The following is a 113710-nucleotide window of genomic DNA, read 5'->3' as shown; positions in this document are numbered from 1 at the left end:
CGCGCGCCGGGCAGCGCGCGGCGGATCTGGTCCAGCAGGACGCTGAGCAGGGCGGCGTCGCCGCGATTGCCGCGTTCGAACGCGTTGACTACGACGACACGGGTCATCTGCGGGCCTCCAAGAGGGAACGGGCCGGGCGGCGCCGGACGGGGCATCGGCAGGACTCCGGGCCGGGTGCTTCGTTCGGCCGGCGAGGGCGCGTGGCGAGCCGGCGCGGCGAGAGAACCGGCGGACGTGTCCGGGCCGAGGAGCCGGAGCGAGATGCGGGTCATCGCTGGACCTCCCGGTAATGCTGCTCCAGCCGGTCCAGAAAAGTGCCGAGACTGTGACAACACGCGAGCCCCGCCGACCGCGCGCCCATCACCCGCCGCAAGCCCGGGTCGCCGAGGAGCCGGGAGAGCGCGTCCGCGAGGGCCCGGCGCTCACCCGGCGGGACGAGCACACCGTTGTGCCCGGGGCGAATCAGCTCGGGAATCCCGCCGACATCGGTGGCAGCCACCGCCCGTCCCACGCCGAGGGCTTCCAGCGCGACGGTCGGGAAATTCTCCGGCCACACCGACGGAATCACCACCACCGAAGCAGCGCGGTAAGCAGCCGCGAGCTCGGATCCGCCGAGCCAGCCGGCGAAGCGGACGCGGTCGGCCAAACCCCGTTCGCTCACTGCTTTCTCAAGGACGGCCCGCTGGTTGCCCTCCCCGGCGAGCGTCAGCCGGGCGTTGGGCAGGCGGCGGGCGACCGTCGCGAAGGCGTCCACGAGCACGTGCGCGCCTTTCACCGGTTCGAGGCGACCGACGAACAGCGCGTGGGCGGCGTCGGGGACCGGAGACGCGGTGGGCAGCGGCACGCCGTTCGGGACGACGTGGATCGGGACGCGGGGCAGGTCGTGGCGGACGGCGTCGGCGAGGAAGCGGCTCGGGGTGAGCACTCGGTCGACGGTGCGCAGGCGCCGCAGGTAAGCCGGTCGTTGCAGCAAGCGCAGATACGCCAGCCGGGCGGTGTCCGTTGTGGACAGTCGCGGGCGGCCTTCGGTGCGGCTGCGCAGGTTCCACGACAGCAGGTCCCGGATCCAGTCCTCGGGTCCGTGGACGGTGAGCACCCGCGGGTAGGCGGCGGACGCGCTGAGCACGGCCGGGCTGAACTCCCCGATGGTGTGCAGGTGCACCGCGTCGGGTGCGAACGAGCGCAGCGCGGCGGTCACCTGCCGGTAGGCGGGCCGGTGCCAGAAGTAGCCCGCGAACCGACGCGGCGCGCCGCCGCGGATGGCGGGCACCAGGACGTCGGCGAAGACTTCCCGGTCGCTCACGGCGGGGTCGTCGAGCAGGTGGTCGGTCGCGATGACGAGAACCTGGTGCCCGCGCCGCCGCAGCCCGTCGGAGACGAGGCGGACGCTACGCTCCGCGCCGCCGGCTTCGAAGCCGACGTTGACGATGTGCGCGATCTTCATCCGAACCTCCTTTGCCGCCCGAAGACAGGCCGCGCGGCGCCAGCGCGACGACCGCGACCAGACCGGACGCGAGATTGCCGACGCCCCACGCCGCCGCGATCCAGACCAGGTCGTGCTGAGCCCCGAGCGCGGCGAGGCCGACCGTGACGCCCGCGTAGACCAGATTGGACAGATTCATCGCCGGGAGCTGACGGGTCACCTTGAGCAGGAACCCGGACCACGTGTTGAAAGCCACCGCGAAGGCGGAAACCGCGAGGACGACGAGACAGTTCCGGGCATCGGCGGCATAGCTGGCGCCGAAGAGAGCCAGCACCGGTTTGGCGAGGGCGACCGTGACGCTGACGGCGGGCAGCACGATCGCGAGGATGAGCAGCGCCGAGCGTTTCGCCAGCTGTCTCAGGTCTTCCTGTTCGTGCGAGCCTTCCGCGAACAGCGCCTCGCCGACGGCGAACGGGACGGCGTTGACGAAGTTGGCGATCTGGAACGCGACGAAGTAGGCCGCGGACGCTTCCGGTCCGAGCGAACGCAGCACCAGCAGCGGAATCACCAGCAGCGGCAGGAGATTCAGGCAGCTGGAGGCGTAGTTGCCGAGCGAGTACGCGAGCGTGGAGCGCAGCGTCGCCGGGTGCACGCGGGGCCGCACCGGGATGCGCAGCCGCTGCCGGATCACGAGGATGCTCGCGGCGGCGGCAACCGCGGAGGCCACCGTGCTGGACAGGAAAATGCCGATCGCGCCCGCGCCGGCGAAGACGACCGGCAGGGCGATTTTGACCGCGCTCATCAGTACGCCGTTGAGGAGCATGTTGTACTTCGCCGCCCGCAACGCGACGAAAACCGAGTCGGTGAGCAGGTTTTGCGCGACGGCCATCGCCAGCAGCGCGAACAGCACGACCTCCGGGACCGACTCGCTGAGGAACGACAACCCGGGCGAGACGAACGGTGCGACGAGCGCGAATCCCGCCCCGAGCACGGTTCCGGTGACCGCCACCGAGGTGAGCGCGGAGCTGACGTGCGCCGCACGGGACGGGGTCGTGGGCAGGTACCGGACGAGGCTGGAGCTGAGCCCGAGCCCGCTGAAGTAGCTCAGCAGGGTCACCGCCGACAGCAGCGAACTCGCCCAGCCCACCGCGGCGGGCGGGTACAGCCGGGCGACGACGATCCAGAACACGAATCCGGACCCGGCGCCGAGCGCGGTCGTGGCCATGAGGAAGAACGAGTTGCGGACGAGCGGGTCGGATTTCAGCCGCGCGGCGAAGGACGGCGCGGCGAGCGCGGTCATGCGGGGACCTCGGCCGTGCCGAGTGCCGCACGGTAGCTCTCTTCGAGGCGCTGGGCGTGTTTCGGCCAGGAGAACCGGGCGGCGGCGAAACCCGCGGAGTAGCGCCCCATGGCTGCGCGGCGCGCGGGATCGGCGGCCAGGGACCGCAGGGTCGCGCGCAGGGTTTCCGGGTCGCGGGGGAGCAGGGCGACCTGAGTCCGGTCGAGGCCGTAGGAGGCGTAGCCGGGGTCGTCGGTGGTGACGACCGGGAGGCCGGAGGCCATGGCTTCTTGGACGGTCAGGGGGAATCCTTCCGCGGTCGAGGGCAGGGCGAAGACGTCGCAGGCGCGGTAGAGGCCGCTGATCTCGTCGGGGCTCAGCGCGCCGAGGTGGTGGATCGACGGATCCGCGGGGAGGTGCTTCGGCCGTTCCCCGGCGAAGACCAGGTCGTAGCCGGGGTGCCGGGCGGCGAGGAGGAGGTCGTAGCCCTTCTTCGGCGCCGGCCGTCCGACGAACAGCACCAGGACCCGGCGAGCGGGCAGTCCCCAGCGTTCCCGCAGCCGCTGGATTTCTCCGGCGGGCGCGGGCCGGTAGCGGCTGGTGTCGACGCCGTTGGGCAGCAATTCCGCACCACCGCCGCGAAATCTCCGGACGAACGCGGCGACCGCGTCGTTGACCACGAAAACCTCGTGACTAGCCCGGAACAACCGCCGCCCGATCGACCCGTACACCGCGTGCTGAACGCCCCGCACCAGCGCCGACGGATGCTCGACGACCGCGACGTGCTGGGTCAGGAAAAGCGGCTTGCCAGTCCGCGCAGCTCGCAGCCCGGCGGCCCAGGAAGACTGGTACAGCGTGTCGTGCACGTGGACGACATCCGCCCACCGCACCCATTCGCGGACCGCACGCGACAGCCGGGGCCCGAACACCGGGAAGGGCACGCCAGCCCGGTTTTCCGTCCCATTCCAGGCGGGTACGCGCACGACGTGCACACCGTCCACAGCGGACGGCGGAGCAGCAGGCAGCGCGCTGGTCAGCACAGTGACCTCGGCCCCGCGCGCGGCGAGCATCCGGGCCTGCTGCGCGGCGACGTTCTCGATTCCCCCGACGTGCGGCGGGTAGTAGTGCGAGACGAGCAGGATCCGGAGGGGAGGGGAGGGCGTCATCGGTACACACTCGTTCCGTTGCTGCTGTAGACCTTGTTCTTGGTGGCGTCGAGGAACCGCAGCGGATAGCGGTAGGTGACGAGATCGCCTTGGTAGAACACGGTGACCTCGTCTTTGCGGACGGCCGGATAGCCGAGGAGGACGAACGAGCCCGGCTGCACGAGCGTGGGGTAGATGTCGTCCCCGGGGCGGCCGTCGATCAGCGTTTGCAGGCGGCTGAGCGTGTAGCGGTCGGACTGGATCCGGTGCGCGGCCGTGTGCTGTTCGAGCCAGGCGAGGGCGGCGCGTTCCTGCGGGTGGGCGTAGTAGATGTCGTAGTACTGCCCGGCGTTGTCCAGTTGCAGTTGCGCGGGATAGCCGCCGAAGAGCCGGGGCAGCGCGCCGGTGAGGTCGAGGAACAGCAGCAGCGACACGGCGGTGGCGGCGGGCATCCGCCACTGTCTGAGCCAGGACAGCGCCCACACCGACCCCATCGCGATGAACGGGGCGAATCCGAACAACCCCTGCTGGAAGGTGCGCAGGAGTCCGTAATCCACCGAAAGCTGCGGCAACGCGATCTCCGCGGCGAGTACGCCCAAGCCGCCGGCGGCGAGGACGAACAGATCGTGCGTCGGCCGGAACACGGTCGCGGTGGCGATGAGGGTCCCGGCCAGGCCGACGAGCAGCAGCACTTGCAGCCCGTCCGCGCACAAGGTGCGGAGTAGGCCGTTGACGCGCGGAACGTCGACGCCGAGCTGATTCAGCGCGGACCCGGCCGCGGTGAGCGGCAGAGCGTCCGCCGGGGCGACCTGCGCGGCGGCCGCGTGCAGCGCCATGGGCGGTTCGCCGCCGGCCCGGGCCCGGGTGGAATCGGCGTAGTCGTGCAGCCGTTGCTGCGGGCTGACCCGCGCGGAGCTGAAAATGCTGTACGCGGTGTCGGACGACCCGCGTTGCACCTGGTCCGGGTGGAACAGGTCCCGAGCGGTGGCCGCGGCGGTGTGCTGGAGCTGCTGCCAGGTGCCGGTGACCGGACCGGTCCACAGCGCGGAGCACAGGACCGCGATGCCGATCATCGGCCAGACGACGAAGTCGGCGGACTCCTTCGGCGCGCGTTCGGCCAGACGGCGGCGCAACGGCGGCACCACCCGGACGACGCCGCTGGCGAGCTTGCCCAGCACCAGGACGCCGATCAGCACGTATGTCGTGGAGTAGTGCGAAAGCACGATTCCCGCGAACAGGACGGTGAACGCGATCCGCCGCGCGCGACGCGGTGCGGTGCGGTCGCTCAACGCCAGAACGGCGCAGCCCAGCAGGAGGAACGCGATCTCCTGGCGGCCGAGGAACGGCATGTCGGTGAAGAACGTGGGGAACGCGAGGAAGCAGATCGCGGCGAGGAGCGAAATCCTTTTGCCGGTGAGATTCCGCGTCGTGCGGTACACCGCGACCGGCGCCGCGGCGAACAGCATCGGCAGCACCGCTTTGAAGATCGCCGCGCCGGGCAACGCGGTCAGCTGGGCCAGCGAGGCGGGCAGGAGCGTGATGCTGAGGCACGCGTTGTACGCGTCGGGGTAGCCGGAGATGTCCCAGTACCCCTTGGCCGAGGTGAGCTGGAAGAGCAGGAACTCGCGCTGGATGTCGTGTCCGGTGATATACCAGCCGCGCAGCGACGTCAGCAGGAGCAAAGCCGTTGCCGCACAGAGGATTCCGAACGCGATCACCCCGTCGCCGTACCGGCCCGCCTGCACCGCCAACAGGCCGAGCAGGGCCGCGATCAGGAACAACGCGACCAGGCTCGTCGCACCGGTGAACCCGTTGTTCAGCCGGATGGCCCCGGCGACCGCGACCACCAGCGCGAGGACTCCCAGGACCGCCACCGGCGCGACGTCGCGCACCGGCATCCACCGCGGCCCCCGCACCGGTGGCGACGCGCCGGTGAGCCGCCGATCGAGGAACGCGAGCGCCCCTGCGGTCAGCGTCTGAGCCACGGCAAGCGACCCGGTCGTCAACGGGCGCGAGACGCCGAACCAGGGGAGCACGGTGTTGACGATCAGCGCGGCGGCCATGGCGGCCAGCACCGCGAAACCGAGCCCCAGCAACCACTGGGCCTCGCGGGTGGACACGATCCGGGTGGCGATCCGGCGGCACAGCCAGGCCGGGGCGCCGAGCACGAGCCACAGCCCGGCGAGGGCCACCAGCACCGCGGGCCGCCACGGCATCAGCTCCACGACAGCGGCGGCAAGCACCGATCCGAGCACGACGGTGCGCTGGCCGGGGCGCGTCACGGGAGGACCTCGGCGTAGACGTCCTCGACCTGCGCCGCCACCGCGGCCCAGGTCAACTCGCGAGCTGCTCTCGCGCTGGCCGCGGCGGTCCGCCGTCGGAAGTCCTCGTCGGTGGCGAATTCGTCGATCGCCGCGGCCAATGCGGCCGGATCCGCGGGAGCGAGGGCTCCGATGCCGTGCAGGAGTTCGGTGTTCCCGGGAACGTCGGTGGCGAGCACCGGCAGGCCGGCGGCCATGGCTTCGAGCGCGGCGAGCGACATCCCTTCGCGATCCGAGGGCAGCACGAACAGATCAGCTCGCTCATAGCGGTGCAGCAGCGAAGCACCGTGCAGCCGGCCGTGGAACCGCACGTCCGGAATCCCTTGCTGCTGCGCGGTTTCCTCAAGCCGCTCCCGCTGTTCCCCGTCCCCGACGACGTCCAGGACCACCGGTTGCCGCACCCGGGTCAGCGCGTGCAGGAGCCGGGAGAGGTTCTTTTGCGGGCTGAGCCGTCCGACGAACAGCAGGCGCAGCACCGGTTCCCGGCGCGCCCGCGGCGGGAGGAAGAACTCGCCGGACACGCCGTTCGGCACCGCGAAGATCCGCGCCGGGTCTGCCCGGTAGGCGGTGCGGACGAACTCCCGCTGCGCCTCGGTCAGCACCAGCACCCCGGCGGCGGCCCGCAGGACCCGGCTGAAGACGTGCCTTTTGTAGTGCGGCAGCAGCCATCCCAGTTTGCCCGACTGGTCGACGTCCAGATGGAAATGGAGCAGGAACGGCTGACGGCGCGCGGCCGCGGCGAGCGCGACCTGCTCGGGCAGGACCGCGTGCGCGGCATGCAGATGCCATACCGAGGTTTTCGGCGTGCGCAGCAAGGCGGGGACGAGACCGGGGGACACCGGCGTATGCGCGATGTCGAGCGCGGGAGTGCGGACGGTGGTGACGCCGTGCACCAGTTCGCGACGAGGCGAGTCACGCGCGCCGACGGTCGTGGTGAGCACGGTGACGTCGTGCTGCCGCGCTTGGTGCCGGGCCAGCTGCTGCACTACGGCTTCCATTCCGCCGAGATGCGGCGGGTAGTACGGGGTGATCTGGACGATCCGGCGGCGGGTCACGGTCTGCCTCCAGGCGCGTTGCCGGGCAGCCGGAAGCGCAGGTTCTCCATGCCTCCGGCGACATTCACCGCGATCGCGTCCACGACCTGTCCTGGCGGCACCGGCAGCCGGAAGGCCAGCGTCGTGAACTTCCCCGGCTCGAGCGTCACCCGTCGAGACACCCCCGGGAGCCGGTCCGCCGACGCGGTTTCCAGCGCTGCCACCACGGTGTAGTCCGCGTGGTACGGACCATGGCGCACCAGCGCGACCTCGGCGGTGACAGCCCCGTCCCGGAACGTGGGCGTGCCGACGAAATACAGCTCGGTGAAGGTCTCGGGCTGCTCGGTGAAGGACTGCCGCACCAGCGTCCGGGCGTCCGGCCACACCAGGAGCGTCACCACTCCGAGCACCACCGCCGCCGAAACCGCTCCGGCGAATTTCAGCCAGCCGCGGCCGTTGCCCCGGTCTTCCCCTGAAGAGCCGGCCACGCTCAGTCCGCCATCGCCAGGACGCATTGGGCTTCGTCCGTGCAGAGCACGTACGCCGGGCCGCGCACGGTGCGCGCCCGGTGGGCGGCGAGCTGCGAGAGGTTGCGCAGGCCGTCGCGCACAGCGTGCAGTTTCACGTCCCCGCCGCGGATCCGGTACTCGATCGGTGTTTCGCCGCACCGGAAACCGCGGACGTAGGCGTCGTTTTTGATCTCCTGCGAGAACGGCATCCCGCCGGACCGGATGTCCAGGTGCTGCCAGACGTGGCGGCGGAACACCCACATCCCGGACTGCGAATCCCGGAACGGCGAGCGGAAGAAGAACCGGCTGATCAGCGTCAGCACCCGGTTGCCGATCCGGTGCGACGGCTTCATCGCCTCGCGGTTCTCTGGGCCGAGCCGGTTGGTGGACAGGAAATCGAGCTGCCGGTCGGCCATCGTGCCCAGCAGCCCGGGCAGGTGGTCGAACGGGTAGGTGCAGTCCGCGTCTCCGGTGGCGATCACGTCGCCGGTCGCGGCGGCGAAACCCGCGTGATAGGCGTGCCCGTACCCGCGCACGGGCTGCACGATCACGCGTGCGCCGAGCGCGGCGGCCACCTCGCCGGTCCCGTCGGTCGAGGCGTTGTCGACCACGATCACCTCGAGTTCGCAGCCGAGGGACGCCAGGCCGGAGTACGGGATCGTGGCCAGCACCCGCGGCATGTTGACCCGCTCGTTCAGCGCGGGGATGACGATGGACAGCTTGCGCGGCCGGGGTCTTTCGGCGCAGGCGCCGCGGCTGGCGGTCCGGAGGCGGCAGCAGGGCCCGGCGGCCGGGCGGGAAGCGGTGTCGTCCGACGGCGAGGAGCTGGCGCGCTCGATGTTCGACGTCATGGAGGAACCTCGGTTCTGGTCTTGTGCTCGGCGGGGGAAGGAGCACGGGCACGGCCGGGTCCGGCGGCGGGAAACGCCGATGGCCCGGCCTCGTCAGGCCGGGCGGTCGGCGTCCGCCGGCGGGGGCCTGCCGGCGACGGGTCGGGGGGCGGGGTTGTGTTGTAGCGGCGGGCGGTGCGAACGCGTGCGAGCGCGCTTCGGCGCCCGGCCTGGTATCTGTATCGATGCCGAGCGCCTGGGCGCAACGTGTGTTTAGCGCATTTTTCGTTCGCTCGTTCGGACCCGGTGCTGAATGCGGCCGCGAGAATAATCGGTCGTCGCAGGTAATGGTGACCGGTGCGCAAAAAACCGAAAGGGATTCGCGTGCGGTTTCACTCGTTCAGCCTAGTCCGGAACAGCGGGGCGACGGAGCCGAAAAGACGGCATCGACCCGTATGGCCGCTATGTCCGCATGCTGTCCGCGCTTGCTTGGACGCGGGTATATGCCTTGCGGTGCACCGGTAATCGGACGCGACTAGTTCTCGAACGCCCCGTGCCTGCCCGCGCCCGCCGCGAAACGGGCGGCACCCGCAACGGTATCCGATTTCAGAGACTGAATCCCGTGCCGGAATTCGTTTTCCAATGCGGATTCCTCGCTCAGCGACTCGCTTTCCAGCAATGCCGCCCGGTCCTCGCGCAAGCAGGTCTGCGGAAATGCGGCGAGTTCCCGGGCGAGCGCGATCGCGGCGGGCAATGCCTGCCCGGCGGGCACGACGCGATTCGCCAATCCGATCCGGTGCGCTTCCGCCGCGTCGACCGGGCGCCCGGTGAGCACCAGGTCGAGCGCGTGGCTCCGGCCGATCAGCCGCGGCAGCCGCACGGTGCCGCCGTCGATCAGCGGGACGCCCCAGCGGCGGCAGAACACTCCGAACACCGCTGTCTCTTCGACGATCCGGAGGTCGGCCCAGATCGCCAGTTCCAGCCCGCCCGCGACGGCATGGCCGGACACCGCCGCGAGCACCGGCTTGCGCAGCCGCAAGCGCGTCGGTCCCATCGGGCCGTCGCCGTCCGGTTCGGTGCGGTTGCCGCGGCCTTCGCTCACCGCTTTGAGATCCGCGCCGGCGCAGAAAGTCCCGCCGACGCCGTACAGCACCGCGACCGCGGCGTCCGAGGCGTCGAAGTCCCGGAAGGCGTCGGCCAGCGCCTCGGCGGTGGCGCGGTCGACGGCGTTGCGGCGCTCCGGCCGGTTGATGCCGATGGCGGCGACCGGGCCGTCGTGCTCGACCAGCACAGTGCTCACGCGGGGCCTCCTGGGGACGAAGCGGCTGTCCGGGCAGCATGCCACGCCCCGTAGGCTCCGGCACCGGAATCAGCACCGGGAAGGGGAGTGCGGAATGGACGGCCTGGCCGCGTTCGGGTTCGAACTGGGGGTGCTCAAGCGGATCCGCCGCGCGGGCTGGTGGCAGGCGGGGGTCCGCGATCCGGAGTCGGTGGCCGAGCACAGCCTCCGCGCGGCGCAGTTGGCCGCGCTCCTCGCCGCCGAGGAAGGCGCGAACCCCGAGCGCGCGGCGTTTCTCGCGCTGTGGCACGACACCCAGGAGACCCGCACCGGCGACCTGCCGCATACCGCCACGCCGTACCTGACGAAGCCGGAGCCGCGGGCGATCACGGCGGACCAGACCGCGGGCTTGCCGCGTGCGTCGGCGGAAACCGTGCAGTCAGCGGTAGACGAGTACGAAACGCGCGAGTCGCCCGAAGCGCGGTGCGCCAAGGACGCCGACAAACTCGAGATGCTTTTCCAGGCTCTCGAATACCGCGCGACCGGAGTCTCCACAGTGGACGAATGGCTCGCGTCGGCGCAGGCCGGGCTCTTCACCGAAACCGCCCGGCGCGTCGCCGAAGCCGCACTGGCGACCTCGCCGCTGTCCTGGCGGCCTCGTTAGGGATCACCCACATGGGCGCACTTTTGGTTTAAGGCTGTCCTCCCTGGGAAAGATCCAAAGAACGACCATCTCGGGGAGGCACAGGATGAACCGGAAACTCACGGCAGTGCTGGCCAGTATCGCGGCGATGGCGGCGACGATCGGATTCGCGGCGACAGCGGACGCGGCGGGACCGCCGTGCGGCCCCAAGGCGAAGGCGTGCCTGAAGCTGTCCGCGAACACGGCGTGGCTGATGAACAACGGCAAAGTCACCCGCGGCGGGGTGCGCGTGACCGTCGGCAAGCCCGCGTACCCGACCCCGGTCGGCACGTTCCGCGTGCAGTACAAGGACATCGACCACTACAGCAAGCAGTTCCACGGCCCGATGCCGTACTCGGTCTTCTTCACCAACACCGGGGTCGCGTTCCACCAGGGCAGCCTGAAGGTCCAGTCGCACGGCTGCGTCCACCTGTCGCACGCCGACGCGGTGGCGTTCTTCAACACGCTGCAGCCGGGCGACGTGGTGCAGGTCGTGCGGTAATCACCCGACGGGCATCGGCCGCCGCAGCGCTTGCCGGCGCAGGCGGCCGAACCCTCGCGGGTTGTTGAGGCCGAACACCGCCACGGTCTGGCCGTCGCGGTGATAGGTGGCCAGGAAGGACTCGTCGTCCGGACCGCCGTCGGCGAAGCGCACCTCGTCCTCCGGCGAAGGATGCCCGGCGAGCTGGAGGGTCCCGGCGTACTGATCCGACCAGACGTAGCCGCTCGGCTCGTACTCCCGGACCACCTGCCCGGCCAGCAGATTGGCGACCGCGACCGAAGCCTGTTCGGCGGCGTTCGTCCAGTGCTCGTGCCGGATGCCCGCCGGTCCGTAGGCCGCGACGTCGCCCGCCGCGACCACGTTCGGCAGCGAAGTGACCAGACCGGCGTTGGTGCGCACGCCGTTGCCGGCCGCCAGCCCCGAGCCGTCGAGCCATTCGACCGCCGGAACCATGCCGATCCCGGCGACGACCACGTCGGCGGGCAGAGTTTCGCCGGTCTCCAGCCGCACCCCGGTGACCCGCCCGTCGAGGGTGGAAAGCCCGGCCACCGAAGCGCCGCAGCGCAGGGTGACGCCGTTCCGGTCGTGCAGCCGCGCGCAGATCGACCCGAGTTCCGGGCCCAGCACCCGCGCCATCGGCGTCGGCAGCGCCTCCAAGACGGTGACGTCCAAGCCCAAGCCGTTGCACGTCGACGCCACCTCGGCCCCGATGAACCCGCCGCCCACGATCACCACGCGCGCACCGGGAATCAGCTCCTCGCGCAGGGCGAGTGCGTCGTCCAAGGTGCGCAGAACATGAACTCCGGCAACGGACTCCGTGCCCGGCAAGGCACGAGCGCGTCCGCCAGTTGCCAGGATGACGCCGTCCGCTTCCAGCTCCCCGTCGGACAGAACGAGGCGGCCGGTCGACGGGACGAGCCGTTCCGCGCGGGTCCCGAGCCGGACGTCCAGCGAGGCGAGATCGTCGGCGTCGAGCAGGTCCAGCGACTCGCGCGACGCGGATCCGGCCAGGAAGGCCTTCGACAGCGGCGGCCGGTCGTAGGGGAGATGCGGCTCCTCGCCGACGAGCACCACGCGGCCGTCGAACCCCTGGGCGCGCAGCTCCTGCGCGGCGCGGGCGCCGGCGAGCGAAGCGCCGACGATCGCGACCGTTTTCACGCAGCGTCCTCGGCGGCGTCGGCGAGCACGTAGATCACGCCCTCGTCGACCTGCACCTGGTACGTGCGCACCGGCTGCTTGGCCGGCAGGCAGGACGGCATCCCGGTGCGCAGGTCGAAGAGCGCCGCGTGCAGCGGGCACTCCACGAAGCAGCCTTCGAGCCAGCCGTCGGCCAGCGACGCGTCCTGGTGGGTGCAGGTGTCCCCGATCGCATACAGCTCGCCGTCGGCGTTGAAGACGGCGATGGGCTCGGGCCCCGCGATCCGGACGGACTCGCCCGGGGGCAGCTCGTCCACAGTGCACGCGCGCAGCATTGATTCCTCCGAAGCTGGGGATTGTTGCGTATTGAGGAACACCCGACGTGATACGCAACAGAGTCTGGGCGTGCCGGAGGGGTGCCGTCAAGAGGTTCCGGGGTGGAGTTTTGCGGAGCGAAGTTCCGGATGAAAGCCCTGGTCGAGGGCGGTTCCCGCGAACGGGTGCGGTGCCGGGAAGGGTGCTTGACAGCGCCCCGGCTGAGCCTCATCTTGTTCCGGAGAGGGCAACAAGACGCGTAATACGCAACTACGATCGTGTGCGAGAGGAGCCCTGCCGGTGACCGCTATCGACCTCCCGCAGAGCCTGCTGCCGACTCTGCCCGGGCCGCACTACACCGACCCGGCGGTCTTCGCCCGGGAGCAGGAGCGGATCTTCGAAGCGGGGTGGTTCTGCGCGGTGCGCAGCGCCGACCTGCCGTCGCCCGGCTCGTTCGAAACCGTGCAGGTCGGCCGCGAAAGCGTGCTGATCGCGCGCGGCCGCGACGGGGCGTTGCGCGCGTTCCTGAACGTGTGCCGCCACCGCGGCGCGCGGTTGTGCACCGACGAGAAGGGTTCGGTGAAGCGCGCTTTCCAGTGCATGTACCACGCCTGGACCTACGGCCTCGACGGAAAGCTCGTCGCAGCCCCGAATCTGACCGGCATGCCGGACGTCGACCGTGTCGAATACGGCCTGACCGCGGTGCACCTGCGCGAATGGCTCGGCTACGCCTGGGTTTGCCTCGCCGAAGAAGCACCGTCCTTTGCCGACACTGTGCTGGCCGACGTGAGCGCGCGGCTCGGCGGTCCGGGCGAGATCGAGGCGTACGGGATCGAGAATCTGTCGCTGGGCCGGCGCATCGAGTACGACGTGCGCGCGAACTGGAAGCAGATCATCGAGAACTTCATGGAGTGCTACCACTGCGCGACGATCCATCCTGAGCTCACCGAGGTGCTCCCGGAGTTCGCCGACGGGTACGCCGCGCAGTATTTCGTCGGCCACGGCGCGGAATTCGGCTCGGACGTCACCGGGTTCACGGTGGACGGCGGCGACGGCCTGCAGCGTTTGCCGGGCGTCGGCGAGCACCAGGACCGCCGGTACTACGCGATCACGATCCGGCCGCAGGTGTTCGTGAACCTGGTGCCGGACCACGTGATCGTGCACCGGATGTTTCCGCTGGCCGCCGACCGCACGCTGGTCCGCTGCGACTGGCTGTACCTGCCGGAGGTGGTGGAATCGGGCGCGGACCTCGATCGTTCGGTGGAGCTGTTCCACCGGGTGAACCAGCAGGACTTCGAGGCGTGCGAACGGTGCCAGCAGGCGATGGGCTCGCGCGCCTACGCCCGCGGCGGCGTGCTCGTGCCGAGCGAACACCACATCGGCGAGTTCCATGCCTGGGTGCGGGCGCGGACCGGGGATTAGCACCCGCGCCCGCGCCGGTCACGGCTGGATGTCCATCTCCGGGCCGATGTACTCGCGCACGCGGACCGCTTTCCCGTCCTTCGCCTCGACGATCTGGACGAGGTGCAGCTTCACCGGGTTGCCGCCGACCTCGATTTCGACGGCCGCCTCGTTGAAGAACCCTTTTTCGGTGAAGGTGACGCCCACCGGGCGGAAGTCCGGCACGGGCCCGTCGCCCGCCCGCTCGTGCACGGCGGCGACCGCCTCGGACACCGTGACCCACTTGTCGTCGGCGCTGTGCCACACGGGACAGTCCTTGACGCAGATCTGGAGGAAGAGGTCGATGTCGGCCAGTGCCTTCACCCAGTTCTCGGCGAGTTCGGCGGTGGCCTGGTCTGGTGTGGTGCTCATCGGCTCGCGGTGCCTTCCGCTCGGGGATCGATTCCCCGATGCTGCCGGGACCCCAGCGGCCGGAGTGTCCAAGTTCCCGGACACTCCGGCCCCGTTCCGGTCAGATCAGCGCGCGGATCGCTTTCTCGAAGCCGGTCACGTGGTCGAGCGTCAGCGCCGAAGCCTTCTTCGCGTCCCCCTCGGCGATCGCCGTCAGCAGCGGCGAGTGCTCGTCCACGTGCCCGGCCATGCCTTGCAGCCGGGGGAGGAACACGCACCAGATCCGGGTCGCGAGATTGTCGTAATGAATCAACGTGTCCTCGAAGAACGGATTGTGCACGCAGGCGTAGATCGCACGGTGGAGTTCGAGGTCGGTGCGCAGGAGGTCGGCGTTTTCCCTTGGCGTTGCCGAATCCAGCTGATCGCGGAGCCGGACCAGGCGGGCCCGGTCCTCGTCCGTCGCCCGCGTGGCGGCGGACGCGGCGGCCGTCGGTTCGAGGGTGCGCCGGACCTCGGAGATGTGCGCGAGGTCGGAGATGTTGACGTCCGTGGCGAACGTGCCGCGACGCGGGTACGCGACCACGAGCCGTTCGGTTTCGAGGCGCTTCAACGCTTCCCGGATCGGCGTGCGGCCCATCTCGAGGACGCTGCCCGCCCATTCCTCGTTGATCGGGTCGCCCGGCTTGATGTCGAGCATGACGAGACGGTCGCGCAGGAACTCGTAGGCGCGTTCGGCCAGCGACGGGGCGGCGGCCGGGATGACGTGGTTGACCGGGGTGCTCACCCGCCTTACTCTACAGCGAAGATTGATATATCAGTAGTCGACCAGTTGTCCGATACGGGAGGCCAGCCGGAATGACCACGACGGACCAGCCTCGTCCCCCGGGCGCGGACCTTCCGGACCACCCGGATTTCCTGTGGCGGGACCCGGAGCCGCGGCGCGCGTACGACGTCGTCGTGGTGGGCGGCGGCGGGCACGGCCTCGCGACCGCGTACTACCTCGCCAAGGTGCACGGCATCACGAACGTCGCCGTGCTGGAGAAGGGCTGGCTCGCCGGCGGGAACATGGCCCGCAACACCACGATCATCCGTTCCAACTACCTGTGGGACGAAAGCTCCGGCATCTACGAGCACTCGCTCAAGCTGTGGGAAGGCCTCGAGGAAGACCTCGGCTACCCGATCCTGTTCAGCCAGCGCGGCGTGCTGAACCTCGCGCACAGCCTGCAAGACGTCCGCGACAGCGTGCGCCGGGTGAACGCCAACCGGCTCAACGGGATCGACGCGGAATGGGTCGGCGCGGACGGGGTCAAGGAACTCTGCCCGATCGTCAACACGTCGCCGGACGTCCGGTACCCGGTGCTCGGCGCGACCTACCAGCCGCGGGCCGGAATCGCCAAACACGACTACGTCGCTTGGGGTTTCGCCCGCGCGGCGGCAGGGATGGGCGTCGACCTCATCCAGAACTGCGCGGTCACCGGCATCGACACGCGGGACGGCAAGGTGGTCGCGGTCGAAACCAGCCGGGGCCGGATCGCCGCCGGGAAGGTCGCGCTGTGCGCGGCCGGGCACAGTTCGGTGCTGGCGAAGATGGCCGGGATCGACCTGCCGCTGGTGTCGCATCCGCTGCAGGCGCTCGTGTCGGAACTGCTCGAACCGGTGCACCCGACGGTGGTGATGTCGAACGCCGTGCACGTCTACGTTTCCCAGGCGCACAAGGGAGAACTCGTGATGGGCGCGGGCATCGACTCCTACGCCGGCTACGGCCAGCGCGGCGCGTTCCACATCATCGAGGACCAGATGGCCGCCGCGCTGGAGCTCTTCCCGGTGTTCGCGCGGGCGCACCTGCTGCGGACCTGGGCGGGCATCGTCGACGTCACCCCGGACGCGTCGCCGATCGTCGGGCTGACCCCGGTGGAGAACCTGTATCTCAACTGCGGCTGGGGGACCGGCGGGTTCAAGGCAACGCCGGGGGTCGGCGACTGCTTCGCGCACACCGTCGCGAAGGGGAAGCCGCATCCGTACGCCGAACCGTTCACCCTCGACCGGTTCACCACCGGCGCGCTCGTCGACGAGCACGGCGCCGCCGCCGTCGCGCATTAGGAGCCACTGTGCAGCTGATTCCCTGCCCCTGGTGCGGTCCCCGCGAGGAGACCGAATTCCACTACGGCGGCCAAGCCCACGTCGCGTACCCGGCGGAACCGGCGGCGCTGTCCGACGAGGAGTGGGCGAAGTACGTCTTCTTCCGCGCCAACCCGAGCGGGCCGCTCGCCGAGCGCTGGACGCACAGCGCGGGCTGCCGCCGCTGGTTCAACGCCGTCCGCGACACCCGCACCCACGAACTCGCGGCGGTCTACCGCCTCGACGAACCCCGGCCGGTGATCCCATGACCTTCCGCCTCCCCAGCGGCGGCCTCGTCGACCGCGACACCTTGCTCCAGTTCACCTTCGACGGCCGCGAGCTCACCGGCCATCCGGGCGACACGCTCGCGTCCGCGCTGCTCGCCCACGGCGTGCACCAGGTCGCGCGGAGCGTCAAGCTCGGCCGCCCGCGCGGCATCATGGCGGCCGGTGTCGAAGAGCCGAACGCGGTGGTGCAGCTGGAAAAGCCGTTCCCCGAACCGATGCAGACCGCGACCACCGTCGAGCTGTACGACGGCCTCGTCGCACGCAGCCTCTCCGGCCAGGGCCGGTTGGCGACCGAACCGGACCCCGCGAGGTACGACGCGAAGCACCTGCACTGCGACGTGCTCGTGGTCGGCGCCGGCCCGGCCGGTCTGGTCGCGGCCCGCACGGCGGCGCGAGCCGGAGCCCGGGTCGTGCTCGTGGACGACCAGCCCGAGCCCGGCGGTTCGCTGCTCGGCTCGAACGAATACGTGGACCTCAAACCCGCCGTCGAATGGGCTCGCGCGATCGCCGACGAACTCCGCGCGACGCCGGACGTGGAAGTACTCGACCGGACCACCGCGTTCGGTGCCTACGACGACGGTTTCGTCCTCGCCGTGCAGCACCGGACGTCCGGCGCGGCCCGGCAGCGCGTGTGGCGGATCCGTGCGAAGCAGACTGTCCTCGCGACCGGCGCACACGAACGTCCGATCGTCTTCCCGGACAACGACCGTCCTGGCGTCCTCCTCGCCGGTGCCGCCCGGACCTACCTCCACCGCTACGGCGTCGTCCCCGGCCGTCGCGCCGTCGTGTTCACCATGGACGATTCCGCCTACGCCACGGCGATCGACCTCGCCGACGCTGGCGTGGAAATCCCGCTGGTGGCCGATGTCCGCCCGGCAGCTCCGGAAAACTGGGCCGCCGCCTGTGCGGAACGGGGCATCGAGATCCGCACCGAGGCAGCAGTGACAGGGACGGAAGGAAGCGGGCGCGTCACCGGCGTGCGCGTTGCCGGAGACCTGATCCCGTGCGACACGCTGCTGGTCTCGGGCGGCTGGACCCCCGCGGTCCACCTGTTCAGCCAGCAGCGTGGTGCCCTGCGCTACGAACCCGCACTCGGCGCATACCTTCCAGACGGCGACCTCCCGACCGCACGCGTGGCAGGCAGCGCGAACGGCACCTTCGACTTCGCCGGCTGCGTGCGAGAAGGCCGTGCCGCCGCCGCGAAGGCCCTGGGCGAAGCACCGGCGGACATCCCGCTCCCGGTCTCCGACGCACCGCCGCGCGAACTGGCCCCCGCCGTCCAATGGCAGATCCCCGGCACGGAGTCCGATGTGGACACCCGTTTCGTGGACCTGCAGCGCGACGCCACCGTCTCCGACGTCCTCCGCGCCACCGGTGCGGGCCTCGCCTCACTGGAGCACGTCAAGCGCTACACCACCATCGGCACCGCACACGACCAGGGCAAAACCTCCGGCATGCTCGCCGCCGGGATCACCGCCGAAGCCCTCGGCGCCGACCTCGCGGACCGCCGCCCGACCACCTACCGTCCGCCGTACACGCCGGTCGCCTTCGCCGCGCTGGCCGGTCGCAACCGCGGCGAACTGCACGACCCGATCCGCGTCACCGCCCTGCATTCCTGGCACGTCGAACACGGCGCGGAGTTCGAGAACGTCGGCCAGTGGAAACGCCCGTGGTACTACCCGCAGCCGGGGGAGGACCTGCACGCCGCTGTCCGGCGCGAATGCCTCGAAGCCCGCACTGACGTGGCCATGATGGACGGTTCCACCCTCGGCAAGATCGACGTCCAGGGCCCGGACGCCGCCGAATTCCTCGACCTGCTCTACACGAACCTGATGAGCACGCTCAAGGTCGGACGCATCCGGTACGGCGTGATGTGCGGCATCGACGGCATGGTGATCGACGACGGCACCGTCATCCGCGTGGCCGAGGACCGCTTCCTCGTCACCACGACCACCGGCAACGCCGCGATGGTGCTGGACTGGATGGAGGAGTGGCTGCAAACCGAATGGCCGCACCTGCGCGTGTTCGCCACCTCGGTCACCGAGCACTGGGCGACCGTCGCGCTCGTCGGCCCGCGTTCGCGCGAGATCCTGGCCGGGCTCGCGCCGGAACTGGACGTCAGCAACGACGCCTTCGGCTTCATGGCCTGGCGCGACGCCGAAGTGGCCGGAATCGCCGCGCGGGTGTGCCGGATCAGCTTTTCCGGCGAGCTCGCGTACGAGATCAACGTGCCGTCCTGGTACGGCCTCGCGCTGTGGGAAGCGTTGGCAGCACAGGGAATCACGCCGTACGGCACCGAGACTATGCACGTGCTGCGCGCGGAGAAGGGCTACCCGATCATCGGCCAGGACACCGACGGCACGGTCACTCCCCACGACCTCGGCATGGGCTGGGCGGTGTCCAAGAAGAAGGCCGACTTCCTCGGCAAACGGTCCTTCTCCCGGGTGGAAAACCAGCGGCCGGACCGCAAACAGTTCGTCGGCCTGCTGCCGGTCGATCCGACCGTGCTGCTGCCGGAGGGCGCGCAGATCATCGAGACCGCGCACGTCCCGCGCCCGCCGGTGCGGATGCTCGGCCACGTCACCTCCAGCTACCCGAGCGCCGCGTTGAACCGCACCTTCGCGCTCGCTCTCGTCCGCTCCGGCCGGGAACGGATCGGGGAGACCCTGTACGTCCCGGTCGGCGACGAGGTGGTTCCGGTGACGGTGACCGAATCCGTGCTCTACGACAAGGAGGGGACCCGCCGTGACGGTTAAGACCCTGTCTCCGCTCGCAGACCACGCGGGTCTGCTCGCCAGCTGCGCACCGGCCGTGCTCGCCGAAGAACGCCCGTTCGTCTCGCAGCTGAACGTCCGCATCCGCGAAGGCCACGACGCCGCGGCAGCCGTCCTCGGCACCGCGCTGCCGAAGGCGTGCCAGTTCACCAGCGGCATTGGCGACGTCCTCTGGCTCGGCCCCGACGAATACTTGGTGCTCGGCGCTCCCGAAGGCACCGAAGAAGCGCTGCGGGAAGCGATCACCGTCGGCGCGGTGACCGATGTGTCCGCGCAGCGCACCACCGTGCAGCTCGCCGGACCGGCGGCCCGCGACGTCCTGGCCCACGGCTGCGCCATCGACCTCCACCCGAAGGCCGCGCCGCCGGGCACCTGCGTCCAGACGCTGTACGCCCGCACCGGAATCGTCCTGCTGGTGCGGGAAGCGGGCGAGTTCACCGTGCTCGTGCGCCAGTCGTTCGCCCCGTATTTCGCCGCCTGGCTCGCCGACGCGGCACTGGAATACCGAGAGGAGGAGTCTTGACCCAGTTCACCTTGACCCTGCACTGCCCCGAGCGCTCCGGGATCGTGCACGCCGTGACGACGTTCCTCGTGAGCAACGGCTGCGACATCGTCGAGCACCAGCAGTTCGACGACGACGTGCACGGGGAACTGTTCCTGCGCACCGAGTTTGCCTGCACCGGACCGGCCACTGTGGACGATCTCACCCGCGAGTTCGACCTCGTGGCCCGGGACTACGCCATGCGGTACCGGTTCTCCGACCGCACCCCGGACCGGCTGCTGGTGATGGTGTCCAAAGCCGGGCACTGCCTCAACGACCTCCTCTTCCGCTGGCGCGCGGGCGCGCTCGGCGCGGAAATCGCGCTCGTGGCGTCCAACCACGAGGACCTGCGCCCGATGGCAGAGGCCGCCGGACTGCCGTTCGTGCACATCCCGGTCACCCCGGCGACCAAGCCGGAAGCCGAACAGCGGCTGCTGGACCTGGTGCGGGAACACGACATCGACCTCGTCGTACTGGCTCGCTACATGCAGGTCCTCTCGGACGAGCTGTGCCAGAAACTGCAGGGCCGCGCGATCAACATCCACCACTCGTTCCTGCCCGGCTTCAAGGGCGCGAAACCGTACGCGCAGGCCTACGACCGGGGCGTCAAGTACGTCGGCGCGACCGCGCACTACGTGACCCCCGAACTCGACGAGGGCCCGATCATCGAGCAAGAGGTGCAGCGGGTCGACCACTCGCACTCGCCGCGCGCGCTCGCGACTGTCGGCCGCGACGCCGAAGCGCTCGCGCTGTCCCGTGCGGTGCGCTGGCACTGCGAGCGGCGCGTTCTCCTCAACGGCAACCGGACCGTCGTCTTCCGCTGACCTATCCCAGGGAGTTCTCATGACCCGTGTCGTGATCATCGGCGCCGGAATCGTGGGCGCGAACCTCGCCGACGAACTGACCCTGCGCGGCTGGACCGACGTCACCGTGCTCGACCAGGGACCGCTGCCGCTGACCGGCGGTTCGACGTCGCACGCGCCGGGGCTGGTGTTCCAGACCAACCCGTCGAAGGCGATGACCGAATTCGCCGGCTACACCGTCGCGAAACTGCTCGACCTCGGCTGTTTCCACCAGGTCGGCGGGATGGAGGTGGCCAGCACCGCGGCGCGGTGGGAGGACCTGAAACGCAAGCACGGCTGGGCGACGTCCTGGGGCGTCGAAGCGCGGCTGATCGACCCGGACGAGTGCGTCCGCCGCTGGCCGATGCTCGACCGGAACCGGATCTTCGGCGCGCTGTACGTCCCGACCGACGGGCTCGCCGTGGCCTCGCGCGCGGTGGACGAGCTGATCAAACGGGCTTCCTCGCGCGGCGCGCGGTTCGTCGGCTCGACCCGCGTGACCGGCATCGAGCAGGCGAACGGGCACGTCACCGGTGTCAAGACCGCCGACGACGTGGTCCCGGCCGACATCGTGGTGTCCTGCGCGGGATTCTGGGGCCGCGAGATCGGCGAGATGGCGGGCATGACCGTGCCGCTGCTGCCGCTCGCGCACCAATACGCGAAGACGGGTCAGCTCGCCGAACTGGCCGGCGCCGATCCGGTGCACCCGGCGCTGCCGATCCTGCGTCATCAGGACCAGGACCTGTACTTCCGCCAGCACGGCGACCGGCTCGGCATCGGCTCGTACGCGCACCGCCCGATGCCGGTGGACAAGTTCGCCGAACCCGGCGAGGTGACCGCGTCCGCGATGCCCTCGATGCTGCCGTTCACCGAGGACGATTTCGCGCCGTCATGGGAGGAAAGCAAGCTCCTGCTGCCCGCGCTCGGCCAGACCAAGGCTGAGGAGGGCTTCAACGGCATCTTCTCCTTCACTCCCGACGGCGGCTCGCTGGTCGGCGAATCCGCGGACGTGCGCGGATTCTGGATTGCCGAGGCCATCTGGGTCACGCATTCCGCGGGCATCGCGAAGGCCGTCGCGGAATCTATTGTGGACGGACGCTCCGAAACCGACCTGCACGAGCTGGACGTGCACCGGTTCGAGGACGTCCAGCTGGCCCCGGAGTACATCCGCGAAACCGCGCAGCAGAACTTCGTGGAGATCTACGACGTGCTGCACCCGCTGCAGCCCCGGCTTTCCCCGCGCGACCTGCGGGTCAGCCCGTTCCACGCCCGCCAGCGCGAACTGGGCGCGGTGTTCCTGGAGGCGGGCGGCTGGGAACGGCCGCACTGGTTCGAGGCCAACGCGTCGCTGCTGAAAGACCTGCCGCACGACTTCCTCCCGCCCGCGCGCGACGCCTGGGCCGGGCAGTTCCACTCGCCGATCGTGGCGGCCGAGGCCTGGCACACCCGGAACCGGGTCGCGATGTACGACATGACCCCGCTCAAGCGCGTCGAGGTCAGCGGGCCGGGTTCGCTGGAGTTCCTGCAAGGGCTCACGACGAACCAGCTGGCGAAGTCGGTCGGCTCGGTGACCTACACGCTGATGCTCGACGACGCGGGCGGCGTCCGCAGCGACATCACCGTGGCGCGCTTGGAACCGGAGCTGTTCCAGGTCGGCATCAACGGCAACATCGACGTCGCGTACCTGCGCGGCCGCGCCCCGGAAGGCGTCCGGGTCGTGGACACCACCGGCGGCACCTGCTGTGTCGGCGTGTGGGGCCCGCTCGCCCGCGACCTGGTGCAACCGCTGTCGGCGGAAGACCTTTCGCACACCGGGCTCAAGTACTTCCGCGGCCGCCGTGCGCGGATCGCCGGGGTGCCGGTGACGATCCTGCGACTGTCCTATGTGGGCGAACTCGGCTGGGAGATCTACACCTCCGCGGACAACGGCCAGCGGCTCTGGGACGCGCTGTGGCGCGCCGGGCAGTCCCTGGGCGTCATCGCGGCCGGGCGCGGCGCGTTCAACAGCCTCCGGCTGGAAAAGGGCTACCGGCTGTGGGGGACCGACATGACCACCGAGCACGACCCGTACGAGGCCGGGGTCGGGTTCGCGGTGCGCCCGGCGAAGGGCGAGTTCGCCGGGCGGGCCGCCATCGAGGGCCGCAGCGAAGAGACCTCGGCGCGGCGGCTGTGCTGCCTCACCGTGGACGACGGCCGGACCGTCGTGCTGGGCAAGGAACCAGTCTTCGTGGACGGCGCCGCGACGGGTTACGTCACGAGTGCGGCCTACGGCTACACGATCGGCCGCCCCATCGCGTACGCCTGGCTGCCGGGTGCGGTGGAGATCGGCGACCAGGTGGAAATCGAGTATTTCGGACGGCGCGTCGCCGCGACTGTGGCCGCGGAACCGCTGGTCGACCCCGGGATGGAGCGCATCCGGCGCTGAGCGGAAGGAAACCCGACATGCGGGACCAGATCGTGAGCGACTTCCTGAACACCCTCGCCCGCCCCGCGATCCCGGCTCCGGCCGGGGCGACAGTCGCGGCCCTCGCCCTCGCGCAAGCCGCGGCACTGCTGAGCCGAGCGGCCGGCGGCGACGCCGAGGCGGACCACCTGACGCGGCATGCGTTGCGGCTGGCGGAGATCGACGCCCACGCCGTCACGCACGACGTGCCCGACCGCGCCCAGCCCGCCGCGGACGTGGTCGCGGCGGCAGCGGAGGTAGTCCGGGTGGCGGAACGGCTGCTGTCCATTGTGGACCCGGCGGCGTTGCCGGACGTCTCCGCGGCGGCGGAAATGGCGCGTTCGTCCGCGACGACCGCACGAGTCGCCGTCGAGGCCCGGCACGGCGTCCCGCTCGCCGCGGAACCGGACGAGGTCGCCGAGAGAGCCGCCCGGGTCACGGAGGCGGTACGGGTCCGTGAAGGACTCCTGGAAGGAATCTGATTCCCTCAAGGGGCCCTTTGCGGCTATGGAGGTGCTGCAACGCCCTGACCTGGGGGCACCGATCGGCGAGCCGCGGTGATCCTGCTGTTCATTGTGGACCTCATGCTCCGCGAGATGACAGCGACCGGGAAACCCTTGTCCGGCATCAAAAGCGGCGAAATTCGCGGCATCCTCAGCGATCTTATGGTGACGGAGCCGGCTCGCCGTCGGCTGCGCATCGACGGTCAGCGCGCACCCTTGCGCAGTGACAGCGTGCAATTCCGGGATCAAGAGCCCAGTCGGTGCCGGACGTGCTGCCGGGCAATGTCGGTGAGCCCGGGAAACGCGCTGCGGTAGGCCCACATTCCGAAGATCAGCACCGCGTATGCGGTCACTGCGTCGGTGGGGGCGTCTCTGTACGCCGGGATCGCGTTCGCCCATTCTTCGGCCTGTCGCGGGGTGTGGCCGTCGGCGACGAGCCGCAGCACCAGCGCAGCCGGGTCAAGCCATGGCGCGCCGACGCTAGACCATGCCCAGTCGACAACCCGCGCGCGGTCGGAGACGAGGATGTTGAGCGGGTGCATGTCGCCGTGCACGAGGCTGTTCCCGTTGACGGCCTCGATCCCGCGTCGCTCCCAGTCCAGCAGTTCCGGCAGGTGGGCCTTGTCCCAGCTGTCAAGTTCGCGGTCCGATTTGGACAGTCGACGCCACGGGACGGACCATGCCCACTGGTCCGTGGACCGCTCCAGTTCGACGGGGGACGGGGTTAGCTCCCGCGTCATCGCGGCTACGGTCTCGGCGACCATCGGGAGGTCCGGCGAGCCCGGCGCGAGGCTGGGGTGATGCCCGGTGACGGCCTCGAATCCGAGCACGTGCCACCCGTCGGCGGTCACTTCCCAGAGGAGACGCGGCGCAGCAGAGTTCGGCCGGGCCCCGACCCGTGCTTCCGTCTGCTGCGCCCGCGCCCGCCGTGTGCCGGTCTGGACGCCCTTGACGAAGCAAGGGCCGTGCGCGGTCTGGAGCGTTGCCAGGAAATCGGAGTTCCGTCCGTTGCCCGGGGAAACCGTCGCGGCCACGGCGCCCGTCCGTTCTTCGATCGCTCGCCGGACGGCGGCGGGAAGGTTCGCCCATTCCTGGCTGACCATGTCTGCCTCTTCGGCCTAACTCCGCGCGGGAGACGGGGGCGGGTCGTCGGTGCACCCGTTCTTGCACTGGGAGCACTTGGCGCACTTCGCCGCGCCAGTGAACCACAGGGGATCGTCCACCACGAACCCCGCCGCCCGGATGGCGTCGGTGGTTCGGCGCATCATGTCGACGGGCCGAACGTCCCCGGTTTCGTCGCTGTCATTCGGGACGTGGTGGATGAAGCCTCCGGAAATCCGCTCGCAGAATTCTGCGTATTCGTGCGTGTGCAGAATGAACGTGTGCCATCCGATGTCGACGGTTTCGCTCGGTGCGAGGGGGCGGCTGGTCCGGGCGCACGCCGCGAGGAACGCAAGCGCCTGGTCCATGATTTGTCCCGCGTACTCCAGAGAAACGACGTTCTCTTTCGAGATGCGGGCCCGGAGCCTGCGGAACAAGCCCTCCGGGATGAGCCCCTGCCCGGTCAAGTCCTCTGCCGCAACACTCATCTGCGAATATCCTTCCGATCTCATCGAATCCGTTGCCTTCCGTGCTGACGGAAACCCGGCGGTCTTTTCGTTGCCGCGTAGGGAACCCGGCCAGTGCTGAGCGTGTCGGGGAACGTCTGCAGCGGCCGGGCGATCAGGGGAGCGCGCGCGGCAGCGGCGTGGCCGCGAGGCACCTCATGCACGGCGTCCTGGCGGACCCGTCGCACCATTCCAGGTCGCCGGTCCAGAACTCCGCGCCGCAGAACGCGACTATGCGGCCGGGATAGTTCGCCGGTTCCGGGAACACGTGCATGACGCGGAACGTCTCGCGGACCGTGCCGGGAAGCGGTCTCCCCAGCATGATTCGCGCGGTCATCGTCTGCCTCTCGTGTCCGTACCAGCCCATGCCCTCTACCTTCGGGACCAGCCGGACCGATGAACAGACGTTTGCCGTCTACCGTCGTCTACAGTCAATGGCGAGCACAGGGGGCGACGGATGGACGACCTCGCAGCACGGCTCCGGCGCGCACGCACCGATGCCGGGATGAGCCTCGCGGCCTTAGCTGCCCGTACCCACTTCAGCAAGCCACTGCTCGGGTTGCTCGAAACGGGGAAACGCACGATCAGCCCAGAACACGTAGTCGCCTACTCCCGTGCCCTGTGCGTGCCAGTGACGGCCCTGTACGGGTCCCCGGACGACCCGTTGCGCGTCGCGCACGAATGGCTGTTGTCCGAGACCCCCGCGGCCCGGCATGCGGCCGCCGGGCGACGCGTCGGCCCCAGCCTCGCCACCGAACTAGAGGAACGCGTTGTCGAACTGCGCCATCTCGACGATGTGATCGGCGGGGGCGACCTCATCCCGCTCGTGCGCCGCGAACTCGCCGACGCCGAACGCGTAGTGAACGAAGCCAGCTACGACGACGGCACCGGCCGCCGCCTGCTCACCGCAGTCGGCGAACTCGCGCAGCTCGCCGGATGGGTCGCCAGCGACGCCGGACAGTACGCCGAAGCGCAGCACGTGTACCTGTCCGGCGTGTCCGCCGCCCGCGACGCCGGTAACGGGCCGCTCGCCGGGCAACTCCTGTCCAGCCTCAGCTACCAGATGGCGAACGTCGGCGACCCGGCCGACGCGGCGCTGCTTGCCCGGTCCGCCGTCGCCGGGGCCCGCGACGCCACCCCCGTAGTCCGCGCGCTGCTGCTCGAACGGGTCGCGTGGGCATCCGCCCGGTCCTGCGACACCGACGGCACCCGCCGCACCCTCGACGCCGTAGACGACGCCTACGCCGCCCGCAGCACCGGCACGGAAGAACCGGAATGGGTGTACTGGCTCGACCCGAACGAAATCGACGTGATGGCCGGACGCTGCCTCATCGAACTCGGCGAACCGGCACGCGCCGAACCGTTGATCACCCACGCCGTGGACGCCTACGCGCCGGAGCACTCCCGGGAAGTGGCGCTCTACCGCACGTGGATCGCCGAGGCGTACGCCCGCTCCGGCGAACTCGACGCCGCCCGCTCCGCCTTGCGCGCCGCCCGCAAGGCAGGCGACGGGGTCAACTCGGCCCGGCTGGCCACCCGCGTCGAACAGGTCGCCCGGCTCGTCGGGGCGGACGCGTGACCGGCGTCCCGGTGCGAATCCGGCACAGACGACAACCGCGAACAGCCCTCGGCGCAGACAGACGTTGAGGGCTGTTTTGGCTGTTCAAACGGGTGCAGCTAGCGAACCCGCAGGTCAGTGCTACCCCCTGCCGCAAGGGGCCCCTGCACGGACGTCGGGCGGCGGATTGCGGCAGGGGGCGCGAGCGGCGGCTGGCGGGCAGTGGCAAGATCTGCGGTGTTCCCCAGGAGACCCGTCCCCGAGAACACCGCAGTGAGGATCGCCGCATGCCTGTGCCGCCCCTGCTCACTCTGAACAACTCGGTCGCCATCCCGCAGCTCGGACTCGGCATGTACCAGGTCCGGCCCGACCACGTCGCGAAAGTCGTCGCGACGGCGTTCGAAGCCGGCTACCGCAGCATCGACACCGCCGCGATGTACGGCAACGAAGCCGAGGTCGGCGCGGCGGTCCGGGAGTCCGGGCTGCCGCGCGAGGACGTCTTCGTGACCACGAAGGTCTGGAACACCGACCACGGCTACGACAACACCCTGCGCGCGTTCGACCGCAGCGCGGAGGCGCTCGGCCTCGGCCCGGTCGACCTGTACCTGATCCACTGGCCGAAACCGGAGCTGGACCGCTACGTCGAAACCTGGCGCGCCCTCGAACTGCTGCTCAGCGAGGGCCGCGTCCGGGCGATCGGCGTGTCGAACTTCGGCGTCGACCACCTGCGCCGCCTGCTCGACGAGACCGACGTCGTCCCGGTGGTCAACCAGGTCGAACTGCACCCGTGGCAGCAGCAGGCCCCGCTGCGCGCGTTCCACGCCGAGCACGGCATCGCGACCGAAGCGTGGAGCCCGCTGGCCCGCGGCCGGAACCTGAACGACCGGGTGATCACGGCGCTGGCCGCGAAGTACGGGAAGACGCCCGCCCAGCTGGTGCTGCGCTGGCATCTGCAGCTGGGAATCATCGCGATCCCGAAATCGGCGACCCCGTCGCGGATCCGGGAAAATGCCGAGGTGTTCGACTTCGAACTGGCCGAGGACGACCTGCTGGCCCTGGCCGAACTCGACTCGTGAACGGCGGTGCCGGTGAGAACCGGCACCGCCGTTCACGAGGCACGCGTTCCCACCGTCTCGACGCCGACCCCGCTGGGCCGTCAGCTCCGGCGGCCCGTGCTCCGCAGCCGCCTGGCCAGAGCACGGTCGCGGTGAAGCCGCGCGCCCCCGACTACGCCACCGCGTCCCAGCCCAACCGAGGGCGAAAGCGGTGCGAAGACGGTCAAGCCGCGGATGTCTCTGCGGCTCCGGGAGCCCGCCCCGGATACGCCGCACCGCCCCAGCCCAGCCAGGGCGGAGGCGGTGCCGGCAGATCCGGATTCAGGAAGCGCGAATGCCCGCTGCCGCGAAGTCGGCCAGCTGGGCCGGTTCCTTGAGGAACGCCCGGAAGCTCTGCGTGCCGCGTTGCTGGACCTCGTCGATCGACTTCCCGGACAGGCCGACGAACGGGTAGTCCGCGGGCGGCCCGGAGCCGATCGGCATCGCGGGGGAGCCGATGACGTCCGGCTTCGCCTTCGAGAGCTGGGTGACCCAGTACGACGATTCGGGGATCCAGCCGTCGGGCAGGCCGCCGATCGTGTCGAGCGAGGCCTTGCCGGTGAGCGCGTTCAGCACGTCGGAGGCGGGCTTGCTCTGCACGGCGACGTGCACACAGCTGCCGTGCACCTGGGTGAGGTCCTGGTTCCAGCGCGCCGCCGCGGCCTCGACCGGCTTGGTGATCTGCGGGGTCACCACGATCCGGACGTCGGTGCGGCCGCCGTTGCAGCTGGCGGCCTGCGCCTCGGCGCGGTTGTTGAGCACGCTGTCGGCCCAGTTCCAGCCGACCACGCCGAGCGTGGCCAGCACCACGAGCCCGAGCGCCACGAGAGGCCACTTCGCGATCCGCCGGCGAGGCGCCTTCTTGGCGACGATCCGGTGCGACCCGGTCGTCTCGCTGCGGCCGGCGGGCCGCTTCGGCGGATCGAGAGGGTGCGGCACCGGCTCCTCGGGCAGGCTGTGACGCCCCATCGTTGTCCTTTCGTGACATGCACAACACACTCAGTTATGCAATCGAACCGTTATCACTCTATCAGGCCAGCGACCTGCGGTGAATACCGTTACGCAGAGTTGTCAGCTCCACGAGCGGGCGACTCCGGCACGGGGTCCGGCGGCCGGGCCGGGTCGGCGAGAAGATCGCGGCAGAGGCCGATGAGGCGGGCCCGCAGCGGCGCGGCCCGCTCGGCGAATCCGGCCTGGGCGCGGGCGTAGGAGGCCCGCCCCTCGGCGGTCTCGATCGGCACCGGCCGGTAGCCGTAGTCCGCTAGATCGTACGGGCTGGCCCGCATGTCCAGTTCACGGACGTCCGCGGCGAGCGCGAAACAGTCGCCGACCAGTTCGGCGGGCACGAACGGATCGAGCTTGTAAGCCCACTTGAAAAGATCCATGTTCGCGTGCAGGCAGCCCGGCTGCTCCAGCGCGACCTGCGATTCCCGGGTCGGCTCCAGCGTGTTCCGCGGCCGCGCCGGACCGGTGAAGAACCGGAACGCGTCGTAGTGCCCGCACCGGATGTCCATCGATTCCACGACCTCGTCGGTCCCGGCCGAGCCGAGCCGCAGCGGGACCTGCGCGTGCCGCACCGAGTCCGCGGGCTCGCGGTAGACCATGGCCCATTCGTGCAGCCCGAAGCAGCTCAGCCGCGGCGCCCGCGACGCGGTGGCCGACAGCAGCTTCAGCACGAACTCGGCGGTGCGCGCCCGGCGGCCGGTGAAAGCCGCCGGGTCGAGCATCACTCCGGCCGCGGTCTCGACGTAGGCCGGACGCTCGAGGAACCGCCGCGCGGACGCGCCCGCGAGCACCACCCCCGGACCCGGCTGCCAGCGTTCGAGATGCCCCGGCCGATGCGAGTAGTAGGTGAACAAAAAATCCAGGACCGGGTGCTTTTCGCCCCGTGCCCGGCGTTCCTGGTGCGGCCCGGTCCACGCGCGCATCCGCTCGGCGTGCGCTCGCTCCCGGGACTGCCAGTCCTCCTCGGCGAGCACGACCCGCGCGCTCATGCCGCCGCCTCCTCGACGAGTGACACGCTGGTCATGCGGGAGGCGGCGCCGGGAGCGCCGGCGATCCGCTCGCAAGCCGCGCTCATGCCGCCACGTGGGTGCCGTCGCGCACGGTCCCCACGTACTCCTCGACGAGGTCTTCCAGCGCCACCACGCCGACCGCCGCGCCGGAGGCGTCGAGCGCCCGCGCGAGGTGGCTGCCTTCCTTGCGCATGGCCGAAAGCGCGACGTCCAGCCGCGCGTCGGACCGCAGTTCGGTGAGCGGCCGCGTCTTGTCGTCGGGCACCACCGTGTCGGGGTCCTGGCCGACCAGATCCAGAACGTCCTTCACGTGGATGTAGCCGGTGAGCGAACCGTCGTCCGTGCACACCGGGAACCGCGAGAACCCCGTGGTGGACACCGCTCGCTCGACGTCGCCGAGCGTCGGCCCGCAGGGAAGCGTCGTGAGTTCCGAGGTGGGCACCAGCACGTCCGCGACGGTCTTGGCCACCGACGACAGCGTCTGCGAAAGCCGCCGGTGCTCGGACTGGTCGAGCAGCCCTTCCTGGCGCGATTCGCTGAGCAACTCGGCGAGTTCGTCCGAGCTGTACGCGGTCTCCAGCTCGTCTTTCGGCTCCACCTTCATCAGGCGCAGCAAGGAGTTCGCGACGAAGTTGAGGAACGCGATGACCGGGTTCGCCACCTTGACCCACGCCACGTGCACCGGCACGAGCCACAGCGCGAGGCGCTCCGGTTCGGCGATCGCGAGGTTCTTCGGCACCATCTCGCCGATCAGCACGTGCAGCATGGTGATGAACGCCAGCGCGATCGCGAACGAGATCGGGTGCAGCAGCTGGTCGGGCAGGCCGAGCAGGTCGAAGAACCCGGACAGCCGGTGCGCGACCGCGGGTTCGCCCAAGCGGCCGAGCAGCAGCGAGCAGATGGTGATCCCGAGCTGTGCCCCGGCGAGCATCTGCGACACGTGCTTGCTCGCGTTGATGACGATCTGCGCGCGCGTCTTTCCCTGCTCCAGCAACGCTTCCAGCCGGTCGCGGCGCGAGGAGATCAGGGTGAATTCCGCGCCGACGAAGAACGCGTTGGCCAGCAGCAGGACCACGACGAGGGCGATGTTCAGCCAGTCGCTCACGCGCTCACCTCGCGTTCGGCCGGGCGCACCTGGACCTCGGCGACGCGGTGCCGGTCCATGCTGGTGACCGCGAGCCGCCAGCCGTCGACCTCGACGGCGTCGCCCTCGGCCGGGATCGCGCCGAGCCGCTCCAGGATCAGGCCGGCGATCGTCTCGTAGTCGCCCTCGGGCATCCGGAAGCCGGTGATGTCGCGGACCTCGTCCGCGCGCAGCTGCCCGGACACGAGCCAGCGGTCCGCGCCGAGCTGCTGCGCGGCCGGGGCCTCGCGGTCGTCGTGCTCGTCGCGGACGTCGCCGATGATCTCCTCGACCACGTCCTCCAGCGTGACCAGCCCGGCGGTGCCGCCGTACTCGTCCACCACGATCGCGAGCTGGTAGCGCGAATCGCGCAGCCGGTTCAGCAGATCGTCGCCGGGCAGCGATTCCGGCACCGTCGGCACCGGCCGCATCGCCGAGCGGATCCGCGTGGTCGCGCGGTCGGCGGCCGGGACGGCGAACGCCTGCTTGACGTGCACCGCGCCCTGGACGTCGTCGAGATCCTCGGTGTAGACCGGGAACCGCGAGAACCCGGTGCGCCGCGAGATGTCGATGAGGTCGTCGATCGTGTCGTCCACGGTGAGCGATTCGACCTGCACGCGCGGGGTCATCAGCTCGTCCGCGGTGCGGTCGCCGAACCGCAGCGACCGGTCCAGCAGCTCCGCCGTGGACGTGTCGAGCTTCCCGCTTTCCGCGCTGGAGCGGACGATCGAGCCCAGCTCCTGCGGCGACCGCGCGGAACGCAGCTCTTCCTGCGGTTCGATGCCGAACTTGCGGACGAGGAAGTTGGCGCTGTTGTTCATCAGCGTGATGAGCCAGCGGAACAGCGCCGAGAACCGGGCGTGGTAGCCGGAAACCGCGCGCGCGGTCGGCAGCGGCCGCGCGATCGCGATGTTCTTCGGCACCATCTCGCCGAGGATCATCGACAGGAACGTGGCCAGGACCAGCGCGACCGCCACCGCGACCCCGGACGCCGCCGAAGCGGGCAGGCCCGCGGCGTCGAGCAGCGGGCGGACCAGGTCGCCGATGAGCGGTTCGGCGAGGAAACCGGTGATCAGCGTGGTGAGCGTGATCGCGACCTGCGCGCCGGAGAGCTGGAAGCTCAGCGTGCGGTGCGCCTTCTGGACGGTGCGCGAACGCTTGTCACCGACCTGGCGGACATCCGCGTCGACGGTGCTGCGCTCGAGCGCGGTCAGCGAGAACTCGGCGGCGACGGCGAGGCCGGTGCCGATCGTGAGAAGGAGGAAGAGCAGCACGCCGAGCACTGAAAGCAGGACGTGGATCACAGCGCACCGTCCGGGACGCTGGAACGGACGGCGGGCGGGAAGCCGGGTCGGGCGGGACCCGGCCCGGTACTGTCACCGGGCGATGGCGCAGCGCGCACGGATGGAAGTCACTCCTCAGGCAAAACTGGTTTGTAGTGCGACGATGCCGACAATCGTACCGGGTCCGGACAGCCATGCCGCGACAGGACGCGAACCTGGCGCCGGATTTTCGCTCACCGCACGGCAAGGGCCGCCCGCTCAGCCAGCGATGTTCCGGCTCGGCCGGGGCGGCGTAGACAACCCCAACGCCGCATGGGGTGCGTGGGGGACGCACCGAACGCCGCATTGGGGCGGCTCTGTCCACTGTGGCGGGTTCAGCGCGGACGGCGGCCGAGCAGCGCGACGAGCCGGTCGGACGCCGCGGCGGTGCGGCCCACCGCGACCGGCGGGTCGAACAGCCCGAGCCCCTGCCAGTCGTCGACCATCGGGCGCAGCACGTCGAGCAGCCGCCCGGCGAGGCGGTCCGGGACCGGATTCGGGCGGCCGAGCGCGGTGGCGAGGTCCCAGCCGTGCACGGCGAGATCCAGCGTCATCTGCCAGCCGTACTCCTCGGCGGGCACCAGCCCGGACGAGACGTGCACGGTGCGGTGCGGCGCGCCGGGGGAGAGCCACGACTCGCGGGCGGCGCCGGACGCCTTCTCCCACGCCGAGAGCGGATCGTCGCCGAGGACGTCGCCGTCATAGCGGGCGCCGACCTCGTCGAGGGTCGCCCCGGCGAGCAGATGCGGCGCCCAGAGTTGTTCGACGGCGAGATGGTTCACCAGATCGTGGACCGACCAGCCGGTGCACGGCGTGCCGCGGGCCCAGTCGCCGGGACCGGCGGCGCGCACCGCGGCGTCGAACACGTCCAGTGCGCTGCCGTGGGCGGCGAGGAGATCCACGGGGCACAGTGAACACGAATCCGCGCGATCGCGCGGGGGACTTAACTCCGCGCGCCCGGCCGGTGCCGCCGCACGGTCTCCTCGACCAGGTCGAGCACCGGACCCAGGTCGTCGCCGGGAAGGCCCATCGCGAGGTGCGAGACGAGCCCTTCCAGCACCAGCTCCAGGAACGCGGTCAGCACGCTGACGTCGACGTCGTCGCGCAGATTGCCGGCCTTGCGCTGCCATTCGAGGCGGTCGCGGGTGGCCTCGGTCAGCTGCTGCGAGCGTTCCGCCCACCGGCCGCGGAACTCCGGGTCGGTGCGCAGCCGCCGCGACACCTCCAGCCGGGTGCCGAGCCAGTCCGCCGGGTGCTCGCTGTTCCCGGCCAGCAGATCGCGCATGACCTGGACCAGGCCCTGTTCGGCGACGACGTCGGCCATCCGCACCGCGTCGTCCTCGGCGAGGGCGAGGAAGAGCGATTCCTTGTCGCGGAAGTGGTGGAAGATGGCCCCGCGCGACAATCCGGTCGCTTCTTCGAGGCGGCGAACGGTGGCGCCCTCGTAGCCGTAGCGTGCGAAACACACGCGCGAGCCGTCGAGGATCTGCCGGCGGCGTGCGTCGAGGTGATCCTGGCTGACCCGTGGCATCCTGAAATCCTGACATCGAGGACCGGGTTCTCGCAATCCGTACGTACGTACTGTGACGTGTCGGCGGAACGGATGCGCGCCGTCACACTGGCGGGTTCTCGGCTGACACGACCGGGCCGGTTGACTACGCTGTGCACATCACGACGTGAGCACCGGAAAGGAAGCGGCCTTGGTCATCGGCGAGTCGGGCCGTGCGCGCGGCGGTTTCGCCATGGACGCGGCGGAGCTGACCGCGGTGATCCGGTTGTGGGAGGACCAGCTCGCCAAGATCGCCTCCGACGGCCGCGCGATCGACGAGATCCTCGCGGTCTTCGCCGCCCCCGGCGCGGACCCGGCGAGCGCGGAGTACGCGGCCGCCGGCGCGGACTCGCTGCGCACGCTGCGCGACCAGAACGAGGCGCTGCGCCGGTACGCCGCCGGATACCTCGACAAGCTGCGCACCGCGCGGGACCGGACGACCGAGGCGGACCAGGCAGGCGCCGACCTCGGTCGCGGCCGGTAAGCGGACGACCCCGGCCGCGCACGAAGGGAACCAGGTGGACGGCAAGCAGATCTTCGACAACTTCCGCGGCGGCGACACGTCCGGTTTGCGTGCCGCCGCTGCGAAGGTCCAGGAGCTTTCGGCGGCCTATCTGGAGCGCGCGCAGAGCGTGAAAGAGCTTCAGGAGCGGATGACGCGCTCGTGGACGGGCGACTCCGCGGACGCCGCGAAAGCGGGAGCGGGACCGGTCGAGGCCGGGTTCCGGGAGTCCGCCGATCCGCTCGACCTCACCAGCGCGTCGATGGACACCCAGGCCAGCAGCTTCGAAAGCTCGCGGCACGCGGTCGTCGACGTGCCGCTGCGCCCGGAGCGCCCGCAGCCGTGGGCCGGGCCGCTGCAGGCGGTGCTGCCCGCGTCGGCCGCGCCAGTGTCCTTTCAGGACGGCATCGACCGGTTCCACGGCGCGAACGAGAACAACGTCCGGGTGATGGAGCAGTACCACGGCGTCACCGCGAACACGAAACGCGTGCTGCCGAAGCAATACGGCCCGATCGTCCCCGACGGCGCCGCGGTCCGCCGGACCACCTCGGACAGCACGACCGCGCAGACCGCCGCGAGCCACGACCGGAACGGCCCCGCAGCCGCGGTCCTGCCCGCTCCGGCGAGCGAACCGTCCCAGCGCGGCTCGGGCTCCGCGGTCGGCGGCGCCCCCGTCGCGTCGGGCGGCCCCGGCGACGGCCTGCACCGGCGGCCCGAGTACCTGCTCGAATCCGATCCGGAGGGCGCGTTCGGGGCGGACCGTTCGGCGACCCAGCCGGTTCTCGGCGACGAGGAGGAGTAGCCGGTGGCCGATCCGGCGGGACGAGTGGATGTCCCGGTCGAAGCGCTCGCGGCGCTGGCCGAACGCGAGCAGGTGGGCCGGTTGCACGTGACGCTGCGGCCGGATCCGGCGTGGCTGTCGGAAACCGAGCGCGACGAGGCCGCCAAGCGGGTGGACGACGCGCTGGCGCTGGCCGGCCTGGTCGACTCGCGCGGCCGGGCCACTGTGGACTTCCTCGACTGGCTGCCGCTGCTCGTGCGCCCGGTAATCGAGTACTACGGCTGGGTCGCGACCGGCGACCGCACGTACGGGGTGCTCGCCGCGGCCAGCGGATTGCAGGCGGTGCTCGCGGTGTCGGACGGCGAACACGTCGGCGTCCAGGAAATCGACCGCGACCGCGTGCTGGAAACGCTCGTGGAGCAGTTGCCCGCGGTCGGCCCGGGCGGCGGTTATGTGCGCACGGTGCGCGTCGCGGACCTCACCGAAGCCGCCCGGCGCGGCGAGGACGCTTTTCCGTTGGACCCGGTGCTGTCGGACGTGCTAACCCTGGTGCAGCGTCCGGTGCACGGAAGCGGAGAGCTGTACGCGGGACGACGCGACGACGTCGGCCGGTACGTCCGGCTGGAAGAACCTCTGCACTACGCGGACACGGACTGGGGCCGGTACCTGAGCTACACCGTCGGGGCCGGGCCGGACGCGGAAATCCGGATCGGGCCCGCCGGCCCGGCTGAACTGTGCGGTGCGCTGCGGGCTCTGGAGCGCACCCTGAACTGAGGGGACGTTCGTTGCGCTATCCGGAAATCGAACCGTACGACAGCGGCCTGCTGGACGTCGGCGACGGACACCAGGTGTACTGGGAAACCTGCGGCAACCCCGACGGCAAGCCGGTAGCCGTCCTGCACGGCGGCCCGGGAACCGGCTGCAGCGAAGGCATGCGCCAATTCTTCGACCCGGCCAAGTACCGGATAGTCCTGCTGGACCAACGCGGCTGCGGCCGCAGCACGCCCCACGCAGGCGACACCGTCGAAGCACTGAAGGCGAACACCGCCAGCCACTTGATCGCCGACCTCGAACTGCTCCGGGAAACCCTGAGCATCCCCCGCTGGCAACTCTTCGGCGGCTCCTGGGGCTGCGTACTGGGCCTGGCCTACGCGGAACGGCATCCCGAACGCGTGACGGAAATAGTCATGATGGGCCTGGCCACCGACCGCCAGATCGAAATCGACCAGCTGACCGGCGGCCTGGCCGAAATGTTCCCGGAGGCCTACGCCCGCTTCCGCGACGGCGTACCGGAACCCGAACGAGACGGCAACCTCGCTGCGGCCTACTGCCGCCTGCTCGCCAACCCGGATCCAGCAGTCCACGAACCAGCCGCCCAGCGTTGGTGCGCCTGGGAATCCGCCATGCAACCCGGCGTCCCGCCCTCCCCGAAATTCGAAAACCCCCGCTTCCGCCTGGCCTTCGCCCGCCTGGTCACCCACTACTTCTCCCAAGGCTGCTTCCTGGAAGACGGCGGCATTCTCCGCGACGCGAACAAACTGGCCGGAATCCCCACAGTCCTGGTACAAGGAATCCTGGACCTGAGCAGCCTGGCAGGAACCCCGTGGCTGCTGGAACGCGCGATCCCCGGCGCAGAACTGATCCTGGTAGGCGGCGCGGGCCACACCACCGCAGTCCCCTCAATGGAAAACGCCCTGATCGCCGCCACGGACGAATTCGCCGCCCGTCCGTGAGGGCCGCCCTGAGGGAATCTGATTCCGTCAGGGCGGCCCGCACGGCCAGCCACTCGCCGAACCGCAGCCGACGCACCGGCGATCGAGGCGCGCAGCCGTCAGGGAATCATCAACGCAGGCGCTCCCAACGACCCGTGTGCCTCCGCGTTGCGAGCCTCCCGAACAGCCTCCGCCTGCCGCAACGCAGTGACCCTCGGCGGAACCCGATCCAAATGCCACTCCGCCAGCACCAACGCCACCTTGGCCTGCATCTCCGTCCGCAGCCGCAAGAACGAATCCGCCGGATCCGCCCCGACCTCCCCGAGCAGCAACCACCAGGCCCAAGCGGCGGCCCCGGCATTGGCGATGAAGTCCGGAATCACCGCGACCCCGCGAGCCGACAACGCCGCCTCGGCCTCGGGAGTCGTAGCCGCATTGGCGGCCTCGACAACCACCTTCGCCTTGACGAGATTCTCGTTGTCCACCCGCAACGCGTAAGAAATAGCCGCCGGAACGAAAATATCCGCCTCGGCAGCCACCACCGCCTCCCGCGGCAACGACTGCACCCCCTCGGGCAACCTTCCCCGGTCGACCTCCCCGAACCGATCCCGCAACTCCAGCAGCGCGGGCACGTCCAACCCCTCCGGGTCGTACAACGTCCCGGCAGCATCCGCGACGGCGACGACCTTCATCCCCGCCTCGTGCAGGTACCAAGCCGCACCGCCGCCCATCGTCCCGATCCCCTGAATGGCGACCGTCGTCTCCGGAACAGCCCAGCCCCAGGTATTGGCCGCCCCAAGACAAGCCTGCGCCACTCCATACCCGCCGATCACGTCCCCGAGCAACTGCCCGCCGGGAACCGGTGCGTTCAACCCGGCCTGAACCCGCCGAAGCGTCCGCGCCGGATCGGCCGACCGGCGGATCGCGGCGTGGTACGACTGCTCCAGCCCCAGCGTCGCGAAAACCTCGTCGATGAGATGCTGCGGCACCCCCAGGTCCTCGGCAGTCACCCAGCTGGCGTCGAGCCAGGGCCGCAGGAACTCGCAGAACCGGGTGAGCACGCCGGTGGCGCGCGGGTCCTTGGGGTCGAAGTCGATGCCGCCCTTCGCGCCGCCGACCGGGAGGTTGAACGCGGCCGTCTTGTTCGCCATGCCGCGCGCGAGGTCGGCCACCTCGTCGACGGTGCAGCCGGCGCGCATCCGCGTGCCGCCCGTGGCGACGCCGGAGACCAGGCTGTGCACGACCAGGTAGCCGTGCGCGCCCGTGACCGGGTCGGTCCACGTGAGCTTCATCAGCGGTTCGGCGATCCGCGGGTCCATCGAGCCACTCACCTCCTCGAGTCCTTGGCAGCGCCCTTCGCCGCCTGCTTCCGAGGGTGCTGCCACGGAAGGGCGCGCGTCTATTTACCGAATCTGGACGAAGTTGTTTAGGGTTCGTACATGGAGCTTTCGTTGCACCGCTTGAGGATGCTCCGCGAGCTGCACCGCAGGGGGACGGTCACCGCGGCCGCGGCGGCGTTGCATTACACCGCTTCGGCGGTATCGCAGCAACTCGCGCAGCTGGAACGCGACGTCGGCGCGAAACTGTTCGAACGGCTCGGCCGCCGGGTCCAGCTGACCGAACTCGGCATCCTGCTCACCGAGCACGCCGAGGAGATCCTGGGCTCGGTCGAGCGCGCGACGCTCGCGCTGGAGGAAGCGCAGGGCACCATGTCCGCGCGGCTCACGGCCGGGGTGTGGGCGTCGGTGGCGTCCGGCCTGCTGCCGACCGCGCTCACCGCGCTGGCCGCGGACTACCCGGGAATCCAAGTGCGGACGAAGGAACTGGCCCCGGAGGCGACCGCGGACGCGGTGCGGGACGGCACGCTGGACCTGTCGTTCGTCATCGACTACTCGGATGCCCCGATGGAGTGGAGCGACGGGCTGGAGCGCGCGGTCGTGGCCGTGGAACGGCTGCACGCGGCGGTCCCGGCGGGCGCGCTGCCGTCCGCCACGGTGCCGCTCGACGCGCTCGCCGAGCACCCGTGGATCCTGGCGAGCCCCAAGTCCCATTTCGGCCGCGCGATCCGGATTGCCTGCCACCGGCACGGTTTCCAGCCGAAAATCAATCACGAGGTCGAGGAACAGTCGACCGCGATGGCGATGGTGGGAGCGGGGCTGGGCGTGACCCTGGTGTCCGATCTGGGCCTGCGGCTGCTGCGCCCGCCGGGGATCGACGTCGTCGCGCTGGCTCCGCCGTTGCTGCGGACGGTGTCGATCGCGTATCGCCGCACGGAGATCCGGCGTCCGGCGCTGCATCTGGTGGTGGCCGCGGTGCAGGAGGCGGCGGCGGAGCTGGGGCTGGGGACTGAGCCCGCTTTGCCGTGAGCCCGGGGCGGGTCCTTGGTGTCGGGTTCGGCCGGGGGAACGGCGGCGGGCGCGGTGCCGAACCGGCCCGGCTTCCGACTTCCGGGGCGCCCCGGATGGAGCAGTGCCCGCCAGGGTGATCCGTTCGGCGAACTCCCAGGTCATCAGGGATTACGGGTTCCTTATCGTTCGCATCCGGCGCCGCGCGGCCCTGTTTTTGTCAGACCCCGCGTGTAGCGTCGCGAAGCGACGAGGTCCGGCCCCGCGGACCTCCCGATGTGGACGGCGACAGATGACAGCAGTGCACGATTTTCCGGACAGATCCGGGAGTGCGGCGAACCTGACCGCGCGGGTGCTTGCCGACCGCGCGGAAGGGGAGCGGTACGTCGCGTCAGTGTGTTTCAAGCACGGCCCGCCGAGACTGCTCGGGGTGGAACTGGAGTTCACCGTGCACCACGCCGGCGACCCGGTCCGCCCGCTCGACCCCGATGTCCTCGCCACGGCGCTCGGCCCGCACACCCCGCGGACGCTGCGCCCCGACAGTCCCGCGGTCCCGCTCCCGGCCGGCGCGCCGGTGAGCCTGGAACCCGGGTGCCAGGTGGAGATCTCCGCTCCGCCGCAGGCCTCGCTGCGTGCCCTGCACGCGGCTGTGGAGGCCGATCTCGCTCATCTCACCGGTCTTCTCGCCCGCCACGGCCTCGAACTCGGGGCCGCGGGCATCGACGAACACCGTCCGCCGCGGCGCATTCTGCGCACGCCCCGCTACGCCGCCATGGAACGCCGGTTCGCCCCGATCGGGGCGGGCGGCATCACCATGATGTGCAGTACCGCGGGCCTGCAGATCTGCGTCGACGCGGGCGAAGCGCACGAGGTCGCCGCGCGCTGGGCGGCCGCGCACGCGATGGGTCCGCCGCTGCTGGCGCTGTTCGCGAATTCCCGCGTGCACGCCGGATCCGACACCGGATTCGCGTCGGCGCGCTGGCTCGCGGTGATGGAAACCGAGCCGATCCGCACCCAGTCGCCCGAGCCCGGGGAAGACCCGGCGCGCGAATGGGCCCGGCGGATGATGGACACGCCGCTGATGGTGTTCCCGCGCGGCGAACGGCCGTGGGACGCGCCGGAAGGGCTGACCTTCGCCGAATGGATCGGCGGCCGGGGCGCGGCCACCGTGCTGCGCCGCCCGACGGCCGCGGACCTCGACTACCACCTCACCACGATGTTCACCCCGGTGCGGCCGCAGGGCTACCTCGAGCTGAGGTACCTGGACGGGCAGCCGCCGAGGGAATGGCTGCCGCCGGTAGCGCTGGTCACCGCGCTGCTGGCGAATCAGTCCACTGTGGACAAGGTGCGCGAGGTGTGCGCGCCCGCGGCGGGCCGCTGGGACGACGCCGCCCGGTGCGGGACGGCCGACGCGCAGCTGGCGGCGGTCGCCAGGGAGCTGGTGGAACTGGGCGTCGCCGAACTGCCCGCCACCGGGCTGCCCGAGGACACTGTCGCCGGGCTGGCCGCCGGGCTGCGGGCGCGGGCCGCCGGAGTGCCGCGCCAGGACCGATGAGCAGGACCGAGAACACCGCCGGGCCGGGAGCCCGGCGAACCGGACTCGAGGAGTCAGGAGCCATGAGCACCATCCCCGAACAGAACCCGTTGCTGGAGCTGAGCCCGCAAGACCTGCGGGCGCACGCGGCCGCGGCCCTCACCCGGGCGCGCGAGCGCAGCGTGGCCCTCACCGACGCGGTCGACGACGAGGACCTCGTGCGGCAGCATTCGAAACTGATGTCGCCGCTCGTGTGGGACCTCGCGCACATCGGCAGCCAGGAAGAACTGTGGCTGGTCCGCGACGTCGGCGGCCGGGAGCCGCTGCGGCCGGACATCGACGATCTCTACGACGCCTTCCAGCACGCCCGCGCGGACCGTCCGGCGCTGCCGCTGCTCGGCCCCGCCGAGGCCCGGGCTTACGTGAAGGAAGTTCGCGAAAAGGCGTTCGACGTCTTGGAAACCGCTCCGATGGAGGGACGGCGGCTCACCGAGAGCGCGTTCGCGTTCGGCATGATCACCCAGCACGAACAGCAGCACGACGAGACCATGCTGGCCACCCACCAGCTGCGCAAGGGCGAACCGGTGCTGCACGCCCCGGAGCCGCCGCGCGCGCCCGCCCGGAAGCTGCCCGCCGAGGTGCTCGTGCCCGGCGGCCGGTTCACCATGGGCACCACCGCCGAACCGTGGGCGCTGGACAACGAACGCCCGGCGCACGAGGTCGACGTGCCCGCCTTCGTCCTCGACACCACGCCGGTCACTTGCGGGGCGTACGTCGAGTTCCTGGAATCCGGCGGCTACCACGAGCAGCGGTTCTGGAGCGAGCCCGGCTGGGCGTACCGCCAGGAGCACGACATCGTCGCGCCCCGGTTCTGGCATCGCGAACCGGACGGCTGGTGGCGCACCCGTTTCGGCGTCCGCGAGCGGGTTCCGGAGAACGAGCCGGTCGTGCACGTTTCTTATTACGAGGCGGAGGCGTACACGCGCTGGGCGGGCAAGCGGCTGCCCACCGAGGCGGAATGGGAGAAGGCCGCCCGGTACGACCCGGAGAGCGGCCGGTCGCGCCGATTCCCGTGGGGCGACGAGGAGCCGACCGCCGAGCACGCCAACCTCGGGCAGCGCCACCTGCGCGCGGCCGAGGCGGGCGCGTACCCGGCCGGTGCGTCGCCGCTGGGCGTGCACCAGCTGATCGGCGACGTCTGGGAGTGGACGAGCACCGATTTCCACGGCTACCCGGGATTCTCCGCGTTCCCGTACCGGGAGTACTCGGAGGTGTTCTTCGGGCCGGAGTACAAGATCCTGCGCGGCGGGTCGTTCGGCACCGACGCGGCGGCGATCCGCGGCACGTTCCGCAACTGGGACTACCCGATCCGGCGGCAGATCTTCTCCGGCTTCCGGTGCGCGCGCGATCCGCGCCCGGGCGAGGCAGGGTAGCCGGATGTGCCGTCATCTCGCCTATCTCGGCGCGCCGGCGTCCCCGGCGGAGCTGATGTTCGCCGCGCCGCACGCGCTGCTCGTGCAGTCGTACGCGCCGCTCGACATGCGCGGCGGCGGTTCGGTGAACGCCGACGGCTTCGGACTCGGCTGGTACCCGGAACCGGGTGCGCCGCCGCAGCGCTACCGCCGTCGCGAACCGCTGTGGACCGATCAGACGCTGCCCGCGCTGGCCGCGTCGGTGCGCACCACGGCGTTCGTCGCGGCGGTGCGCAACGGCACCACCGGAATGCCGGTCACCGAGGCGGCCGCCGCGCCGTTCACCGAGGACCGCTGGCTGTTCAGCCACAACGGCGTGGTGCGCGGCTGGCCCGGTTCGATGCGCGGGCTGGCCGGGCGGCTGGACGTCACCGAGCTGTTCACGCTCGAAGCGCCGACGGATTCCGCACTGCTGTGGGCCTTGCTGCGCGCCCGGCTGCGCGCGGGGGAGGAGCCGCTCGAAGCGGTGACCGGCCTCGTGCGGGAGGTCGAGTCGGTCGCCCCGGGCTCCCGGCTGAACCTGCTGCTCACCGACGGCGAACTGCTCGTCGGCACCGCCTGGACGCACGCGTTGTCCGTGCGTCGCACCGAAACCGGCGTGGTGCTGGCGTCGGAGCCGTGCGATCCGGACCCGGCCTGGACCCCCGTGCCCGACCACCACGCCGTGCGCGCGACCGCGGCCGGCGTCGACGTCCTTCCCCTGACCCTGGAACGGAGCACCGCCCGATGACCGAAGCGGACCTGGAGAGCCATCGCCGCGACGTGACCGCCGAACTGCGCGCGGACGTGCGCGAGGGGCTCACGGCCGACCAGAAGTGGTTGCCGCCCAAATGGTTCTACGACGCCGAAGGCAGCAAGCTGTTCGAAAAGATCACCGCGCTGCCGGAGTACTACCCGACGCGCAGCGAGCGCGAGGTGCTCGCGCAGCGGGCGGCCGAGATCGCCGAACGCAGCGGCGCGCACACGCTCGTCGAGCTGGGGTCGGGGTCGAGCGAGAAGACCCGGTTGCTGCTGGACGCGCTGACCGCGCACGGCACGCTGGAGGCGTTCGTGCCGATGGACGTGTCGGAAACCGCGTTGGCGGAGGCCGCTGCGGCGATCACGGCGGACTACCCGAAGCTCGAGGTGCGCGGGGTGGTCGGCGACTTCACCCAGCACCTGCAGCTGCTGCCCGGCGCCGCGCCGCGGGTCGTCGCCTTCCTCGGCGGCACGATCGGCAACTTCCTGCCCGACGAGCGTGCCGAGTTCCTGCGCTCGGTGCGGGACGTGCTCGGCGAAGGGGAGTGGCTGCTGCTCGGCACCGACCTGGTGAAAGACCGGGAAACGCTGGAACGGGCCTACGACGACGCGGCGGGCGTCACCGCGGCGTTCAACCGCAACGTGCTGCGCGTGATCAACGCCGAACTGGGCGCGGATTTCGATCCGGACGAGTTCGACCACGTCGCGCACTGGGACGCCGACCACCGGTGGATCGAAATGCGGCTGCGCGCCCGGCGCCGGACGGAGGTGCGCATCCCCGGCGCGGACCTGATCGTGCCGTTCGCCGAGGGCGAGCACATCCGCACCGAGGTGTCCGCGAAGTTCCGGCCGGACGGCGTCGAGGCGGAACTGAACGCCGCCGGGTTCGCGCTGGAGCGATGGTGGACAGACTCACAGCAGCGGTTCGGGGTGAGTTTGGCAAGATCAGTGCGTGCGTAACCCTCTCGCGGCGCTTGCCCGCAAGCTCGGCGCCCAGCCCCGGCTGATGGGCGCCTCGCGCGCCATCATCGCGACCGACCGGCAGCTGCACCGGTGGTTCGGCGGCCGGATCAGCCTGGTCGGCCTGGCCGGGCTGCCGTCGCTGCGCCTCACCACCACCGGACGGCGCAGCGGCCTGCCGCGGAGCACGAACTTGCTGTACTACCCCCACGGCAGCGAGTTCGTGCTCACCGGCTCCAACTGGGGCCGCCCGAAGAACCCGGCGTGGACGCACAACCTGCGCGACAACCCGAAGGCGACGGTCGCGCTGCGCGGCCGCGAGATCGAGGTCAAGGCGCGGGAGCTGGAAGGCGCGGAATACGACCGGATGTGGGCGGAACTGCTCGAATTCTGGCCGGGCTACGAAATGGAACGCGACGCGGCGGGGCGGGAGCTGCCGGTCTTCGTGCTGACCCGCTGCTGAGCGGAGATCTGAATGTATGTGGTGCACGGCTGGTTCGAGCTGGAGGAATCCCCGGCCGAACCCGCGTGGGGCGAGGAGAAGCTCGACGAGCTGGTCGAGGACGTTCGGGCGCGGATCGCCGGGACCGACTTCGGAACCAGCGAAGTGATGCTGAAGGTCTTCAACGGCATCTACGTCTTGCGAGTGGACGGGGCGCCGAACCACCGCGGGACCGAAATCCCCGAGGTGATCGCATTCCTCGAGTACGTCGCCCGGCTGCTTCCCGGATCGTACGGGCTCTTGTACGAACGCGACGCGGAGGCGGAGGACGCGCCCGGGCAGAACGGGTTCCGGGTCCGAGTCATGGCGCGCGGGGAGCTGAGTCTCCGGTTGGACCCCTTCCTCTCGCCGATCCAGCCCGTCATCGAGGACCGTCCCTGAACCGGACCGCTCCTCCGCGCCCGGGAGATCCTCCTTTTGGCCGGTGCCCGGCTTGGCCGGATTATGCCAGTCTCGGTGACGCCCCGTAATCAGACGGGTGCGCAACCAGGGGAGATTCCACGTGCGCGGAGCGAAAAGAGCACGAACCGGAGCGTTGGTCGCGGCGATCGCGACCGCGCTGACCGGGCTGGCTGGCACTGCCGTAGCGGCGCCCGCCAATCCGGCGGCGCCGGCCAGACCCGCGGAGATCGCGCGCACCGCGCCGGTCAAGTGGGAGGACTGCACCAAAGAACAGCTGCGCGGGGTCCCGGAAGACCAGGTGAAGCTGTACAGCTGCGCGCTCTACCGCGTGCCGATCGACCACGACGACGCGTCGCTCGGCAGCATCGACATCGCGCTCATGAAGCGCGCCGCCAAGGTCCCCGGGCAGCGGATCGGGTCGCTGTTCCTCAACCCGGGCGGTCCGGGCGGGTCCGGGCTGCGGATGCCGATCGCGGGCGACCGTTACTTCCGCCCGCAGGTGATGGACCGCTTCGACCTCGTCGGGTTCGACCCGCGCGGCGTCGGGGCCAGCAATCCGCTGCGCTGTTTCACCACGGCCGAGGACGCCGCGGACGTGCAGAGCCAGATGGTCGCGGTTCCGTTGTCGCGCAAGGAAATCTCCGGCACGCTGGCCGCGTACCGCGACTACGGCCAGTTCTGCCGCCGCAACGCGAGCGCGCTGCTCGACCACATGTCCACCCGGGACGTCGTGCGCGACCTCGACCAGTTGCGCGCCGCCGTCGGCGACAAGCAGCTGACCTACACCGGGTTCTCCTACGGCACCCTCGTCGGCTCCACCTACGCGGCGATGTTCCCGAAGCAGACGCGGGCGATCGTGATCGACGGGAACGTCGACCCGCAGCTGCGCACCAACGACGGCGTCACCTACGACCTCGCGCGGGCGCAGGGCTTCGAGATCGCGCTCGACGGCTTCCTAAAGCGCTGCGCCCAGGCCGGCGACAAATGCGCGTTCAGCGCGGGCGACCCGCGGGCGAAGTTCGACGAGTTGCGCGAGCACGTGCGCACCGAGCCGATCACGTTGCCCGGCGGCCAGAAAGTGGACATCGGCGCGCTGACCGGCGCAGTGTCGAGCTCGCTGTATTCGCCTGCTTCGTTCGGCGAGCTGGCGGAGGGTTTGCAGGAGGCGTACTCGGTGCTGCACCCGTCGCTGCAGGCGCAGTCGGCGCGGAAGGGCGCCCTCTCCGCGGGCCGCGGCGGTCTGCTCGACCTCGCCCCGGACAGCCCGTACACCGGCGACGACTCGTACTTCGCGGTGAACTGCGCGGACAAGCCGATGCGGATCCGGCAGGAGCAGGTGCCGGGCATCGCGGCCAAGGCGGACCGGGAATCGCCGACGTTCGGCCGCTACCAGGTGTTCTCCGACATCGCCGCGTGCCCGGTGTGGCCCGCCGCGAAGACGTCCGATCCGTACCGCGGGCCGTGGCGCGCGAACACCGCGACGCCGGTGCTCGTGGTGAGCAACTTCTACGACCCGGCCACCCGGTACCGGTTCGGCCGGCGGATGGCCGAGGAGCTGGGCAACTCGCGGCTGCTGTCGGTCGACGCGTTCGGCCACTGCATCCTCGGCAAGGCACGGGGCGTGGACGACGCGACCGCCGCGTACCTGATCGACCTGAAGGTGCCCGCCGACGGCCAGGTGTTCCAGCCGGACCAGCAGCCGTTCACGCCGCCCGCGAAGGGCTGATCGGTTGATCTTCGGCCCGGAACCGGGCATAACGGCACAACCCTCTTGTCAGCGCCCGGCGGATCGGTGAAAGTGTCCGCCAGAAGTTCACCTGAGGGGAGTTGACGTGCGGCGCTGGGCGGGCGGGTTCGGCGCGGCCGCGGTCCTTGCCGGGATCGCGGCGCTCGCCGGGTGTTCCGGCTCGCCCGCCCAGCCCGGTCCGGTCGAGGTCTCGCGCTCGGCCTGCGGCGACGGCTGGACCGCGCCGCAGGCCGGGCCGCAGACCCTCCAGGTCCGCAACGACGCCGCCGTCACGATGGAGATCGAACTCGTCGACCCGGCCACCGGCACGGTTTTCGGGGAACTGGAAGGCGTCGGCCCCGGCACGACGCGCGCGTTGCCGGTGAACTTCGGCAACGGCGCGTACGCCTTGCGCTGCGCTCCGGAGGACGGTACGCCGTTCGTCGGACCGACGGTGCAGGTCACCGGCGGCGCGGACCGCCCGGGCCCGGCAGTCGTTCCGGTGACCAATGCGGACCTGCTCGGACCGCTCAAGCAGTACCACGCCTATGTCGCAGACGGCCTCGGCACGCTCACCGGCCAGGCCACGGCGCTGGCGCAAGCGGTCCGCTCGGGCAATCGCGATGCGGCGCAACAGGCTTGGCTCACCGCGCACCTCACGTACGAACGGCTCGGCGCCGCTTACGACGCCTTCGGCGACTCGGACGGAGCGATCAACGGAACCACCGCCGGGCTGCCCTCCGGCGCGGCCGATCCGGGTTTCACCGGATTCCATCGCCTCGAGAACGGCCTGTGGCACAACGAAGCGATGCCCGCGCTGGGCCCGGTCGCCGATCAGCTCGACCAAGCGGTGCAGAAGCTGCGCACGTCGTTCGCCGCGGCCCAGATCGACCAGAACGATCTCGGCCTGCGCGCGCACGAGATCATGGAGAACACCCTCCAATTCGAACTGACCGGCCGCACCGACTACGGCAGCGGCTCGAACCTCGCGACCGCCCGCGCGAACCTCGCCGGGACCCGTGCGGTGCTCGACGTGTTGCGCCCGCTGCTGACCACGAGGTTCCCCGGCTTGAAAGACCTCGACGCCTGGATCGCCCGCACCGACCACGATCTCCAAGCGGTAGCCGGGAAACCGCTCTCGGCTCTCGACCGCCAGCAGCGGCAGCGGATCAACGCCGACGTTTCGGAGCTGACCGAACGCCTGGCCCCGGTCGCGGCGATCGCGGAACCGAGGAGGGTCTCGTGACCCTGGGACGGCGCGCGTTCCTGCGCGGAGCGGCAGCCGCCGGAGCGGGCGCGGGTCTGGTCGGCCTGTCCGGAAGCGCGACGGCCGCCGGGGGAGCGGCGCCGTTCCACGGTTCCCGCCAGACAGCGGTGCTGGCCGAACCCGCGAGGCATTCGGTCGTCGCTGCGTTCGATGTCGTCGCCGAGAACCGAACCGAACTCATCGGACTGCTCAAGGAACTCACCGATCGCGCGCGGTTCCTCACCGGCGGCGGCGCGCCCGCGTCGGTCGGGATCACCGGGCCGCCCGCGGACTCCGGCGTGCTCGGTCCGGAAGTCCCGAAAGGACAGCTGTCCGTGCTGGTCGGTGCGGGTGCGTCGCTGTTCGGCGACCGGTACGGGCTCGCCGCGCGCAAACCGCCGAAGCTCAAGCAGATGCCGATGTTCCCGGACGACGCGCTCGATCCACAGTGGTGTCACGGCGATCTGAGCCTCGTGCTCAACGCCGCCGAACCGGACACCGTGCTGCACGCGTTGCGCGACATCGCCCGCGCGACCCGCGGCGGGATGCAGCTGCGGTGGAAGATCGACGGATTCAGCTCGCCGCCGCGTCCGGCGGGGACGCCGCGCAACCTGCTCGGATTCAAGGACGGCACCGCGAATCCCGGACCGGCCGAAGCGGACAGTCTCGTGTGGACGGACGACGGCGGAAGCTATCAGGTGATCCGGCTGATCCGGATGCTGGTCGAGTTCTGGGACCGCGTCTCGCTGTCGGAGCAGGAGAACATGATCGGCCGCCGCCGCGACACCGGTGCGCCGCTCGACGGCGCGGCCGAACAGGACGTGCCGCGCTACGCCGAGGACCCGATCGGCACGGTCATCCCGCTGACCAGCCACATCCGGCTCGCGAACCCGCGCACGCCGCAAACGGACGGACAGCGGATCCTGCGCCGCGCGGTCAACTACGACCGCGGCGTGGATTCCAACGGCAACCTCGACATGGGCCTCGTCTTCACCTGTTACCAGCGCGATCTCGAGCAGCAGTTCGAGGCCGTGCAGAAGCGGCTCGCCGGCGAGCCGCTCACCGACTACGTCTCGCCGTTCGGGGGCGGGTATTTCCACCTGTTCCCGGGCGTGACGGATCCGGCCGACCACTACGGCCGGGCACTGCTGGGTTGATGCTGGGCTGAGCGGAAGGAGTTCTGCAGTGAAGCGGACCAGGAAGCGGGCCACCGCGGCGGCCGCGCTGGCGGCGACCGCGGCGCTGGCTGCGGCGTGCGCGAGCAGTTCGGCGTCGACCTCGGCCCCGGCGCACGCGATCGCCGCCGAGACGTTCACGACGTCGACGCCGATCAAGCACGTCGTGGTGATCTTCGGCGAGAACATCTCCTTCGACCACTACTTCGGCACTTATCCGAACGCCACCAACGAAAACGGCACCCCGTTCCACGCCGCGCCCGGCACCCCGGCGGTCAACGGCCTCACCCCGGAGCTGCTGCAGCACAACCCGAACGCCTACAACCCGAAGCGCCTCAGCCCGGACCAGGCGCTCACCTGCGACCAGGCGCACGACTACAAAAAGGAACAGGCCGCGTTCAACGGCGGCAAGATGGACAAGTTCGTCGAGTACACCGAGAAGGACAAGTGCACCGGGCAGCCCGTGCTGTTCGGCGAGCCCGGCCTGGTGATGAACTACTTCGACGGCAACACCGTCACCGCGATGTGGAACTACGCCCAGCACTACGCGCTGAACGACAACTCCTTCAACACTGTTTTCGGCCCGTCCAGCCCCGGCGCGATCAACCTCGTCTCCGGCCAGACGCACGGCCTGCAACCGGTCGATTCGGTCACCGGCGAGCCGAAGGTCGACCCGCACACCGCGGCTTCGCCGGACGCGCACGGGGTCGGCACCATGATCACCGACCCGGACCCGGCGTTCGACGACTGCTCGGACAAGAACCACACCGCGAAGGACAACCTCGGCGCGTTCCAGGGCCGCAACGTCGGCGATCTGCTGAACGCCCGCGGCGTCACGTGGGGCTGGTTCGAGGGCGGTTTCCGGCCCACCGGCGAGGCGAACGGGTACGCCGTCTGCGGGACGAAACACCCGAACGTGGGCGGCCAGGCGTCCGTCGACTACAGCCCGCACCACGAACCGTTCCAGTATTACCAGTCGACCTCGAACCGGAAGCACCTCCCGCCGTCGTCGCTGCACGCGGTGGGGCAGCAGGATCAGGCGAACCATCAGTACGACGTTCGGGATTTCAACGATGCTCTTGCTGCGGGGACGATGCCCGCGGTGAGTTTCCTGAAGGCGCCGGAGTACCAGGACGGGCACGCTGGTTACTCGGATCCGCTGGACGAGCAGGCCTTTGTGGCCGAGGAGATCAACCGGATCCAGGCTTCGCCACAGTGGAAGAACACGGCGATCGTGCTGGCGTATGACGATTCGGACGGCTGGTACGACCATGTCGCGCCGAAGGTGCTGAATGGTTCGCATGATTCGGCTCAGGATGCTTCGGTGTGCACGTCGAAGCCGGTGAAGCTGGGCGGCTTCGCGGACCGGTGCGGGTACGGTCCGCGGCTGCCGTTGCTGGTGATTTCGCCGTACAGCAAGGTGAATCACGTCGATCACACGATGACGGACCAGACGTCGGTGCTGCGGTTCATCGAGGACAACTGGCATCTGGGGCGGATCGGCGGCGGGTCGTTCGACGTGCTGGCGGCGCCGTTGACGGGGATGTTCGATTTCTCGCACCCGAAGGCGAAACCGGTGAAGCTGGATCCTAGGAGCGGGGCGGTGGTTGGGTAGGGCGGCTCGTCGCCTGGCGGCGACATTGCGCCCGGTCTTGGGTTGCGTGGGGCACCCCGAAGGGTGGTTGTGCTGACGGTTCGGGGGTGCTTGTCAAGGCGGGAAAGATGCCTTGACCAGCACCCCCGAACCGCAGGGCGGCTTTGTATCGGGGTTGGGGGAGGGCTGGGTGCCTCGATGGTTGGGTGCATCGGCGGCGGGTTGGTGTTCGTGCGCACGGTTTGGGTGCGTGGGTGCGTGGGTGCGTGGGTGCGTGGGTGCGGTGGGGTTCGGGGCGTTCGGTTAGCGCCCCAATGTGGCATTGGGTGCGCTAGACGCACCGAACGCCACATTGGGTGCATGCGATGCACCCAATGCCGCATTGGGGCGCATCGCGGCGTGCGAGGGGCCGTGAAGGGCCCCTTGAGGGAATCCAAGTCCGGGAAGGGGCCCTTCACGGAACCGCCGGAGGGGCGGGAGGGGCAGAAACAAGCGTGGCCCGCCCGGAAGAACCGGAGCGGGCCACGACTTGCGGGTCAGACCGTCAGGACTGGGTCATCTTCCGCAGCACGTACTGCAGGATGCCGCCGTTGCGGTAGTAGTCCGCTTCGCCGGGGGTGTCGATGCGGACGACCGCGTCGAACTCCACCTTCGAGCCGTCTTCCTTCGTGGCCGTCACGTGGACCGTCCGCGGCGTCTCGCCGTCGTTCAGCTTCGTGATGCCCGCGATGTCGAACGTCTCGGTGCCGTCGAGCTTCAGCGACGACGCCGACTCGCCCTCCGGGAACTGCAGCGGGATGACGCCCATGCCGATCAGGTTCGAGCGGTGGATGCGCTCGAACGACTCGGTGATCACCGCGCGCACGCCCAGCAGGCTGGTGCCCTTGGCCGCCCAGTCGCGGGACGAACCGGAGCCGTACTCCTTGCCGCCCAGCACGACCAGCGGGGTGCCCGCGGCCGCGTAGTTCTGCGCCGCGTCGTAGATGAACGCCTGCGGCGCGCCCTCCTGGGTGAAGTCGCGGGTGTAGCCGCCCTGCACGTCGTCCAGCAGCTGGTTGCGCAGCCGGATGTTCGCGAAGGTGCCGCGGATCATGACCTCGTGGTTGCCGCGGCGCGAGCCGTAGGAGTTGAAGTCCTTGCGCTCGATGCCGTGCTCGACCAGGTACTGCGCGGCCGGCGTGCCCGGCTTGATCGCGCCGGCGGGGGAGATGTGGTCGGTGGTGACCGAGTCGCCCAGCTTCGCCAGCACCCGCGCGCCGGAGATGTCCTGCACCGGAGCCGGTTCGGCGGCCATGCCGTCGAAGTACGGGGGCTTCCGGACGTAGGTGGACTCGGCGTCCCACTCGAAGGTCTTGCCGGTCGGCGTCGGCAGCGACTTCCAGCGCTCGCCGCCGTCGAACACGTCGGCGTAGTCCTTGGTGAACATCTCCTGGGTGATCGCGGAGTCGATGGTCTCCTGGATCTCCTGCGGCGACGGCCAGATGTCCTTCAGGAACACGTCGTTGCCGTCGGTGTCCTGTCCGAGCGGCTGCGTCGCGAAGTCGAAGTCCATCGTGCCGGCCAGCGCGTAGGCGATGACCAGCGGCGGGGACGCCAGGTAGTTCATCTTGACGTCCGGGTTGATCCGGCCTTCGAAGTTCCGGTTGCCCGAGAGCACCGAGACCGCGGTGAGGTCGTTCTCCTGGATCGCGGCGGAGATCTCGTCCGACAGCGGGCCCGAGTTGCCGATGCAGGTGGTGCAGCCGTAGCCGACCAGGTGGTAGCCCAGCTTCTCCAGGTACGGCCAGAGACCGGCCTTGTTGTAATAGTCGGTGACGACCTGCGAACCCGGGGCCATCGACGTCTTGACCCACGGCTTGACCGACAGGCCCTTGTCGACCGCGTTGCGCGCGAGCAGCGCCGCGCCCAGCATGACCGACGGGTTGGAGGTGTTGGTGCACGAGGTGATCGAGGCGATCACCACGGCGCCGTGGTCGAGGATGAACTCGCCGCGGTCGGCGGTGGACACCTTGACCGGCTTGGTCGGCCGCCCGGTGGCCCCGTTCGCCGCGGACTGCACCGGCACCGAGGTCTCGTCCGCGAACGACAGCGCGGCCGGGTCGGACGCCGGGAAGGTCTCCTCGACGGTCTCGTCCACGTTGGTGTGCGGGGTGGGCTGCTCGTCCTCGGCGTAGTCGTGCACCGACTTGCGGAACGAGGACTTCGCGTCGGTCAGCTCGATGCGGTCCTGCGGGCGCTTCGGGCCGGCGATCGACGGGACGACCGTCGACAGGTCCAGCTCGAGGTACTCGGAGTACTGCGCCTCGTGCGACGGGTCGTGCCAGAGGCCCTGCTCCTTGGCGTACGCCTCGACCAGCGCGACCTGCTCGGCCGAACGGCCGGTGAGCTTGAGGTAGCGGACGGTCTCGTCGTCGATCGGGAAGATCGCCGCGGTGGAGCCGAATTCCGGGCTCATGTTGCCGATGGTGGCGCGGTTGGCCAGCGGGACCTGGGCGACGCTCTCGCCGTAGAACTCGACGAACTTGCCGACCACGCCGTGGCGGCGCAGCATCTCGGTGATCGTGAGCACGACGTCGGTCGCGGTGACGCCCGCCGGGATCTCGCCGGTCAGTTTGAAGCCGACGACGCGCGGGATCAGCATCGACACCGGCTGGCCCAGCATGGCCGCCTCGGCCTCGATGCCGCCGACGCCCCAGCCCAGCACGCCGAGGCCGTTCACCATGGTGGTGTGCGAGTCGGTGCCGACGCAGGAGTCGGGGTAGGCCTGGCCGTTGCGGGCCATGACCGTGCGGGCCAGGTGCTCGATGTTGACCTGGTGCACGATGCCGGTGCCCGGCGGGACGACCTTGAACTCGTCGAAGGCGCCCTGGCCCCAGCGCAGGAACTGGTAGCGCTCGCGGTTGCGCTCGTACTCGATCTCCACGTTGCGCTCGAAGGCGTCCGCGCGGCCGAACACGTCGATGATCACCGAGTGGTCGATGACCATCTCGGCCGGGGCGAGCGGGTTGACCTTGTCCGGGTCGCCGCCGAGAGCGGTCACGGCCTCGCGCATGGTGGCCAGGTCGACCACGCAGGGCACGCCGGTGAAGTCCTGCATGATCACCCGGGCGGGCGTGAACTGGATCTCGATCGACGGGTCCGCGTTCGGATCCCAGCCGCCGAGCGCGCGGATGTGGTCGGCGGTGATGTTCGCGCCGTCCTCGGTGCGCAGCAGGTTCTCGAGGAGGATCTTCAGGCTGTAGGGCAGCCGCGCGGCGCCTTCGACCTTGTCCAGGCGGAAGATCTCGTACGAGTTCTCTTCCACCTGCAAGGTGTCCTTGGCGCCGAAGCTGTCCTTGCTAGGTGCAGTCACGTCTAACTCCAGTGGCATGGATTCCACGCCGCGGCCGGCGTGTCCTCCCGGGTCAGTTCGGTGTCGTTCTCCGGGTCGTCGGGATCGACCCGCGCGAGTCTTGCGCACCCCCACCGTAGGACCGGAACCGGGAGGGCACACCTCGTCTTCTCGACCCAAACAGTACGCGTGTCCTGTATTTCGTTCAAGACGACACGCGGAGTGACGTGCGCCATCCGGACACGCCGTCCCGCCACGTCCCCCGAACAGGGGAAATGATCTCCGCGGTGTGTAAGTTCTTCCTGAGGCTTGTGATAGTGGTGTGACTGCAGAGGTACGCGGTGTGCCCGCGGGACGGCAGCGGGCGAGCGGAGGTGGCGGGCGTGAGGGTCCGGCGTGGACGGTCCGGGACGGCGGGCGCGCTGGTGCGCGGGGCCGGGGCCCGGCGCGGGCTGGCGATCGCGACGGTCACCCTGGCGGCGCTGCTCGGCGCGACGAGCACCGGGCTCGCGGTGCCTCCTCCGCCGCCGAACCCGAGCGACTCCTCGATCGACTCGGCCAAGGGCGACGCGAACGCGAAGGCGGGCGAGGTCGGCCGGCTCACGAACCAGCTCGCGCAGGCCGAGCAGAAGCTCAGCGCGCTGCAGGACGACGTCGAGCTGAAGCAGGAACAGGCCATGAAGGCCCTCGTCGACCTGCAGACCGCGCAGGACGAGGCCACCCAGGCGCAGAACGACGCGAAGTCCGCGCGCCAGGAGGCGGACGCGGCGGTCGGTGCCATCGAGAAGGCCCGCGCGGACGCGAAGAAGTTCGCCGCGGCGAGCTTCGAGCAAGGCAGCACGATCGGGTCGATCTCGGCATACCTGACCTCGGACAGCCCGAAGGACCTGCTCGCCCGAGCCCAGCTGCTCAACGCCATCGGCGGCTCGCGGCTCAACGCGATGGACCGGCTCCAGCAGGCGCAGACGGAGAAGGCCAACAAGGACTCGGCCGCGCGCAAGGCGCTGGAACTGGCGCAGCAGAAGCAGGACGCGGCCACCCGCGCGAAGGGCACCGCGGACGCCGCGCAGTCCGCCGCCGTGTCCGCGCAGCAGGCCCAGGCCGCGCAGAACACGCAGCTGGAAGCCAACAAGAACTCCGTCGAGCAGCAGCTGTACGCCGCGCAGGCGAAGGTCAACGGGCTGCAGGGGCAGCGCCAGCGCTACCAGGACTGGCTCGCGCAGAAGCAGCGCGAGGACGAGGAGCGCGCGCGGCAGGCGGCCCTGCGGGCAGCCGCGGCGAACAACGACGACGACGGCGGAGACGACAACGGCGGCGGAAGCCGCGGCCGTCCGTCCCCGGCGGCGGGAAGTTCGATCGAGGCCGTGATCGCGCGGGCGCTGTCCAAGGTGGGCATGCCGTACGCATGGGGCGGCGGCAACGGCAGCGGTCCGACCCGCGGCATCCGCGACGGCGGCGTGGCCGACCGGTACGGCGACTACCGCAAGATCGGCTTCGACTGCTCCGGCCTGATGATCTACGCCTTCGCCGGCGTACAGGGCCTGCCGCACTTCAGCGGCTACCAGTACACCTCCGGCCGCCGGGTCCCGCTCTCGCAGATGCGCCGCGGCGACATGCTCTTCTGGGGCGGCTCGGGCGGCATTCACCACGTCGCGCTCTACCTCGGCAACGGGCAGATGGTCGAGGCCCCGCAGTCCGGTTCGTACGTCCGCGTGACCTCGGTCCGCTACGGCGGCATCATGCCGTACGCGACGCGCCTCATCGGCTGAGCGGGCTCCACACGTAGGGCGTTGTTTCGGTGACTGCGGTGAAGCCGAGCCGTTCGAGGATCGGGCGGCTGGTGGGCAGCGCGTCGACCTGAAGGCAGGCGACGCCTCGGGCGCGAGCGGTGCCGACGCGGTGGGCCACGAGCGCGCGGTAGAGGCCGCGGCCGCGCCATTCGGGCAGAGTCGCGCCGCCCCAGAGCCCGGCGAATCCGGTGCCGGGCACGAGTTCCAGCCGGGACGCGGCGACGAACCGGCCCTCCGCTTCGGCGACGACGTGCGTGGTGGTCCCGTCGTCGGCGCGAGCCCGAGCCAGCAGATCCGCGGCGACCGCGGCTTCGTCGTGGCCGAACACCGCGGCGGTGAGCGTGGCGATGCGCAGCAGATCGTCACGGCTGTCGGCCTCGCGCACGACCACGTCAGTCGACGGCGGAGCCGAAGCGGCGACCGCGTCCAGCGGCGCGATCAGCACGGTTTCGGTTTCCTCCGGCGCGAATCCGGCGGCGAGCAAGCGTTCGGGAAGCTCCGCGGGACGGTCGTGACCGCGCGTCTTCCACTCGAATTCCTCCCCGCGGGCGGCGAAAAACGCGCGTTGGCGGGCGATCAGTTCGTCGAGCTCGGGCCCGGTCACGCCGAGGTCGGGCGGGCCGGAGACGAAACCGCGGCGGCCGCCGGTGAGGCGGGCGAGCGGGCCGTCGAGAGTCAGCTGTTGTCCGGGCTCGGCCTGCGTCAGCTCGGCTTGGCGGACTTCGCGGTCGTAGGCGGCGAGCAGCCGCGCGGCGTCGGGCACGTCGGCAACCTAACCCGCCCGGCCCCGGAGCGCGCGCGGGTTTCGTGAGTGGCGATGCCGGTTCTCCCCGGCATCGCCGCTCACGACCCCCTGGTGCGCGCGGGTTGGACGGCAGGCAGGCTGGTCCCATGACTCACCGCCCCCGGTTCGCGGGGATCGTGCTCGCCGGCGGTTCCGCGCGCCGGCTGTCCGGGGTGGACAAGCCGGAGCTGCGGGTCGGCGGGATGTCCTTGCTGGGCCGGGCGGTCGAGGCGCTGGCCGGGGCGGACCCGGTCGTGGTGTGCGGTCCGCCGCGGCCGGGATACGACGGCGTCGTCTGGACCCGCGAGGAAGTTCCTGGCGCGGGGCCGGTCGCGGCGCTGGCCGCGGGGCTGCGATCCATCCGGGACGCCGAGTTCGTCGTGCTGCTCGCCGCGGATCTCCCCGGGATCCGGTGCTCCACAGTGGACCGGCTGCGGTCCACTGTGGAGAACACCGACGGCGCCGTGCTCGTGGACGCGGCAGGGGAGCGGCAATGGCTGGTGAGCGCTTGGCGCACCGCGGCTTTGCGGCAGGCGATGCCGGAGCGTCCGGAACACGCGTCGCTGCGCCGGACGCTCGGCGGACTGCGGATCTCCGAGGTCGCCGCCGAACCCGGCGAGAGCGACGACATCGACACGCCGGAGGACCTGGAAAAGCACCGCTGACAGGGGCTTCACAGCTGTCACACCGGCGATGCGATTGGCTACCGTCGCGGGAAGTTCTCGACCCAGTAGGGTCGCGGGCGAGCACGCAGACGTGAAACCCCTGGAGGAAGAGTGACCGAGCCCGGCTTCGCCGAGGGAGCGAACGGGCAGCAGCCCGGCACCCCGGCGCGGGACGCCCAGCTGCTGGAACGCACCGTGTTCGAGGTGAAGCGCGTCATCGTCGGACAGGACCGGCTGGTGGAGCGCATGCTCGTCGGGCTGCTGGCGAAGGGGCACCTGCTGCTCGAAGGCGTGCCCGGGGTCGCGAAGACGCTCGCGGTCGAGACGTTCGCGCGCGTCGTCGGCGGTTCGTTCTCCCGCGTGCAGTTCACCCCCGACCTGGTGCCCGCCGACATCCTCGGCACGCGCATCTACCGCCAGGGCGCCGAGCGCTTCGACGTCGAACTGGGCCCGGTCGTCGCGAACTTCGTGCTCGCCGACGAGATCAACCGCGCCCCGGCGAAGGTGCAGTCGGCGATGCTGGAGGTGATGGCCGAGCGGCACGTGTCGATCGGCGGCAAGACCTTCCCGATGCCCGATCCGTTCCTCGTGCTGGCCACCCAGAACCCGATCGAGAACGAGGGCGTGTACCCGCTGCCGGAAGCCCAGCGCGACCGGTTCCTGTTCAAGATCCTGGTCGAGTACCCCTCCGCCGAGGAGGAGCGCGAGATCATCTACCGGATGGGCGTCACGCCGCCGGAGCCGCACGAGGTGCTGAGCCCGGCGGAACTGGTCCGGCTGCAGGGCGTCGCGTCGCAGGTGTTCGTGCACCACGCGCTGGTCGACTACGTCGTGCGCCTGGTGCTCACCACGCGCACCCCGAACGACCACGGGCTTTCCGACGTCGCGGGCTGGGTGTCCTACGGGGCCTCGCCGCGCGCGAGCCTCGGCATCATCGCCGCGGCGCGGGCGCTGGCGCTCGTGCGCGGCCGCGACTACGTGCTCCCGCAAGACGTCGTCGACGTCGTGCCGGACGTGCTGCGCCACCGGCTCGTGCTGTCCTACGACGCGCTGGCCGACGGCGTCCCGGTGGACCACATCGTCACCCGCGTGCTGCAGACCGTGCCGCTGCCGCAGGTTTCGGCCCGGCCGCAGGGCGGCGCCGGCCCGGTGCCGGCGGGCGCGCCCGTCAGGTAGCGGCGTGGCTGGCACCTCCTCGAAAGAACCGGGCGGACGGCCCGGCTGGGCCCCGCCGATCCTGCGCGGCGACCGGATGGAAGCGGGACTGCGCACCCTCGAACTCGAAGTGCGCCGCCGCCTCGACGGGCTGCTCCAGGGCAACCATCTCGGCCTCGTCCCGGGGCCGGGTTCCGAGCCCGGCGAGGCGCGGCCGTACCAGCCCGGCGACGACGTGCGCCGGATGGACTGGGCGGTCACCGCGCGCACGACGACGCCGCACATCCGCGAGACGGTCGCGGACCGCGAGCTGGAGACGTGGGTCGTCGCGGACATGTCGGCGAGCCTCGACTTCGGCACCGCGCTGTGCGAGAAGCGGGACCTGGTGGTCTGCGCGACCGCGGCGGTCGCGCACCTGACCGGCGGCGGCGGAAACCGGATCGGCGCGCTCGTGTCCAACGGCGAAGGCATCACCCGGCTCCCGGCTCGCGGCGGCCTTCCGCACGCCCGCGGTCTCGTCCGGCGGCTGGCGGAGACGCCTCGCGCCGCTGAAGGCGTCCGCGGCGATTTCGCCGGTGCGCTGGAGCAGTTGCGCCGTCCGCCGCGCCGGCGAGGCTTGGCGGTGGCGATTTCGGACTTCCTCGGCCCGCTGGACTGGGAGCGCCCGTTGCGCGCGCTCGGCGGCAGGCACGAGCTGATCGCGATCGAAATCGTCGACCCGCGGGACGTGGACCTGCCGGACGTCGGCACCGTCGTGCTGGCCGACCCGGAGACCGGACGGCAGCGCGAGGTGCACGCTTCGGCGTTGCTGCGCAAGGAATTCGGCGCGGCGGCGAACGCGCACCGGCAGGCGGTCGCGGCCAGTCTGCGCCGGGCCGGGGCCGCGCACCTGGTGCTGCGCACCGATTCCGACTGGATCGCGGACATGGTGCGGTTCGTGGTCGCCCGCAAACGCCGCTGGTCGGGAGGTGTCGCATGAACACGACGCACGCGGCCGCCGCCCGGACGACCAGTAAGGAGGCGACGGCATGAGCCTCGCCGGTTTCAGTTCGCCCTGGTGGTTCCTGCTGCTGATCGCGGTCGCTGCGGTGGCTGCCGCGTACGTGCTGTCGCAGCGGCAGCGGCGCCGCCGGGTGATGCGGTTCGCGAATCTGGAGCTGCTGGAGAAAGTCGCCCCCAAGGCGCAGGGCTGGATCCGGCACGTGCCCGCGGTGCTGATCGTGCTGTCGCTGCTGTTCCTGACGGTCTCGCTGGCCGGTCCGACGGCCGAGCAGAAGGTGCCGCGCAACCGGGCGACGGTCGTGCTGGTGATCGACGTGTCGCTGTCGATGGAAGCCACCGACGTCGCCCCGACGCGGCTGAAGGCGGCCCAGGACGCGGCGAAGCAGTTCGCGCAGAACATGACGCCCGGCGTCAACCTGGGCCTGATCTCGTTCGCCGGCACCGCGACCGTGCTGGTCAACCCGACCACGGACCGGGCGGGCGTGTCGAAAGCGATCGACAACCTCAAGCTCGCGCAGTCCACCGCCACCGGCGAGGGCATTTACGCGGCGATGCAGTCGATCCAGAGCTTCTCCGCGGTGGTCGGCGGCGCGGACGGCCCGCCGCCCGCGCGCATCGTGCTGATGAGCGACGGCAAGCAGACGGTGCCGGAAGACCTGTACGCCCCGCGCGGCGCGTACACCGCGGCGCAGGCGGCGAAGCAGGCGCAGATGCCGATCTCGTCGATTTCGTTCGGCACCGAGCACGGGTCGGTCGACATCGAGGGCAAGCAGCAGGACGTCCGCGTGGACGACGAATCCCTGCGCGAGATCGCCCGGCTGTCCGGGGGAGAGTTCTACAAGGCGGCTAGCGCGGACGAGCTGAAACGCGTCTACGCCGACCTGGGGGAGCAGATCGGGTACGAGCTGAAGAACGCCGACGCGAGCAAGCCGTGGGTGGTGCTGGGGACGATCATCCTCATGGCCGGGGCGGCGACCGCGTTGGTGTTCGGCCAGAGACTGCCTTAGCCGGTCCGGGTCGCTTCCGGCGGGCGGCGGGCCCGGCCGGAAGCAACTACCGTGGCTGCCTCGACCGCCGCGGGCGAAGGAGGCAGGACCGACATGCGATGGCCGTTCCGGAAGAAGCCCCCGCCGCTGTCTTCGCCGGAGCCCGATCCCGTGCCCCTTCCCCCGCAAGCGGGCACCTTTCTCTGCCTCGTCCAGGTCGGCGACGACGAAAGCGGCCGCATGGTGTCCAGCGAAGTCCTTGACCGGCTGGTCCGGGCGACGAAGGATCCGGCGCTGGAGACGCTGGACGAGCACTTCGGCGCCGAGGAGTGGTGCTTCCGGATCCGCACCACCGCGAGCCGCGAAGGGCCGGGCGCCTGTTTCGCCCTGGACGTCGCCATTCCGCCGGGCGAGACGGCGGCCGGAATGAGCGATCTGATCAGCGACGAGTTCGTCCGCCGGTGGCAGGCCGCCCTCGCGCGCTACCTGCCCTGAGACCCGTCCTTCACGGGGTCGCGAAGCCGTTCTGCCGCCAGCCTTCGTACACCGCGATCGCCGCTGTGTTCGCCAGGTTCAGCGACCGGTTGTTGGGCAGCATCGGCAGCCGCAGCCGGTCAGCGACCTCCGGCGCGTGCTGCACCTCGTCCGGCAGCCCGGCGGACTCCGGCCCGAACATCAGCACGTCGCCGGGTTCGTAGGACACGTCCGTGTAGAGCCGGGTCGCCGTGGCACTGAACGCGTAGACCTTCGAGGGCAGCAAGGCTTCCCACGCCGCGGCCAGATCGGCGTGCACGTGGACCCGCGCGAGGTCGTGGTAATCGAGCCCGGCGCGGCGGAGCTGCTTGTCCTCCAAGGTGAACCCGAGCGGTTCGACCAGGTGCAGCTCGCATCCGGTGTTCGCGGCCAGCCGGATCGCGTTGCCGGTGTTGGGCGGGATTTCGGGGCGGTAGAACAACACTCGGAACACGGGACGCCTCACACCGCCTCGGGAAGGTGCTTCGCGTAGGCCGCGCGCACGTCCGGCGGCGGTTCCGTCTTGCGGTAGTTCCCGGTGTCGACGAACACGTACCGCAGCCGGATCTCGGTCGTCACCGTTTCGCCGCGCCGGACTTCGAGCTCGAACTGCATCGACGTGGTGCCCAGGCGGGTCAGATACACCGCGACGGCCAGTTCGTCGTCGAAGCGGCACGGCGCGAAGTACCGCAGGTTCGACTCGGCGACCACGACGTCGACGCCGGTGGCGAGCAGTGCGTCGTGCGAACCGAAGAGGGCTCTTTCCACCTCGAACGCCGCCATGTCCGCGTAGGCCAGGTAATGCGCGTTGAAGACGATCCCCTGGGCGTCGCATTCGTGGTAGCGCACGCGCAGGGGCATTTCGACGATGGGGCGGCGTTCGGTCACCCGACCAATCTAGCGATCAGCCGTGGAGCGCGCGGTAGGTGTCGGCCGCCCCCCGGTGCAACGGCACCGGCTGGGTGCCGATCAGCGTCCGCACGTCCAGGAACTGCGTCCCGACCGCCTGCGCGGGCACCAGCTCGGCAGCCCGCTCCGCCAGCACCCGGACCACCGCCGCGGCGACGTCGAAGGGCAGCTTAGGCGAGCAGACCAGCAGATTCGCCACCCCGATGGTGCCCAGCGCGCCCACCCCGCGATAAGCCCCGGCGGGAACCTGCACCTGCTCGTACAGCGGCCCGTACGCCTTGCGCAGCTGGGGGAGCACCGACGCCAGCGGGACGAGCGAGAGCGGCGTCGTGCGGTTGAGGTCGGCGAGGGCGGGCGTCGGGATCCCGCCGGACCACAAGAAGGCGTCGATCCGGCGGTCGTGCAGGGCGGCGACCGCGTCGTTCAGCGGCAGGTGCTGCGCTTGGACCGGGATGCTGCTCGCGGCGAAGACCCGTTCGCCCAATTGCGCGGCGCCGGAGCGGCTCGCGCCGACCGAGATCGGGCGCCCGGCCAGGGAGCGCAGGTCGGTGAGCTGGTCCTCGGCGCGGACGACCAGCTGCAGGTAATTCTCGTAGACGCGGCCGAGTGCTTGCAGCGGAACGGGTTTCCCGAACGGCGTGCCGCCGGTGATCGCGGATTGCGCCACGTCGGCGAGCGCCAGGCCGAAGTCGGCCGTTCCGTCTTGGACGCGTTGCACGTTCTCGACGCTCGCCTCGGTGGGGAGCGCGCTGCAGTGCAGCCGCGGTTCGGCGCGCGACAGTTCGGCGGCCAGCACCTCGGCGAAGGCCAGGTAGAAACCGCCGGGTTCGCCGGACGCGATGGTGATCTTCCGGTCCGGGCCGCGGTAGGTGTCGTCGCAGGCGGCGAGCGTCAGGGCCAGGCCGCCGAGGATCGCGGCGCGGCGGGTGAGGGTCACTGCGTCACCGCCGCGGGCAGTGTGATCCGGACTTGCAGGCCGTGCGGTTCGACCGCGCGCAGCTCCAGAACCCCGCCCCGGGCACGGGTTTGCTCCCGGGCGATGGCCAGTCCGAGGCCGGTGCCGCGGGGCGCGCCGTCGCCGCCCGCGCGCCAGAATCGTTCGGTGGCGCGGGCGAGGTCTTCCGGCGGGAGGCCGGGACCGTCGTCGGTGACGATCAGCGTGACACTGTCCGAAGCGGACTCCCAAGCGGCGGTGATGGTCGCTCCCTGGCCGGCGTGGTGGACGGCGTTGTCCAGCAGGACGTCGAGAATCTGCGCCAGTTCGCTTTCCGGCGTGCGCACCAGCAGCGGCTCAGTATGCCCCGCGCACGGCACGAGCGTCGCGCCGGCTTCGTCGGCGGACAACCGCCACGCGTCGACCCGTTCCGCGACGACAGCGGCCAGGTCGGCGGGCTCGTCGTCGGCGCGCGCGGCCAGCCGGGTCGCGGTGCTTTCCGCGGTGGCGAGGGCGAGCAGGCCGTCGAGAATGCGTTCCAGCCGTTCGACTTCCGCTACCGTGGCCTCGTAAGCCGGGCGGTTCTCGACCTCGGTGCCGAGCAGGTCGAGCCGCAGCCGGAGCGCGGCCATCGGGTTCCGCAGCTGGTGCGAGGTGTCCGCGACGAGCCGCTGCTGCTGGTTCGCCGATTCGACCACCGCGTCGGACATCCGGTTCACCGACGCCGCAAGCGACCGCAATTCGCGCGGCCCGGACCGTTCCGGCACCTGCGCCCGGCGTCCGCCCGCCACCGCCAGCACGCCGGTTTCCAGCTCCACCAGCGGCCGCACCATCCACCGCGACAGCAGGACCGCGAGCAGCACGAACAGCGCCGCGACCACCATCGCCCCGGCCGCGATCGCGCTCCACGCCGCTGCGACGTCCGACGCCGCGGCGGTCACCGAGGCGCGCAGGAGGACCACGCCGGACACCCGCGTCCCGGTGCCGACCGGGCGCGCGAACAGCACCGGAGTGTCCGACCACGGCCGGATCCGCTCGACCGGCGCTTCCGGCTCGTTCCGCAGCGTCGCCTCGATGACGGTCCGCGCTTCGGGATCACTGCTGGTCAGACCGCCGGTTTCGACCAGCGGCTGCCGCTGCGCGTCGACGATCAGCACGCCTTCGCTGTATAACGACGAATACTGCCGCGCGTCGGCGTTCAGCGCGGTCGCGTCGCCGGAATCGACGGCCTGTTGCGCGAGCACCACGAAGCGGTCGACGTCGCTGCTGCGCGAGATCACCAGCTGCTGGGTCCGCTGATCGGCGGTCGCGGACAGCAGCGGCACGGCGAACGCTGCCACCACTGCGAGCGCGAGCGTGACCAGGACAGCCAGCAGGCGAGTGCGCACCGATCAGCTCCGGCCGAGCCGGTAGCCGAAGCCGCGGATCGTGGTGAGCAGGCCGGGCCGGTCGAGTTTCGCGCGCAGCTGCGTCATGTGGACGTCGAGCGAGCGGGAAACGGCGAGGTACGCGTCGCCCCACACCTCGTCCATCAGCTGCTGGCGGCTCACCGCCGTGCCGGGCCGCGCGGCGAGCACCGCCAGCACGGCGAATTCCTTCGTGGTCAGGCCGATGTCGCGGCCGCCGACCACGACCCGGCGCGCGCCCAGATCGATCTCGACGTCCTCGATCTGCACCACCGGATCTTTCGGCGCGGGGGAGGAGCTGCCCGCCCGCCGCGCCACGGCGTCCATCCGGGCCAGCAACTCGGCCATCCGCACCGGTTTCGCGAGGTAGTCGTCCGCGCCGAAGCGCAGCGCGCGGACGACCGAACGCTCGTCGTCGCGCGCGGTCAGCACGATCACCGGCACCGGAGACACCTGGCGGATCTTGCGCAGCACGTCCAGCCCGTCGAGATCCGGCAGGCCGAGGTCGAGAAGCAGCAGCTCCGCGTCCCGGTGCCGGGTGAGGGCGTCCGAGCCGCGGCCGACCGCGGTGACGGAGTGGCCGTGCGCCTGCAGCGTTTCGGCGAGTGCCCGGGCGACCCCGGTGTCGTCCTCCACGAGCAGCACGCGCACGGCCGTCCTCCCGATCAGTCCTCGCCGCGTTCGAGGGCGGACGAACGCGAAGTTTCCCGCATTGTCGCGTACACGACGAGCGACACGAGGACGCAACCCGCGACGTACCAGAAGAAGAGCGATTCGTGACCCGCCTTCTTCAGCGCCTGGGCGATCAGCTCGGCGGTCCCGCCGAAGATCGCGACGGTGAGCGCGTAGGGCAGGCCGACGCCGATCGCGCGGATCCGCGTCGGGAAGAGCTCGGCCTTCACGATCGCGTTGATCGAGGTGTAGCCGGTCACGATCACCAGCGCGCCGAGCAGCAGCAGGAACGCGAGGAACGGCTGGCTGGTGTGCGCCATCAGGGTCATGATCGGCACGGTCAGCAGGGTGCCCGCGATGCCGAAGAACATCAGCAGCTTGCGCCGGCCGATCTTGTCCGAGAGCCGTCCGGCCAGCGGCTGCAGGATCGCGAAGATCAGCAGCGCGACGAACATGATCACGGTGACTGTGCGCCGCGGGATGTGCGCGGTGTTCTCCAGGAACTTCTGCGTGTAGGTGGCGTAGGTGTAGAACGCGACCGTGCCGCCGAGCGTCAGTCCGACGACGAGCAGGATCTCCCGCGGGTACTTCACGAGCTGGCGCAGCGTGCCGCGTTCGCCCTTGCCGGTCTCGGCCCCTTCGGTGACCCGCTGGTAGCTCTCGGACTCGTCCATCGACCGCCGCAGCGCCATCACGATCACCGCCGCGAGCGCGCCGACGACGAACGCGATCCGCCAGCCCCAGTCGCCCATCTGCTTGTCGGTGAGCACGCTTTGCAGGATGAGCTGCAGCCCCAGCGCGAGCAGCTGCCCGCCGACGAGCGTCACGTACTGGAAGCTGGAGTAGAACCCGCGCTTGCCGGGCGTGGCCACCTCGGACAGGTACGTCGCCGAGGTGGAGTACTCGCCGCCGACCGAAAGCCCTTGCAGCAGCCGGGAAAACACCAGCAGGATCGGCGCCGCGATGCCGATCGTCGAGTAGCCCGGCGTCACCGCGATGAGCAGCGACCCGGCCGCCATCATCGACACCGAGAGCACGAGCGCGGAACGCCGTCCGTAGCGGTCGGCGAACCGGCCGAGCAGCCAGCCGCCGAGCGGCCGCATGAGGAATCCGACGGCGAACACCGCCGCGGTGTTGAGGAACTGCGCCGTGGCATCGCCGCCGGGGAAGAACGCCTTCGCGAAGTAGACGGTGAACGCCGAATAGGCGTACCAGTCGTACCACTCGACGAGATTTCCGATCGAGCCGCGCAGCACGTTGCCGACCACGCGCCGCTCGTCCCGCGCCGAGCCGGCGTCCTGGATCCGGGTAGTCATCCTTGACCTCCTGTGTCGCGACTCACGGTGACCAACCGGGCAGTAACCATCAAGGTCGAGGCGCGGTTCCTTACCGTCGCTTAGGACGGGAGTGCCGGGTGCGCCGCCGGTCAGCGCAGCCGATAGCCTCACCGCGGGCGCAATCGCGATGACGACGAGGAGAACGCAGTGGGACGGTCGGTCTTGGTCACCGGCGGCAACCGTGGGATCGGGCTGGCGATCGCCCGGGACCTCGCCGAGCAGGGCCACCAGGTGGCGGTGACGCACCGCGGGTCCGGCGCGCCCGAGGGGCTTTTCGGCGTGCAGGCCGACGTCACCGACGCCGAGCAGGTGGACGCGGCGTTCAAGCTCGTGGAGGAGCACCAGGGACCGGTCGAGGTCCTGGTGTCCAACGCCGGGCTCACCGACGACACCCTGCTCATGCGGATGTCGGAGGAGCAGTTCGAGCGCGTGCTGAACGCGAACCTCACCGGCGCGTTCCGCGTCGCCAAGCGGGCCTCGCGCGGCATGCTGCGCGCCCGCTGGGGCCGGTTCGTGTTCATCTCGTCCGTGGTGGGCCTTTCCGGCTCGGCCGGGCAGGCGAACTACGCCGCCTCGAAGGCGGGCCTGGTCGGCTTCGCGCGTTCGCTCGCGCGGGAGCTGGGCTCGCGCAACATCACCGCGAACGTGGTGGCCCCCGGTTTCGTGCACACCGACATGACCGACGCGCTGAGCGAGGACCGGCGCAAGGAGATCCTCGCTAACGTCCCGTCCGGCCGCTACGCCGAACCGGCCGAGATCGCCGCCGCGGTGCGGTACCTGTCCTCGGACGAGGCGGGCTACGTCAACGGCGCGGTGCTGCCCGTCGACGGCGGCCTCGGCCTCGGCCACTGACCCTTTCCCGAGAAGAACACCCACGACCTGGAGGACGTGTTGCCCGGATTGCTCGAAGGCAAGCGGCTGCTGATCACCGGCGTCATCACCGACGCCTCGCTGGCGTTCCACGCGGCCCGCATCGCCCAGCAGGAGGGCGCGAAGGTCGTGCTCACCGGCTTCGGACGGCTGTCGCTGGTGGAGCGCATCGCCAAGCGGCTGCCGGAGCCCGCCCCGGTGCTGGAACTGGACGTCACGAACTCCGAGCACCTCGACTCCCTCGCCGACCGCGTCCGCGAGCACGTCGACGGCCTCGACGGCGTGCTGCACTCGATCGGCTTCGCGCCGCAGAGCTGCCTCGGCGCGCCGTTCCTGGACGCCCCCAGCGACGACGTGAAGGTCGCGGTCGACGTCTCGGCGTTCTCGTTCAAGTCGCTCGCGGTCGCGACGCTGCCGCTGCTCGGCCGCGGCGCTTCGATCGTCGGCATGGACTTCGACGCGCGCGTCGCGTGGCCGGTCTACAACTGGATGGGCGTCGCGAAGGCCGCGCTGGAGTCGGTGAACCGCTACCTGGCCAAGGAACTCGGCCCGCGGGGCATCCGGGTCAACCTGGTCAGCGCCGGCCCGATGAAGACGATGGCCGCGAAGTCGATCCCCGGCTTCGGCGAGCTCGAAGGCGGCTGGGACGGCCGCGCGCCGCTCGGCTGGGATTCCGCGGATCCGGAGCCGACCGCCAAGACGGTGTGCGCCGTGCTGTCGGACTGGCTGCCTGCCACCACCGGGTCGATGATCATGGTCGACGGCGGGGTGCACGCGCTCGGGATCTGATCTCGTTCGTGGAACGGCCCCGCGGGAATGCTCCCGCGGGGCCGTTTTCTTCTACGCCGTCACCAGTTGCGGCGTCGTGTCGCGCTGGTGCAGGCGCAGTGCGAGGGTGAGGGCGGCCAGCGCGAGCGCCCCGAGCGCGACGCTCACCCACGCCACACTGGAGAAGCCCATTCCCGCGCTGATCGTCGTCCCGCCAAGCCACGGGCCGAGCGTGTTCCCGACGTTGAACGCGGACGTCGTGCTCGCGCCGACGAGTGTCGAGGTGCCGCCTGCCGCGGCGTATGCGCGCACGTTGAGCGCCGGGTTCGCCGCGAATCCAGCCGCGCCGAGGACGAGCACGGCGGTCACTGCTACGACTGGGTTGGTGGCGAAGGCGAGCGCGACCAGGGCGGCGAGGGCGATGCCGAGGCTGCCGTAAAGCGTCGCGAACGGGTACGTGTCAGCGAGCTTGCCGCCGGCGAAAATCCCGATCACCGCGCCGCCGCCGAACAGCGCGAGCACCACCGGCACGCCGGATTCGGGCAGTCCCGCGACGGAGACCAGCAGGGGGGCCAAGTAGCTGAACGTCGCGAAGACCATCGCTTGCAGCAAGGCGATCACGCTCAGGGCGAGCCACAACCGGCTGCGGCGGAACACCCGCAGTTCTTCGGCGATCCTCGGTGCTCCGGTTCCCTTGGCGGTGCGCGGAACTGACAGCAGAACGGCGATGGCGGCGACGACGGTCAGCGCGGCGACCGCCCAGAACGCGCTCCGCCAGCCCGCGTGCTGCCCGAGCAGTGTGCCCGCCGGGACGCCGACGACGTTCGCGACCGTGAGGCCGCCGACCAGCACTGCGAGCGCCTGCCCACGTCGGGCTTCCGGTACGAGATTGACGGTGGTCGCGGCGGCTACGGCCCAGAATCCGGCGCAGGCGACCGCGCTGATGACACGAGTGGCGAACAGGACGGCGTAGCCGTCGGAAAGTGCGCCGATGACGTGTGCCGTGCTGAAGACGACCAGGAGCCCGAGCAGCAAGGTCCGCCGGGGGAGGCGGAACGTGCCTATTGCGAGCAGCGGTGCGCCGACGACCATGCCGATGGCGAAGGCGGAGATCAGGAGGCCTGCGTCTGGGATGGTCACGCCTAGGTCAATGGCCATTCCGGGGAGGAGGCCGGTGATCATGAACTCGGAGGTGCCCAGCGCGAAGATGCTGAGCCCGAGGACGAAGACGGCTAGGGGCACGGGGGTTCTCTCTTTCTGAAACCGTCAGTACAAAATGAGGGCAAGGTGGTGCGGCGTCGCCGTTGGCGCTGCTGGGGGCTGGGGTTACGGCTCGTCGCCTGGGGGCGACCTTGCCGTGGGGTGGTTGCGTGGGGCACCCCGTTAGCTCATTGTGCTGACGGTTCGGGGGTGCTTGTCAAGGCGGGAAAGATGCCTTGACAAGCACCCCCGAACCGCAGGGCGGCTTCGTATCGGGGTGCGGGGGCGGTGTGGGTGCCTCGCTGGGTGGGTGTGGCGGTGCGGTTCGTGTCTTGGTGGGTGGGTTCTCGCCCGCGGCGGTGCGGTCGGGTGTCTGGATGGGTGGGTGCGGGTTGGGTGGCTCGATCGTTGGGCGGGGCGGTGCGGTTGGGTGTCTCGATGGGCGGGCGGCGGCGGTTTGCGGCGGGCTAGCGCCCCAAAGTGGCATTGGGTGCGTCAGGCGCACCGAACGCCGCATTGGGTGCGTGCGACGCACCGAACGCCGCATTGGGTGCGTGCGACGCACCGAACGCCGCATTGGGTGCGTGCGATGCACCGAACGCCGCATTGGGTGCGTGCGATGCGCCCAATGCGGCATTGGGGCGGCCGGGTCAGCGGCGGGCGACTGCGCTCGTTGCTAGCTCCGCTACTGACGTCAGCGCTTTCCGTTCTGCTCCGCGGCGGGACATCGTGCGGATTCCGGAGATGGTGGCGTGGATGAAGTTCGCGATGTCGGCGGCGTCGCGGTCGCGGGTGACGCTGCCGTCTGCCTGGCCGGTGCGGGCGAAGTGCGCCAACGCTCCCAGGTGCGCTTCGGTGTCCGCGTCCACCTGGGCGGCCACCTCCGGATCAGTGGTGCCGAACTCGGCGATGGTGTTCACCATCAGACAGCCGCGTCTGCCGTTTTCCAGTTCGTCGTCGATCGTCGAGGCGAGCAGCAGGCGGATGGCGCCTAGCCCGTCCGGGGCGTTGTCCAGCAGGGTTTCCCGCAACCGGATGCCGCGGTGCGAGTAGTGGCCTAGTACGCGCCGGAACAGTTCATGCTTGCTGGAAAACGTGTTGTAGATACTGCTGCGGCCGAGCCCGGTGGCGGCGCACAGTTCCTCGGTCGAGGTCGCTTCGTACCCGCGCGCCCAGAAGGCGTTCATGGCGCCTTCCAGCGCTTCGGTCTCGTCGAACTCTCGTGGCCTCGGCATGTCCGCCACGCTAACACATTTTGGATAGGTCAGTACACAACCGGGCCGCCGAGGCGTGCGGAGCGCCACAGGGGCAGGATGAGCACCGTGGGTTACGACGCGTTGCTATGGCTTTCGTTCGGCGGTCCGGAAGGGCCCGACGAGGTGATGCCGTTCCTGGAGAACGTCACCCGGGGCCGGGGCGTGCCGCGTGAGCGGCTGCTCGAGGTCGCCGAGCACTACCAGCACTTCGGCGGGGTTTCGCCGATCAACCGGCTCAACCGCGCCGCGATCGCGGCGGTCGAGAAGCAGCTCGCGGCGGAGAGCATCGAGCTGCCGGTGCACTTCGGCAACCGCAACTGGGCGCCGATGGTCGAGGACACCCTGGCCGGAATGAAGGACGCGGGCGTCCGTCGTGCCTTGGTGTTCCCGACGAGCGCGTACGGCGGCTACTCCGCGTGCCGCCAGTACGACGAGGACATCGAACGAGCCCGCACCGCCGTCGGCGACGACGCGCCGGAATTGGTGAAGCTGCGCCAGTTCTTCGACCACCCGCTGTTCGTCTCCGCAGTCGCCGACGCAGTCCGCGCCGCCCACGCGAAACTCGGCGACCGCCCCGGCGCCCGCACGGTTTTCACCGCGCACTCGATCCCGGAAAGCGCCGACCTGGCCTCCGGCCCGCCCTCCGAAGGCGGCCGCCGCTACTCGAACCAGATCGCCGAAGCCGCCCGTCTCGTGGCCGCCGAAGCCGGGATCGCCGAGTACGACGTCGTCTGGCAGTCGCGCTCGGGACCGCCGCAGATTCCGTGGCTGGAACCGGACATCGTCGACCACATCGACGCGCTGCACGCTCAGGGCGTGGATGCCGTAGTGGTCAGCCCGATCGGCTTCGTCGCGGACCACCTGGAAGTAATCTGGGACCTGGACAACGAAGCCGCCGAGCGCGCCGCCGAACACGGCATGGCCTTCGCCCGCGCCGCGACACCGGACGCCGACCCGAGGTTCGCCGAAATGGTGGTCGAGCTGGTCCGCGAACACCTGGCAGAGGCCCCCGCCCGGAAGCTGTCCCCGTTCCCGGCCGCAGGCTGCACCGTCAACGGCGCCCCCTGCGCAGTCGCCTGCTGCGAGCCACCTCGCCGCCCCACCCGCTGACCGGTCTTGGGGAACCCTGACTGACTCTGATTCCGTCGGGGTTCCCCTCATGACCCGCACCGGTTCGTGAGGGCCCCTCCCGCGCACCCCCGAACCGTCCGCACGATCAACCTTCAGGGCGCCCACGCAACCCAAAGCGGCCGACGTCGCCGCCAGGCGACGAGCCCGCGCGACAGGCGTCAAACCTGCCGATCCCCCTGCTCGGCAAACACCCGCACCGCCTCATTGACCGACGCCGTCCGAGCCCCCCGAACAGCCTCAGCCAACGGCCGCAACGCCTCAGCCCGCCGATTCACCGCCGAAGCCGACAACGCCCCGCCGGGATCGTCCGCCTGCGCCACAGCCAAAATCGCCGAAATCTCCTCTGCCCGCTGCAACACCCGCAACGCCCGCCCAGGCGTCCCGGCAGGCCACTCCACCTGAGGCCGAGCCCGCAAATGCGCCGACAACTCAGCCCGAACCCCAGGCCGATCACTCGCCACATCCAGCGCCTGCAACGCCCCGGCACTGGCCCGGATAGCGTCAGTCAACCCGTGTTCGGCATCCGGCAACGGCTGGTATTCCAGCGCGACCGGCGCGGGAAGCGAATGCACCGTCCAGCGCATCAACCCCTCGGCGATCGGCTCCGGCACCAACCCGAACGCAAGCCCGCCGAGCACCACAGCCTCGCCGCATCGCAGCGCCGCGTCAGCGAACGGCCCGCCGCCGCCAAGACCGCGCACATCGCCGGGCACCGGCAGCACCAACTGCGCACTCACTGCCCCCTGCGCCCGCAGAGCGAGCAGCAACTGCACGGGAGTAGCCGCCCGATGGAAGGCGAGCGGAAGATCGAACGCGTCCGCCGCGGCGGGATCGGCCGCGACCACATCGTGGGCCTCGGCCCAGTCCTGCAAGGCGTCGAGGACGTCGTCGGACGCCGCGGCCCCGTTCAGCCACGCGGAGGACCAGACGGCGAGGGTCGCACTGGGTCGGCACACGACTGCTCATTTTACCGGTTCCTCCCGGCTCCGCCGATCCCCGCCCGGCTGGAGCCGCTCCACATCGACGGATGCCGGAACGGTCAGTAGCGTCGAAGGGGTGAACGCTGTTCCCGACGCTCTTCCCCGTACTGCCGGCGAGCTCCGCGCCGCCGGATACGCCCCGCGCCCGATCGCGCGCGAGATCCACGACAACCTGCTCGCCGCGCTGCGCGAGGGCCGCGACGCCTGGCCCGGCATCGTCGGCTTCTCCCGCACCGTGCTGCCCCAGCTCGAACGCGCCCTGCTCGCCGGCCACGACGTCGTCCTGCTCGGCGAACGCGGCCAGGGCAAGACCCGCCTGCTGCGCACCCTGGCCGGTCTCCTCGACGAGTGGACCCCGGTCATCGAGGGCTCCGAACTGGGCGAACACCCGCTCGACCCGATCACGCCCGCCTCGATCCGCCGCGCCGCCGAACTCGGCGACGACCTTCCGGTGGCCTGGCGGCACCGCAGCGAGCGCTACACCGAAAAGCTGGCCACGCCGGACACGAGCGTGGGCGACCTGATCGGCGACGTCGACCCGGTGAAGGTGGCCGAGGGCCGCAGCCTCGGCGACCCGGAGACCATCCACTTCGGACTCGTGCCGCGCGCGCACCGCGGCATCGTCGCGATCAACGAACTGCCCGACCTCGCGGAGCGGATCCAGGTCGCGCTGCTGAACGTCATGGAGGAACGCGACATCCAGGTCCGCGGCTACACGCTGCGGCTTCCCTTGGACGTCCTCCTCGTCGCGACCGCGAATCCCGAGGACTACACCAACCGCGGCCGGATCATCACGCCGCTGAAGGACCGCTTCGGCGCGGAAATCCGCACGCACTACCCGCTGGACGTGGACTCCGAGGTCGCCGTCGTGCGCCAGGAAGCGAACCTCGTCGCGGAGGTCGGCGAGCCGCTGCTGGAGGTGCTGGCCCGGTTCGTGCGCAACCTGCGCGAATCGCCGGTGATCGACCAGCGTTCCGGCGTGTCCGCCCGGTTCGCGGTGGCGGCGGCCGAAACCGTCGCGGCAGCGGCGCTGCGCCGGGCGGCGGTGACGGGGGAGGACCCGGCAGTCGCGCGTCCGGTCGACCTCGAAGCCGTGCCCGCCGTGCTGCGCGGCAAGGTCGAGTTCGAGCCCGGCGAGGAAGGCCGCGAGGTCGAGCACCTCGTGCACCTGATGCGCCGCGCGATCGCGGAAACCGCCCGCGAACGGTTCGCCGGGCTGGACCTGCGCCCGCTGTCCGACGCGGTCGCGGACGGCCACCTGGTCGCCACCGGCGAGCGCGTCCCCGGCTCGGAAGTCCTTGCCGCACTGCCGGAACTGCCGGTGCTGCACGAGGTCGCCCAGCGAGCCGGAGTCTCCGCGGACGAGCCGGCGGGCCGGATCGCGGCGGCGGTCGAACTGGCCCTGGAGTCGCTGTTCCTCGCGCGCAGGCTGGCGAAGGACTCCGACGACGGCACGACGGTGTACGGCGAATAATGCCGCTCTTACCGGAGGGATATTCCTACGGCCCGTGGCACGACGGGCCGGATCCGCTGGCCCCGCCCGCGGACCTGCGGGACGCGCTGGACGAGATCGGCCGCGAGGTCATGGGCGGCTCGTCCCCGCGGTCGGCGCTGGAGGAATTGCTGCGCCGCGGCACCGAACGCACTGCGGGCCTCGACGAGCTGACCCGGCAGCTGTGGCAGCGGCGTTCGCAAATCCAGCGGCGGCACCGGCTGGACGGCACGCTCCAGGAAGTCCAGCAGCTGCTGCAGGAAGCACTCCAAGCCGAGCGCCGGGAACTGTTCCCGGACCCCGGCGACGAGGCCCGCTTCCGCGAAGCTCAGCTGGACGCCCTGCCGCCCGGCACCGCCGCTGCCGTGCGCGAGCTGAACGAGTACGAGTGGCGTTCGGGCGAAGCCCGGCAGAAGTACGAGCAGATCCGCGACCTCCTCGGCCGCGAGATGCTGGACGCGCGGTTCCAGGGCATGAAACAGGCCATGCAGAACGCCGGTCCGCAGGACGTCGAGCGGATCAACCAGATGCTCGGCGACCTCAACGCGCTGCTGTCCGCGCACGCCCAGGGCGCGAGCGACATCGGCGAACGCTTCAGCGAGTTCATGCGGCGGCACGGCGAGTTCTTCCCGGAGAACCCGCAGAACGTCGACGAGCTGATCGACGTACTGGCCGCCCGTTCCGCCGCCGCGCAGCGGATGCTGAACTCGATGTCCGAGGAACAACGCGCCGAATTGGCCGAGCTGGCGCAGCAAGCTTTCGGCGACCCGAGGCTCGCGCAGCAACTGTCCGCTTTGGACTCCCAGCTGCGTGCGCTGCGGCCGGGAGAGGACTGGACGTCGTCCTCGCGCTTCCGCGGCCAAGACCCGCTGGGGCTTGGCGAAGGCGCGCAGGCGATGGCGGACCTGGCGGAACTGGACGCCCTCGCCGAGCAACTGGGCCAGTCGTATCCGGGCGCACGCTTGGAAGACATCGACCTGGAGGCGCTGGAGCGTCAACTCGGCCCGGACGCGGGCGTCGACGCTCGTCGGCTGTCCGAACTGGAGCGAGAGCTGCGCCAGCAGGGTCTGTTCGAGCGCGCGGCGGACGGCACTTTGCGATTGTCTCCCAAGGCATTGCGCCGGCTGGGGGAGACCGCGCTGTCCGATGTGGTCAATTCGCTGCGCGGCAAAACCGGGGAGCGCGAGACCGAATCCGCCGGTGCGGCAGGCGAACCGACCGGTTCCAGCCGTCCGTGGCGGTTCGGTGACATGCAGCCCTGGGACGTCCCGCGCACGGTGCGCAACGCCGTGCTGCGCTCCACCGCGGCCGGTGCGGGGAGTGTTCGGCTCGATGTCGAGGACGTCGAGGTCATCGAGACCGAACACCGCTCGCGAGCCGCGGTCGCGCTGCTGGTCGACACGTCGTGGTCGATGGTCCAGGAGGGCCGCTGGCTGCCGATGAAACGCACCGCGCTGGCCCTGCACCAGCTGATCAGCACCAGATTCCGCAACGACGCCCTGCAGCTGATCACCTTCGGCCGCTACGCGATGCCCGTGGAACTGCCGGAACTGGTCGGACTGGAAGGCACCTGGGAGCAAGGCACCAACGCCCACCACGCGCTGCTGCTGGCCGGACGCCACCTGCGGCGTCATCCGGATGCCCAGCCGGTGGTCCTCATGGTCACCGACGGCGAACCCACCGCTCACCTCGAACCTGACGGCGAGGCGGAATTCTCCTACCCGCCCGAACCGGCGACCATCTACAAGACACTGTCCGAAGTGGACAGGATCGCCAAACTGGGCGCGTCCGTCACGGTCTTCCGGCTGGGCGACGACCCGCGCCTGGAAGCCTTCGTGGACACCATCGCCCGCCGCTCCGGCGGCCGGGTCGTGGCCCCGGACCTGGACGGCCTGGGCGCGGCGGTAGTAGGCGACTACCTCCGCACCCGCCGCCGCTGACCCGATCTGCAAAGGTCCGTGCAGGACTCCTTGAGGGAATCAGATTCCCTCAAGGAGTCCTGCACGGACTTCAGCGGCGGTGCACCAGGATCCGCGCACCGTCGCCGGGAACGAGCGTGATGTGCCGGGTCTTGACCCGCTCCGGGCGCGGGCTGGGCGCGCTGACCCGGTACCGCGTGAACAGCTCCCGCAGCACGATCGTCGCCTCCAGCAACGAGAATCCCGCCCCCAGACAGCGTCGCGCGCCGCCGCCGAACGGGAACCAGCTGCCCGTGGGCGGACCGCTGCCGAGGAACCGCGTCGGGTCGAACACCTCCGGCGACGGATGGTGCTCCGAGTCCGCGTGAATCATCGAAATCGACGGCAGCACCATGTACCCGGCCGGAACCGTGTAGGGCCCGACCTGGACGTCCTTCGTGAGCTTCCGCGACACCTCGGAGATGATCGGCCGCAGCCGCATCGCCTCTTTCGCCACTGCTTCGAGGTACTTCTCGTCGCCCTCGTCAGCGGCGCGGGCGGCCGCCGCGGCGGTCACCGGATCCCGGGCCAGCTCGTGCAAGGCCCAAGCCAGCGCGGTCGCCGTGGTCTCGTGACCGGCCAGCAGCAACGTGATCAGCTGGTCGCGCAACTCGAGGTCGCTGAGCTGGTCGTCGCCGGGCACGGTCAGCAGCCGGGACAGCACATCGGTCCGCTCCGCCAGATCCGGTGCCGCGCGCCGCTCCGCGATCTCCGCGTACAGCAGCTGATCGACCCGTTCCTGCCGCTCCCGATTCCGCCGCCACGGCCCGAACTTCTGCAGAGCCGGACTGTGCCACCCGAACAGATCGAGCGCGCTGATGTCGATGACCTGCTCCAGCGCCACGCGCAGCTCCGCCAGCCGAGGCCCGTCGGTCACTCCGAAGACGACCCGCAGGATCACTTCCAGCGTCAGCGCCCGCATCCGGTCGTGCACCCGGAACGCCCGGCCCTGCGGCCATCGCTCCAGCTCCGCGACGGTCAGCTCGGCGACCATGTCGCGATACCCGCGCATGGCCGCGCCGTTGAACGCGGGCATCAGCAATTTCCGCGCCCTGCGGTGCTCCTCCTCGTCGGTGAGCAGCACCGAATGCTCGCCCAGCATGGGTTTGAGCACCATGTTCCCCTCGCCGGCGTGGAACGTTTCGACCGGACCGGCGAAGATCTCGCGCACCAGGTCGAGGTCGCCGACCAGCACCACCGAACGCTCCGGGTACAGCTTCAGCCGCACGACGTCCCCGTAGCGCCGTCGCAGCAGCGGCAGCAGGGAATTGCGGAAAGCGCCGAAAAGGACGGTTTGGACGGCGAGAGGGAGACGCGGGCCGGGCGGAAGTGCGGAATGGGCGCGGACGGGCGTGCGCAGAGCCATGCTTCGTTCGTACTCGCGCTCGAACGCGGTGTCCACCACACTTGACCCTCACGCGACGTGAGGCGTGATCGTGGTTTCTCGCAAGGGCCGTTCGGCCGAAGAAACGGGGGGAGAGCAATGGGCTACCGGGTGGGCGAGGTGGCGGCGCTGGCCGGCGTCACCGTGCGCACGCTGCACCACTACGACGAGATCGGCCTGCTGTCGCCGAGCGGGCGGACGGCGTCCGGCTACCGGCGCTACGACGGCGAGGATCTCGACCGGCTGCAGCGGATCCTGCTCTACCGGGAGCTGGGCTTTCCCCTGGAGACGATCGCGTCCGTGCTCGCGGAACCGGGGACTGACGCCGACGCCCACCTGAAACGGCAGCGGGAGCTGCTGGTGGCGCAGGCGGACCGGATCGAGCGCATGGTCGCGGCCGTCGATCGATTGCTGGAGGCGAGAGCCATGGGCAACGCGTTGACGCCCGAGGAGAAGTTCGAAGTGTTCGGCGGGTTCCAGGTGCCGGAAGGCTACTCGGAGGAGGCTGTCCGGCGATGGGGGAGCTGCCCGGAGTGGCAGCAGACGCAGCTGCCGGAGACCAAGCAGGAGTGGGCGGAGGCGGAGCGGCAGCGGAAGGACTGGGTGCGCCGCCTGGTCGCGCTGGTCGACGAAGGCGTGCCCGCGGACAGTCCGGCGGCGGGTGAGCTCGCCGAGGAGCACCGCGCGATGCTGTCGGCGGTGATGGGGGAGTGCGGGTACGAGATGCAGCAGCGGATCGCGGACCTGTACGAGAAGGAGCCCGCGCAGCTGGCGTTCCTCGTCCGGGAAGACGAGCAGCGGCCCGGCATCGGGGCGTACGTGGGTGCGGCCGTCCGGGCGAACGCGGCCCGGCAGCGGGCCTGACCGCTCCGGTGGGAGGGACACCACAGCCGTCCCTCCCACCGGGTGGGATAGCGGACGGACGTCACGCTTACAGTCGGAGGTATGCAGACTTGGTCCTCCGTCGCCGTGCCCCGGCTGCCCGGCACGCCCCGCCCCCTCCGGCTCCACGACACCGCGACCGGGCAGGTCCGCCCGACGGCGCCCGGAGCCGCTGCCCGGATGTACGTCTGCGGCATCACCCCCTACGACGCCACCCACCTCGGCCACGCCGCCACCTACCTCGCGTTCGACCTGGTCAACCGGGTGTGGCGGGACAACGGGCACGAGGTGCACTACGTCCAGAACGTCACCGACATCGACGAGCCGCTGCTGGAGCGCGCGGAACGCGATTCGGACGACTGGATCGTGCTCGGCATGCGCGAAACGGCGCTGTTCCGCGAGGACATGGAGGCGCTGCGGGTGCTGCCGCCGCGCCAGTTCGTCGGAGCCGTCGAGGCGATCCCGGAGATCGTCGAGGTCATCGCGAAGCTGCTCGCGGACGGCAGCGCCTACCGCGCGGACGACGCCGAGTTCCCGGACGTCTACTTCGACCACAACGCGACCGGCCGGTTCGGCTACGAGTCGAACTACGACGCCGAGACCATGGCGAAGTTCTTCGCCGAACGCGGCGGCGACCCGGACCGTCCCGGCAAGCGGCATCCGCTGGACGCGCTGCTGTGGCGCGTCGCGCGCGAGGGCGAGCCGTCGTGGGAGTCGGAACTGGGTGCCGGACGGCCGGGCTGGCACATCGAATGCAGCGCGATCGCGGTGAACCGCCTCGGGCTCGGTTTCGACGTCCAGGGCGGCGGTTCCGACCTGATCTTCCCGCACCACGAGTACAGCGCCGCGCACGCCGAGGCCGTCGCCGCCGATCACCCGTTCGCCCGGCACTACGTGCACGCCGGGATGATCGGGCTCGACGGCGAGAAGATGTCGAAGTCCCGCGGCAACCTCGTCTTCGTGTCGCGGCTGCGCGCCGACGGCGTCGACCCGGCGGCGATCCGGCTCGCGCTGTTCGCCGGGCACTACCGCGAGGACCGGGCGTGGACCGATCAGCTGCTGGTCGACGCGCAGGAGCGGCTGGCCCGCTGGCGCGAAGCCGTCGCGCTGCCCGCCGGGCCCGACGCGGCGGACACCGTGGCGCGGCTGCGCGACCATCTCTCCGACGACCTGAACACGCCGAAGGCCCTCACTGCGATCGACGCGTGGGTCACGTCGGCACTGCGCCGCGACGGCACTGACCAGGCCGCTCCGGGTCTGATCAAGGAGGCCGTGGACGCGTTGCTGGGCATCGTTCTCTGAGCCTTTCGACGGCGGGGCAGCGGCCGGAACCCGCTCCGGACACCGCCCCGCCGACTTAACTGTATAACGACCTATACATCCTGGCGTCGGCCGTCCGCCAATGCCAGGTGGTCGCCCTCCCAGCGACGGCGCAACCACCGGTCATGCGAAGCAAGGACGACCGCGCCCGGCGCGCTGTCGAGCGCTTCGGACAGTTCCTCGGCAAGGCTGAGCGACAGGTGGTTGGTGGGCTCGTCCAGCAGCAGCACGTCCGGCGGCTCCGCGAGCAGCACCGCCAGTGCCAACCGGCGACGCTGGCCCACCGAAAGCTCGCCGACCGGCCGGTCGTGTTCCCTCGGCGGCAGCAGGCCGAGCGTGGACAGCGAAGGAGCCGCTTCGCCGGCCGCGGCGCGGTACACCTCCCGCGCGGTCCGTTTCGGCCGGGCGAACCTGACGTCCTGCTCCAGCAACCCCACTCGCACACCAGGTCCGAAGTGGACAGTCCCGGCCGACGGCGTGAGCTGACCGGCCAGCACCGAGAGCAGCGTGGATTTGCCCGCTCCGTTGCCGCCGGTCACGAGAAGCCGCGCGCTGCGGTCCACGTCCAGCTCGTCCAGCTGCACGCGGCCCGGAATCGCGATGCCGCGCACCGACACCGCCGGGCCTTCGCCGCTGGTGTCCGCGGTGAGCGTGGCCCGGAACCGCAGTGGCGCAGGCGGTTTGCGGACTTGCTCGCGCTCCAGCGTGTCAAGCTTGAGCTGGGCGTTGCGGACGCGGCGGGATATCTGCTTCTGCACGCGACCGGTCTTGAAGTCGTAGAGCATCTTCGCGTTGTCCCGCGGCGCACGGTTGTGCGCGACGCGGCGCGCGGTGCCGTGCACGGATTCCCGCAGTTGCTTGAGTTCCTCCTGTTCTTCGGCGAACCGCTGTTCCCAGCGCGCCCGTTCGGCCTTTTTCTGGCCGAGGTAATCGGTGTAGCTGCCGCCGTAGCGTGTCGCGCCGCCGACGCGGCGGTCCGCCGGAACCGGGTCGAGGTCCACGATGTCCGTGCAGACCGCGTCGAGGAACACGCGATCGTGCGAGGACAGCACGACGACGCCGGTCAGCTCCGCGAGATGGCGTTCGAGGAATTCCATGGCGCTGTCGTCGAGGTGGTTGGTCGGTTCGTCGAGCAGCAGGATGCGCGGCCGCCGCACCAGCAGCGCGGCCAGCCCGAGCCGGGACCGCTGCCCGCCGGAGAGCGTGTGCAGCCGCCGGTCGTGCCGGATGTCGCCGAGCCCGAGACCGGCGAGGACGAGATCCGCGCGCCGGTCCGCGTCCCACAGGTCGTGGGCCTGCGCCCATTCCAGGACGTGGCCGTACTCGCTGAGCACCTCCGGGTCGTCGGGCCGCTCGGCGAGCACCGCGGCGAGCTTGTCGAGCGTCGCCGCGGCGGTGCGGATCTCGGCGAGCGCCTCGTCGAGAACGTCGGAAACCCTTGCGGTGCCGTCGAAAGGCAGCTCCTGGAAGAGAAAGCCGAGATCGCCGTGCCGCACGACGTCGCCGCCGCGGGGGACTTCGAGCCCGGCGAGCAGCCGGAGCAGGGTGGACTTCCCGACCCCGTTTTCGCCGACGAGACCGATCCGCCTCCCGGGCGACGCGACGAGCGAAACGCCGTTGAGGACAGTGCGGGCACCGTAGCCGAAAACGAGGTCGGAGGCGTGCAGGACAGTAGACATGGGCGATCACCGGGCCTTTGCGGAGGAAGCTAAATCCCCGACGGGCAACGCGCGGCTTCCCGGGAGCAGGGCTCGACCGGGAGCGGCCTCGATGCGGGGAGGGCTCGGTTCAGCTGTCCATGATGGCCGGGAGCATAACGCGGAGGCCGCGGGGGAGCGCAAACGATTTTTCGGGTGCCCGGTTCCCGCTGGTCAGGATTCTCGCGGCGGCAAGGCCGGAGAAGCGGTGGCGTAGATGCCGATCGCGCAGTCGCAGGCGGTTTCTCCGGGCCGGGCCAGCCGGATGAACCCCCGCGGCTCTCCCGTCTCGGGCGGTGCGGCGGATTCGCGTGCCGCGACGGGTGTCCGGTCGCCCTGGCCTGCTCGGGTTCGGGCAACGCCAGCCGATCGGCCAGTGTGCGGCCGGGCGGGCTGTTGGCTCTGGCCGAACCGGCTAGCGTTGCCGAACGTTCCAGGCAACTGCTTCGTTCGCTGAGGGGATTCCCGGCATGGCCGAGATCGTGCTGTACCACCACATCCAGGGCTTGACCGACGGCGTGCGCGGCTTCGCCGGCGAACTGCGCCGCGACGGGCACACCGTGCACACTCCCGATCTGTTCGAGGGCCGGACGTTCGCCAGCATCGAAGACGGCTTCGCTTTCGCCGGCGAGGCTGGCCTCGATCAGGTGCGGGAACGCGGGATCGCCGAGGCGGAGGCCCTGGGGCAGGAACTCGTGTACGCCGGGTTCTCCTTCGGCGTCACCGTCGCGCAGCGTCTCGCGCAGACCCGGCCGGGAGCGCGCGGCGCGCTGTTCTTCGACTCCTGCCTGCCGGTCAAGGAGTTCGGCACGGCGTGGCCGGAGGGGGTTCCGGTGCAGATCCACGGGAAGGAGAACGACGAGTTCTTCGAGGAGGACCTGCCGTCCGCTCGCGAACTCGTCGGCTCCGCCGCGAACGCGGAGTTGTTCGTCTACCCCGGAGACCAGCACCTCTTCGCCGACTCTTCGCTCGCCGCGTACGACCCCGAGGCCGCCGGAGCGCTCCTGGAGCGCGTGCGCTCCTTCCTCGCCTCGCTGTAGCCGGGCGGCTTGACGCCGGGGTGGCGGCCTGCAACTCTGAAAGAACTGTTTCGAAAGAAACCCTTCAGAGTTGGGACGGACCGATGGCTGACCTGCCCCCGCGCAAGCGGATCGACGACGTCGAACTGCTGCGGGCCCTCGCGCACCCGTTGCGGTCGGCGCTGGTGCACCACCTGATGGCAGTCGGCCCGTCGACGGCCAGCGAGTGCGCGGACGCGGTCGGCTCGACGGCGTCGAACTGCAGCTGGCATCTGCGCAAACTGGCGGAACACGGCCTGGTCGAGCGGGCCGAGGGCGGCGACGGGCGGGAGCGGCCGTGGCAGGCGTGCCAGGTCGGGCTGGTGCTCGGGGGTCCCGGCGGCGACCCGGCGCTCGAGGCGGCGCAACTGGCGGTCACGGGCACCGAACTGGCCGAGGAGCAGGAGCTGACCCAGCGGTACCTCGACACGGTCGAACAGCTCGACGAAGACTGGCGCGAGGCCGGCGGTTTCTTCTCCTACGGGCTGAATGCGACGCCTGCGGAAGTCAGCGCGTTGACCAAGGCGATCGACGACCTGATCCGGCCGTACGTCAGCACGATCCGCGAGGACGCGCCCGCCGGCGCTCGCGCGGTCTTCCTCGGGATGCGTGCCTTCCGCCGGATCGGGCACGACGGGAAACCGGCATGAGACGGCTGCTGGCCGCACCGGGATTCGCCCGGCTCTGGGTGTCGGCGTTCTTCGGCGAGACCGCGGAGTGGATGCTGCAGGTCGCGCTGCCGGTGTACCTGTTCGTCCGCACCGGCTCCGCGGTCACGACGGCGTTGAGCATCGTGCTCGGGCTGCTGCCCGCGGTGCTGCTGAGCCCGGTCGCGGGGATCGTCGCGGACCGGTGGGACCGCAGGGTCGTGTTGGCGGCGGTCTGCGCCGGGCAGGCGGTCGTGGTGCTGCCGTTGCTGGCCGGTTCCGAGCTGCCGGTCGCGGCGGTCTACGCGGTGATGGCGGCGCAAGCAGGGCTGGCCTCGGTGTTCGAGCCGGCGCGCAGTGCGCTGGTGCCGGAACTGGTCGGGGTCGAGGACGTCACCCCGGCGAACGGGCTGATGAGCGTGAACGGCAGCGTCGCGCGGCTCGCGGGCGGCTGGGCCGGGGGAGCGCTGCTGGGCTGGGGCGGGCTCGACCGCGTGGTCATCGGCTATCTCGCCGCGCTCGCGGTCGCGGGAATGCTGCTCGCTTTCCCCTTCCGCCGCGTGGCAGTGCGCGAGACCGCGCCCGAACAGGCGGATTGGCTCGCGGGCATCCGGGATCTGGCGGGCAAGCGGCTCCGGGCGACGAGCGTGTCGGCGCTGCTGACTTCGCTCGCGCAGGGCATGTTCCTGGTGCTGTTCGTGGTGTTCGTGCTCGACATCCTGCGCGGCAGCGAGGCCGACGCCGGGCTGTTGCGCGGCGTGCAGGCGATCGGCGGGCTGGCGGCCGGGTTCGCGGTGGCGACGCTGGCGCGCCGCGTCGCGCCGGTGCTGTTGCAGGGCTGGGGCCTGGTCGCCGCGGGGCTGATGTCGGTGGCGATCTGGAATCTGCCGGGCGCGACCACGGTGCTCGGGGTGTACGTCGGGCTGTTCATGGCGGTCGGCGCGCCCGCAGTCGTGGCCGGGGCCGGGCTGCTGTCGCACGTGCAGGCGGAGACCGGCCCGGACCGGGCGGGACGGGTGCTGAGCACGGTGTACGCGCTGATGGCCGCGGGCACGGCGGCCGGTTCGCTGCTGGCAGGCGCGCTCGTCGCGGTGATCGGGCCGACAGTGCTGCTGAACGTGCAGGCAAGCCTGCACGTGAGCGCCGGGCTGGTCGTTCTGGGGTGGGGGAATGGGCGGTTCCGGCGCTCCCGGGCACGGAAAGTCGTTACGGTGGACGAGTGCCGTCTCTCTTCGCCACCAGCGACCTCCACGTGACCCACGAGGGCAACGGCCCGATCGTCGACGAAATCGTGCCCGACGATCCCGGCGACTGGCTGCTCGTCGCGGGCGACGTCGCCGAGTCCGCCAAGGTCATCCGCGAGACGCTCGCGAGACTGCGCGAGCGGTTCGCGAAGGTCGTGTGGGTCCCGGGCAACCACGAACTGTGGACCACGCCGAACGACGAATGCCAGCTGCGCGGCCAGGCGCGCTACGAATTCCTCGTGGAGCAGTGCCGCGCCATCGACGTGCGCACGCCCGAGGACGAGTTCCCGGTGTGGGACTTCGGCCCGGAGCCGCTGACCGTCGCGCCCCTGTTCGTGTTCTACGACTACAGCTGGCGCACTCCGGCGACCGAGGGCAAGACCCGCGAAGAAGCGCTCGCGCACGCCCGCGAGATCGGCGTCGTGTGCACCGACGAGTACTACCTGCACCCGGACCCGTACGAATCGCGCGCGGCCTGGTGCGAGCAGCGCCTGAAAGTCAGCCGCGACCGGCTGGACGCGATCCCGGCGGACCGTCGCACGATCCTGATGTCGCATTGGCCGCTGCACCGGCATCCGACGAACCCGTTGTACTACCCCGATTTCGCGCTCTGGTGCGGCACCACGCAGACCGAGGACTGGCACCTGCGCTACCGGGCCGAGTTGGCCGTGTACGGGCACCTGCACATCCCGCGCACGACGTCCGCGGACGGCGTGCGGTTCGAGGAGGTCTCGCTCGGTTATCCGCGCGAATGGCGGAAGCGGGCGCGCGGCGCGGTTCCGGTGCGGAAGCTGCTCACCGCCTGAGCGCGACCGGCCTGCCCGCGCAGCCCGGTCGCGCCCCGCAGCGGATCAGTCGAACGAGAGCCGGCAAGCTGTCGCCGCGACCTGCGCGGGGACGTAGTCGCGGCGAAGAATCCAGTAGCATTCCTCGAACGAGCCTGCGTCGCACGCGTCGTGCGCGAGCCAGGGTTCGATGTCGTACTCGCCCACCGCGTAGTCCATGCAGGCGCCGAAACCATTCACCTTCGCCGGCGATACCGGTGCCGCCGACGCGGTCGCCGCCGACGCGGTGATCGCGCCCGCCGCGAGCACTGCCGCCGCTAGTGCCTTGCCGAACATTCTCGTACCTCCTGGTCCGCGCGACGTCGCTCGCGCCAGGCCAGTCAACGAGACGGGCTCGGGAGGGCACCAGAGCAGCGCGGCGCGATCAGTCGACGGCACGGGCGCCGTCATCCCGCCGGGCGGCTCGGGTGACGTTTCGTAGCCCGTTGATCACGATGCGTTCCCTCGCTCGTGGCGGTCGGAGCGAGGGTGGCGCCGGCGAGAACCGGCATCGCCGCGCACGAGGGGTCAGCGGAGGCCGAACCCGCCGTCCTGCCCTGGCCGCCGCCGGCGCAGGTAGCGTTCGAACTCGGCGGCGATCTTGTCGCCCGAGACCTCTTCCATGGTGAAATCCGTCTCGGCGTCGCCGCGTTCCTCGAGGCTGCGCACGTACTCGCTGATTTCCTCGTCCTCGTCGGCCATCTCGCTGACCGTCTGCTGCCACTCCTCGGCCTGCTCCGGCAGCGCGCCCAGCGGGATCTCGACGTCGAGGACGTCCTCCAGCTTGTGCAGCAGCGCCAGCGTGGCCTTCGGCGACGGCGGGTGCGAGACGTAGTGCGGGACCGCTGCCCAGATCGACACCGCGGGGATGCCCGCCTGCACGCAGTAGTCCTGGAGGATCCCGACGATCCCGGTCGGGCCCTGGTAGTTGTTCAGCTCCAGCCGGTACTTGCTCGCGGTGTCCTTGTCGTAGGCCGTCCCGGTGACCGGGACCGGCCGGGTGTGCGCGGTGTCGGCCAGCAGGGCGCCGAGCGCGACCACCATCGCCACGTCCAGTTCCTGGACGTGCTCCACGATCTCCGCGCAGAACTTCCGCCAGCGCATGTTCGGCTCCGGGCCCTGGACCAGCACCAGGTCCCGGTCGAAGCCATCGGGACGGCACACCGACAGCCGGGTGGTCGGCCATTCGACCCGCCGGGTGATGCCGTCGACCATCTTCACCGTGGGGCGGCTGACCTGGAAGTCGTAGTAGTCGTCCGGTTCGAGCTCGGCCAGCGGCGTCGCGTCCCAGGAAAGCTGGAGGTGTTCGATCGCCTGGCTGGCCGCGTCGCCCGCGTCGTTCCAGCCTTCGAAGGCCAGGATCATGATCGGGCGCTGGGCATCGGTGCGGTCCTGCTCCGGGTCGCCGGGCCGCGGGGTGTCGTCGACAGGCTCACTCACCTGACCAGCCTACGGCCTCCGGCACCTACCCTGCGCAGCGTGTCCGCCCCCGCGTGTCACGGCACGGGTGTGGCCCCGCTCACGGCGGTCCGCGTGGGACGCTGGAGGGGAAGGCGCCCGGCCGGGGCGCCGCACCGGACAAGGAGAAACTGTGACTGCACCGTCCTCTTCGGACGGACTGGCGGCTGTCCTCTGGGACATGGACGGCACCCTCGTCGATTCCGAGAAACTGTGGGACGTCGCGCTGTACGAGGCCGCCGAGGCGCTCGGCGGCACGCTTTCGGAGGAAGTCCGGATGACGCTCGTGGGGTCCAACATGGACGCCACCGCCACCGTGCTGCTGGAGCAGACCGGCCGCCCGGTCACCCCGGAAGCGGTCGCGGAGACGGGGGAGTGGATCCGCCGCCGCACCGCCGGGCTGTTCGACGACGCGCTGCCCTGGCGGCCGGGCGCGCGCGAGGCGCTGGCCGCGGTCCGCGCGGCCGGGCTCAAGTCCGCGCTGGTCACCTCCACCGAACGGGCGCTGACCGAACTCGCGCTCGACACGATCGGGCGGGATTTCTTCGACGTCACGGTCTGCGGCGACGAGGTCGACGGCCAGAACAAACCGCTCCCGCGGCCGTACCTGAAGGCCGCCGAGCTGCTGGGCGTGGCGCCGGAGCGGTGCGTCGCGGTGGAGGACTCGCCGCCGGGAGCCGAATCGGCCGAAACCGCTGGCTGCACCGTGCTCGTCGTGCCCAACGACGTCGACGTCCCGGACGGTCCGCGCCGGGTGTTCCGCACGTCGCTGGCCGGCGTCGGCGTGCCCGAACTGGCCGCGCTGCTGCCCCGGCTGTGACCTCGGCGGCTTCCGGGTCACCCGGAGCGGCGCGGACGAGCGCGGGATGAAAGGATTCGGCCCCGTGAAGACCTTCGATGAGCTGTTCGCGGAGCTTGCCGAGCGCGCGCGTACCCGTCCCGACGGGTCCGGCACCGTCGCCGCACTGGACGCCGGAGTGCACGCACAGGGCAAGAAGGTGCTCGAAGAGGCGGGCGAGGTGTGGATCGCCGCCGAGCACGAATCCGACGACCGGCTGTCGGAGGAGATCTCGCAACTGCTGTACCGGGTGCAGGTGCTCATGCTCGGCCGGGGGATCTCGACCGAGGACGTGTACCGCTACCTGTGACGCGCTCGCGCACCGGAGACCGAGGAGAAGAGCGAATGCTGCGTGTTGCCGTGCCGAACAAGGGAGCCCTCGCCGCCGCGTCGGCGGAGATGCTTTCCGAGGCGGGCTACCGCAAGCGACATGACGGCAAGGACCTGACCGTGCTCGACCCGGTCAACGAGGTCGAGTTCTTCTTCCTCCGCCCGAAGGACATCGCCATCTACGTCGGTTCCGGCGAGCTCGACCTCGGCATCACCGGCCGCGACCTGGCGCTCGATTCGGGAGCGCCGGTCGACGAGGTCCTCGCGCTCGGGTTCGGCGCCTCGACGTTCCGCTACGCCGCGCCCGCCGGCCGGGACTGGAAACCGGCCGACCTGCACGGAAAGCGGCTCGCGACGTCGTACCCGCGGCTGGTCCGCGACGATCTCGCGCGCCACGGCGTCGAGGCCGAGGTGATCCGGCTCGACGGCGCGGTGGAGATCTCGATCCAGCTCGGGGTCGCGGACGCGATCGCGGACGTGGTCGAGTCCGGCCGGTCGCTGCGGCAGCACAATCTCGTCGCGTTCGGGGAGCCGATCTGCGCGTCCGAGGCGGTCTTGCTGCAGCGGGCGGGCAGCGAAGGATCACGGGCCAAGTCGCAGCTGGCGGCCCGGCTGCAGGGCGTGGTTTTCGCGCAGCACTACATGATGCTCGACTACGACTGCCCGCGCGAGATTCTGGAGCGGGCCATTTCGATCACGCCCGGCCTGGAGTCGCCGACGGTGGCTCCGCTGGCGGACGAGAAGTGGGTCGCGGTGCGGGCGATGGTGCCGCGCAAGGAAGTCAACCGGATCATGGACGAACTGGCCGAGACCGGCGCGAAAGCCGTGCTGGCGTCCGACATCCGGTCTTGCCGGTTGTAGGAAACTGCTTGAGCAGAGGGCGTCTTCTCCTCGGAGGGGACGCCCTCTGTCGCATGTAGACGGTGGTCAGCGCGGGCGGTTCGGGCGCTTCGGCATCAGGTCGTACAGCTTCTTGCGCGCGCCGTTGTCGTTGACGTTGCGGGCGACCGCGACCTCGGAGATGAAATCCTCGAAGACGAACTCGTCGTCGGCCGGAACCTCGGTGGGGCCGGGGTTTTGCGCCAGGTACCCGTCCAAGGTCTCGGCGATTTCCCGGAACGACACCGCCTGGATGGTTTCCGGGGCGAACGTCGTGACCGGGACGCCGTGGGCCGCCGCCTCGTTCATCACGACGCCGAGCGGGACGTGCGACAGCATGGGGACGCCGAAGGAGTACATCTCCTGAAGCGCGGCCGCGGCGTAGTGCGAGATGGGGCGGCGGTAGAGACCGGGGACGATGCCGAACCAGGAGATCGGGGCGCGGCCGGTGGTTTGCTCGACGTAGCGCACCTGTTCCGACAGCAGGCGCAGCGCGCGGATGCTCGTCTTGTCCGGCTGGACCGGCACCAGGATCCCGTGCGACGCGGCCAGCGCGTTGTTCGTCAGCACGTCCTGGGCGGGCGGGCAGTCGATGATCACGTGGTCGTAGTGCGCGAACTGGATCACCCGCGCCAGCTGCCAGCCCGGCACCCGGAACTGGTCCAGCCTGCGGATCAGGTCGAACATCCCCGGCGACGTCGGGATCACGTCGAACGCACCGCCGCGGCCGAGGTTGCTGCGCGGATGCGGGACGGCCAGCTGCTCGATCGGGCCCTTCCACAGCTTGGTCAGCGCCTTCGCCAGGCTCGGCGCGTCCGCCGGGACCTCGTCCATGCCGAGCATCTCGGTCGTCGCGTGCCCCTGCGGGTCGAGGTCGACGAGCAGCACCCGCCTGCCGCGTTCGGCGAGGGCCGCCGCCGCGCCCACGCTCAGCGAGGTTTTGCCCACCCCGCCCTTCTGGTTGACCACCGAGGTGATCTGCATGCCGGAGCGCTCCCTTGTCGGTCGTTCCGCGAAGGCTATCGGACTTGCCCGCCGCGGCGCGCTCATCCGCCCCCGGCCTGTCGCGGACGCACCAGCAAAGCCTGCGCGCCGGTGCCGACCGGACCGGAACGATCGTGCAGCGTACTGGTCGCGGAGCCGATCCCGTGCGGTCCGACCAGCGTGACCGCGTCGAGCCCGATCCATTCGCCCTCGGGGATCCGGCGCAGGTGCACGGTGAGTTCCGAGTTGATGAACCACCACTGCGCCGTCGGCAGGAAGTGCGACACCCCGTTGCCGGAGTCGGCGATGGCGAACAGCCGCTGCAGACCCGTCGGCTCCTCGCCGTCGACCAGCGGATACCGCTGCCGCGCCCACACCGCGGCCGGACCCGGCGCGGAGATCGAGCCGCGCACCGAACGCCATTCGATCGCGTGCAGGTAGCCGCCCTGCCAGTCGTCCGGGAAGGCCGCCTCGCTGCCCGCGTCGGCCGCGGGCAGCAGCGGACCGCCGTCGGTGGCGACCTCGGCGGTGTCGGACGTCGCGATCCGCCATCCCGACGCCCGCGCGACCGTCCGGCCGTTCGCGGACAGCTCGGACTGGACCAATTCGACCGTGCGGCCCGGCCGTTCGACCCACGACCGCTGCTCCAGTTCGCCCACCGGAGCCGGGCCGAGGATCTCGACGGTCACCCGGGCCAGCTGCGCCGGATGCCGCGACTCCAGCTGTTCGAGCCCGCGCACGAGCAGCGCCGACGGCGGGCCGAAATGCTGCGCGCCGGGACTCCACGGGCCGGTGGTGTGCTCAGTCGCCTCGTACCGCTCGCCGCCGAGCGGGAGGAAGAACGCGTCGCCCATCAGTCGGCCCGGTCCAAGACCGTCTCCTCGCCCGGATCCGGCTCCGGCCAGCCCGGGTACTCCGGCGGCGTGCCGCCGAACTCCGGGCAGTGCGCCTGGTGGTCGCACCACGAGCACAGCCTGCCCTTGTTCGGCCGGAAATCGCCTGTCTTGCCTGCCTTCAGGATCGCCTGCCAGATCGCTTCCAGCGTGCGCTCGAACCGGACCAGCTCGGCCTCGTCCGGCGTGTAGGCCAGCGACTGGCCGTCGGTCAGGTACATCAGCTTCAGCTGCCGCGGGACGACCCCGCGCAACCGCCACAGCACCAGCGCGTAGAACTTCATCTGGAAGAGTGCTTTGGCCTCGCCGATTTCCCGGGGCGCGGCGCCGGTTTTGTAGTCCACGACCCGGATTTCGCCGGTCGGCGCGACGTCCACCCGGTCGATGTACCCGCGCAGCAGCACGCCCGAGCCCAGCTCGATCTCGACGTGCAGCTCGCACGCCTCCGGCTCCAGCCTGCGCGGATCTTCCAGCTCGAAGTAGGAATCAAGCAGCTTTTCGGCCGAGGCCAGCCACTTGTCGGTCTCCCCGGGTTCGCCGTCCGCGAACAGCTCCGTCCACTCCGGACTGTCGCTGGACAGCTCCGTCCAGGTCGGCGCGAGCAGCTCTTTCGCCCGAGGTGCGACGCGTTCGGCGGCGGGCAGCGCGAAAAGCCGCTCCAGGACCGCGTGGACGAGCGTGCCGCGCAGCTGTGCCCGGGTGGGCACCTCCGGCAGCCGGTCGACCGCGCGGAACCGGTAGAGCAGCGGGCACTGCTTGAAGTCGCTCGCCCGGGACGGCGACAACGCGGGCCGCCTCCTGGCAGGCGCGTCGCCCCCGGGAGGGGTGGTGACCGTGGCGGTGTCGGACATGGGGCAGAGCGTAACCCCGGGGTACGACAATTGTGTTCGCCCCGCCTTCGGCGGGGCGGGCGGGATCGCCTTCAAGCCGGCGATCCCGCGTTCGGGTCGGGTTGGGAGTGGCCGGCTGGGCGTGGCTGGATTGAGGGCAGGGGGCCTCGTGCGTGGGTAGGGTCGGTGCGGTGGGGAAGCCGGGCGGGATGACGCCGCAGGGGGCGGGGTGGCTGCCGGGCGGGTTTCGGATGGAGAGCCACTCCCATCCGAGCGGGCAGCTGGTGTACGCGGCCAGCGGGGTGTTCGCCACCACCACCGAGTTCGGGACCTGGGTCGCGCCCGCTGACCGCGTCACGTGGACTCCGCCGGGGTTCGAGCATTCCCACCGGTTCTACGGGCGCACGGACACGCGGATCCTCGCCATTCCCTTCGAGGAGTGCGCGGGGTTGGCCCGGCAGCCTCGCGTGTTCGCGGTGTCGCCGTTGCTGCGGGCGGGCATTATCGCGCTGACCGGCGAAAAGGAGCGGTCGGCCGAGGCGGCTCGCCGGGTCCGGGCGGTGGTGCTCTACGAGCTCGGGGAGGTTCCGGGGGAGCCGCTGCATCTTCCGGAGCCGCGCGACGACCGGTTGCGGGTCGTCGCCGAGCTGCTGCACGAGGATCCGGGGCGGGCCGAGACCCTGGCTGAACTGGGGCGCGCCGCGGGGGCCAGCGAGCGGACGCTCAGCCGGTTGTTCCATGCCGATCTCGGCATGAGTTTTCAGCGGTGGCGCACGGTGCTGCGGATCCACCACGCGTTGTTCCAGCTCACCGAGGGCGAATCGGTGACCGGCACGGCGATCGCGTGCGGGTGGGCGAATCCGTCGGCGTTCATCGGGGCGTTCACGGCGCTGGTCGGGCAGACGCCGGGGCGGTATCAGGCGGGATTGCGCGACCGCGGCGAGTAGCGGGAGCAAGTTGGCGGGTTTTCGTTATCGGGCGCCCGGTACTCGGTGGCCGCCGGTCCGCGGCCGGGAAGAGGGTGGTGGTCATCCAGTTCACCAGCACTCTTTCCGGGGAACGAAACATGACACAGGCAGACGCGAAAACCACCGTGGCCGTCGTGGGCGGCGGAGTGGCCGGGCTCGCGCTCGGCACATTCCTCCTCCGCAGCGGGATCCCTTGCGTGGTCTTGGAAAAGAACAGCCGCGAGTACGTCGAGCAGCGGCAGAGAGCCGGATCCCTCGACAGCCGCGGCGTGCGGACGCTGCGCGCTTGGGGAGCGGGCGAGGCTGTCGAAGGGCACGGCGAGCAGCGCGCCTGGCGGATGGACACCGGCGAGGACGGCGCGGGCGCGTTCATCCCGCAGCAGGTGCTCGTCCGGAACCTCATCCGGATTTTCCTCCGCGACGGCGGCGACCTCCGGTTCGAGGCGGAGGACGTCACGCTGGAAGGGCTCGGCACCGAACAACCCCGGGTGCGCTACCGGGACGGCGAGGGCGCCAAGGCGATCGACTGCGCGTTCGTCGCCGGTGCCGACGGCTTCCACGGCGTCAGCCGGACGGCGATTCCGGACGGATTTCTCGCCTGCCACAGCCACGAGTTCGGGTATGCCTGGCTGACCGTCATGGCGGAAGTGCCCGCCGATCCGGCGGCTGTGATGGCCGTGCATTCCCGGGGCTTCGCGGCGCGGATCACCCGCGGGCCGCACGCGAGCCGGATCTACTTGCAATGTCCGTCGACGACACCATCGGCGACTGGCCGGACGCGCGGGTCTGGGACGAACTCGGCACCCGGTTCGCCGCCCCGGTGCGGCGAGGGCCGATCGTGACGAAGCAGGTGGTGCCGTTGCGCGGGGTCGTGTTCAGTCCGATGCGCTACGGCAGGCTGTGCCTTCTCGGGGACGCGGCGCACCTGATTTCGCCGATGAGCGCGGAGGGGATGAGCCTCGCGCTGCACGACGCCGACGTGCTCGCGCACGCCATCGTCCATCAGGTGGAGAAAGACGATCCGAGCGTGCTGGAGAGCTATTCCGGCACCTGTCTGGCGCATGTCTGGGAGCGGCAGGCGGCGGCGGTCTGGATGACCGACGCGATGCACGACTCCGGTGACGCGTCGTATCGCGGCGAGTTCCGGAAGCAGGTCGCGCTCGCGAATCTGGAGAACCTCGTCACGCCGCGATCCGCCTGACCTGAGCGCGGGCCCGTGAAGGGGCCTTCGCGGGAATCAGGTTCCCTCAAGGGGCCCTTCACGGACCGGCCGGGCGGGCAGGGGCGAGACCGACACCACCCGTCCGGGGACACCGGGTCACCGGCTTCCCACACGCGGCCCCCTACGCTGTCCGGCATGGCCGCGACCAGTCAGCACGGCGCCGGGCCCGCCCGGCGCGCCGGCGGGGACGGCGGCCTGCTGCTGTTCCGGGTCGGCGGGGTGCCCGTTTTGCTCGCCCCGTCGTGGTGGATCGGCTCGCTGGTCATCGTGGTGCTCTACGCGCCGCTGGTCGGGCGGTTCCTGCCGGACGTTTCGACGCCGACCGCGTGGCTGCTCGCCGCCGCGTTCGCGGTGCTGCTCGGGCTTTCCGTGCTCGCGCACGAACTCGGGCACTGCCTCGTCGCGCTGCGGCTCGGGATCCCGGTCCGCAGGCTGCGGCTTTTCCTGCTCGGCGGACTGTCCGAAGTGGCCCGTACGCCGCGACGGCCGGGCCAGGAAGGGCTCGTGGCCGCGGCGGGGCCCGCGGTTTCGCTGGTGCTGGGCGGGTTCTGCTCGCTGCTGCTGTTCGCGGTGCCGCCGGACGGCGCGGTGTGGCTGCTCGTCGCGGAGTGCGCGGTGGCCAACTTCGCGGTCGGCTTCTTCAATCTGCTGCCGGGGTTGCCGCTGGACGGCGGACGCCTCGTGCGCGCCGGGGTCTGGGCGATGACCGGGTTGCGGGCCAAGGGAACCAAGGCCGCGGTCGCGGGCGGGGCGCTGGTCGCCACCGGGCTGATCGTCTGGGCGCTGCTCGGTCTGGCGATGCAGAGCCCGGACCGGTGGCTTCGGCTCGGCGTGTGCGTCGTGACGGCGTGGTTCGTGATCCTCGGCGCTCGCTCCGAGCTGGCGGCGGAAGCCCGGCGCGGCTGGCCCGCCGGGCTGGAACTGTCCGATTTGGTGCGTCCGGTCTTGCAGCTGCCCGCGGAAAGCCCGGTATCGGACGCGTTGGCGGCATCGGCGGGACGCGGGGTCGTGCTGGTGCGGGCGGACGGTGTCGCGGCGGGATTGCTGGACGAGCAGGCCGCGCAGCAGCTGGCGAGCGTCAGCCCGCACGCGCCCGCCGAGCAAGCGGCCGAGCCGATCCGTGCGGAGACCGTGCTGCTGGCGTCGGAGCCGGGGGAGGAGATCGCCGAACGCGTGCGCGAGACGCCTGCCTGGCAATTCCTCGTGGTCGACGACGAAGGCCGTCCGGCGGGCGTGTTGCGTCGCGAAGACCTGCGGACCGCGCTGATGCAGGGCCGTCGCGCCCAGTGAGAGGCACCCGCGCACGACGGGCGCGGGACGACCTGCGAGGATTCGACGTCGGCGTTCCGGGTTTTGCAGTGGAGGAAGAAGTTGTCGGTCAGCGGACCGTTTCGTGCAGGTGACCGGGTTCAGCTGACGGACTCGAAAGGCAGGCACTACACCCTCACGCTCGCCGACGGCGGCGAGTACCACACGCATCGCGGCGCCCTCGCGCACGACGACCTCATCGGCCGTCCCGAGGGCAGCGTGGTCACTTCGGCAGGCGGCAGCACGTATCTCGCGCTGCGGCCGCTGCTGCCGGACTACGTGCTTTCGATGCCTCGCGGCGCGCAGGTGATCTACCCCAAGGACGCCGCGCAGATCGTGATGTGGGGCGACATCTTCCCGGGCGCCCGCGTGCTGGAAGCCGGCGCCGGTTCAGGCGCGCTCACCTGTTCGCTGCTGCGCGCGGTCGGTCCGGCGGGACAGGTGTTCTCCTACGAGATCCGCGACGACCACGCCGAGCACGCCGAGCGCAACGTCGTGAAGTTCTTCGGCGAGAAGCCGGACAACTGGACGCTCACCGTCGCGGACCTGGCCACGCACACCGGCGAGGTCGACCGGGTCGTGCTGGACATGCTCGCGCCGTGGGACCAGTTGCCGAACGTCGCGGCGCACTTGGTGCCCGGCGGCGTGCTGACCGTCTACGTCGCCACCGTGACCCAGCTGTCGCGCGTCACGGAATCGCTGCGGGAGCAGCAGTGCTGGACCGAGCCGGAGTCGTGGGAAACGCTGATGCGGCCTTGGCACGTCGTCGGCCTCGCGGTCCGGCCGGACCACCGGATGGTCGCGCACACCGCTTTCCTGCTCACTGCCCGTCGTCTGGCCGACGGCACAGTGTCGCCGCGCGTTTCACGACGGCCCAGCAAGGGCAAAGGCTAACCAGGGACGCACCATCGGCCGTTCTCGCGCCGCAGCGGGAACGGTGTCTCCTTGTGCCCGCCGGTGCCTTCGACCCGGACGGTCACGGTCGCGTCGTCGCCCGCGATCGCCGGTGGTCCGGCCAGCGAGGCGCGAAGCGGGCCCGCGGCGTCCCATTTGGCTTGGAGTTCCTTCAGCGCCGCGGCAGTTTGCGGTTTGCAAGCGAGAGTGCCGAATTCGGCGGAGTCGGCGCGGGTGATCGCGTCGACGAGAGTGCGCGCGAGCGTCGCGATCGCGGCCTGATCCGCCGCGGGCGCGGGAGCCGAGGACGCGCTGGTGCGCGACGGCGGCGGGGGAGCGGGCGGTTCCGAGGCGGTGCGGGCGGGCCCCGGCAGGCCGATCGAGACCAAGCCGAGGACGCCGCCCGCGACAACGACTGCGAGCAGGCCGAGTGCCGTGCCGAGCCGGCGTCTCACCTAGTGGTCCGTGCTGACCTTCCCGAGGCACCAGGCCCCGCCCTGGCGCAGGGCGGTGAGGGTGCCGTCGGCGGTCTTGGTGGACGTGGTGACGTGGTACTTCACCGTCGCCTGGTCGCCGCTCTCCTGCGGGCTGCCGGTCAGCTCGAAGTGGATGCCCGAGGGCATCTTCTCGCTTCCCGGCTTCTGGCCCTTGGTGAGGCTGGTGCACAGCATCGAGAACAGCCCCTCGGTGTCGGAACTGTTGTACGCCTCGGACGCGGCCTCGAACAGTTCTCCCGAGGTCGGCTTCGCACCGGACGCCGCCGGGTAGTCGCCGCTGCCCGAGCCGGACGACGACGAGGTCGACGGGGACGACGACGAACTCCCGCTCGGTCCGCTGGACTGCGGGCCCGCGGCCGGAGCCGAGGACGACGCGGGCGGGGCGGCGACCTTGTCGTCCTTGTTGTCCCCGGTCAGCCAGATGACGAGGCCGGTGGCGCCGCCGAGGACGACCACTGCGGCGATCGCGACGCCGACGATCAGGCCGGTCTTCTTCTTTTTCGGCGGTTCCTCGCCGAACCCGCCGAACTGCCCGCCCGGCTGCTGCCCGAACGGCCCGCCGGGCTGTCCCTGCTGCCCGAACTGGCCGGGCTGCTGTCCGAACTGCCCGAACTGCTCCGGCTGCTGCCCGTACTGCTGGGGACCGCCCTGCTGCGGGTATCCGCCCTGGTAGGGGCCGCCCTGACCGGGAGTCCCGGGTCCGGGCGCGGCGGGAAACCCGCCGGACTGCGGCGGCTGCCCGCCCTGGTTCCATCCGCCCTGCTGAGGCTGCCCGTACTGCGGCTGGCCGCCGGGCTGCTGCCCGTACGGGTTCGGCTGCTGCCCGCCCTGGTCCCAGCCGCCGGGCTGCTGCGGCGGATAAGTCATCTCGGTTCCCCCTGCCGTGCTCGCGAAAGTCCAGGCCACGAGCGGAGCGTGGCCACCCGGGGATGCTAGCCAGCCGCGCGCCTTTCCGCGCAGCCAACCCGCAACTCGGGTTTCGCGGACGGCCCGGAGGGGCATCCGCAGTGCGTTCAGTTCCGCGTTGCGGAAACCCGCGCGGAGCGGATTCCCGTCCGCGGCACCGAATCGGCCGCTTGCGCTGCGCTCGCGGCCGTGCTTCTCCGGAAGAAAAAGCGCGACGCGCCGGTCTTGTGATGCGGAAAGGCCTTTTCTTGTCGGTGATCGCCGGTACCGTGGAATGAAAAGCACTCCGAGGAGGTGCCCGATGCATCATGACCTTCCCGGAGGTCGGCGCGAGGAGGCCGACCCTTCAGCAACCGGCGGAGCAGGGCAGACACCAGAGGAACAAGCCCGGCAGATCCGTTTTCTCGAGGAAGAAGTGGCGCTGCTGCGCCGCAGGCTCACCGATTCTCCGCGACAGAACCGCGTTCTCGAACAACGCCTCGCCGAGGCGTCGGAACGGGTGAGTCAGCTCACCGAGCGGAACACGAAACTCGTCGAAACCCTGCGCGAGGCGCGGGGTCAGCTGCTCGCCCTCCGCGAGGAGGTCGACCGGCTGGCCCAGCCGCCGAGCGGGTACGGGGTGTTCGTCGAGGCGTACGAGGACAACACGGTGGACGTCTACACCGCGGGGCGCAAGATGCGCGTCTCGGTGTCGCCCGCGGTGGAGGTCTCGTCGCTGCGGCGCGGGCAGGCGTTGCGGCTCAACGAGGCGCTCACGGTCGTCGAAGGAGGCGATTTCGAGCGCACGGGCGAGGTGTGCGCGCTGCGCGAAGTGCTCGCACCGGACGTCGAGGGCGGTGCCACGCGCGCTCTCGTGGTCGGCCACGCGGACGAGGAGCGGGTCGTCCTGCTTTCCGGTCCGCTCGCCGAGCAGCCGCTCAAACCGGGCGATTCGCTCCTGGTGGACTCCAAGGCGGGCTACGCCTACGAGCGGGTGCCGAAGGCGGAGGTCGAGGACCTCGTGCTGGAGGAGGTTCCGGACGTCCGCTACGAGGACATCGGCGGCCTGACCCGGCAGATCGAGCAGATCCGCGACGCCGTGGAGCTGCCGTTCCTGCACGCGGACCTGTACGAGCAGTACCAGCTGCGCCCGCCGAAGGGCGTCCTGCTCTACGGCCCTCCGGGCTGCGGGAAGACGCTCATCGCGAAGGCGGTGGCGAACTCGCTGGCCAAGAAGGTGGCAGAGGCCCGCGGCGACAACGCGGACGGCAAGTCCTACTTCCTCAACATCAAGGGCCCGGAGCTGCTGAACAAGTTCGTCGGCGAGACCGAGCGGTCGATCCGGCTGATCTTCCAGCGGGCGCGGGAGAAGGCCTCCGAGGGCACCCCGGTCATCGTGTTCTTCGACGAGATGGACTCGATCTTCCGCACCCGCGGGTCGGGCGTGTCCTCCGACGTGGAGACCACGATCGTGCCGCAGCTGCTGTCGGAGATCGACGGCGTCGAGGGCCTGGAGAACGTCATCGTCATCGGCGCCTCCAACCGCGAGGACATGATCGACCCGGCGATCCTGCGGCCGGGGCGGCTCGACGTGAAGATCAAGATCGAACGTCCGGACGCCGAGGGCGCGAAGGACATCTTCTCGAAGTACCTCGCCGAGGGCCTGCCGATCCACGCCGACGACCTGGCGGAGTTCGGCGGGGACCAGAAGGCGACCTTCGACGCGATGATCCAGCACACCGTCGAGCGGATGTACGAGGAGAGCGACGAGAACCGGTTCCTGGAGGTCACCTACGCCAACGGGGACAAGGAAGTCCTGTACTTCCGCGACTTCAACTCGGGCGCGATGATCCAGAACATCGTGGACCGGGCGAAGAAGTCGGCGATCAAGTCGGTGCTGGAGACCAAGCAGCCCGGCCTGCGCGTGCAGCACCTGCTGGACGCGATCGTCGACGAGTTCGCGGAGAACGAGGACCTGCCCAACACCACCAACCCGGACGACTGGGCCCGGATCTCCGGCAAGAAGGGCGAGCGGATCGTCTACATCCGCACGCTCGTCACCGGCAAGAACCAGGAATCGGGGCGGGCGATCGACACCGCCACGAACACCGGTCAGTACCTGTAGGACAGCGCGAACGCCGCGGGGCCGCCGGGGATCCTCCCGGCGGCCCCGCGGTGCGTCTCAGACGCGTTCCAGGACCGGTTGCCGCGCCCGGGAAAGCCGTCCGTGCGATGCCAGGATCCCGAGCACCACGAGCAGCGCCCCGACGGGTTCGTTCCAGTGCACCGGTTCGTCGAGGACCAGCACGCCGAGCAGAACCCCGACCACCGGAGTGAGGTAGGTCACAGCGGACGCGTTGGCGGCGCCCCAGGCGGTGGCGATGGCGGTGTTCCAGGTGTAGGCCACGCCGGTGCCGAGCACGCCGAGCGCCAGCATGGACAGCACCACGGCGAGGTTCAGATGCACCGGCTGCGCGGCGATCGCCGGCGTCGCGGCCAGCAGGACGACCGTGGCGAAACCGGTTTGCCCGAACGCGACGACGACCGGGTCCGGACCGCGGGGCGACACGAATTTCCGCAGATACACGAAAGCCAGGCCGTAACACGTGGTCGCGCCGAGGCAAGCGAGCTGGGCGAGGACTTCGTGGCTGAGGTCGATGCCGCGCCAGACGCCGACCAGTGTGAGCACCCCGGCGAAGCCGATGAGCAGTCCGGCGGTCTTCGGCCGCGTGAGCCGTTCCGCGGGCAGGGCGGCCGCGGCGAACAGCATGGTCAGCAGGGGAGTGGTGGCGTTGAAGATGCTGGCGAGCCCGGACGCCACGTACTGCTCAGCCCACGAGTACAGCAGGAACGGGCCCACGCAGAACAGCAGCGAAACCACCGCGAGATGCCCCCACAACGCCGGATCGCGGGGGAGCGAACGCCTGCGCAGCACCAGGAACGCGCCGAGCGTCAACGCGCCCAGCGCGACCCGCGCGAGCGCCACCTGAGCCGGCGACAGCCCTTCCAGGCCCACCTTGATGAACAGAAAACTCGCGCCCCACACCACGGCGAGCGCGACGAACCGGGCGGCGATGCCGAACCTCACTGAACCTCCGAAACGACCAGCGGACCTCTCCGGCCAGTCAACGTGCGCGCCACGCCCGGAGTCCAGCAGGTTTCGGTCACCGCGCTCGCCCTCGGTGTATAACGCCCTATACTGCGCCGCGTGAGCACAGACAACACCCGCCCGCGACCGCCGATCACCGAAGCCGACGTCCTTGCCTGGCTCGAAACGACCGCCGCCGCCGTCCAAGCAGGGAAACTCAACGCCAACGACCTGATCGACCTGCTGGGGGAGCTGCGCCGCGCCTCCGCGGCCTGCGCCGACGCATCCGACTGGGCACTCCTCGCCGCCCGCGAGGAAGGAGCCAGCCTCCGCCAAATCGCCCCGGTCTTCGGCAAAGGCTACGTCCGAGCACCCGCCGCCCGCCTCGAAAAACTCCACCGCCAAGCCCAAAACTCCAGCCAGTGGCTCGCCATCCTCCGGCACAAACAAAGTGTATAACGACCTATACATCTGGCGATGAAAAAGTGCTTCACGTCGCCTCGCCTAAGCTTCTCTGGCAATTCCTCAACCCAGCAAAGACAAGGGGACCCCGATGGACCGCATCGCGGTGGGGCTGGCCGCGCTCGGCCGTCCGGCTTACATCAATCTGGGGCGGGACTTGCCCGAAGTGCGGGACGTGCCGTCGATGCGAGCCGCGACGCACGAGGTGCTCGACGCGGCGTACGCGGCGGGAGTGCGGTGGGTCGACGTCGCGCGGTCTTACGGCCGTTCGGAGGAGTTTCTCGGCAGCTGGTTGGCTGAACGCGGACACGGGAACGTCACGGTGTCCAGCAAATGGGGCTACCGCTACGTGGGCGAGTGGCGGCTCGACGCGGATGTCCACGAGGTCAAGGAACACACGCTGCCGCGGTTCCGCGAACAGTGGGCGCAGACGCGGGAACTGCTGGCCGGGCACGTGCACCTGTACCAGGTCCATTCGCTCACTGTGGACAGTCCACTTTTCACTGATCCGGCGCTGATCGACGCGCTGGCCGGGCTTTCCGGCGACGGCGTCGAGGTCGGCTTCTCAACATCCGGACCAGCGCAGGCGGACGTGGTGCGCCGGGCGTTCGAGCTGGAATCGGCCGGACAGCCGGTGTTCACGTCGGTCCAGTCCACTTGGAACGTTTTCGAGCCGTCGGTCGGCCCGGCGCTGGCCGAGGCGAAGGCGGCGGGGAAACGGGTGCTGGTCAAGGAAACTCTCGCGAACGGGCGTCTCGTCGCGGAAGCCCCGGAGCCGCTGCGGCGGATTGCCGAGGCGCACGGCGTCGGCCCGGACGCGATCGCGGTGGCCGCGGTGCTCGGGCAGGAGTGCGCTCCGGTGGCGGTGCTGGGCCCGTCGAGCCCGGCGCAGCTGGCCGCGAACCTCGCCGCCACGCGGGTCCGGTTGAGCGACGAGGACCGCGCTGTCCTGGGGCGACTCGCGCAGGACGCGCGCGAGTACTGGGCGCATCGATCCCACCTCGGGTGGAGCTGAGCGATTGCATTACCCTCGGGGCCCAGCATGGCCCGGGGCGGACGGGCAACACTGAGCGCGGAGGGGCAACGTGCGTCGTCGGCAAGTGCCAGCAGTCGCTGTGCTGGTCGGGCTGGGCGCGCTGGCCGGGCTCGCCGGATGCGGCAACCGGCCCAACAATCTCGAGACCTACTACGACGATCCGGCTCCGGCTCCCGGCACGAGCGCTCCGGTCGCGCCGCCGGTGTCGCGCGCGGTCGATCCCCCGGTCGTTTCCTCTTCGGCGGCACCGGATCCGCGGCGCGCGGAGGCGGCTTTGCTGTCCGATCCAGACGTTGCCGAGGAGGGCGTGGCTCCGGGTTCGGGCCGCGTTTCGGGGTGTCTGAGCGGATTGGCCGCGGGTGAGCGCAAGTCGGTGAGCTGGGTGTATCCGAGCGGTTCGGCGTTGACGCACGAGGTCACGGCGTACGCGGACCGTTCGGCTGAGGATGTCGTGGCGGGCACGCAGTGCGCGGGTGCGGTGGTGTCGTTGCCGCCGCAGCCGGGGATCGCTGTGCAGCGGGCGTGGTGCGAGGGCTCGACGTGCGCGGTGTTGGTGGCGAAGGGGAATCTGGTGTCGGCGTTGAGCGTCGCGGCCAGCACCCCGGCGCGGGCGCAGGACGCGGCGAAGCGGTTGCTGCCGAAGATCGCGGCCAAACTCAACGCTCAGCCGTAACGGCGGAACCATTCCTGGACGCCTTCGCGGCCGTCCGGGATGAACGGCGGCTCGGGCTCGGCGGCGAAGACCCAGGCGCGGAGTTCGTCGAGCGGCATCCAGTGGCCTTCGACGATTTCCTCGGCCTGGAGCCGGACCGGGCCGTCCCAGCGGACTTCGAAGGCGAAGTTGTGGCAGCGGATCGAGCCGTCGTCGTAGATTTTGGTGAACAGCGGTTCCGGTTCCACTCCGTGGACGCCGAGTTCTTCGGCGAGTTCGCGGCGCGCGCAGTCGGCGGGAGTTTCGCCCGCGGCGACGACTCCGCCCGCCCAGCAGTCCCAGGTGGCGGGGAAGACGTCCTTGTCCGCGGCGCGGAGGTGCACGTAGACCGACCGGCCGTCGCCCGATCGGACGAGAACGACGCCGGCGGCGTGCCAGAGTCCTTCCGCCCGCACGCGGGAGCGGAGGGCCTCGCCTGCCGCGTGGCCTGCGTCGTCATAGAGGGCAACGAGTTCGTCACTGCCTGGCATGGGGGCATCGTCGCACGCGTCTAACCCGTAGGGTGGTGGCATGCGTCGGATCATGGGAACCGAAGTCGAGTACGGCATCGCCGTGCCCGGGGACGCCACGGCGAACCCGGTGCTCACCTCGACTCAGGTGGTGCTGGCCTACGCCGCGGCTGCGGACATCCCGAGGGCGCGCCGGGCGCGCTGGGACTACGAGGTGGAGTCGCCGTTGCGCGACGCGCGCGGGTTCGACTTGACCGGGCCGGGCGGTCCTGGGCACGACCCGGACGTCGAGGACCTCGGCGCGGCGAATGTCATCCTCACCAACGGTGCGCGGTTGTACGTGGACCACGCGCATCCGGAGTACTCGGCGCCTGAGGTCACGAACGCGCGGGACGCGGTGATCTGGGACAAAGCGGGCGAGCGGGTGATGGAGGAGGCCGCGTTGAAGGCGGCCACCGTTCCGGGGCAGCCGCCGTTGCAGCTGTACAAGAACAACGTGGACGGCAAGGGCGCGAGCTACGGCACGCACGAGAACTACCTGATGCAGCGGTCGACGCCGTTCACCGCGGTGATCGGCGGGCTGACGCCGTTCTTCGCCTCGCGGCAGGTGATGTGCGGTTCCGGCCGGGTCGGGATCGGGCAGCAGAGCGAGGAGGCGGGTTTCCAGCTTTCGCAGCGCTCGGACTACATCGAGGTCGAGGTCGGGCTGGAGACCACGCTCAAGCGCGGGATCATCAACACGCGCGACGAGCCGCACGCGGACGCGGACAAGTACCGGCGGCTGCACGTCATCATCGGGGACGCGAACCTGTCGGAGTACTCGACGTATCTGAAGGTCGGGACGACGGCGCTGGTGCTGGACCTGATCGAGGCCGGCGTGCGGTTCGACGACCTGAAGCTGGACGAGCCGGTGCGGGCGGTGCACAAGATCAGCCACGACCCGACGCTGAAGACGAAGGTCGAGCTGGCGAACGGGAAGAAGTTCACCGGGCTGGACCTGCAGTTCGCCTATCACGAGCTGGCGGCGGCGAATCTCGAGCGCACGGGCGCGGACGAGGCGTCGAAGGAAGTGCTGCGGGTGTGGGGCGAGATCCTGGACGCGCTGGCGCGGGATCCGCAGGAGTGCGCGGACCGGCTGGACTGGCCCGCCAAGCTGCGGCTGCTGGAGGGGTACCGGGAGCGGGACCAGCTGGCCTGGGGCGCGCCGCGGCTGCGGCTGGTGGACCTGCAGTATTCGGACGTGCGGCTGGGGAAGGGCCTGTACAACCGGCTGGTGACGCGGGGTTCGATGAAGCGGCTGGTCACCGAGGAGGAGGTGCAGGCGGCGATCACGAATCCGCCGTCGGACACGCGTGCCTACTTCCGGGGCCGGGCGCTGGAGAAGTACGCGTCGTCGATCGCGGCGGCGTCGTGGGATTCGGTGATTTTCGACGTGGGCCGGGAGTCGCTGGTGCGGATCCCGACGCTGGAGCCGTTGCGGGGGACGAAGGCGCACGTCGGGAAGCTGCTGGACGCGGCGGCGACGGCGGAGGAGCTGGTGGAGGCGATCACCGGTTCGGACTAGCGCGATCCCGGCGTTTCGGGCCGCTGGAAGGCCCTTTTCGTCGGTACCGCTGGGTAGGCTAGGGAACATCGGCCAGACCGGGAGGCGAGATGGCGCAGGAGAAGATCGAGAAGCACGGCGGCGGCGATTCCGACGAGGAGTTCGACGACGCCGGCGGGGCGGGCCAGGAGCGGCGGGAGAAGCTCGGCGAGGACGTGGACACGATCCTCGACGAGATCGACGACGTGCTGGAAGAGAACGCCGAGGACTTCGTCCGCGCTTACGTGCAGAAGGGCGGCGAGTAGCCGTCCGCCCGTCGCGGCCGCCCCGGGTGCGGGGCGGTGCGGCGGGCGCGCTGGGCCGGAGGTTTCGCGCGGTGGCGCCGGGGGCAGGTTGTGCTCGGCGTAGCCGGGCACGGGATGAGATGGGAACCGAGAGCACGTATGGACAACACCTCCTCTGGGGCGGGTTTTTCCGGGCCCGGACTGCCGTCGGCCTACTTTTCGCCGGCGACGTCGTCGTTTGCGGATTTCGTGCGCGCGACCGCGCCGGAGCTGCTGCCCGCGCGGCGGGTGCCGGCGGGCGCGGCTGAGCTGGACGCGCCGCACGGCACGACGATCGTGGCGGTCGCGTTCGCCGGCGGGGTGCTGATCGCCGGCGACCGGCGGGCGACGTCGGGGAACCTGATCGCGAGCCGGGACATCGAGAAGGTGCACGTCACGGACGAGTACTCGGCGGTGGGCATCGCGGGGACCGCGGGGCTGGCCGTGGAGATGGTCCGGCTGTACGCGGTGGAGCTGGCGCATTACGAGAAGATCGAGGGCGTTTCGCTTTCGCTGGACGGCAAGACGAACAAGCTGGCCGGGATGGTGAAGGCGAATCTGGAGATGGCGATGGCGGGCCTGGCGGTCGTGCCGTTGTTCGTCGGGTACGACCTGGAGGCCGAGGACGCGAAGCACGCGGGCCGGATCGTGTCGTACGACGCGGCGGGCGGGCGCTACGAGGAGCACGCCGGGTACGCCAGCGTCGGTTCGGGTTCGCTGTTCGCGAAGTCGTCGCTGAAGAAGCTGTACGACCCGGACGCGGATGTCGACGCGGCGGTGCGGACGGCGCTGGAGGCGTTGTACGACGCGGCGGACGACGACACCGCGAGCGGCGGGCCGGATCTGGTGCGGCGGATTTTCCCGAACGTCATCACCATCACCGCGGAGGACGGCGCGGTGGTGCTTCCCGCGGAGCGGACGGGAGCGGTGGCCGAGGCGGTGGTGGCCGGGCGCGCGGAGCGCAATCACCACCGGCCGGTGTGAGGCCGCCGATGTCCGCTGAATCAATGACTGCCGAGTTTTCGGAGAACGTGGAGCCGACACCGTGACGATGCCGTTGTATGCCTCTCCCGAGCAGTTGATGCGGGAGCGTTCCGAGCTGGCGCGCAAGGGGATCGCGCGGGGCCGGAGCGTGGTGGTGCTGAAGTATTCCGGCGGGGTGCTGTTCGTCGCGGAGAACACTTCGGCGACTTTGCACAAGGTCGCGGAGATCTACGACCGGATCGGGTTCGCTGCGGTGGGCCGGTTCTCGGAGTTCGAGAATCTGCGGGTGGCGGGGATCCGGCACGCGGATCTGAAGGGTTACCAGTACGACCGGCGGGATGTGAGCGCGCGGGCGCTGGCGAACGCTTACGCGGCGACCCTGGGCAGCATTTTCACCGAGCAGTTGAAGCCGTTTGAGGTGGAGGTCTGCCTGGCGGAGGTCGGGGCGACCGCGGCCGAGGACCAGTTGTACCGGTTGACGTTCGACGGCGGGATTTTCGACGAGTCGCCGTTCGTGGTGATGGGCGGCCAGACGGACACGATCAGCGCGAAGCTGAAGGACGTCGTGGATCCGGAGCACGATCTGCGGACGGCGCTGGCGTCGGCGATCGAGGGGTTGCGGGCGACCGCGACGCCGAACGGCAATGGCGCGGCGGCCGAGACGGAGATCAAGCTCGAGGTCGCGGTGCTCGACCGGGCGCGGCCGCGGCGGGCGTTCCGGCGGTTGTCGGGGGCGGCGCTGGAGGCGTTGCTGCCGGCGAAGGAGGAGCCTGCCGAGAAGCCGGACGAGTCCGGCGAGGGCGACGGCAAGGACTCGGGTTCCGGCAAGGGCGAGGGTTCGGCCGAGAAGGAATGACGTGGCGCGCTGAGGTTTCTCGGTAGCCGTTGCGCGCGGTCCGCTGGACTACGGCAGGTCGCGGCGCGGTTTGCTTCCGCCGAAGTCCGTGAGGGGCTCCTTGAGGGAAACAGATTTCCTTCAAGGAGCCCCTCACGGACGTCCACAGTGCGGGGCCGTCCCCTCGGCCGGAGGGAATGCCGTGCACTGTCGATACCGCATCCGCTACTGAGAAGTCTCAACGCAGGAGTGCGGCGGGTTCGTGTTCGGGCCCGCGGATCTTCGTGAGGGGAACGGGCAGCGAGGCCGCGCTGTCGAGAGACTCGCACTGTGGGCCGTCGGGTAACCCCGGTGGCCCGCAGTCGTTTTCGGGATACTGGCGTGGTGACGTGTGCGCTGGTGACTCCGTGGTGGCGTCGTCGGGTCGCCGGGGACGATTCCGCCGTGGGCGGCGTGCTCCCGACTCCGATTCTCGACTGGCGCGGTCCGCTCGTGCAGTCCCTGGTGCGGGAGACCGCGTCCGCGGACCAACTGGCCGGGTTGCGGGCGGCGCATCGGTTGATCGCCGGCGCGGTGCGGCCGGTGTACGCGGTGCAGGAGCGGCAGCCGATTTCGCGGACGCTGCGGCGCGGGCGGGGTTCGTGCAGTCAGCGGCTGGCGATTCTGGAGGGAGTCGCGCGGGCGCAAGGGATTCCGACGCGGGTGCGGGGTCTGCTCGTGGACGGCCGGTTCTGGTATCCGCGGTTCCCGCGGCTGAAATACCTCGTCCCGTCGCAGGTGCTGGTGGCGTGGCCGGAGTTCGGGATCGACGACAGCTGGGTTCCGGTCGGGGAGCTGTTCGGGCAGTTGACCGACCTGGCGGCGAGTCCGGGATTCTCCAATGACAGCGGGGAAACGCTGTTCGACGCGGTGTCCCGCACAGCGATCGACTGGGACGGGGTCACCTGCGAGACCGGCGGCGCGTGCGGTCTGTCCGCGACCGTGCTGGCGGATTTAGGCCGGTTCGATTCCCGCGACGAGTTGTTCCGGCGGCACGGTCAGACGCTGTCCGGTCCGGTGACGAGGCTCGTCGACCCGGTGCTCAGCCGGTGGGCGCCGCGTCAGAGCGCCTCCAGCCGCTGACGCAGATGCGCGCGTTCCGGCTCGGTTCCCGCGCTGGCCAACGCTTCCCGGTACGCCGCTGCTGCTTCGTCGTCGCGGCCGAGGCGGTGCAGCAGGTCTCCGCGAGCCGCGGCGTACGGGTGGTATCCCTGCAACCGTGGTTCGTCGGCTAATCCGTCCAGGAGTTTCAACCCGGCTTCGGGCCCGTCGCGCATCGCGACCGCGGCCGCCCGGTTGAGCGCGACAACCGGGGTCGGCGTGAGCGTCAGCAGGATGTCGTACAGCGCAACGATCTGTGGCCAGTCGGTGCGCGCGACGTCCGGTGCTTCGGCGTGGAGCGCGGCGATCGCCGACTGCACCCCGTACGGCCCGGGCGGGCCGCCGGTCAGCGCGACCGGCACCAGCGCGCGGCCTTCGTCGATCAGCGCCGCGTCCCATGCGGTCCGGTCTTGGTCTTCGAGCAGGACGAACTCGCCGTCGGACCCGGTGCGGGCCGCGTGGCGGGCGTGGACCAGCAGCAGAAGCGCGAGCAGTCCGGTGATTTCGCGTTCGTCCGGCAGCAGGCGGTGCAGGATCCGGGCCAGCCGGATGGCTTCCTCGGCCAGGTCCGGACGCTGGATGTCCGGTCCGGAGCTGGCCGCGTAGCCCTCGGTGAACAGCGAGTACAGCACTCGCAGCACGCCGGGCAGCCGGGCGCGCAGCTCGTCGCCGGAGGGGACGCGGAACGGGATGCGGTGGTCGCGGATCCGGTTCTTGGCCCGCACGATCCGCTTCGCCATCGTCGCGGTCGGCACGAGGAACGCACGCGCCACCTCGGGCGTCGTGAGCCCGGCCAGGCAGCGCAGGGTGAGCGCGAGCCGGTCCTCTGCGGCGAGCGCGGGATGCGCGCAGGTGAAGAACAGCTGGAGCCGGTCGTCGGGCAGGTCGCCGTCGGCCCCGGGCGGCGGGGGAGGGTCGCTGCGGTCGGATTCCGCTTGCAGGACGGCGAGTTTCGCCGCGTACGCCTGGTCCCGGCGCAGCCGGTCGACGGCCTTGCGGCGCGCGGTCGTCATCAGCCACGCGCCGGGTTTCGGCGGGACGCCGTCGACCGGCCAGCGCACCAGCGCGGCCTCCACCGCTTCGGCGGCGACCTCTTCGGCCAGGTCGAGGTCGCCGAAACGGCGGACGAGCGCGCCGAGCAGGCGGCCGTGCTCCTCGCGGAACACGGCCGCCGCGGACGCTCGAGCGTCAGGCATCGAAGTCGGCGATCGGGCGCACCACGACCGAACCGTCCCGCGAACCGGGGCAGCGTGCGGCCCAGTCGAGCGCCGCGTCGAGGTCGGGGACGTCCAGCACGTAGAACCCGCCCAGCAGTTCGCGGGTCTCGGCGAACGGGCCGTCGGTCGTGATCGACCGCTCGCCGTCCGGGCCCACCTGGACCTTGGTCGCGGTCACGAGATCGGCGAGCGACTCCCCGCTGACGAACACCCCCGCGTCGCGGACTTCCTTGTCGTAGGCCATCCAGTCGGCGGGCTCGCAGCCGGCGGCGCCGCCCTGCTCAGTGGCCGCGGAAGCGTGGATCAGCAGCAGGTACTTCATGGTCGGGCTCCTTCGTCGGTCAGGGCGGCCGGAGTGCCGCACTGACCTCACCACGAACGGCGCCCGCCCGGATGGACAGGGCCCGGAAGATATTTTTCCGGACAATCCGCTCAGGAGGAGGCAGGTGCGGTGCGGAAGTTCTGATCGGCGAAGGCGAGCATGTAGGGGAGCGTCGCGCGGGCGGTGTGCCAGGTGTGGTTGAACCCGCGTTCGGCGTGCACCACGACCTCCTGGCCGCGCCGCTGCAGCGATCCGGCGATGCGGTGCGCGGTCGCGACGTCGGTCGGCGCGCCGGTGCCGACGGTCAGCATCACGGCGATCTTCTGCGGGAACGGCATCGTCGGGATGTAGCGGCGCGGGGTGTTGGCCGCGATCGCCGCCTGGTTGCCGCCGAGGACGCCGACCGAGTCGTTCAGGTCGTCGTACGGCAGCGAGATCAGCAGCGTGCCGAACTCGTCGAGGTGGTGCAGCCCGATGTTCAGCGCGCCGAAGCCGCCGCCGGACATGCCGCCGAGCGCGCGGTGGCCGCGGTCGGCGAAGGTGCGGTAGTGCTTGTCGACCGACGGGACGATGCTGCTGGCGAGGTACGTCTCCAGCTGCGGGCCGCCCGGGACGTTCAGGCATTCCCAGTCGGTGCTCGGCCGGTTGGCGGTGAGGTCGACGCTCACGATGATCATCGGCTGGATCACGTTCGCGTCCTCGAGGCTTTTCAGCGTCTGCGGCGCGGAGCCGGAGGTGAGCCAGTCGCGCGGCCCGCCGTAGGGGTAGCCGTGGATGAGGTAGACGACCGGGTAGCGCTTGGCCGCGTTCGCCGGATCGTGGTAGCCGGCCGGGAGGACGACGTAGTTCTCGCCGTTCTGCACGCCGTGCGCCGGGTCGGGCACGTTCAGCACCTCGGTGCTGCCGTTGGCTCCGGACGGGGCCGCCGGGCGGGCGGAGGTGGGGGAGCTGCCGCTTTTGCCTCCGCTGGAACTGTCGGCGGTGCTGGGGTCGGAGTCTTCGGCCGGGTCGTCGCTGGTGCTGCGCAGAAGGGTGCCCGCGACGTTCATCGCGCCGGAACCGCGCTGCAGCAGCCTGCCGAGGTCGCTGGGCGTGCGGACGTAGCCGACGTAGCTGTTCACCGCGGTGACCGCGGCGATCAGGAACAGCGCGATCGAACCGTTGATGCCCCAGCGGCGCACGCGGCGGCGGTGCGCGAGCGCGATGGTGACGGCGAGGACCGCCGCGGCGGCCCCGGCGAACGCGAGCCACAGCAAGGGGGATTCGAGCGGCCCGAGGTCCCTCGCCTGGGAGGTGACCGACGGGGGCAGGACCGGGTCGACAGCCTGCGGGAGCAGCCGGGTCATCCGCGGCCTGCCGGAGACGGGCAGCTGCGACCGCGGGAGGTAAAACGCACTGAGTAGACCCCTGCCGTGAACTCGTGCGGACAGGGCAGTCCGCACCTCGAAGATCACGCTATTGAGGGCTCGCTGTGGATTCGTTGAGAGAAGGTAAAGGAATAGTCAAGAACCGTCGTCGAGAAGGCTAGCTGACGGCAAGCGCGCAGGTCAGCGCCGGAGTACCGGGCACCGGAGGGTAAAGAACCCGGTGCCCGGTCGGGCGTTCTCCGAGGGACCTTAGGGCAAAGCGCGGTCAGGAGTCACTGTCCGGGTTCCGGTAGACGGTCAGCGCGCTCGGCCGCGACCGGAACCGGAACTCCCGCCCGAGCGGCCCGACCTCGCCGTCGGTGGCGACCCGGCGGTTCCCGTCGAGCAGCCGGACGTGCAGCTCCGGCAGGTCCCGCTGCCGGTAGACGTGGCTCGCGTGCAGGCTGTTGGTGAGGCTCGCCAGCACGAACCGGATCCGCGACCAGCGCACGTCGGCCCGCACGTACCGCACGTCGAGCAGGCCGGTGTCGAGCGCCGGGCGCCGCGACGGCGCGAACCCCTTCGGCGCGTACGTGCCGTTGCCGACGAAGATCAGCCACACCTGCGTCGGCTTCCCGTTCAGCTGCACCCGCAGCGGTTTCGCCCGCCGCATCGCCCGCACCAGCGCGATCGCCGCGGACGGCCACTTCGGGAAACGGGTCTGCAGTTTTTCCCGCAGCCGCACCATTTCCGGGTACCCGCCGAGACTGGCGGTGTTGACGAACCAGCGGTGCTCGGGCTCGCCGGCGCCGTCGATCTCGACCTCGGCCAGGTCGATGCCGACGGCGTGCCCGCCCTCGGTCGCCTCGTCCGCGTCCGGCATCGACCGGACCCCGACGTCGCGGGCGAAGTGGTTGAGCGTCCCGGCCGGGATGAGCGCGAGCGGCAGCCCGCGTTCGGCGGCGACCGACGCCACGGCCGCGACCGTGCCGTCCCCGCCCGCCACGCCGAGCGCGCGGACCGAACCGTGCGCCTCGATCTCGTCGGCGAGCTGCTCGCGCAGATCCCGCGACGGGTCCGGGTAGATCAGCGACGCCTTCGGCCACGCGTACCGGACGTCCTCGGTCGGGTCCTGGCCGTTGACGCCCGAATGCGGGTTCACCAGTGCGAGCATGTCCTCGCCGTCGCGCATCTCCGGCGCCTGCGCCGAGTGGGCGGTGCGGGCGCGGACGTCCGGGTGCAGCGGCCACCAGTGCCGGGTCAGCACCGCGATCCCGGTCCCGATCGCGAGCCCCGCGGCGACGTCGCTCGGCCAGTGCACGCCGGTGTGCACCCGCGAGTACGCGACCGCGCCGGCGAGCGGCACGATCGCCAGCCCGGCCCGCGGCGACTCCATTCCGACCGCGGCCGCGAACGCGGCGGCCGAAGCCGAATGCCCGGACGGGAACGACGACGACGTCGGCCGTTTGCGCAGCTGACGGTGCGCGGGAACTTCTTCTTCGGCCGGACGGCGGCGCGGGAACAACGGCTTCGCGACCAGGTTCGCCGCGGCGCTCGCCCCCGCGACGGCGGCGATCCCGCGCAGCGCGCCCCGCCGCGCCGGGCCCTTCCGGACCGCCAACACGGCCGCCACGCCCCACCAGAGCCGCGATTTGTCCGCACTTCGGGACAACGCGGTCACCACGTTGTCGGCCCGGGTGCGCGGCAGCGCCGCACTGCGCCGCATCAGGGCCCGGTCCCGCCGCCCTACCTGCCGGAACGCCCGGCCGACCTGCTGGAACACTCTCGTCCACCTCCGCTGGCCGCGCCGGATCGCCATCCGGTCCCGGAGACCGGTTTCCGCCGCAATGTCACCACTTGCAACGTACCGACCGCGTGTCGCCGCCCGAACGGCGCACCTTCCGCGGGGGTCCAGCGCCTACTCTGGTGGGATGCAGCGGCGGATCTTTGGCATCGAGACCGAGTTCGGGGTCACGTGCACCTTTCACGGCCAGCGCAGGCTCTCGCCCGACGAGGTCGCGCGCTACCTCTTCCGGCGGGTCGTCTCGTGGGGACGCTCGTCCAACGTGTTCCTGTCCAACGGCTCCAGGCTCTACCTCGACGTGGGCTCGCACCCTGAATACGCGACGGCCGAGTGCGACGACCTGACCCAGCTCGTCACGCACGACAAAGCAGGCGAGCGGATCCTCGAGGACCTCCTCGTGGACGCCGAGCGCAGGCTCGCCGACGAGGGCATCGGCGGCGACATCTTCCTGTTCAAGAACAACACCGACTCCGCGGGCAACTCCTACGGCTGCCACGAGAACTACCTGGTGACCCGGGCCGGGGAGTTCTCCCGGATCGCCGACGTGCTGCTGCCCTTCCTCGTCACCCGCCAGCTCATCTGCGGCGCGGGCAAGGTCCTGCAGACCCCGCGCGGCGCGGTGTACTGCCTCTCCCAGCGCGCCGAGCACATCTGGGAGGGCGTCTCCAGCGCCACCACCCGGTCGCGGCCGATCATCAACACCCGCGACGAACCGCACGCCGACGCCGAGCGCTACCGGCGCCTGCACGTCATCGTCGGCGACTCCAACATGGCCGAGCCCACCACGATGCTCAAGATCGGGTCGGCGAACCTCGTGCTCGAGATGATCGAGGCCGGGGTCCAGTTCCGCGACTTCACCCTGGACAACCCGATCCGCGCGATCCGGGAGATCAGCCACGACCTCACCGGACGCCGCCAGGTCCGCCTCGCCGGCGGGCGCGAGGCGTCCGCGCTGGACATCCAGCGGGAGTACCACGCCCGCGCCGTCCAGCACCTGAAGGAGAACGGGTCCACGCCCGCGAACGAGCGCGTGGTGGAGCTGTGGGGCCGGGCGCTCGAAGCGGTCGAGGAGCAGGACTTCAGCAAGATCGACACCGAGATCGACTGGGCGATCAAGCACCGCTTGGTCGAGCGGTACCGGGCCAAGCACGACCTGGACCTGTCCAGTCCGCGAGTGGCCCAGCTCGACCTCGCCTACCACGACATCCGCCGCGGCCGGGGCATCTTCGACCTGCTGCAGCGCAAGGGACTCGTCCGCCGCGTCACCGACGACGGCGAGATCGAGGCGGCCAAGGACACCCCGCCGCAGACCACCCGGGCGAAACTCCGCGGCGACTTCATCGCGGCGGCGCAAGCGGCCGGCCGGGACTTCACGGTCGACTGGGTGCACCTGAAGCTCAACGACCAGGCACAGCGGACCGTGCTGTGCAAGGACCCGTTCCGGTCGGTGGACGAACGAGTGGAACGGCTGATCGGATCGCTGTGACTCGGCCCCGGCTCCGCCGGGCGCCCGGATCGTCGGTCGTGGAGGGGCTCTGAGGGAATCAGATTCCCTC

Annotated in this window: 109 protein-coding genes and 1 pseudogene (1 of these 110 cut by a window edge); 61 read left to right on the top strand and 49 right to left on the bottom strand. The window is 70.6% G+C overall.

Features of this window, described 5'->3' with window-relative positions:
* From H4281_RS33110 to H4281_RS33070, 9 genes are all read right to left on the bottom strand, one after another.
* A protein-coding gene (locus tag H4281_RS33110) for a polysaccharide pyruvyl transferase family protein (RefSeq protein WP_182894787.1) crosses the window boundary here: on the bottom strand, nt 1–107 show its 5' portion. 1147 nt of this gene lie to the left of the window's left edge; only the first 107 of its 1254 coding nucleotides appear in the window; it begins with the start codon at nt 105–107; its stop codon lies off the left edge, out of view.
* 161 nt (nt 108–268) lie between these two features.
* Nucleotides 269–1444, bottom strand: a complete 1176-nt coding sequence (locus tag H4281_RS33105) for a glycosyltransferase family 4 protein (protein WP_182894786.1) — start codon at nt 1442–1444, stop codon at nt 269–271.
* Nucleotides 1389–2723: an oligosaccharide flippase family protein gene (locus tag H4281_RS33100; RefSeq protein ID WP_182894785.1), complete on the bottom strand. Its 1335-nt coding sequence runs from the start codon at nt 2721–2723 to the stop codon at nt 1389–1391. The genes H4281_RS33105 and H4281_RS33100 overlap by 56 nt, the downstream gene beginning before the upstream one ends.
* Nucleotides 2720–3868, bottom strand: coding sequence for a glycosyltransferase family 4 protein (locus H4281_RS33095; RefSeq protein ID WP_182894784.1), 1149 nt, complete (start codon nt 3866–3868; stop codon nt 2720–2722). The genes H4281_RS33100 and H4281_RS33095 overlap by 4 nt, the downstream gene beginning before the upstream one ends.
* Entirely contained in the window at nt 3865–6129 is a 2265-nt protein-coding gene (locus H4281_RS45830) for a DUF2206 domain-containing protein (protein ID WP_182894783.1), read from the bottom strand. Before H4281_RS45830 ends, H4281_RS33095 begins: the two co-directional genes overlap by 4 nt.
* Entirely contained in the window at nt 6126–7223 is a 1098-nt protein-coding gene (locus H4281_RS33085; RefSeq protein ID WP_182894782.1) for a glycosyltransferase family 4 protein, read from the bottom strand. The genes H4281_RS45830 and H4281_RS33085 overlap by 4 nt, the downstream gene beginning before the upstream one ends.
* Nucleotides 7220–7690: a hypothetical protein gene (locus tag H4281_RS33080; RefSeq protein ID WP_182894781.1), complete on the bottom strand. Its 471-nt coding sequence runs from the start codon at nt 7688–7690 to the stop codon at nt 7220–7222. Before H4281_RS33080 ends, H4281_RS33085 begins: the two co-directional genes overlap by 4 nt.
* 2 nt (nt 7691–7692) lie before the next feature.
* Nucleotides 7693–8562 carry a glycosyltransferase family 2 protein gene (locus H4281_RS33075; RefSeq protein WP_182894780.1) on the bottom strand — a complete coding sequence of 290 codons (870 nt, stop codon included), beginning with the start codon at nt 8560–8562 and terminating at the stop codon, nt 7693–7695.
* Between the two features lie 514 nt (nt 8563–9076).
* A complete protein-coding gene (locus H4281_RS33070) occupies nt 9077–9841 on the bottom strand; it encodes a crotonase/enoyl-CoA hydratase family protein (protein ID WP_182894779.1) in 765 nt (254 codons plus the stop codon).
* Nucleotides 9842–9935: 94 nt separating this feature from the next.
* Here H4281_RS33070 and H4281_RS33065 point away from each other — a divergent pair, with 94 nt between their 5' ends.
* Nucleotides 9936–10484 carry an HD domain-containing protein gene (locus H4281_RS33065; RefSeq protein WP_182894778.1) on the top strand — a complete coding sequence of 183 codons (549 nt, stop codon included), beginning with the start codon at nt 9936–9938 and terminating at the stop codon, nt 10482–10484.
* Nucleotides 10485–10569: 85 nt separating this feature from the next.
* Nucleotides 10570–11004: a L,D-transpeptidase gene (locus H4281_RS33060; RefSeq protein ID WP_182894777.1), complete on the top strand. Its 435-nt coding sequence runs from the start codon at nt 10570–10572 to the stop codon at nt 11002–11004.
* On the opposite strand, the gene H4281_RS33055 is transcribed toward H4281_RS33060, so the two are convergent.
* Together H4281_RS33055 and H4281_RS33050 are read right to left on the bottom strand one after the other, a co-directional pair.
* A complete protein-coding gene (locus tag H4281_RS33055; RefSeq protein ID WP_182894776.1) occupies nt 11005–12162 on the bottom strand; it encodes an NAD(P)/FAD-dependent oxidoreductase in 1158 nt (385 codons plus the stop codon). It abuts the gene before it with no gap.
* Entirely contained in the window at nt 12159–12476 is a 318-nt protein-coding gene (locus H4281_RS33050) for a bifunctional 3-phenylpropionate/cinnamic acid dioxygenase ferredoxin subunit (RefSeq protein WP_182894775.1), read from the bottom strand. The genes H4281_RS33055 and H4281_RS33050 overlap by 4 nt, the downstream gene beginning before the upstream one ends.
* 280 nt (nt 12477–12756) lie before the next feature.
* Between H4281_RS33050 and H4281_RS33045 the strand changes: the two genes are divergently transcribed.
* A complete protein-coding gene (locus H4281_RS33045) occupies nt 12757–13878 on the top strand; it encodes an aromatic ring-hydroxylating oxygenase subunit alpha (protein ID WP_182894774.1) in 1122 nt (373 codons plus the stop codon).
* A gap of 18 nt (nt 13879–13896) precedes the next feature.
* On the opposite strand, the gene H4281_RS33040 is transcribed toward H4281_RS33045, so the two are convergent.
* A complete protein-coding gene (locus H4281_RS33040; protein ID WP_182894773.1) occupies nt 13897–14268 on the bottom strand; it encodes a nuclear transport factor 2-like protein in 372 nt (123 codons plus the stop codon).
* A gap of 100 nt (nt 14269–14368) precedes the next feature.
* Entirely contained in the window at nt 14369–15031 is a 663-nt protein-coding gene (locus H4281_RS33035) for a GntR family transcriptional regulator (protein WP_182894772.1), read from the bottom strand.
* A 71-nt stretch (nt 15032–15102) separates the two neighbouring features.
* Here H4281_RS33035 and H4281_RS33030 point away from each other — a divergent pair, with 71 nt between their 5' ends.
* The 7 genes from H4281_RS33030 to H4281_RS33000 are packed head-to-tail and all read left to right on the top strand — an operon-like array spanning nt 15103 to nt 23734.
* Nucleotides 15103–16347, top strand: a complete 1245-nt coding sequence (locus H4281_RS33030; RefSeq protein ID WP_182894771.1) for a sarcosine oxidase subunit beta family protein — start codon at nt 15103–15105, stop codon at nt 16345–16347.
* Nucleotides 16348–16355: 8 nt separating this feature from the next.
* Complete coding sequence (locus H4281_RS33025; protein ID WP_182894770.1) at nt 16356–16634, top strand: sarcosine oxidase subunit delta; 279 nt, start codon at nt 16356–16358, stop codon at nt 16632–16634.
* Nucleotides 16631–19408, top strand: a complete 2778-nt coding sequence (locus H4281_RS33020) for an FAD-dependent oxidoreductase (RefSeq protein WP_182894769.1) — start codon at nt 16631–16633, stop codon at nt 19406–19408. Before H4281_RS33025 ends, H4281_RS33020 begins: the two co-directional genes overlap by 4 nt.
* Nucleotides 19398–19949 carry a sarcosine oxidase subunit gamma gene (locus H4281_RS33015; protein ID WP_182894768.1) on the top strand — a complete coding sequence of 184 codons (552 nt, stop codon included), beginning with the start codon at nt 19398–19400 and terminating at the stop codon, nt 19947–19949. The genes H4281_RS33020 and H4281_RS33015 overlap by 11 nt, the downstream gene beginning before the upstream one ends.
* Nucleotides 19946–20791: a formyltetrahydrofolate deformylase gene (gene purU, locus H4281_RS33010; protein ID WP_182894767.1), complete on the top strand. Its 846-nt coding sequence runs from the start codon at nt 19946–19948 to the stop codon at nt 20789–20791. Before H4281_RS33015 ends, purU begins: the two co-directional genes overlap by 4 nt.
* A 19-nt stretch (nt 20792–20810) precedes the next feature.
* The gene (locus H4281_RS33005; RefSeq protein WP_182894766.1) at nt 20811–23234 is read left to right on the top strand and encodes a GcvT family protein; all 2424 of its coding nucleotides are present in this window, start codon (nt 20811–20813) and stop codon (nt 23232–23234) included.
* 17 nt (nt 23235–23251) lie between these two features.
* Nucleotides 23252–23734: a hypothetical protein gene (locus H4281_RS33000; RefSeq protein WP_182894765.1), complete on the top strand. Its 483-nt coding sequence runs from the start codon at nt 23252–23254 to the stop codon at nt 23732–23734.
* Between the two features lie 266 nt (nt 23735–24000).
* Here H4281_RS33000 and H4281_RS32995 read toward each other — a convergent pair whose 3' ends face one another.
* The 3 genes from H4281_RS32995 to H4281_RS32985 form a co-directional block, all read right to left on the bottom strand.
* The gene (locus tag H4281_RS32995; RefSeq protein ID WP_182894764.1) at nt 24001–24858 is read right to left on the bottom strand and encodes a phosphotransferase; all 858 of its coding nucleotides are present in this window, start codon (nt 24856–24858) and stop codon (nt 24001–24003) included.
* Nucleotides 24859–24873: 15 nt separating this feature from the next.
* On the bottom strand, nt 24874–25344 hold the full coding sequence (locus H4281_RS32990; protein WP_182894763.1) for a glycine-rich domain-containing protein: 471 nt from the start codon (nt 25342–25344) through the stop codon (nt 24874–24876).
* 133 nt (nt 25345–25477) lie between these two features.
* Nucleotides 25478–25729, bottom strand: coding sequence for a hypothetical protein (locus H4281_RS32985; RefSeq protein ID WP_246412482.1), 252 nt, complete (start codon nt 25727–25729; stop codon nt 25478–25480).
* Between the two features lie 90 nt (nt 25730–25819).
* Here H4281_RS32985 and H4281_RS32980 point away from each other — a divergent pair, with 90 nt between their 5' ends.
* Nucleotides 25820–26941 carry a helix-turn-helix domain-containing protein gene (locus H4281_RS32980; protein ID WP_182894762.1) on the top strand — a complete coding sequence of 374 codons (1122 nt, stop codon included), beginning with the start codon at nt 25820–25822 and terminating at the stop codon, nt 26939–26941.
* Nucleotides 26942–27207: 266 nt separating this feature from the next.
* Nucleotides 27208–27996, top strand: a complete 789-nt coding sequence (locus tag H4281_RS32975) for an aldo/keto reductase (protein WP_182894761.1) — start codon at nt 27208–27210, stop codon at nt 27994–27996.
* A gap of 300 nt (nt 27997–28296) precedes the next feature.
* Here the strand turns inward: H4281_RS32975 and H4281_RS32970 are convergent, their stop codons facing one another.
* The 6 genes from H4281_RS32970 to H4281_RS32945 form a co-directional block, all read right to left on the bottom strand.
* Nucleotides 28297–28983: a substrate-binding domain-containing protein gene (locus H4281_RS32970; RefSeq protein ID WP_182894760.1), complete on the bottom strand. Its 687-nt coding sequence runs from the start codon at nt 28981–28983 to the stop codon at nt 28297–28299.
* A gap of 89 nt (nt 28984–29072) precedes the next feature.
* Complete coding sequence (locus H4281_RS32965) at nt 29073–30008, bottom strand: 3-methyladenine DNA glycosylase (protein WP_182894759.1); 936 nt, start codon at nt 30006–30008, stop codon at nt 29073–29075.
* An 82-nt stretch (nt 30009–30090) separates the two neighbouring features.
* Nucleotides 30091–31134, bottom strand: coding sequence for a hemolysin family protein (locus tag H4281_RS32960; RefSeq protein ID WP_037814302.1), 1044 nt, complete (start codon nt 31132–31134; stop codon nt 30091–30093).
* On the bottom strand, nt 31131–32453 hold the full coding sequence (locus tag H4281_RS32955) for a hemolysin family protein (RefSeq protein ID WP_446680394.1): 1323 nt from the start codon (nt 32451–32453) through the stop codon (nt 31131–31133). Before H4281_RS32955 ends, H4281_RS32960 begins: the two co-directional genes overlap by 4 nt.
* Before the next feature lie 356 nt (nt 32454–32809).
* The gene (locus tag H4281_RS32950; protein ID WP_182894757.1) at nt 32810–33376 is read right to left on the bottom strand and encodes a TIGR03086 family metal-binding protein; all 567 of its coding nucleotides are present in this window, start codon (nt 33374–33376) and stop codon (nt 32810–32812) included.
* A 41-nt stretch (nt 33377–33417) separates the two neighbouring features.
* Complete coding sequence (locus tag H4281_RS32945; protein ID WP_037814298.1) at nt 33418–34005, bottom strand: TetR/AcrR family transcriptional regulator; 588 nt, start codon at nt 34003–34005, stop codon at nt 33418–33420.
* Between the two features lie 145 nt (nt 34006–34150).
* Between H4281_RS32945 and H4281_RS32940 the strand changes: the two genes are divergently transcribed.
* Genes H4281_RS32940 through pip form a run of 4 tightly spaced genes read left to right on the top strand, consistent with a single transcriptional unit; the run spans nt 34151 to nt 37039 of the window.
* The gene (locus H4281_RS32940; protein ID WP_237599573.1) at nt 34151–34507 is read left to right on the top strand and encodes a hypothetical protein; all 357 of its coding nucleotides are present in this window, start codon (nt 34151–34153) and stop codon (nt 34505–34507) included.
* Between the two features lie 34 nt (nt 34508–34541).
* Nucleotides 34542–35327: a WXG100 family type VII secretion target gene (locus H4281_RS32935; protein ID WP_182894756.1), complete on the top strand. Its 786-nt coding sequence runs from the start codon at nt 34542–34544 to the stop codon at nt 35325–35327.
* 24 nt (nt 35328–35351) lie between these two features.
* On the top strand, nt 35352–36080 hold the full coding sequence (locus tag H4281_RS32930) for an ESX secretion-associated protein EspG (RefSeq protein ID WP_182894947.1): 729 nt from the start codon (nt 35352–35354) through the stop codon (nt 36078–36080).
* An 11-nt stretch (nt 36081–36091) separates the two neighbouring features.
* Nucleotides 36092–37039, top strand: coding sequence for a prolyl aminopeptidase (gene pip / locus H4281_RS32925; RefSeq protein WP_182894755.1), 948 nt, complete (start codon nt 36092–36094; stop codon nt 37037–37039).
* A 98-nt stretch (nt 37040–37137) separates the two neighbouring features.
* On the opposite strand, the gene H4281_RS32920 is transcribed toward pip, so the two are convergent.
* Entirely contained in the window at nt 37138–38337 is a 1200-nt protein-coding gene (locus H4281_RS32920) for a Glu/Leu/Phe/Val dehydrogenase dimerization domain-containing protein (protein ID WP_182894946.1), read from the bottom strand.
* Between the two features lie 120 nt (nt 38338–38457).
* On the opposite strand from H4281_RS32920, the gene H4281_RS32915 reads away from it, so the two are divergent.
* The 11 genes from H4281_RS32915 to H4281_RS32865 all read left to right on the top strand — a co-directional run bounded on the left by H4281_RS32915 (nt 38458) and on the right by H4281_RS32865 (nt 50733).
* Nucleotides 38458–39384 carry a LysR family transcriptional regulator gene (locus H4281_RS32915; protein ID WP_182894754.1) on the top strand — a complete coding sequence of 309 codons (927 nt, stop codon included), beginning with the start codon at nt 38458–38460 and terminating at the stop codon, nt 39382–39384.
* A gap of 271 nt (nt 39385–39655) precedes the next feature.
* Nucleotides 39656–40918 (top strand): glutamate-cysteine ligase family protein, encoded by a 1263-nt coding sequence (locus tag H4281_RS32910; protein ID WP_182894753.1) that lies wholly within the window; start codon nt 39656–39658, stop codon nt 40916–40918.
* Nucleotides 40919–40980: 62 nt separating this feature from the next.
* Nucleotides 40981–42330 (top strand): ergothioneine biosynthesis protein EgtB, encoded by a 1350-nt coding sequence (gene egtB, locus H4281_RS32905; RefSeq protein ID WP_182894752.1) that lies wholly within the window; start codon nt 40981–40983, stop codon nt 42328–42330.
* A gap of 4 nt (nt 42331–42334) precedes the next feature.
* Nucleotides 42335–43099 (top strand): ergothioneine biosynthesis protein EgtC, encoded by a 765-nt coding sequence (gene egtC, locus H4281_RS32900; RefSeq protein WP_182894751.1) that lies wholly within the window; start codon nt 42335–42337, stop codon nt 43097–43099.
* Nucleotides 43096–44067, top strand: coding sequence for an L-histidine N(alpha)-methyltransferase (egtD, locus tag H4281_RS32895; RefSeq protein WP_182894750.1), 972 nt, complete (start codon nt 43096–43098; stop codon nt 44065–44067). Before egtC ends, egtD begins: the two co-directional genes overlap by 4 nt.
* A gap of 46 nt (nt 44068–44113) precedes the next feature.
* Nucleotides 44114–44530, top strand: a complete 417-nt coding sequence (locus H4281_RS32890; protein ID WP_050788444.1) for a nitroreductase family deazaflavin-dependent oxidoreductase — start codon at nt 44114–44116, stop codon at nt 44528–44530.
* 12 nt (nt 44531–44542) lie between these two features.
* Complete coding sequence (locus tag H4281_RS32885; protein WP_182894748.1) at nt 44543–44950, top strand: Imm7 family immunity protein; 408 nt, start codon at nt 44543–44545, stop codon at nt 44948–44950.
* A gap of 121 nt (nt 44951–45071) precedes the next feature.
* Nucleotides 45072–46697, top strand: coding sequence for an alpha/beta hydrolase (locus tag H4281_RS32880; RefSeq protein WP_312872221.1), 1626 nt, complete (start codon nt 45072–45074; stop codon nt 46695–46697).
* A 106-nt stretch (nt 46698–46803) separates the two neighbouring features.
* Nucleotides 46804–47943, top strand: a complete 1140-nt coding sequence (locus tag H4281_RS32875; protein WP_182894746.1) for an EfeM/EfeO family lipoprotein — start codon at nt 46804–46806, stop codon at nt 47941–47943.
* Nucleotides 47940–49100 (top strand): Dyp-type peroxidase, encoded by a 1161-nt coding sequence (locus H4281_RS32870; protein WP_182894745.1) that lies wholly within the window; start codon nt 47940–47942, stop codon nt 49098–49100. The genes H4281_RS32875 and H4281_RS32870 overlap by 4 nt, the downstream gene beginning before the upstream one ends.
* Before the next feature lie 28 nt (nt 49101–49128).
* Nucleotides 49129–50733: a phospholipase C gene (locus H4281_RS32865; RefSeq protein ID WP_182894744.1), complete on the top strand. Its 1605-nt coding sequence runs from the start codon at nt 49129–49131 to the stop codon at nt 50731–50733.
* Between the two features lie 523 nt (nt 50734–51256).
* Here the strand turns inward: H4281_RS32865 and acnA are convergent.
* Nucleotides 51257–54082, bottom strand: coding sequence for an aconitate hydratase AcnA (acnA, locus tag H4281_RS32860; RefSeq protein ID WP_220508233.1), 2826 nt, complete (start codon nt 54080–54082; stop codon nt 51257–51259).
* Nucleotides 54083–54426: 344 nt separating this feature from the next.
* On the opposite strand from acnA, the gene H4281_RS32855 reads away from it, so the two are divergent.
* Complete coding sequence (locus H4281_RS32855; protein WP_312872220.1) at nt 54427–55812, top strand: NlpC/P60 family protein; 1386 nt, start codon at nt 54427–54429, stop codon at nt 55810–55812.
* Here H4281_RS32855 and H4281_RS32850 read toward each other — a convergent pair.
* On the bottom strand, nt 55802–56596 hold the full coding sequence (locus H4281_RS32850) for a GNAT family N-acetyltransferase (protein WP_182894742.1): 795 nt from the start codon (nt 56594–56596) through the stop codon (nt 55802–55804). The genes H4281_RS32855 and H4281_RS32850 overlap by 11 nt on opposite strands.
* Nucleotides 56597–56724: 128 nt before the next feature.
* On the opposite strand from H4281_RS32850, the gene mobA reads away from it, so the two are divergent.
* The 5 genes from mobA to H4281_RS32825 all read left to right on the top strand — a co-directional run bounded on the left by mobA (nt 56725) and on the right by H4281_RS32825 (nt 60920).
* The gene (gene mobA, locus H4281_RS32845) at nt 56725–57282 is read left to right on the top strand and encodes a molybdenum cofactor guanylyltransferase (protein ID WP_182894741.1); all 558 of its coding nucleotides are present in this window, start codon (nt 56725–56727) and stop codon (nt 57280–57282) included.
* A gap of 111 nt (nt 57283–57393) precedes the next feature.
* Entirely contained in the window at nt 57394–58458 is a 1065-nt protein-coding gene (locus H4281_RS32840; protein ID WP_037806526.1) for an AAA family ATPase, read from the top strand.
* A gap of 76 nt (nt 58459–58534) precedes the next feature.
* Nucleotides 58535–59416 (top strand): DUF58 domain-containing protein, encoded by an 882-nt coding sequence (locus tag H4281_RS32835; protein ID WP_237600880.1) that lies wholly within the window; start codon nt 58535–58537, stop codon nt 59414–59416.
* Nucleotides 59417–59465: 49 nt separating this feature from the next.
* Nucleotides 59466–60446 carry a VWA domain-containing protein gene (locus H4281_RS32830; RefSeq protein WP_182894739.1) on the top strand — a complete coding sequence of 327 codons (981 nt, stop codon included), beginning with the start codon at nt 59466–59468 and terminating at the stop codon, nt 60444–60446.
* A 93-nt stretch (nt 60447–60539) separates the two neighbouring features.
* Nucleotides 60540–60920: a hypothetical protein gene (locus H4281_RS32825; RefSeq protein ID WP_182894738.1), complete on the top strand. Its 381-nt coding sequence runs from the start codon at nt 60540–60542 to the stop codon at nt 60918–60920.
* A gap of 10 nt (nt 60921–60930) precedes the next feature.
* On the opposite strand, the gene H4281_RS32820 is transcribed toward H4281_RS32825, so the two are convergent.
* Genes H4281_RS32820 through H4281_RS32795 form a run of 6 tightly spaced genes read right to left on the bottom strand, consistent with a single transcriptional unit; the run spans nt 60931 to nt 66175 of the window.
* Complete coding sequence (locus tag H4281_RS32820; RefSeq protein ID WP_182894737.1) at nt 60931–61392, bottom strand: tRNA (cytidine(34)-2'-O)-methyltransferase; 462 nt, start codon at nt 61390–61392, stop codon at nt 60931–60933.
* An 8-nt stretch (nt 61393–61400) separates the two neighbouring features.
* A complete protein-coding gene (locus tag H4281_RS32815; protein WP_182894736.1) occupies nt 61401–61826 on the bottom strand; it encodes an acyl-CoA thioesterase in 426 nt (141 codons plus the stop codon).
* A gap of 16 nt (nt 61827–61842) precedes the next feature.
* Nucleotides 61843–62784 (bottom strand): TAXI family TRAP transporter solute-binding subunit, encoded by a 942-nt coding sequence (locus tag H4281_RS32810; protein ID WP_182894735.1) that lies wholly within the window; start codon nt 62782–62784, stop codon nt 61843–61845.
* Nucleotides 62781–64169, bottom strand: a complete 1389-nt coding sequence (locus tag H4281_RS32805; protein ID WP_182894734.1) for a sensor histidine kinase — start codon at nt 64167–64169, stop codon at nt 62781–62783. Before H4281_RS32805 ends, H4281_RS32810 begins: the two co-directional genes overlap by 4 nt.
* A gap of 3 nt (nt 64170–64172) precedes the next feature.
* Entirely contained in the window at nt 64173–64838 is a 666-nt protein-coding gene (locus H4281_RS32800; protein WP_182894733.1) for a response regulator transcription factor, read from the bottom strand.
* Nucleotides 64839–64852: 14 nt separating this feature from the next.
* Nucleotides 64853–66175: an MFS transporter gene (locus H4281_RS32795; protein ID WP_182894732.1), complete on the bottom strand. Its 1323-nt coding sequence runs from the start codon at nt 66173–66175 to the stop codon at nt 64853–64855.
* 168 nt (nt 66176–66343) lie between these two features.
* On the opposite strand from H4281_RS32795, the gene fabG reads away from it, so the two are divergent.
* Both fabG and fabI read left to right on the top strand, forming a co-directional pair.
* Entirely contained in the window at nt 66344–67048 is a 705-nt protein-coding gene (gene fabG / locus H4281_RS32790; RefSeq protein ID WP_182894731.1) for a beta-ketoacyl-ACP reductase, read from the top strand.
* A gap of 39 nt (nt 67049–67087) precedes the next feature.
* Entirely contained in the window at nt 67088–67855 is a 768-nt protein-coding gene (gene fabI, locus H4281_RS32785) for an enoyl-ACP reductase FabI (RefSeq protein ID WP_182894730.1), read from the top strand.
* 51 nt (nt 67856–67906) lie between these two features.
* Here the strand turns inward: fabI and H4281_RS32780 are convergent, their stop codons facing one another.
* Both H4281_RS32780 and H4281_RS32775 read right to left on the bottom strand, forming a co-directional pair.
* Nucleotides 67907–69076: a Cmx/CmrA family chloramphenicol efflux MFS transporter gene (locus tag H4281_RS32780; RefSeq protein ID WP_182894729.1), complete on the bottom strand. Its 1170-nt coding sequence runs from the start codon at nt 69074–69076 to the stop codon at nt 67907–67909.
* A 608-nt stretch (nt 69077–69684) separates the two neighbouring features.
* A complete protein-coding gene (locus tag H4281_RS32775; RefSeq protein WP_182894728.1) occupies nt 69685–70269 on the bottom strand; it encodes a TetR/AcrR family transcriptional regulator in 585 nt (194 codons plus the stop codon).
* 87 nt (nt 70270–70356) lie between these two features.
* Between H4281_RS32775 and H4281_RS32770 the strand changes: the two genes are divergently transcribed.
* Complete coding sequence (locus H4281_RS32770) at nt 70357–71400, top strand: ferrochelatase (RefSeq protein ID WP_182894944.1); 1044 nt, start codon at nt 70357–70359, stop codon at nt 71398–71400.
* A gap of 179 nt (nt 71401–71579) precedes the next feature.
* On the opposite strand, the gene H4281_RS32765 is transcribed toward H4281_RS32770, so the two are convergent.
* Entirely contained in the window at nt 71580–72377 is a 798-nt protein-coding gene (locus H4281_RS32765; protein ID WP_182894727.1) for an Rv1486c family protein, read from the bottom strand.
* Nucleotides 72378–72477: 100 nt separating this feature from the next.
* On the opposite strand from H4281_RS32765, the gene H4281_RS32760 reads away from it, so the two are divergent.
* The gene (locus H4281_RS32760; protein ID WP_182894726.1) at nt 72478–73875 is read left to right on the top strand and encodes an ATP-binding protein; all 1398 of its coding nucleotides are present in this window, start codon (nt 72478–72480) and stop codon (nt 73873–73875) included.
* Nucleotides 73875–75833: a vWA domain-containing protein gene (locus H4281_RS32755; RefSeq protein ID WP_182894725.1), complete on the top strand. Its 1959-nt coding sequence runs from the start codon at nt 73875–73877 to the stop codon at nt 75831–75833. Before H4281_RS32760 ends, H4281_RS32755 begins: the two co-directional genes overlap by 1 nt.
* 70 nt (nt 75834–75903) lie before the next feature.
* Here the strand turns inward: H4281_RS32755 and H4281_RS32750 are convergent, their stop codons facing one another.
* On the bottom strand, nt 75904–77217 hold the full coding sequence (locus H4281_RS32750; RefSeq protein WP_182894943.1) for a cytochrome P450: 1314 nt from the start codon (nt 77215–77217) through the stop codon (nt 75904–75906).
* A gap of 117 nt (nt 77218–77334) precedes the next feature.
* Between H4281_RS32750 and H4281_RS32745 the strand changes: the two genes are divergently transcribed.
* The gene (locus H4281_RS32745) at nt 77335–78099 is read left to right on the top strand and encodes a MerR family transcriptional regulator (RefSeq protein ID WP_182894724.1); all 765 of its coding nucleotides are present in this window, start codon (nt 77335–77337) and stop codon (nt 78097–78099) included.
* 81 nt (nt 78100–78180) lie between these two features.
* Nucleotides 78181–79419: a cysteine--1-D-myo-inosityl 2-amino-2-deoxy-alpha-D-glucopyranoside ligase gene (gene mshC, locus H4281_RS32740; protein WP_182894723.1), complete on the top strand. Its 1239-nt coding sequence runs from the start codon at nt 78181–78183 to the stop codon at nt 79417–79419.
* Nucleotides 79420–79490: 71 nt separating this feature from the next.
* On the opposite strand, the gene H4281_RS32735 is transcribed toward mshC, so the two are convergent.
* Nucleotides 79491–81116, bottom strand: coding sequence for an ABC-F family ATP-binding cassette domain-containing protein (locus H4281_RS32735; RefSeq protein ID WP_182894722.1), 1626 nt, complete (start codon nt 81114–81116; stop codon nt 79491–79493).
* A 488-nt stretch (nt 81117–81604) separates the two neighbouring features.
* On the opposite strand from H4281_RS32735, the gene H4281_RS32730 reads away from it, so the two are divergent.
* From H4281_RS32730 to H4281_RS32715, 4 genes are all read left to right on the top strand, one after another.
* Nucleotides 81605–82174 carry a dienelactone hydrolase family protein gene (locus H4281_RS32730; protein WP_182894721.1) on the top strand — a complete coding sequence of 190 codons (570 nt, stop codon included), beginning with the start codon at nt 81605–81607 and terminating at the stop codon, nt 82172–82174.
* Nucleotides 82175–82257: 83 nt separating this feature from the next.
* Nucleotides 82258–82842 carry a winged helix-turn-helix domain-containing protein gene (locus H4281_RS32725; RefSeq protein WP_182894720.1) on the top strand — a complete coding sequence of 195 codons (585 nt, stop codon included), beginning with the start codon at nt 82258–82260 and terminating at the stop codon, nt 82840–82842.
* The gene (locus H4281_RS32720) at nt 82839–84095 is read left to right on the top strand and encodes an MFS transporter (protein WP_182894719.1); all 1257 of its coding nucleotides are present in this window, start codon (nt 82839–82841) and stop codon (nt 84093–84095) included. The genes H4281_RS32725 and H4281_RS32720 overlap by 4 nt, the downstream gene beginning before the upstream one ends.
* On the top strand, nt 84059–84889 hold the full coding sequence (locus H4281_RS32715; protein WP_182894718.1) for a metallophosphoesterase family protein: 831 nt from the start codon (nt 84059–84061) through the stop codon (nt 84887–84889). The genes H4281_RS32720 and H4281_RS32715 overlap by 37 nt, the downstream gene beginning before the upstream one ends.
* A 45-nt stretch (nt 84890–84934) precedes the next feature.
* Here H4281_RS32715 and H4281_RS32710 read toward each other — a convergent pair whose 3' ends face one another.
* Together H4281_RS32710 and H4281_RS32705 are read right to left on the bottom strand one after the other, a co-directional pair.
* On the bottom strand, nt 84935–85204 hold the full coding sequence (locus H4281_RS32710) for a hypothetical protein (protein ID WP_182894717.1): 270 nt from the start codon (nt 85202–85204) through the stop codon (nt 84935–84937).
* Nucleotides 85205–85435: 231 nt separating this feature from the next.
* Entirely contained in the window at nt 85436–86347 is a 912-nt protein-coding gene (locus H4281_RS32705) for a PAC2 family protein (protein ID WP_182894716.1), read from the bottom strand.
* A 151-nt stretch (nt 86348–86498) separates the two neighbouring features.
* Between H4281_RS32705 and H4281_RS32700 the strand changes: the two genes are divergently transcribed.
* The 3 genes from H4281_RS32700 to hisG all read left to right on the top strand — a co-directional run bounded on the left by H4281_RS32700 (nt 86499) and on the right by hisG (nt 88394).
* Complete coding sequence (locus tag H4281_RS32700) at nt 86499–87185, top strand: HAD family hydrolase (protein WP_312872219.1); 687 nt, start codon at nt 86499–86501, stop codon at nt 87183–87185.
* Nucleotides 87186–87249: 64 nt separating this feature from the next.
* Nucleotides 87250–87513, top strand: coding sequence for a phosphoribosyl-ATP diphosphatase (locus H4281_RS32695; protein WP_027927607.1), 264 nt, complete (start codon nt 87250–87252; stop codon nt 87511–87513).
* 35 nt (nt 87514–87548) lie between these two features.
* Nucleotides 87549–88394, top strand: a complete 846-nt coding sequence (gene hisG / locus H4281_RS32690) for an ATP phosphoribosyltransferase (RefSeq protein ID WP_182894715.1) — start codon at nt 87549–87551, stop codon at nt 88392–88394.
* A gap of 66 nt (nt 88395–88460) precedes the next feature.
* Here the strand turns inward: hisG and H4281_RS32685 are convergent, their stop codons facing one another.
* The 3 genes from H4281_RS32685 to H4281_RS32675 all read right to left on the bottom strand — a co-directional run bounded on the left by H4281_RS32685 (nt 88461) and on the right by H4281_RS32675 (nt 91140).
* A complete protein-coding gene (locus tag H4281_RS32685; RefSeq protein ID WP_182894714.1) occupies nt 88461–89396 on the bottom strand; it encodes a ParA family protein in 936 nt (311 codons plus the stop codon).
* A 62-nt stretch (nt 89397–89458) separates the two neighbouring features.
* Entirely contained in the window at nt 89459–90250 is a 792-nt protein-coding gene (locus H4281_RS32680; RefSeq protein ID WP_182894713.1) for a thioesterase family protein, read from the bottom strand.
* Nucleotides 90250–91140: a RecB family exonuclease gene (locus tag H4281_RS32675; RefSeq protein WP_182894712.1), complete on the bottom strand. Its 891-nt coding sequence runs from the start codon at nt 91138–91140 to the stop codon at nt 90250–90252. The genes H4281_RS32680 and H4281_RS32675 overlap by 1 nt, the downstream gene beginning before the upstream one ends.
* Nucleotides 91141–91328: 188 nt before the next feature.
* On the opposite strand from H4281_RS32675, the gene H4281_RS32670 reads away from it, so the two are divergent.
* From H4281_RS32670 to H4281_RS32655, 4 genes and pseudogenes are all read left to right on the top strand, one after another.
* Nucleotides 91329–92066 (top strand): AraC family transcriptional regulator, encoded by a 738-nt coding sequence (locus H4281_RS32670; protein WP_182894941.1) that lies wholly within the window; start codon nt 91329–91331, stop codon nt 92064–92066.
* Nucleotides 92067–92185: 119 nt separating this feature from the next.
* Nucleotides 92186–93288: pseudogene (locus H4281_RS32665) on the top strand (4-hydroxybenzoate 3-monooxygenase).
* 156 nt (nt 93289–93444) lie between these two features.
* Nucleotides 93445–94599 (top strand): M50 family metallopeptidase, encoded by a 1155-nt coding sequence (locus H4281_RS32660; protein ID WP_182894711.1) that lies wholly within the window; start codon nt 93445–93447, stop codon nt 94597–94599.
* 81 nt (nt 94600–94680) lie between these two features.
* Entirely contained in the window at nt 94681–95511 is an 831-nt protein-coding gene (locus H4281_RS32655; RefSeq protein WP_037806487.1) for a tRNA (adenine-N1)-methyltransferase, read from the top strand.
* On the opposite strand, the gene H4281_RS32650 is transcribed toward H4281_RS32655, so the two are convergent.
* Together H4281_RS32650 and H4281_RS32645 are read right to left on the bottom strand one after the other, a co-directional pair.
* A complete protein-coding gene (locus H4281_RS32650; protein WP_182894710.1) occupies nt 95508–95966 on the bottom strand; it encodes a hypothetical protein in 459 nt (152 codons plus the stop codon). The two genes, H4281_RS32655 and H4281_RS32650, sit on opposite strands and share 4 nt — an antisense overlap.
* Entirely contained in the window at nt 95967–96875 is a 909-nt protein-coding gene (locus H4281_RS32645; protein ID WP_182894709.1) for a hypothetical protein, read from the bottom strand.
* Nucleotides 96876–97215: 340 nt separating this feature from the next.
* On the opposite strand from H4281_RS32645, the gene arc reads away from it, so the two are divergent.
* Nucleotides 97216–99018: a proteasome ATPase gene (gene arc / locus H4281_RS32640; protein ID WP_043830447.1), complete on the top strand. Its 1803-nt coding sequence runs from the start codon at nt 97216–97218 to the stop codon at nt 99016–99018.
* A gap of 57 nt (nt 99019–99075) precedes the next feature.
* Here arc and H4281_RS32635 read toward each other — a convergent pair whose 3' ends face one another.
* Nucleotides 99076–99981, bottom strand: a complete 906-nt coding sequence (locus tag H4281_RS32635; protein WP_182894708.1) for a DMT family transporter — start codon at nt 99979–99981, stop codon at nt 99076–99078.
* Nucleotides 99982–100101: 120 nt separating this feature from the next.
* Between H4281_RS32635 and H4281_RS32630 the strand changes: the two genes are divergently transcribed.
* From H4281_RS32630 to H4281_RS32620, 3 genes are all read left to right on the top strand, one after another.
* The gene (locus H4281_RS32630; protein ID WP_182894707.1) at nt 100102–100440 is read left to right on the top strand and encodes a hypothetical protein; all 339 of its coding nucleotides are present in this window, start codon (nt 100102–100104) and stop codon (nt 100438–100440) included.
* 94 nt (nt 100441–100534) lie between these two features.
* Nucleotides 100535–101458, top strand: a complete 924-nt coding sequence (locus tag H4281_RS32625; RefSeq protein WP_182894706.1) for an aldo/keto reductase — start codon at nt 100535–100537, stop codon at nt 101456–101458.
* Between the two features lie 70 nt (nt 101459–101528).
* Nucleotides 101529–102152, top strand: a complete 624-nt coding sequence (locus H4281_RS32620; RefSeq protein WP_182894705.1) for a hypothetical protein — start codon at nt 101529–101531, stop codon at nt 102150–102152.
* Here H4281_RS32620 and H4281_RS32615 read toward each other — a convergent pair.
* Entirely contained in the window at nt 102143–102661 is a 519-nt protein-coding gene (locus tag H4281_RS32615) for an NUDIX domain-containing protein (RefSeq protein WP_182894704.1), read from the bottom strand. The genes H4281_RS32620 and H4281_RS32615 overlap by 10 nt on opposite strands.
* Before the next feature lie 40 nt (nt 102662–102701).
* Here H4281_RS32615 and dop point away from each other — a divergent pair, with 40 nt between their 5' ends.
* From dop to H4281_RS32590, 5 genes are all read left to right on the top strand, one after another.
* Complete coding sequence (gene dop, locus H4281_RS32610) at nt 102702–104204, top strand: depupylase/deamidase Dop (RefSeq protein WP_182894703.1); 1503 nt, start codon at nt 102702–102704, stop codon at nt 104202–104204.
* Between the two features lie 89 nt (nt 104205–104293).
* Nucleotides 104294–104488 (top strand): ubiquitin-like protein Pup, encoded by a 195-nt coding sequence (locus H4281_RS32605; protein ID WP_037806475.1) that lies wholly within the window; start codon nt 104294–104296, stop codon nt 104486–104488.
* A gap of 138 nt (nt 104489–104626) precedes the next feature.
* On the top strand, nt 104627–105490 hold the full coding sequence (gene prcB / locus H4281_RS32600) for a proteasome subunit beta (protein ID WP_182894702.1): 864 nt from the start codon (nt 104627–104629) through the stop codon (nt 105488–105490).
* Nucleotides 105491–105551: 61 nt separating this feature from the next.
* Nucleotides 105552–106346, top strand: coding sequence for a proteasome subunit alpha (prcA, locus tag H4281_RS32595; RefSeq protein ID WP_182894701.1), 795 nt, complete (start codon nt 105552–105554; stop codon nt 106344–106346).
* 363 nt (nt 106347–106709) lie between these two features.
* Complete coding sequence (locus H4281_RS32590; protein ID WP_182894700.1) at nt 106710–107447, top strand: transglutaminase domain-containing protein; 738 nt, start codon at nt 106710–106712, stop codon at nt 107445–107447.
* Here the strand turns inward: H4281_RS32590 and H4281_RS32585 are convergent.
* The 4 genes from H4281_RS32585 to H4281_RS32570 form a co-directional block, all read right to left on the bottom strand.
* Entirely contained in the window at nt 107426–108661 is a 1236-nt protein-coding gene (locus H4281_RS32585) for an RNA polymerase sigma factor (protein ID WP_182894699.1), read from the bottom strand. The two genes, H4281_RS32590 and H4281_RS32585, sit on opposite strands and share 22 nt — an antisense overlap.
* On the bottom strand, nt 108654–109004 hold the full coding sequence (locus H4281_RS32580; RefSeq protein WP_182894698.1) for a YciI family protein: 351 nt from the start codon (nt 109002–109004) through the stop codon (nt 108654–108656). Before H4281_RS32580 ends, H4281_RS32585 begins: the two co-directional genes overlap by 8 nt.
* Nucleotides 109005–109114: 110 nt before the next feature.
* Nucleotides 109115–110350 (bottom strand): alpha/beta hydrolase, encoded by a 1236-nt coding sequence (locus H4281_RS32575; RefSeq protein WP_182894697.1) that lies wholly within the window; start codon nt 110348–110350, stop codon nt 109115–109117.
* 286 nt (nt 110351–110636) lie between these two features.
* Nucleotides 110637–112076, bottom strand: coding sequence for a bifunctional phosphatase PAP2/diacylglycerol kinase family protein (locus tag H4281_RS32570; protein ID WP_246412489.1), 1440 nt, complete (start codon nt 112074–112076; stop codon nt 110637–110639).
* A 205-nt stretch (nt 112077–112281) separates the two neighbouring features.
* Between H4281_RS32570 and pafA the strand changes: the two genes are divergently transcribed.
* Complete coding sequence (gene pafA / locus H4281_RS32565; RefSeq protein WP_009078177.1) at nt 112282–113640, top strand: Pup--protein ligase; 1359 nt, start codon at nt 112282–112284, stop codon at nt 113638–113640.
* Nucleotides 113641–113710 lie beyond the last annotated feature (70 nt).

The sequence above is a fragment of the Amycolatopsis dendrobii genome, from assembly GCF_014145675.1.
GTDB classification, from domain to species: domain Bacteria; phylum Actinomycetota; class Actinomycetes; order Mycobacteriales; family Pseudonocardiaceae; genus Amycolatopsis; species Amycolatopsis dendrobii.
The sequence above is the reverse complement of the archived record's forward strand: the minus strand, read 5'-3'. Positions and strand labels throughout refer to the sequence as shown.

Coding starts and splice junctions, on each gene's coding strand:
- H4281_RS33105 (WP_182894786.1), bottom strand. CDS start 1,444: ATGAAGATCGCGCACATCGTCAACGTCGGCTTCGAAGCCGGCGGCGCG.
- H4281_RS33100 (WP_182894785.1), bottom strand. CDS start 2,723: ATGACCGCGCTCGCCGCGCCGTCCTTCGCCGCGCGGCTGAAATCCGAC.
- H4281_RS33095 (WP_182894784.1), bottom strand. CDS start 3,868: ATGACGCCCTCCCCTCCCCTCCGGATCCTGCTCGTCTCGCACTACTAC.
- H4281_RS33075 (WP_182894780.1), bottom strand. CDS start 8,562: ATGACGTCGAACATCGAGCGCGCCAGCTCCTCGCCGTCGGACGACACC.
- H4281_RS33065 (WP_182894778.1), top strand. CDS start 9,936: ATGGACGGCCTGGCCGCGTTCGGGTTCGAACTGGGGGTGCTCAAGCGG.
- H4281_RS33060 (WP_182894777.1), top strand. CDS start 10,570: ATGAACCGGAAACTCACGGCAGTGCTGGCCAGTATCGCGGCGATGGCG.
- H4281_RS33050 (WP_182894775.1), bottom strand. CDS start 12,476: ATGCTGCGCGCGTGCACTGTGGACGAGCTGCCCCCGGGCGAGTCCGTC.
- H4281_RS33040 (WP_182894773.1), bottom strand. CDS start 14,268: ATGAGCACCACACCAGACCAGGCCACCGCCGAACTCGCCGAGAACTGG.
- H4281_RS33030 (WP_182894771.1), top strand. CDS start 15,103: ATGACCACGACGGACCAGCCTCGTCCCCCGGGCGCGGACCTTCCGGAC.
- H4281_RS33020 (WP_182894769.1), top strand. CDS start 16,631: ATGACCTTCCGCCTCCCCAGCGGCGGCCTCGTCGACCGCGACACCTTG.
- H4281_RS33005 (WP_182894766.1), top strand. CDS start 20,811: ATGACCCGTGTCGTGATCATCGGCGCCGGAATCGTGGGCGCGAACCTC.
- H4281_RS33000 (WP_182894765.1), top strand. CDS start 23,252: ATGCGGGACCAGATCGTGAGCGACTTCCTGAACACCCTCGCCCGCCCC.
- H4281_RS32995 (WP_182894764.1), bottom strand. CDS start 24,858: ATGGTCAGCCAGGAATGGGCGAACCTTCCCGCCGCCGTCCGGCGAGCG.
- H4281_RS32990 (WP_182894763.1), bottom strand. CDS start 25,344: ATGAGTGTTGCGGCAGAGGACTTGACCGGGCAGGGGCTCATCCCGGAG.
- H4281_RS32985 (WP_246412482.1), bottom strand. CDS start 25,729: ATGGGCTGGTACGGACACGAGAGGCAGACGATGACCGCGCGAATCATG.
- H4281_RS32980 (WP_182894762.1), top strand. CDS start 25,820: ATGGACGACCTCGCAGCACGGCTCCGGCGCGCACGCACCGATGCCGGG.
- H4281_RS32975 (WP_182894761.1), top strand. CDS start 27,208: ATGCCTGTGCCGCCCCTGCTCACTCTGAACAACTCGGTCGCCATCCCG.
- H4281_RS32970 (WP_182894760.1), bottom strand. CDS start 28,983: ATGGGGCGTCACAGCCTGCCCGAGGAGCCGGTGCCGCACCCTCTCGAT.
- H4281_RS32965 (WP_182894759.1), bottom strand. CDS start 30,008: ATGAGCGCGCGGGTCGTGCTCGCCGAGGAGGACTGGCAGTCCCGGGAG.
- H4281_RS32945 (WP_037814298.1), bottom strand. CDS start 34,005: ATGCCACGGGTCAGCCAGGATCACCTCGACGCACGCCGCCGGCAGATC.
- H4281_RS32920 (WP_182894946.1), bottom strand. CDS start 38,337: ATGGACCCGCGGATCGCCGAACCGCTGATGAAGCTCACGTGGACCGAC.
- H4281_RS32915 (WP_182894754.1), top strand. CDS start 38,458: ATGGAGCTTTCGTTGCACCGCTTGAGGATGCTCCGCGAGCTGCACCGC.
- H4281_RS32910 (WP_182894753.1), top strand. CDS start 39,656: ATGACAGCAGTGCACGATTTTCCGGACAGATCCGGGAGTGCGGCGAAC.
- egtB (WP_182894752.1), top strand. CDS start 40,981: ATGAGCACCATCCCCGAACAGAACCCGTTGCTGGAGCTGAGCCCGCAA.
- egtC (WP_182894751.1), top strand. CDS start 42,335: ATGTGCCGTCATCTCGCCTATCTCGGCGCGCCGGCGTCCCCGGCGGAG.
- egtD (WP_182894750.1), top strand. CDS start 43,096: ATGACCGAAGCGGACCTGGAGAGCCATCGCCGCGACGTGACCGCCGAA.
- H4281_RS32890 (WP_050788444.1), top strand. CDS start 44,114: ATGGGCGCCTCGCGCGCCATCATCGCGACCGACCGGCAGCTGCACCGG.
- H4281_RS32885 (WP_182894748.1), top strand. CDS start 44,543: ATGTATGTGGTGCACGGCTGGTTCGAGCTGGAGGAATCCCCGGCCGAA.
- acnA (WP_220508233.1), bottom strand. CDS start 54,082: ATGCCACTGGAGTTAGACGTGACTGCACCTAGCAAGGACAGCTTCGGC.
- mobA (WP_182894741.1), top strand. CDS start 56,725: ATGACTCACCGCCCCCGGTTCGCGGGGATCGTGCTCGCCGGCGGTTCC.
- H4281_RS32835 (WP_237600880.1), top strand. CDS start 58,535: ATGGAAGCGGGACTGCGCACCCTCGAACTCGAAGTGCGCCGCCGCCTC.
- H4281_RS32830 (WP_182894739.1), top strand. CDS start 59,466: ATGAGCCTCGCCGGTTTCAGTTCGCCCTGGTGGTTCCTGCTGCTGATC.
- H4281_RS32825 (WP_182894738.1), top strand. CDS start 60,540: ATGCGATGGCCGTTCCGGAAGAAGCCCCCGCCGCTGTCTTCGCCGGAG.
- H4281_RS32795 (WP_182894732.1), bottom strand. CDS start 66,175: ATGACTACCCGGATCCAGGACGCCGGCTCGGCGCGGGACGAGCGGCGC.
- H4281_RS32775 (WP_182894728.1), bottom strand. CDS start 70,269: ATGCCGAGGCCACGAGAGTTCGACGAGACCGAAGCGCTGGAAGGCGCC.
- H4281_RS32755 (WP_182894725.1), top strand. CDS start 73,875: ATGCCGCTCTTACCGGAGGGATATTCCTACGGCCCGTGGCACGACGGG.
- H4281_RS32750 (WP_182894943.1), bottom strand. CDS start 77,217: ATGGCTCTGCGCACGCCCGTCCGCGCCCATTCCGCACTTCCGCCCGGC.
- H4281_RS32745 (WP_182894724.1), top strand. CDS start 77,335: ATGGGCTACCGGGTGGGCGAGGTGGCGGCGCTGGCCGGCGTCACCGTG.
- mshC (WP_182894723.1), top strand. CDS start 78,181: ATGCAGACTTGGTCCTCCGTCGCCGTGCCCCGGCTGCCCGGCACGCCC.
- H4281_RS32735 (WP_182894722.1), bottom strand. CDS start 81,116: ATGTCTACTGTCCTGCACGCCTCCGACCTCGTTTTCGGCTACGGTGCC.
- H4281_RS32730 (WP_182894721.1), top strand. CDS start 81,605: ATGGCCGAGATCGTGCTGTACCACCACATCCAGGGCTTGACCGACGGC.
- H4281_RS32725 (WP_182894720.1), top strand. CDS start 82,258: ATGGCTGACCTGCCCCCGCGCAAGCGGATCGACGACGTCGAACTGCTG.
- H4281_RS32720 (WP_182894719.1), top strand. CDS start 82,839: ATGAGACGGCTGCTGGCCGCACCGGGATTCGCCCGGCTCTGGGTGTCG.
- H4281_RS32710 (WP_182894717.1), bottom strand. CDS start 85,204: ATGTTCGGCAAGGCACTAGCGGCGGCAGTGCTCGCGGCGGGCGCGATC.
- hisG (WP_182894715.1), top strand. CDS start 87,549: ATGCTGCGTGTTGCCGTGCCGAACAAGGGAGCCCTCGCCGCCGCGTCG.
- H4281_RS32685 (WP_182894714.1), bottom strand. CDS start 89,396: ATGCAGATCACCTCGGTGGTCAACCAGAAGGGCGGGGTGGGCAAAACC.
- H4281_RS32680 (WP_182894713.1), bottom strand. CDS start 90,250: ATGGGCGACGCGTTCTTCCTCCCGCTCGGCGGCGAGCGGTACGAGGCG.
- H4281_RS32675 (WP_182894712.1), bottom strand. CDS start 91,140: ATGTCCGACACCGCCACGGTCACCACCCCTCCCGGGGGCGACGCGCCT.
- H4281_RS32670 (WP_182894941.1), top strand. CDS start 91,329: ATGACGCCGCAGGGGGCGGGGTGGCTGCCGGGCGGGTTTCGGATGGAG.
- H4281_RS32660 (WP_182894711.1), top strand. CDS start 93,445: ATGGCCGCGACCAGTCAGCACGGCGCCGGGCCCGCCCGGCGCGCCGGC.
- H4281_RS32645 (WP_182894709.1), bottom strand. CDS start 96,875: ATGACTTATCCGCCGCAGCAGCCCGGCGGCTGGGACCAGGGCGGGCAG.
- arc (WP_043830447.1), top strand. CDS start 97,216: ATGCATCATGACCTTCCCGGAGGTCGGCGCGAGGAGGCCGACCCTTCA.
- H4281_RS32625 (WP_182894706.1), top strand. CDS start 100,535: ATGGACCGCATCGCGGTGGGGCTGGCCGCGCTCGGCCGTCCGGCTTAC.
- H4281_RS32615 (WP_182894704.1), bottom strand. CDS start 102,661: ATGCCAGGCAGTGACGAACTCGTTGCCCTCTATGACGACGCAGGCCAC.
- dop (WP_182894703.1), top strand. CDS start 102,702: ATGCGTCGGATCATGGGAACCGAAGTCGAGTACGGCATCGCCGTGCCC.
- H4281_RS32605 (WP_037806475.1), top strand. CDS start 104,294: ATGGCGCAGGAGAAGATCGAGAAGCACGGCGGCGGCGATTCCGACGAG.
- prcB (WP_182894702.1), top strand. CDS start 104,627: ATGGACAACACCTCCTCTGGGGCGGGTTTTTCCGGGCCCGGACTGCCG.
- H4281_RS32585 (WP_182894699.1), bottom strand. CDS start 108,661: ATGCCTGACGCTCGAGCGTCCGCGGCGGCCGTGTTCCGCGAGGAGCAC.
- H4281_RS32580 (WP_182894698.1), bottom strand. CDS start 109,004: ATGAAGTACCTGCTGCTGATCCACGCTTCCGCGGCCACTGAGCAGGGC.
- H4281_RS32575 (WP_182894697.1), bottom strand. CDS start 110,350: ATGACCCGGCTGCTCCCGCAGGCTGTCGACCCGGTCCTGCCCCCGTCG.
- H4281_RS32570 (WP_246412489.1), bottom strand. CDS start 112,076: ATGCGGCGCAGTGCGGCGCTGCCGCGCACCCGGGCCGACAACGTGGTG.
- pafA (WP_009078177.1), top strand. CDS start 112,282: ATGCAGCGGCGGATCTTTGGCATCGAGACCGAGTTCGGGGTCACGTGC.